At 56.7% G+C, this 113452-nt stretch carries 117 protein-coding genes, 4 tRNA genes and 1 riboswitch (1 of these 122 cut by a window edge); of the genes, 76 read left to right on the forward strand and 45 right to left on the reverse strand.

The features are described from left to right. From JI62_RS20895 to JI62_RS20925, 7 genes are all read left to right on the forward strand, one after another. Positions 1 to 1818: flagellar biosynthesis protein FlhF (locus tag JI62_RS20895; RefSeq protein WP_240513321.1), on the forward strand; the 1818-nt coding region annotated here is incomplete at its 5' end. Next, positions 1815 to 2387 carry a hypothetical protein gene (locus JI62_RS20900; RefSeq protein WP_088702025.1) on the forward strand — a complete coding sequence of 191 codons (573 nt, stop codon included), beginning with the start codon at positions 1815 to 1817 and terminating at the stop codon, positions 2385 to 2387. The genes JI62_RS20895 and JI62_RS20900, both read left to right, overlap by 4 nt. A gap of 25 nt (positions 2388 to 2412) precedes the next feature. Beyond that, positions 2413 to 2841 carry a flagellar protein FlhE gene (locus JI62_RS20905; RefSeq protein ID WP_088702026.1) on the forward strand — a complete coding sequence of 143 codons (429 nt, stop codon included), beginning with the start codon at positions 2413 to 2415 and terminating at the stop codon, positions 2839 to 2841. A gap of 26 nt (positions 2842 to 2867) precedes the next feature. Continuing rightward, entirely contained in the window at positions 2868 to 3569 is a 702-nt protein-coding gene (locus JI62_RS20910; RefSeq protein WP_088702027.1) for an RNA polymerase sigma factor FliA, read from the forward strand. Between the two features lie 44 nt (positions 3570 to 3613). Continuing rightward, a complete protein-coding gene (locus tag JI62_RS20915; RefSeq protein WP_088702028.1) occupies positions 3614 to 4435 on the forward strand; it encodes a motility protein A in 822 nt (273 codons plus the stop codon). 5 nt (positions 4436 to 4440) lie between these two features. Beyond that, positions 4441 to 5115: an OmpA/MotB family protein gene (locus JI62_RS20920; RefSeq protein WP_088702029.1), complete on the forward strand. Its 675-nt coding sequence runs from the start codon at positions 4441 to 4443 to the stop codon at positions 5113 to 5115. Positions 5116 to 5138: 23 nt separating this feature from the next. Next, positions 5139 to 7145: a sensor domain-containing diguanylate cyclase gene (locus JI62_RS20925; RefSeq protein ID WP_240513322.1), complete on the forward strand. Its 2007-nt coding sequence runs from the start codon at positions 5139 to 5141 to the stop codon at positions 7143 to 7145. 10 nt (positions 7146 to 7155) lie between these two features. Here the strand turns inward: JI62_RS20925 and JI62_RS20930 are convergent, their stop codons facing one another. Continuing rightward, positions 7156 to 7746 (reverse strand): hypothetical protein, encoded by a 591-nt coding sequence (locus tag JI62_RS20930; RefSeq protein WP_088702031.1) that lies wholly within the window; start codon positions 7744 to 7746, stop codon positions 7156 to 7158. 217 nt (positions 7747 to 7963) lie between these two features. Here JI62_RS20930 and JI62_RS20935 point away from each other — a divergent pair, with 217 nt between their 5' ends. Together JI62_RS20935 and JI62_RS20940 are read left to right on the forward strand one after the other, a co-directional pair. After that, positions 7964 to 10075, forward strand: a complete 2112-nt coding sequence (locus tag JI62_RS20935; protein ID WP_088702032.1) for an adenosylcobalamin-dependent ribonucleoside-diphosphate reductase — start codon at positions 7964 to 7966, stop codon at positions 10073 to 10075. A gap of 72 nt (positions 10076 to 10147) precedes the next feature. Then, a complete protein-coding gene (locus tag JI62_RS20940; RefSeq protein WP_088702033.1) occupies positions 10148 to 10936 on the forward strand; it encodes a ribonucleoside-diphosphate reductase in 789 nt (262 codons plus the stop codon). Positions 10937 to 10970: 34 nt separating this feature from the next. Here JI62_RS20940 and JI62_RS20945 read toward each other — a convergent pair whose 3' ends face one another. Together JI62_RS20945 and uvrA are read right to left on the reverse strand one after the other, a co-directional pair. Then, a complete protein-coding gene (locus JI62_RS20945; RefSeq protein WP_088702034.1) occupies positions 10971 to 11729 on the reverse strand; it encodes a Crp/Fnr family transcriptional regulator in 759 nt (252 codons plus the stop codon). A 109-nt stretch (positions 11730 to 11838) separates the two neighbouring features. Then, positions 11839 to 14709, reverse strand: coding sequence for an excinuclease ABC subunit UvrA (gene uvrA / locus JI62_RS20950; RefSeq protein WP_088702035.1), 2871 nt, complete (start codon positions 14707 to 14709; stop codon positions 11839 to 11841). Between the two features lie 193 nt (positions 14710 to 14902). Here uvrA and JI62_RS20955 point away from each other — a divergent pair, with 193 nt between their 5' ends. The 4 genes from JI62_RS20955 (at position 14903) to JI62_RS20970 (ending at position 18662) form a co-directional block, all read left to right on the forward strand. Continuing rightward, positions 14903 to 16282 (forward strand): MFS transporter, encoded by a 1380-nt coding sequence (locus tag JI62_RS20955; protein ID WP_088702036.1) that lies wholly within the window; start codon positions 14903 to 14905, stop codon positions 16280 to 16282. Between the two features lie 73 nt (positions 16283 to 16355). Next, entirely contained in the window at positions 16356 to 16988 is a 633-nt protein-coding gene (ssb, locus tag JI62_RS20960; RefSeq protein WP_088702037.1) for a single-stranded DNA-binding protein, read from the forward strand. A 52-nt stretch (positions 16989 to 17040) separates the two neighbouring features. After that, complete coding sequence (locus JI62_RS20965; RefSeq protein WP_088702038.1) at positions 17041 to 17931, forward strand: sugar nucleotide-binding protein; 891 nt, start codon at positions 17041 to 17043, stop codon at positions 17929 to 17931. Continuing rightward, positions 17928 to 18662, forward strand: a complete 735-nt coding sequence (locus JI62_RS20970; RefSeq protein WP_088702039.1) for a lysophospholipid acyltransferase family protein — start codon at positions 17928 to 17930, stop codon at positions 18660 to 18662. Before JI62_RS20965 ends, JI62_RS20970 begins: the two co-directional genes overlap by 4 nt. A 91-nt stretch (positions 18663 to 18753) precedes the next feature. On the opposite strand, the gene fabB is transcribed toward JI62_RS20970, so the two are convergent. Further along, positions 18754 to 19971, reverse strand: a complete 1218-nt coding sequence (gene fabB, locus JI62_RS20975; protein ID WP_088702040.1) for a beta-ketoacyl-ACP synthase I — start codon at positions 19969 to 19971, stop codon at positions 18754 to 18756. 13 nt (positions 19972 to 19984) lie between these two features. Beyond that, entirely contained in the window at positions 19985 to 20500 is a 516-nt protein-coding gene (gene fabA, locus JI62_RS20980; RefSeq protein ID WP_088702041.1) for a 3-hydroxyacyl-[acyl-carrier-protein] dehydratase FabA, read from the reverse strand. A 281-nt stretch (positions 20501 to 20781) separates the two neighbouring features. Here fabA and JI62_RS20985 point away from each other — a divergent pair, with 281 nt between their 5' ends. Continuing rightward, the gene (locus tag JI62_RS20985; protein WP_088702042.1) at positions 20782 to 22623 is read left to right on the forward strand and encodes a putative bifunctional diguanylate cyclase/phosphodiesterase; all 1842 of its coding nucleotides are present in this window, start codon (positions 20782 to 20784) and stop codon (positions 22621 to 22623) included. Between the two features lie 7 nt (positions 22624 to 22630). Here the strand turns inward: JI62_RS20985 and JI62_RS20990 are convergent, their stop codons facing one another. From JI62_RS20990 to JI62_RS21030, 9 genes are all read right to left on the reverse strand, one after another. Then, positions 22631 to 23125 carry a DUF2878 domain-containing protein gene (locus JI62_RS20990; RefSeq protein ID WP_088702043.1) on the reverse strand — a complete coding sequence of 165 codons (495 nt, stop codon included), beginning with the start codon at positions 23123 to 23125 and terminating at the stop codon, positions 22631 to 22633. Continuing rightward, positions 23126 to 24394 (reverse strand): SAM-dependent methyltransferase, encoded by a 1269-nt coding sequence (locus tag JI62_RS20995; RefSeq protein WP_088702044.1) that lies wholly within the window; start codon positions 24392 to 24394, stop codon positions 23126 to 23128. It abuts the gene before it with no gap. Continuing rightward, the gene (locus JI62_RS21000; protein ID WP_240513323.1) at positions 24391 to 25188 is read right to left on the reverse strand and encodes a DUF1365 domain-containing protein; all 798 of its coding nucleotides are present in this window, start codon (positions 25186 to 25188) and stop codon (positions 24391 to 24393) included. Before JI62_RS21000 ends, JI62_RS20995 begins: the two co-directional genes overlap by 4 nt. Then, on the reverse strand, positions 25188 to 26555 hold the full coding sequence (locus tag JI62_RS21005; protein ID WP_088702045.1) for an NAD(P)/FAD-dependent oxidoreductase: 1368 nt from the start codon (positions 26553 to 26555) through the stop codon (positions 25188 to 25190). The genes JI62_RS21000 and JI62_RS21005 overlap by 1 nt, the downstream gene beginning before the upstream one ends. Then, positions 26552 to 27337, reverse strand: a complete 786-nt coding sequence (locus tag JI62_RS21010; protein WP_088702046.1) for an SDR family NAD(P)-dependent oxidoreductase — start codon at positions 27335 to 27337, stop codon at positions 26552 to 26554. Before JI62_RS21010 ends, JI62_RS21005 begins: the two co-directional genes overlap by 4 nt. A 16-nt stretch (positions 27338 to 27353) precedes the next feature. After that, positions 27354 to 27785 (reverse strand): nuclear transport factor 2 family protein, encoded by a 432-nt coding sequence (locus JI62_RS21015; protein WP_088702047.1) that lies wholly within the window; start codon positions 27783 to 27785, stop codon positions 27354 to 27356. 33 nt (positions 27786 to 27818) lie between these two features. Beyond that, a complete protein-coding gene (gene phrB / locus JI62_RS21020) occupies positions 27819 to 29231 on the reverse strand; it encodes a deoxyribodipyrimidine photo-lyase (RefSeq protein ID WP_088702048.1) in 1413 nt (470 codons plus the stop codon). An 83-nt stretch (positions 29232 to 29314) separates the two neighbouring features. Then, entirely contained in the window at positions 29315 to 30235 is a 921-nt protein-coding gene (locus tag JI62_RS21025) for a MerR family transcriptional regulator (protein WP_170938614.1), read from the reverse strand. A 206-nt stretch (positions 30236 to 30441) separates the two neighbouring features. Further along, positions 30442 to 31500 carry an NAD(P)/FAD-dependent oxidoreductase gene (locus JI62_RS21030; protein ID WP_088702050.1) on the reverse strand — a complete coding sequence of 353 codons (1059 nt, stop codon included), beginning with the start codon at positions 31498 to 31500 and terminating at the stop codon, positions 30442 to 30444. Positions 31501 to 31750: 250 nt separating this feature from the next. Between JI62_RS21030 and JI62_RS21035 the strand changes: the two genes are divergently transcribed. Continuing rightward, positions 31751 to 32653 (forward strand): TIGR01777 family oxidoreductase, encoded by a 903-nt coding sequence (locus JI62_RS21035; protein ID WP_088702051.1) that lies wholly within the window; start codon positions 31751 to 31753, stop codon positions 32651 to 32653. An 11-nt stretch (positions 32654 to 32664) separates the two neighbouring features. Here JI62_RS21035 and rapA read toward each other — a convergent pair whose 3' ends face one another. Both rapA and JI62_RS21045 read right to left on the reverse strand, forming a co-directional pair. Continuing rightward, positions 32665 to 35610: an RNA polymerase-associated protein RapA gene (rapA, locus tag JI62_RS21040; protein ID WP_088702052.1), complete on the reverse strand. Its 2946-nt coding sequence runs from the start codon at positions 35608 to 35610 to the stop codon at positions 32665 to 32667. A gap of 113 nt (positions 35611 to 35723) precedes the next feature. Next, a complete protein-coding gene (locus JI62_RS21045; protein WP_088702053.1) occupies positions 35724 to 36527 on the reverse strand; it encodes a TlpA disulfide reductase family protein in 804 nt (267 codons plus the stop codon). A gap of 102 nt (positions 36528 to 36629) precedes the next feature. Here JI62_RS21045 and JI62_RS21050 point away from each other — a divergent pair, with 102 nt between their 5' ends. From JI62_RS21050 to JI62_RS21060, 3 genes are all read left to right on the forward strand, one after another. After that, a complete protein-coding gene (locus JI62_RS21050) occupies positions 36630 to 36860 on the forward strand; it encodes a hypothetical protein (RefSeq protein ID WP_088702054.1) in 231 nt (76 codons plus the stop codon). Further along, positions 36847 to 38394, forward strand: coding sequence for a phospholipase D family protein (locus JI62_RS21055; protein WP_240513324.1), 1548 nt, complete (start codon positions 36847 to 36849; stop codon positions 38392 to 38394). Before JI62_RS21050 ends, JI62_RS21055 begins: the two co-directional genes overlap by 14 nt. A gap of 142 nt (positions 38395 to 38536) precedes the next feature. After that, positions 38537 to 39745 carry an ABC transporter substrate-binding protein gene (locus tag JI62_RS21060; RefSeq protein WP_088702056.1) on the forward strand — a complete coding sequence of 403 codons (1209 nt, stop codon included), beginning with the start codon at positions 38537 to 38539 and terminating at the stop codon, positions 39743 to 39745. Positions 39746 to 39930: 185 nt separating this feature from the next. On the opposite strand, the gene JI62_RS21065 is transcribed toward JI62_RS21060, so the two are convergent. After that, positions 39931 to 40464, reverse strand: coding sequence for an Hsp20/alpha crystallin family protein (locus tag JI62_RS21065; protein ID WP_088702057.1), 534 nt, complete (start codon positions 40462 to 40464; stop codon positions 39931 to 39933). A gap of 194 nt (positions 40465 to 40658) precedes the next feature. Between JI62_RS21065 and JI62_RS21070 the strand changes: the two genes are divergently transcribed. Beyond that, a complete protein-coding gene (locus JI62_RS21070; protein WP_088702058.1) occupies positions 40659 to 42290 on the forward strand; it encodes a dihydroxyacetone kinase subunit DhaK in 1632 nt (543 codons plus the stop codon). A 112-nt stretch (positions 42291 to 42402) separates the two neighbouring features. On the opposite strand, the gene JI62_RS21075 is transcribed toward JI62_RS21070, so the two are convergent. From JI62_RS21075 to typA, 6 genes are all read right to left on the reverse strand, one after another. Further along, entirely contained in the window at positions 42403 to 43728 is a 1326-nt protein-coding gene (locus JI62_RS21075) for a branched-chain amino acid ABC transporter permease (protein WP_088702059.1), read from the reverse strand. Next, complete coding sequence (locus tag JI62_RS21080) at positions 43728 to 44732, reverse strand: branched-chain amino acid ABC transporter permease (protein ID WP_088702060.1); 1005 nt, start codon at positions 44730 to 44732, stop codon at positions 43728 to 43730. The genes JI62_RS21075 and JI62_RS21080 overlap by 1 nt, the downstream gene beginning before the upstream one ends. 16 nt (positions 44733 to 44748) lie before the next feature. After that, complete coding sequence (locus JI62_RS21085; protein ID WP_088702061.1) at positions 44749 to 45468, reverse strand: ABC transporter ATP-binding protein; 720 nt, start codon at positions 45466 to 45468, stop codon at positions 44749 to 44751. Between the two features lie 74 nt (positions 45469 to 45542). After that, entirely contained in the window at positions 45543 to 46313 is a 771-nt protein-coding gene (locus tag JI62_RS21090; protein WP_088702062.1) for an ABC transporter ATP-binding protein, read from the reverse strand. A gap of 49 nt (positions 46314 to 46362) precedes the next feature. Further along, positions 46363 to 47808: a sodium-dependent transporter gene (locus JI62_RS21095; protein WP_088702063.1), complete on the reverse strand. Its 1446-nt coding sequence runs from the start codon at positions 47806 to 47808 to the stop codon at positions 46363 to 46365. 259 nt (positions 47809 to 48067) lie between these two features. Further along, positions 48068 to 49918 carry a translational GTPase TypA gene (gene typA, locus JI62_RS21100; protein WP_088702064.1) on the reverse strand — a complete coding sequence of 617 codons (1851 nt, stop codon included), beginning with the start codon at positions 49916 to 49918 and terminating at the stop codon, positions 48068 to 48070. Between the two features lie 230 nt (positions 49919 to 50148). Between typA and JI62_RS21105 the strand changes: the two genes are divergently transcribed. The 49 genes from JI62_RS21105 to yegQ all read left to right on the forward strand — a co-directional run bounded on the left by JI62_RS21105 (position 50149) and on the right by yegQ (position 87855). Further along, a complete protein-coding gene (locus JI62_RS21105) occupies positions 50149 to 51144 on the forward strand; it encodes a biotin--[acetyl-CoA-carboxylase] ligase (protein WP_088702065.1) in 996 nt (331 codons plus the stop codon). Further along, on the forward strand, positions 51141 to 51980 hold the full coding sequence (locus JI62_RS21110; protein WP_088702066.1) for a type III pantothenate kinase: 840 nt from the start codon (positions 51141 to 51143) through the stop codon (positions 51978 to 51980). The genes JI62_RS21105 and JI62_RS21110 overlap by 4 nt, the downstream gene beginning before the upstream one ends. Positions 51981 to 52098: 118 nt before the next feature. Next, a tRNA-Tyr gene (locus JI62_RS21115) sits at positions 52099 to 52182 on the forward strand. A 106-nt stretch (positions 52183 to 52288) separates the two neighbouring features. Then, positions 52289 to 52362, forward strand: a tRNA-Gly gene (locus JI62_RS21120). A 13-nt stretch (positions 52363 to 52375) separates the two neighbouring features. Continuing rightward, a tRNA-Thr gene (locus JI62_RS21125) sits at positions 52376 to 52450 on the forward strand. A 196-nt stretch (positions 52451 to 52646) separates the two neighbouring features. Next, a tRNA-Trp gene (locus JI62_RS21130) sits at positions 52647 to 52722 on the forward strand. A gap of 73 nt (positions 52723 to 52795) precedes the next feature. Continuing rightward, positions 52796 to 53179 (forward strand): preprotein translocase subunit SecE, encoded by a 384-nt coding sequence (secE, locus tag JI62_RS21135; protein WP_022520874.1) that lies wholly within the window; start codon positions 52796 to 52798, stop codon positions 53177 to 53179. Between the two features lie 8 nt (positions 53180 to 53187). Beyond that, on the forward strand, positions 53188 to 53721 hold the full coding sequence (gene nusG / locus JI62_RS21140; RefSeq protein WP_088702067.1) for a transcription termination/antitermination protein NusG: 534 nt from the start codon (positions 53188 to 53190) through the stop codon (positions 53719 to 53721). Positions 53722 to 53853: 132 nt separating this feature from the next. Further along, the gene (gene rplK / locus JI62_RS21145; protein WP_007112017.1) at positions 53854 to 54285 is read left to right on the forward strand and encodes a 50S ribosomal protein L11; all 432 of its coding nucleotides are present in this window, start codon (positions 53854 to 53856) and stop codon (positions 54283 to 54285) included. Between the two features lie 2 nt (positions 54286 to 54287). Beyond that, complete coding sequence (rplA, locus tag JI62_RS21150) at positions 54288 to 54980, forward strand: 50S ribosomal protein L1 (RefSeq protein ID WP_088702068.1); 693 nt, start codon at positions 54288 to 54290, stop codon at positions 54978 to 54980. 323 nt (positions 54981 to 55303) lie between these two features. Further along, on the forward strand, positions 55304 to 55804 hold the full coding sequence (rplJ, locus tag JI62_RS21155; protein ID WP_088702069.1) for a 50S ribosomal protein L10: 501 nt from the start codon (positions 55304 to 55306) through the stop codon (positions 55802 to 55804). 112 nt (positions 55805 to 55916) lie between these two features. Further along, positions 55917 to 56285 (forward strand): 50S ribosomal protein L7/L12, encoded by a 369-nt coding sequence (gene rplL / locus JI62_RS21160; RefSeq protein ID WP_088702070.1) that lies wholly within the window; start codon positions 55917 to 55919, stop codon positions 56283 to 56285. A 347-nt stretch (positions 56286 to 56632) separates the two neighbouring features. Then, positions 56633 to 60709 (forward strand): DNA-directed RNA polymerase subunit beta, encoded by a 4077-nt coding sequence (rpoB, locus tag JI62_RS21165; protein ID WP_088702071.1) that lies wholly within the window; start codon positions 56633 to 56635, stop codon positions 60707 to 60709. A 10-nt stretch (positions 60710 to 60719) separates the two neighbouring features. Then, positions 60720 to 64934: a DNA-directed RNA polymerase subunit beta' gene (gene rpoC / locus JI62_RS21170; RefSeq protein WP_088702072.1), complete on the forward strand. Its 4215-nt coding sequence runs from the start codon at positions 60720 to 60722 to the stop codon at positions 64932 to 64934. Positions 64935 to 65148: 214 nt separating this feature from the next. Then, a complete protein-coding gene (gene rpsL / locus JI62_RS21175) occupies positions 65149 to 65523 on the forward strand; it encodes a 30S ribosomal protein S12 (protein WP_008959173.1) in 375 nt (124 codons plus the stop codon). 188 nt (positions 65524 to 65711) lie between these two features. Beyond that, on the forward strand, positions 65712 to 66182 hold the full coding sequence (gene rpsG / locus JI62_RS21180) for a 30S ribosomal protein S7 (RefSeq protein WP_009288145.1): 471 nt from the start codon (positions 65712 to 65714) through the stop codon (positions 66180 to 66182). Between the two features lie 228 nt (positions 66183 to 66410). Next, entirely contained in the window at positions 66411 to 68534 is a 2124-nt protein-coding gene (fusA, locus tag JI62_RS21185; RefSeq protein ID WP_088702073.1) for an elongation factor G, read from the forward strand. Between the two features lie 29 nt (positions 68535 to 68563). Next, entirely contained in the window at positions 68564 to 69757 is a 1194-nt protein-coding gene (gene tuf / locus JI62_RS21190; RefSeq protein ID WP_064235089.1) for an elongation factor Tu, read from the forward strand. 159 nt (positions 69758 to 69916) lie between these two features. Next, positions 69917 to 70228 (forward strand): 30S ribosomal protein S10, encoded by a 312-nt coding sequence (gene rpsJ, locus JI62_RS21195; protein ID WP_007112007.1) that lies wholly within the window; start codon positions 69917 to 69919, stop codon positions 70226 to 70228. A 161-nt stretch (positions 70229 to 70389) separates the two neighbouring features. Next, positions 70390 to 71028 (forward strand): 50S ribosomal protein L3, encoded by a 639-nt coding sequence (gene rplC / locus JI62_RS21200; RefSeq protein WP_035582685.1) that lies wholly within the window; start codon positions 70390 to 70392, stop codon positions 71026 to 71028. A gap of 15 nt (positions 71029 to 71043) precedes the next feature. After that, positions 71044 to 71649, forward strand: coding sequence for a 50S ribosomal protein L4 (gene rplD / locus JI62_RS21205; RefSeq protein WP_007112005.1), 606 nt, complete (start codon positions 71044 to 71046; stop codon positions 71647 to 71649). Then, entirely contained in the window at positions 71646 to 71942 is a 297-nt protein-coding gene (gene rplW, locus JI62_RS21210) for a 50S ribosomal protein L23 (protein WP_008959167.1), read from the forward strand. The genes rplD and rplW overlap by 4 nt, the downstream gene beginning before the upstream one ends. Positions 71943 to 71959: 17 nt before the next feature. Further along, complete coding sequence (gene rplB / locus JI62_RS21215) at positions 71960 to 72790, forward strand: 50S ribosomal protein L2 (RefSeq protein ID WP_008959166.1); 831 nt, start codon at positions 71960 to 71962, stop codon at positions 72788 to 72790. 33 nt (positions 72791 to 72823) lie between these two features. After that, positions 72824 to 73099 carry a 30S ribosomal protein S19 gene (gene rpsS / locus JI62_RS21220; protein WP_009098993.1) on the forward strand — a complete coding sequence of 92 codons (276 nt, stop codon included), beginning with the start codon at positions 72824 to 72826 and terminating at the stop codon, positions 73097 to 73099. 18 nt (positions 73100 to 73117) lie between these two features. Then, entirely contained in the window at positions 73118 to 73450 is a 333-nt protein-coding gene (gene rplV / locus JI62_RS21225; RefSeq protein WP_007112002.1) for a 50S ribosomal protein L22, read from the forward strand. Positions 73451 to 73460: 10 nt separating this feature from the next. Then, complete coding sequence (rpsC, locus tag JI62_RS21230; RefSeq protein WP_088702074.1) at positions 73461 to 74165, forward strand: 30S ribosomal protein S3; 705 nt, start codon at positions 73461 to 73463, stop codon at positions 74163 to 74165. 15 nt (positions 74166 to 74180) lie between these two features. Beyond that, positions 74181 to 74594: a 50S ribosomal protein L16 gene (gene rplP, locus JI62_RS21235; protein WP_007112000.1), complete on the forward strand. Its 414-nt coding sequence runs from the start codon at positions 74181 to 74183 to the stop codon at positions 74592 to 74594. Continuing rightward, a complete protein-coding gene (gene rpmC, locus JI62_RS21240; protein ID WP_007111999.1) occupies positions 74594 to 74785 on the forward strand; it encodes a 50S ribosomal protein L29 in 192 nt (63 codons plus the stop codon). The genes rplP and rpmC overlap by 1 nt, the downstream gene beginning before the upstream one ends. Position 74786: 1 nt before the next feature. After that, positions 74787 to 75047 carry a 30S ribosomal protein S17 gene (gene rpsQ / locus JI62_RS21245; protein ID WP_007111998.1) on the forward strand — a complete coding sequence of 87 codons (261 nt, stop codon included), beginning with the start codon at positions 74787 to 74789 and terminating at the stop codon, positions 75045 to 75047. Between the two features lie 49 nt (positions 75048 to 75096). Next, entirely contained in the window at positions 75097 to 75468 is a 372-nt protein-coding gene (gene rplN / locus JI62_RS21250) for a 50S ribosomal protein L14 (RefSeq protein WP_008959163.1), read from the forward strand. A 14-nt stretch (positions 75469 to 75482) separates the two neighbouring features. After that, positions 75483 to 75797 carry a 50S ribosomal protein L24 gene (gene rplX / locus JI62_RS21255; RefSeq protein ID WP_088702075.1) on the forward strand — a complete coding sequence of 105 codons (315 nt, stop codon included), beginning with the start codon at positions 75483 to 75485 and terminating at the stop codon, positions 75795 to 75797. A gap of 18 nt (positions 75798 to 75815) precedes the next feature. Beyond that, positions 75816 to 76355 carry a 50S ribosomal protein L5 gene (gene rplE / locus JI62_RS21260; RefSeq protein WP_035582688.1) on the forward strand — a complete coding sequence of 180 codons (540 nt, stop codon included), beginning with the start codon at positions 75816 to 75818 and terminating at the stop codon, positions 76353 to 76355. Between the two features lie 10 nt (positions 76356 to 76365). After that, on the forward strand, positions 76366 to 76671 hold the full coding sequence (gene rpsN, locus JI62_RS21265; protein WP_040479530.1) for a 30S ribosomal protein S14: 306 nt from the start codon (positions 76366 to 76368) through the stop codon (positions 76669 to 76671). Between the two features lie 32 nt (positions 76672 to 76703). After that, complete coding sequence (gene rpsH, locus JI62_RS21270; protein WP_088702076.1) at positions 76704 to 77096, forward strand: 30S ribosomal protein S8; 393 nt, start codon at positions 76704 to 76706, stop codon at positions 77094 to 77096. A 9-nt stretch (positions 77097 to 77105) separates the two neighbouring features. After that, positions 77106 to 77636, forward strand: coding sequence for a 50S ribosomal protein L6 (gene rplF, locus JI62_RS21275; protein ID WP_088702077.1), 531 nt, complete (start codon positions 77106 to 77108; stop codon positions 77634 to 77636). A 9-nt stretch (positions 77637 to 77645) separates the two neighbouring features. Continuing rightward, complete coding sequence (gene rplR / locus JI62_RS21280; protein WP_008959159.1) at positions 77646 to 77996, forward strand: 50S ribosomal protein L18; 351 nt, start codon at positions 77646 to 77648, stop codon at positions 77994 to 77996. Between the two features lie 11 nt (positions 77997 to 78007). Beyond that, a complete protein-coding gene (rpsE, locus tag JI62_RS21285; RefSeq protein WP_008959158.1) occupies positions 78008 to 78508 on the forward strand; it encodes a 30S ribosomal protein S5 in 501 nt (166 codons plus the stop codon). Between the two features lie 6 nt (positions 78509 to 78514). After that, on the forward strand, positions 78515 to 78697 hold the full coding sequence (gene rpmD / locus JI62_RS21290; RefSeq protein ID WP_008959157.1) for a 50S ribosomal protein L30: 183 nt from the start codon (positions 78515 to 78517) through the stop codon (positions 78695 to 78697). 3 nt (positions 78698 to 78700) lie between these two features. Beyond that, entirely contained in the window at positions 78701 to 79135 is a 435-nt protein-coding gene (gene rplO / locus JI62_RS21295; RefSeq protein WP_008959156.1) for a 50S ribosomal protein L15, read from the forward strand. Further along, positions 79136 to 80467: a preprotein translocase subunit SecY gene (gene secY / locus JI62_RS21300; RefSeq protein WP_088702078.1), complete on the forward strand. Its 1332-nt coding sequence runs from the start codon at positions 79136 to 79138 to the stop codon at positions 80465 to 80467. Positions 80468 to 80531: 64 nt separating this feature from the next. Next, positions 80532 to 80645 (forward strand): 50S ribosomal protein L36, encoded by a 114-nt coding sequence (gene rpmJ / locus JI62_RS21305; protein WP_008959154.1) that lies wholly within the window; start codon positions 80532 to 80534, stop codon positions 80643 to 80645. A gap of 123 nt (positions 80646 to 80768) precedes the next feature. Continuing rightward, complete coding sequence (gene rpsM, locus JI62_RS21310) at positions 80769 to 81125, forward strand: 30S ribosomal protein S13 (protein ID WP_022520863.1); 357 nt, start codon at positions 80769 to 80771, stop codon at positions 81123 to 81125. A gap of 39 nt (positions 81126 to 81164) precedes the next feature. After that, complete coding sequence (rpsK, locus tag JI62_RS21315; RefSeq protein WP_007111985.1) at positions 81165 to 81551, forward strand: 30S ribosomal protein S11; 387 nt, start codon at positions 81165 to 81167, stop codon at positions 81549 to 81551. A gap of 12 nt (positions 81552 to 81563) precedes the next feature. Then, a complete protein-coding gene (rpsD, locus tag JI62_RS21320) occupies positions 81564 to 82184 on the forward strand; it encodes a 30S ribosomal protein S4 (protein WP_008959152.1) in 621 nt (206 codons plus the stop codon). 99 nt (positions 82185 to 82283) lie between these two features. Then, complete coding sequence (locus JI62_RS21325) at positions 82284 to 83279, forward strand: DNA-directed RNA polymerase subunit alpha (RefSeq protein WP_064235085.1); 996 nt, start codon at positions 82284 to 82286, stop codon at positions 83277 to 83279. Positions 83280 to 83318: 39 nt separating this feature from the next. After that, the gene (gene rplQ, locus JI62_RS21330; protein WP_008959150.1) at positions 83319 to 83705 is read left to right on the forward strand and encodes a 50S ribosomal protein L17; all 387 of its coding nucleotides are present in this window, start codon (positions 83319 to 83321) and stop codon (positions 83703 to 83705) included. A 324-nt stretch (positions 83706 to 84029) separates the two neighbouring features. Further along, positions 84030 to 85364 carry a D-alanyl-D-alanine carboxypeptidase family protein gene (locus tag JI62_RS21335; protein ID WP_088702226.1) on the forward strand — a complete coding sequence of 445 codons (1335 nt, stop codon included), beginning with the start codon at positions 84030 to 84032 and terminating at the stop codon, positions 85362 to 85364. 93 nt (positions 85365 to 85457) lie between these two features. Continuing rightward, positions 85458 to 86333 (forward strand): DMT family transporter, encoded by an 876-nt coding sequence (locus tag JI62_RS21340; protein ID WP_240513325.1) that lies wholly within the window; start codon positions 85458 to 85460, stop codon positions 86331 to 86333. A 130-nt stretch (positions 86334 to 86463) separates the two neighbouring features. Beyond that, positions 86464 to 87855, forward strand: a complete 1392-nt coding sequence (yegQ, locus tag JI62_RS21345; RefSeq protein WP_088702080.1) for a tRNA 5-hydroxyuridine modification protein YegQ — start codon at positions 86464 to 86466, stop codon at positions 87853 to 87855. Here yegQ and JI62_RS21350 read toward each other — a convergent pair. The 6 genes from JI62_RS21350 to JI62_RS21375 form a co-directional block, all read right to left on the reverse strand. Next, on the reverse strand, positions 87848 to 88585 hold the full coding sequence (locus tag JI62_RS21350; protein ID WP_088702081.1) for a DODA-type extradiol aromatic ring-opening family dioxygenase: 738 nt from the start codon (positions 88583 to 88585) through the stop codon (positions 87848 to 87850). The two genes, yegQ and JI62_RS21350, sit on opposite strands and share 8 nt — an antisense overlap. Before the next feature lie 66 nt (positions 88586 to 88651). Further along, positions 88652 to 89077 carry a DoxX family protein gene (locus JI62_RS21355; RefSeq protein WP_240513326.1) on the reverse strand — a complete coding sequence of 142 codons (426 nt, stop codon included), beginning with the start codon at positions 89075 to 89077 and terminating at the stop codon, positions 88652 to 88654. 78 nt (positions 89078 to 89155) lie between these two features. After that, on the reverse strand, positions 89156 to 90076 hold the full coding sequence (locus tag JI62_RS21360; RefSeq protein ID WP_088702083.1) for a LysR family transcriptional regulator: 921 nt from the start codon (positions 90074 to 90076) through the stop codon (positions 89156 to 89158). Next, the gene (gene thiE / locus JI62_RS21365) at positions 90073 to 90705 is read right to left on the reverse strand and encodes a thiamine phosphate synthase (protein ID WP_088702084.1); all 633 of its coding nucleotides are present in this window, start codon (positions 90703 to 90705) and stop codon (positions 90073 to 90075) included. Before thiE ends, JI62_RS21360 begins: the two co-directional genes overlap by 4 nt. Next, a complete protein-coding gene (gene thiM, locus JI62_RS21370; protein WP_088702085.1) occupies positions 90695 to 91504 on the reverse strand; it encodes a hydroxyethylthiazole kinase in 810 nt (269 codons plus the stop codon). Before thiM ends, thiE begins: the two co-directional genes overlap by 11 nt. A 23-nt stretch (positions 91505 to 91527) precedes the next feature. Further along, positions 91528 to 91626, reverse strand: a riboswitch (TPP riboswitch). A 54-nt stretch (positions 91627 to 91680) separates the two neighbouring features. Then, positions 91681 to 92025: a hypothetical protein gene (locus tag JI62_RS21375; protein WP_088702086.1), complete on the reverse strand. Its 345-nt coding sequence runs from the start codon at positions 92023 to 92025 to the stop codon at positions 91681 to 91683. A gap of 244 nt (positions 92026 to 92269) precedes the next feature. On the opposite strand from JI62_RS21375, the gene gloA reads away from it, so the two are divergent. Further along, positions 92270 to 92806, forward strand: coding sequence for a lactoylglutathione lyase (gene gloA / locus JI62_RS21380; RefSeq protein ID WP_088702087.1), 537 nt, complete (start codon positions 92270 to 92272; stop codon positions 92804 to 92806). 9 nt (positions 92807 to 92815) lie between these two features. After that, positions 92816 to 93184: a DUF6164 family protein gene (locus JI62_RS21385; RefSeq protein ID WP_088702088.1), complete on the forward strand. Its 369-nt coding sequence runs from the start codon at positions 92816 to 92818 to the stop codon at positions 93182 to 93184. Positions 93185 to 93200: 16 nt separating this feature from the next. Here JI62_RS21385 and JI62_RS21390 read toward each other — a convergent pair whose 3' ends face one another. After that, a complete protein-coding gene (locus JI62_RS21390; protein WP_088702089.1) occupies positions 93201 to 93866 on the reverse strand; it encodes a cupin domain-containing protein in 666 nt (221 codons plus the stop codon). 153 nt (positions 93867 to 94019) lie between these two features. After that, complete coding sequence (gene ampC, locus JI62_RS21395; RefSeq protein WP_088702090.1) at positions 94020 to 95192, reverse strand: class C beta-lactamase; 1173 nt, start codon at positions 95190 to 95192, stop codon at positions 94020 to 94022. Positions 95193 to 95341: 149 nt separating this feature from the next. On the opposite strand from ampC, the gene JI62_RS21400 reads away from it, so the two are divergent. Further along, on the forward strand, positions 95342 to 96217 hold the full coding sequence (locus tag JI62_RS21400) for a LysR family transcriptional regulator (protein WP_088702091.1): 876 nt from the start codon (positions 95342 to 95344) through the stop codon (positions 96215 to 96217). Between the two features lie 11 nt (positions 96218 to 96228). On the opposite strand, the gene JI62_RS21405 is transcribed toward JI62_RS21400, so the two are convergent. The 7 genes from JI62_RS21405 to JI62_RS21440 all read right to left on the reverse strand — a co-directional run bounded on the left by JI62_RS21405 (position 96229) and on the right by JI62_RS21440 (position 101735). After that, a complete protein-coding gene (locus JI62_RS21405; protein ID WP_088702092.1) occupies positions 96229 to 97329 on the reverse strand; it encodes a metal ABC transporter solute-binding protein, Zn/Mn family in 1101 nt (366 codons plus the stop codon). A 50-nt stretch (positions 97330 to 97379) separates the two neighbouring features. Further along, the gene (locus JI62_RS21410; RefSeq protein WP_088702093.1) at positions 97380 to 98270 is read right to left on the reverse strand and encodes a metal ABC transporter permease; all 891 of its coding nucleotides are present in this window, start codon (positions 98268 to 98270) and stop codon (positions 97380 to 97382) included. Beyond that, positions 98254 to 98991, reverse strand: a complete 738-nt coding sequence (locus JI62_RS21415) for a metal ABC transporter ATP-binding protein (RefSeq protein WP_088702094.1) — start codon at positions 98989 to 98991, stop codon at positions 98254 to 98256. The genes JI62_RS21410 and JI62_RS21415 overlap by 17 nt, the downstream gene beginning before the upstream one ends. Beyond that, the gene (locus tag JI62_RS22705; protein WP_170938615.1) at positions 98988 to 99137 is read right to left on the reverse strand and encodes a hypothetical protein; all 150 of its coding nucleotides are present in this window, start codon (positions 99135 to 99137) and stop codon (positions 98988 to 98990) included. The genes JI62_RS21415 and JI62_RS22705 overlap by 4 nt, the downstream gene beginning before the upstream one ends. 155 nt (positions 99138 to 99292) lie before the next feature. Then, on the reverse strand, positions 99293 to 99970 hold the full coding sequence (locus JI62_RS21420; RefSeq protein WP_088702095.1) for a hypothetical protein: 678 nt from the start codon (positions 99968 to 99970) through the stop codon (positions 99293 to 99295). Between the two features lie 437 nt (positions 99971 to 100407). After that, a complete protein-coding gene (locus JI62_RS21435) occupies positions 100408 to 100710 on the reverse strand; it encodes a hypothetical protein (RefSeq protein ID WP_088702098.1) in 303 nt (100 codons plus the stop codon). Positions 100711 to 100769: 59 nt separating this feature from the next. Continuing rightward, a complete protein-coding gene (locus JI62_RS21440; RefSeq protein ID WP_088702099.1) occupies positions 100770 to 101735 on the reverse strand; it encodes an alpha/beta hydrolase in 966 nt (321 codons plus the stop codon). 158 nt (positions 101736 to 101893) lie between these two features. On the opposite strand from JI62_RS21440, the gene JI62_RS21450 reads away from it, so the two are divergent. Beyond that, positions 101894 to 102925, forward strand: coding sequence for an acyltransferase family protein (locus JI62_RS21450; RefSeq protein WP_088702101.1), 1032 nt, complete (start codon positions 101894 to 101896; stop codon positions 102923 to 102925). A 61-nt stretch (positions 102926 to 102986) separates the two neighbouring features. Here the strand turns inward: JI62_RS21450 and JI62_RS21455 are convergent, their stop codons facing one another. Then, positions 102987 to 103610, reverse strand: a complete 624-nt coding sequence (locus JI62_RS21455) for a glycosyltransferase family A protein (RefSeq protein WP_088702102.1) — start codon at positions 103608 to 103610, stop codon at positions 102987 to 102989. Between the two features lie 532 nt (positions 103611 to 104142). Here JI62_RS21455 and glnA point away from each other — a divergent pair. The 4 genes from glnA (at position 104143) to ntrC (ending at position 108996) form a co-directional block, all read left to right on the forward strand. Further along, entirely contained in the window at positions 104143 to 105549 is a 1407-nt protein-coding gene (gene glnA / locus JI62_RS21460) for a glutamate--ammonia ligase (RefSeq protein WP_088702103.1), read from the forward strand. Between the two features lie 135 nt (positions 105550 to 105684). Next, positions 105685 to 106239: a DUF4124 domain-containing protein gene (locus tag JI62_RS21465; RefSeq protein WP_088702104.1), complete on the forward strand. Its 555-nt coding sequence runs from the start codon at positions 105685 to 105687 to the stop codon at positions 106237 to 106239. Positions 106240 to 106513: 274 nt separating this feature from the next. Next, a complete protein-coding gene (gene glnL, locus JI62_RS21470) occupies positions 106514 to 107572 on the forward strand; it encodes a nitrogen regulation protein NR(II) (protein ID WP_088702227.1) in 1059 nt (352 codons plus the stop codon). Then, positions 107569 to 108996: a nitrogen regulation protein NR(I) gene (gene ntrC, locus JI62_RS21475; RefSeq protein WP_088702105.1), complete on the forward strand. Its 1428-nt coding sequence runs from the start codon at positions 107569 to 107571 to the stop codon at positions 108994 to 108996. The genes glnL and ntrC overlap by 4 nt, the downstream gene beginning before the upstream one ends. Positions 108997 to 109122: 126 nt before the next feature. Here the strand turns inward: ntrC and JI62_RS22530 are convergent, their stop codons facing one another. The 6 genes from JI62_RS22530 to JI62_RS21500 all read right to left on the reverse strand — a co-directional run. Then, the gene (locus tag JI62_RS22530) at positions 109123 to 109296 is read right to left on the reverse strand and encodes a DUF6435 family protein (RefSeq protein ID WP_141101346.1); all 174 of its coding nucleotides are present in this window, start codon (positions 109294 to 109296) and stop codon (positions 109123 to 109125) included. Between the two features lie 89 nt (positions 109297 to 109385). After that, positions 109386 to 109913 carry a YqiA/YcfP family alpha/beta fold hydrolase gene (locus tag JI62_RS21480; protein WP_088702106.1) on the reverse strand — a complete coding sequence of 176 codons (528 nt, stop codon included), beginning with the start codon at positions 109911 to 109913 and terminating at the stop codon, positions 109386 to 109388. Between the two features lie 5 nt (positions 109914 to 109918). Beyond that, positions 109919 to 110050 carry an entericidin A/B family lipoprotein gene (locus JI62_RS21485; RefSeq protein ID WP_088702107.1) on the reverse strand — a complete coding sequence of 44 codons (132 nt, stop codon included), beginning with the start codon at positions 110048 to 110050 and terminating at the stop codon, positions 109919 to 109921. Positions 110051 to 110968: 918 nt separating this feature from the next. Continuing rightward, positions 110969 to 112423: a sodium/glutamate symporter gene (locus JI62_RS21490; RefSeq protein ID WP_088702108.1), complete on the reverse strand. Its 1455-nt coding sequence runs from the start codon at positions 112421 to 112423 to the stop codon at positions 110969 to 110971. Positions 112424 to 112564: 141 nt separating this feature from the next. Beyond that, entirely contained in the window at positions 112565 to 113104 is a 540-nt protein-coding gene (locus tag JI62_RS21495; protein ID WP_088702109.1) for a phosphatase PAP2 family protein, read from the reverse strand. Further along, positions 113067 to 113452 carry the 3' portion of a glycosyltransferase family 4 protein gene (locus JI62_RS21500; RefSeq protein ID WP_088702110.1) on the reverse strand. Its footprint extends 778 nt past the window's final position, so only the last 386 of its 1164 coding nucleotides appear in the window; the start codon falls outside the window, past its right edge — the gene reads right to left on this strand; it ends in the stop codon at positions 113067 to 113069. The genes JI62_RS21495 and JI62_RS21500 overlap by 38 nt, the downstream gene beginning before the upstream one ends.

Consider the following 113452-nt stretch of genomic DNA (forward strand, 5'->3'; position numbering starts at 1 on the left):
AGCAGTGAGCTCGCCGATGAGCTGCTGGCGGGGATGCCCGAACCGCTCGCCAGATTAGACGGCAACAGTGAAGCGCCGCTGCAGTGGTTGCGCCAGCAATTAATGGATCGTCTCTGCGTGTTGAGCGATGAGCCAAGCTTTTTTGATCAAACCGGTATTGTCGCCCTGGTGGGGCCCACGGGGGTGGGCAAAACCACTACCACTGCCAAGCTTGCCGCCCGTTTTGTGATGCGTCACGGTACCCGCCCGGTGGCGCTGGTCACCACTGACAGCTTCCGGATTGGTGCCCACGAGCAGCTACGCATCTACGCGCGCCTGTTAGACACCCCGATGTACGCGCTGGATGCAGAGCAACCCATCGACGATTTGCTGGGCCGCCTGCAGGGTAAGCAGTGGGTAATTATCGATACCGTGGGTATGAGTCAGCGTGACCAGCGAGTGATCGAACAGATTGCCCACCTCCAGGGCGGACGTTCGCGGGTGCGTTTGGTGCTGCTGCTTAATGCCGCCAGCCAGCCGGAAACCCTTGAGGAAGTTGTGCTGCGCTATCGTCAAGCCGCGCGAGCGGCGGGCGCAGAGTTAGATGACTGCATTATTACCAAGCAGGACGAGGCGGGGCGTCTGGCACCAGTGTTAGACATTATTATGCGCCACGGGATGCGCGTGCTGTTTGGTTCCAATGGTCAGCAGGTGCCCGAAGATATGGCGGTTGCCGCCCCTGGCGCGCTAGTGGATCAAGCACTGAGTACGGCAACACCACAGCGTGAGGGGGCACAACGTGCGGATGCCCCAATGGGAATGCCGCGCTGGTCGCGGGATGTGCTGGGACAGGGGCGTCGTTTGTCATCGTTACTGGCGAGATTGCGCCAACGCGTCACAGGGTTTGCGGCATTAGAAGAGATCTGGGACTTAGCCTCGCTACCTAGCCGTGTGCAGGAAGCGCGCCTGGACGCGCTGCTCGCCGGTTACCCAGCGGCGGATACCACCTTAGGCATGGCATGGTCTCCGCGGCGTAATGAGCGCGGCTGCGATTGGGCAATGCCCGACATTGGGCTGGACACAAACGGTGCCTGGTTAGCGCTACCCTGGCTGCAGCATCGCCATCCTGCAGGGTGGCAGCCGCGCATGGCCGCGTTGTCTTCATCAAGCGGTGTAGCGGTGCACTTGCTACCGCGTTTTCCCGAATCGGATGCGCTAGCGTGGCTAGAAGCCGAGCATTTGACCTGGGTCAGCCAAGTACCCCCCAGTCATCGGGTACTCTTTCACCACGAGCGCCAGACGATCCGTCAGCTGTTTGATGACAGTGTGCTTACGCACCATGTGGGAGTACGTTTTCGCGGCCAATCGGTGCAACTATGGACCGCCTACGCCGAAGTCGAGGACGCCAGCGGCACTGCGCTGCTCGCCTGGTACGGGGAGGTACGCGATCCGGAAAGCGCCAAAGTGGTGGTGCGCCGCTACTGGCTTACCCCGGCTCGATTAGGGGCCGAGGTGCTTTCACTGCTGTTAACCCAGCTGCAAAGCGAAGGCTTGGCCGCCTTGACCCGGCGCGCGTGGCAGCAGCTAAAAGAGGCGGATAGCGGTGATCTAAATGCGGAAGTTCGCCTGTTAATGGCCAGCGGTGTGGCGTCAGTCGCCGGCCATCTCGATATTGCCGATGATGAGGAGGCGCAGACGCTGCGTGGCGATCTCCTCAATCTACTAGGGGCAAGTCGCCGTCGCCGCGATACCGGCATGCTCGATGCGCTGATCTATGCCTTTATGGCGCGGGATGCGATTCGTCAAATGGGCAGTGTGAGTCGAGAGGGTGTGGCGTGAGCGAACAGGATCAAGCCGCGGGACTGCGCAAGTGGGCAAACTTGCAGCGCCAACAGCAGCAGGCGGAGGGTGCTGTTGACGTGGCGGCAGCAGAGCCAGTCCCCGAGCCTGAGCAGGCCTCACCCTTCTTAACGCCGAAGACCACCGCGGTGGAAGCGCCAACAATGTTGGCGCCGCCCAAACCTAAAATCCCACTTGTGGTGGTTGGGCTGCCCGGTAGTGGTGCCGTGCACGTTAATAAGGTTAAAGCACGCCTCGGTCAGTGGTCAGCGCTAGGTCGCAACTGGGCCGGTAACCCTGATGATTGGGACATTCGAATCGTCATGGCGGAAACCTCCGACCTTGCTCAGCTTCGCGAGCAATACAGCCGTTGGGCGCTATGGATCAGTAGCGATGCCGATACCTTCGCTGTCATGTTCCGTACCTTGCGACAGCTCCATGAACGTGGCGGGCCGCGTCGTTTACTAGCGCTCCATGAGCCGCACTTGCCGCGCCAAGGACTGCTCAATAACTTGCGCGAAGCTGCTGATTACTACTTAAATATGGAGTTACTGGTACTTGCACGATGAGCATACTCTGCCGAGGAGACTAAGCATGCTAAGCTGGCTATTAAGAGTGAGGCTGCCACGGGTCTTAGTACTGATGGCAGGGTGTCTAATCGCAGGATTAACAGGGAGTGCCCAGGCGGCACCCGGTAGCTGGAGCAGCCAGGTACCGGGGCTGATGGTGGCAATGAGTGATCGGGCAAGCAGTAGTAAAACAGCTTCCCCGCCCGCTGTCGGAAGCCTTCAGTCAGGCCAGCTTGGGCGTATACAGTGGCAATTTCAGCATCCACCCGGTGCACTATTAAACGCTTGGCTCTGCCATCCTGAGCAGTGTGTTGCATTAACCGGTATGCGGGGTTCTACCACTGCGCTTGAGGGGCGGGCTGCCGATGCGCCACTGCATTTTCGCTTCGCCTTGCGCCCAGGCCAGCGGCCTGTACGTGTGCAGGGGTTGCAATTGATTGTGAACTATCAGTGAAGGCTGATTAGCCGCGAGGCGAGAATATGTACACAGCACAGGGCAGGATTAAACAGAATGAGCTGTTGACGCAATACATGCCACTGGTGCGACGTCAGGCCTTAACATTACAGGTTCGATTGCCGGCGAGTATTGAGCTCGATGACCTTATTCAGGCCGGGATGGTGGGGCTGCTCGAAGCGCTGGGCCGTTTCGATGCTACCCAGGGCGCGACGTTCGCGACCTTTGCCAGTCAGCGTATTCGCGGCGCCATGATGGATGAGTTACGTACCCGCGACTGGCTGCCCCGCAGCGTGCGCCGTTCAGCGCGCGCGGTGGACAGCGCCGTTCGCCAATTAGAGCAATTGTTAGGGCGCCCCCCGGAAGAGAACGAAATTGCTCAACACCTTGAGATGCCGCTGAGTGAGTATCAGCAGCTTCTCAATGACACTAACAGCGGACAACTGCTGCCGTTTGAAGAGCTAGTGGCCGATGGCGGAGAGCCTGTCAGTAATGAACAGGGCAATTCACCGTTCGAGCAGTTGCTTGACGGTCAGCAGCGGCAAACGCTGATTGACGCAATTGAAGCGCTTCCCGAGCGTGAAAAGCTGCTCATGGCGCTGTACTACCAAGAAGAACTCAACCTCAAGGAAGTAGGCGCTGTGCTGGGCGTGACGGAATCACGTGTTTCACAACTGCACAGCCAAGCCGTGAGTCGTTTACGCGCGCGTTTACACGACTCGGCATAACGCCAACGTTTTTTTACTCACTTGTGACCGGCAAGGAGCCGTGGATGAATCCTTCGACGTTGATAGGCATATTTGCCAGCATACTGCTGTTGGTGAGCGTGCTGTTTTTCACAGCAGAGTCCCCGGAAAGCTTTATCAATTTTCCGGGGCTTGCCATCGTGGTGACAGGAACCCTGGCGGCTACCTTTATTAGCTATCCGCTGAAAGAGGTGCTCCGGGTTGTACGCTTGGTAGGCTTGGTCTTCCGGCGTGAAAATACCTACATGCGTGATGATATCCGCGAATTGGTCGATATGTCCCGGCTGTGGTTTAAAGGCGATGTACGCGCGGTCGAGCGCGAGTTGGAACACACCCGCAATCCGTTTTTACGTACCGGGATCCAACTGGTCATTGCCAATACCAAAGAGGATGAAATTTTTGACATGCTGCGCTGGCGCATTGCCCGCCTTAAAGCCCGTGAGCATGCCGAGGCACAAATATTCCGTACCATGGCTACCTATGCGCCTGCCTTTGGCATGATCGGCACCCTGGTGGGGCTGGTCAACATGCTGGAGGTCATGGACGCTGGCGACTTGCAGGTCATTGGCCCGCGCATGGCGGTGGCGCTGCTTACGACCTTCTACGGCATTTTACTCGCCAACTTAGTGTTTAAGCCGATTGCGGTGAAGCTAGAGCGCCGCACTGAAGAGCGGCTGATTACCATGAACATGGTACTGGAGGGGATTTCGCTGATTACCAAGCGCCGCCTACCGTCGTTTATTGAAGAAACCCTCAACTCCTTTGTGGCTAATTACCACGATGAGATTCGTGATAACAGCGTCAAACCAAGGCCTGATTCGTCGGTTAGTGCAGCGGCGAAGGGGTAGGCCAGATGCTCGACCGTGATACGCGGCACGCGCTGGAAATGACCCCGTCGCCAGGCGATGGCGATGAAGGTTGGCTAACCAGCTATTTGGATGTGCTGACGCTGCTCATCACGCTTTTTGTGTTGCTGCTTTCCCTGACGCCGCCGGGCGGCGGTGAAGCGGCTGATACTGCTTTCATGCGTTCAGCCAGCGCTGTATCATCACTGCCTCTGGCATCTCTGGCTACCGGCATTCAGCCCCGCCATTCAGGGGTTCAACCTAAGTTTGACGGTCTCGATATCCCTGGTGTCAGCGTTTCCCAAGGGCGCGAAGGGGTCACGCTACGCATTGATACCAGTCTACTATTCCCCAGCGGCCAAGCGGTGTTAACCCCGCAGGGGCGTGGGGTGGTAGAAAGCCTTATCGGTGTTCTGAGCAGTTTTGACGGCCAAATATCGGTAGAGGGCCATACTGACAGCGTGCCTATTTCTACTGTCCGCTTTCCCTCTAATTGGGAGCTTTCATCGGCGCGGGCTATCGCTGTGGTAAGGCATTTAGAGCGCCAAGGGTTCAATATTTCTCGTATGCGGGCCGTCGGCTATGCCGACACCCAACCCATGGAACCGAACGCAACCGCGGCTGGGCGAGCTGCCAACCGTCGCGTAGAGCTGTTGCTAAGGGAGCAGGTCGAGGGTGAATAGATTTTGAGGCCACGTTTGTGTCCATGTACCACCCGCGATTGCAGTCGTTTGGAGCCCTGCTGGTAGTCGATGCCGATTGTCGCCGCATCCAAGCGACTAGCACTAACTTAACCCGCTTAATTGATTTTGAGCGCCCTGAAAATGGGCAGCTTATGCTTGCCTGCGTATTGGGAAAGCGGCTAAGTCAGCGGGTGCGTCGTGAATTGCAGGGGCAGCAACGGCTCCCTGGCCCTTTAGTGTTTATGCGTTCCAAGCACAGCCACGTATGTTTTCAAATCCACGCTTATCGAGCGGGTGAGCAGGTCATTGTCGAGATTGAGCCACTCAACCCCCGTAGTAAGCGTCGTCTGCTGGGTACGGTGAATGAGCGGCTGATGCATTTGGTTGAAGCGACGCATCAGCAAGAACTCCTCGACTGCCTGGTTAACGCTATTCAACAGCTCACCGGCCATGATCGTGTCACCGTGTGCCATTTCGATAGCGATTGGCATGGTTTGATGGTCGCAGAAGCGCTGGGAAAACGGCTACCCTCGCTGTTGGGTCAACGCTTTCCTGCCAGCGACTTCCCTGTTGCCTTACGCAAAAGTTATCAACATTACCCTGTACGGTTAATCGAAGACGTTAATGCTCCCCCTGAAACGCTGATCCCCGCCGTCCCAGGATCAAGCCTTAACGGTAGTTTTTTACGCGCACCTGCCCCAGAGCGGCAGCGCTATTTAAACCGTCTGGGCGTGCGGGGCTCATTCAGTTTAGCCATTCAGGGGGATACCGGCTTATGGGGGCTAGTGTTTTGTCACTCACCTGCGCCGCATTCGGTTGAGCCCCCCGTGCGTGATGCTGTTCGCACCCTCGTACAAATGGCCACCCAGCGCATGCTGCTGCTACGGGCGCGTCAAGAAGCCCGCTACCTGCAGCGGGTTCAGGATAGTCTGGTGCTTAGTGCACGAGCGCGCAGCGAGCCAAAAAGTCCTCAGCAGTTACTCCATGAGCAGGCGGCTATCTGGATGAAGCTGTTTCGCGCCCATGGCGTAGTGCTATGGGTGAATGGGGGCGCTTATCAAGCGGGTGTAACGCCGTCCCCAGAAGCGATGAGTCAGTTTGTACTGCGTTTGGAAAGAGCCCACGTGCATAGCGGCCCTTGGTGTACGCGCGAAATTGCCAAAGAGACGTTAACCGCTTCGCTGGCCATGCCCGAGCAGTGTGGGGCGCTAGCGGTGCCGCTTCCGTTGAGTTCAACCCAGCGTGCCTGGCTTATTTTTTTCCGCCCTGAGCAGGTGGAAACACTCTATTGGGCGATGCAGCCGACTATCAGCCCTAAACCAGACGTGATATTGGCTCCGTCGGTTGCTTGGTCGGAAGAGGTCGTCGGCAAAAGTGAAGCGTGGCTGCGGGTAGAGCGCTTAGCGGCGGTAGACTTGGGTGAAGACCTGACGCTGGCGATTTCGGCCTATGAAATTAGCTCACTGAATATGCACCTGGAACACGAGCGCAAAGCCCTTGCCGAGGCCAACCAGCGCCTTGAGCAATTAGCCCACTTTGATCCGCTCACCAAGGTGTGGAACCGTTACCGCATTGAAGAGGCGATCAATGCCGAGCTGGTAGCTGCCAAGCGTTACGCCGCCGCCTTTGCCCTGCTCTTGTTTGATGTGGATAACTTTAAGCAGATCAACGATGCTCACGGCCATAGCGTGGGGGACGATGTGCTGGTGGCTCTGGCGCGCTTAGTGGAAACCTCGCTGCGGGGTTGCGACCATCTGGGGCGCTGGGGAGGCGAAGAGTTTATTGTGCTGGCGACCCACTCCGAGGTTGACGCCGCCATTGGCCTGGCCGAGCGGCTGCGCTCGCTGGTAGCAGAGCTGCGTATAGAGGGGCTTGATCAAACGATTACGGTGAGTATCGGTGTCGCCGTTTGGCAGCCGGGTGACAGCTGTAAAACCCTTATTTCCCGGGCCGACAATGCCATGTATCGCGCTAAGCATGGTGGGCGCAATCGCGTTGAGGTGGCGCTAGAGCCTGCTACGGCGCTTTAAAACTCGCACCTTAGTGAGCCCCGCTACCTTCACACTGAGTGAGCATCCGGTTAATCGCCGCGTCGGCGCCCTGTAGACTAAACGTCATATACCAGGGGTCACGCTCTTCCTGGTCAAAGCCAAGAAACAGTTGCTCACCCTGGCGCATATCCGCTATCAGGGGCTGCATATCGCTGAGGTAAAAGTGGGCATAAAAGCCGTCATCCCCCCGCTCAGTAATAAACTCCGCCATGGTATCAATCACAGGTTGCTCATCAATGCGCAGCCTGGCGGGGACTAAGTTGACTGCGCGGCTTTCCCCCTGCTGCTGTTCAAGGGTGACGCGCATCTCCAGCCAAGGTAAATCGCAAACGCCCGAAGTGGCATTCAGGCTTAGCGTTGCATCCGAGTAGCTGTGGGTTTCCACGGCGCGGTAGTGGCGCTCATCCCCCAGTGAAAGCGTCATTGACTGCCAATGGTCGTGGTTGACCACGTCGTCGGTATTAAACGAGGCCGCGTTCGCCATGGATGCTGCGACCATCATGGGGACGGCGATGGCTATAGCGACTAACCAAGGCGAGTGGAAATGCAGAGCGCGAGTCGTCGTTATGATCTGAGCCATCTAACCAAAATCCTTGGGCGAATATTCGAAAAAAACAGTCTATAGCGAGTTACTCGATGACAAAAGTGTAAGGCGCTGATTTTTCTATATATGGTAGGAGATTTTGAAAAAAGTGCCGTATGTGGTTGGAAGTCGGGTCTATACTTCACTCCGATGCCACGTATAGTGGGTTTTATTTGAGCCCAATAGTCACCCCGCTGTGAAGGAGTTTCGCGATATGAGCACCGCTGCCAAGGCTATGAAGACCTCTAACGATGTTCCCATGCAGGCCCCCTCGCGGGAGATCTGGGACGCCAAATACCGTCTTAAGGATCGTCATAGCCAACCCGTCGACCAGGACGTCGGTGCTACGTTTGAACGGGTTGCGCGTGCCCTGGCAGCGGTTGAAGGCGATAAAGCGGAAGAGTGGTTGCCCAAATTTCGTTGGGCGCTGGAAAATGGTGCCATCCCTGCCGGTCGTATTCTTTCCAATGCGGGGGCTGAGTCCTATAAGCCTGCGGTGAGCCTGATTAACTGCACCGTCTCCCGCACCATTCGTGACTCCATGCGCGATATTCTCGACTCGGTGGTTGATGCGGGGATGACGCTGAAATCCGGCGCAGGCATCGGCTACGACTTCTCGACGCTGCGCCACAAAGGCGCGTTCGTCTTCGGCGCTGGCGCGGGCACTAACGGCCCACTGGCGTTTATGGATATCTACGACAAAATGTGTTTCACCGTCGCCTCTGCCGGTGGCCGCCGTGGCGCCCAGATGGGCACTTTTGATGTGGGCCACCCGGATGTGCGCGAGTTTATACAGGCTAAGCGCGAGGCGGGGCGCCTACGCCAGTTCAACCTTAGCCTGCTGATCACCGATGAGTTTATGGAAGCGGTCAAGAACAATACCGACTGGCCGCTGGCCTTTCCGCTGCACCCCGGTGAGAAAGAGGACGTTAAAGCGGAAGACCTGATCTACCGAGACTGGCCCGTGGTTGAAGAGGGCTACACGGTAGATGCCGAAGGCCGCGTCGCCTGTCGCATTGTCGAAGTGATCAAGGCGCGTGAGTTGTGGGACACCATTATGTCCTCCACATACGACTACGCCGAGCCCGGCTTTATCCTGATCGACCAGGTTAACCGCATGAACAACAACTGGTTCTGCGAAGATATCCGTGCCACTAATCCCTGCGGTGAACAACCCTTGCCGCCGGAAGGCGCCTGCCTGCTGGGCTCGGTCAATCTGACCAAGTTTGTGATCGATCCCTTTGGTGCCGAGCCGCGCTTCGACTGGGAGCGCTACTGCAAAGTGGTGGCGATCTTTACCCGTATGCTCGACAACGTGGTCGAGATTGCTGGCCTGCCGTTGCCCCAGCAGCAACGTGAAATCGAAGCCAAGCGCCGCCACGGTATGGGCTTTTTGGGCTTGGGTTCAACGCTCACCATGCTCAAAATCCCTTACGGTTCCAAGCAGTCGCTGGTATTCACCGATGAGGTGAGTCGTCATTTAGCCATAGAGGGCTGGAAGCAGGCGCTGGAACTGTCGTTAGAGAAAGGCATGGCGCCGGTGCTTGAGCAGGAGCACACGATTACTCCCAAAATGTTGCGCGAGCGACCTCAGCTGGCCAAAGATGGCTATGAAGTAGGCGATCAGGTGCCGGGACGTATCCTGCACGCCCGTTATAGTCAGTACATGGCTCAAGTGGCCGAGCTTGAGCCGGAGCTGGTGGCCCAGCTTGCCGAGCACGGTGCGCGGTTTACCCATCACAGCTCAATCGCGCCGACCGGTACGATCAGCCTTTCCATGGGTAACAACGCCTCCAACGGTATCGAGCCCTCGTTCTCACACCGCTATTTCCGCAATATTATTCAGTCGGGCAAGAAGACCAAGGAGCAGGTCGAAGTGGTCTCCTTTGAGCTGGCCGCTTACCGTCACTTTATCGCATCTGACGCGGTGGACAGCGACCTGCCGGACTACTTTGTCACCGCCGATGCCATCTCGCCCGAGCAGCACGTTGCCGTTCAGGCTGCCGCCCAGCACTGGGTCGATTCGGCGATCTCGAAAACGGTTAATGTGCCCACCGAGTTCCCCTTTGAACAGTTCCAGGATCTCTACTTGCAGGCCTATGAAAGCCGCTTGAAGGGCTGCACGACCTTCCGCTTTAACCCGGAAGCCTTCCAGGGCGTTCTGGTGCGCGAAGACGATCTTAAAAACACCACCTACGTATTTGAGCTAGAAAATGGTGAAACCCTGGAGCTGGCTGGGGATGAGAAGGTGGTTTACGACGGCGAAGAGCATAATGCGGCCAATCTGTTCGATGGTTTGAAAGAAGGCACCTACGGCAAATGGTGATGCCGCGCTTAGCGCCACCTATTCATTAACGCACACCTTTGCTAAACGGATGCGAAACGGAGAGATATCCCCATGGCTGTTGAAATTACCTCCAAAATTGTCGGTTACCGGATTAAGCAGCAGGAGCCCGCCGTACCGGTTCCTGAGCTTCAGGACGAAAACCCGCTGACGGTGCGGATTCCTTCCCGCCCAGAAGGTACTCTGGAAGCCGTATCAGAAAAAATCTCGTATGTAGGGGCGGAAGGGCGCAAGAAAGTTTATCTGCTGGTGTCCTTTATGCCGGTGGAGGGCGTGATTGGCGGTAAGCGCGTGGTGATCGAGCGTCCGGTGGAGTTTTTCTTCCCATCGGGCCAGCTCTCCAGTGAGCACCAGTGGATCACCGCCACCATGCGCAGTCTGTCACTGGCGGCCCGTGGTGGTTACGTCACCCAGGCGGTGGCAGATCTGCGCAAAGTAGCCTGGGACAAAGGTCTGGTGCGCTGCGGTATGAACCGTTGGAACAAGCCAATGTTCCACGACTCGGAAGTCGCGGCAATCGCCTGGTCGATTCAGCAGATTCTTTATCGCCGCGGTTTTCTGGATCGGGAGGGCAACCAGGTGCCGGTTGAACAGCTGGTTGAGCGCTATGCTCACCGTATGACCCATGGTCATGCTTGGCAACCAGAAGAGGAGGAGGCTACCGATGCTCCCGTTGAGAGGGGGGCGGCGGAGCCTATCGGCGAGAAGGCACAGACCGGAAAAAAGTCTGAAGGCAGTGGCCCAGCCACCGTGGGTAACTGCCCCGAGTGCCGCGGCGAACTCATCATGATGGACGGTTGCCCCACCTGCTACGCCGGCTGTGGCTGGTCTAAGTGTGGCTAGTCATCGTTTTATGCCAACTTCACCGCGTGCCTTGTCAGCACGCGGCTTTTTGTTCACTGTCGCCTAATAAGGGGCGAACGTTATCGGTGAGATAGCAGTCATCAAACTGTCCTTCGGCACATAGCGCTGATAAGTCAGGAATCGTTAAGTGGTGGCGATCACGAAACACCAACCCATCCTCGCTGAGCGCGGTAAAAGTGCGGCTAACGTGAACCGGGCTAAGCCCCAGTACATCGGCCAACTGCTCCTGAGAGAGCGGCAAGCGGAACTGGTTGCTAATATCCGGGTTGGTTTGGCGCAGCCTTAAATACATCTCATAAAGGAAATGCGCCATTTTTTGCCGGGCACTGCGCCTGGCCAAAGTGACCAGTCGTTCGGTCATTAACGCCTGTTGGCGGCTGCCAATAGCAAACATGACCGAGGTGAGCGGGAGCGATTGGCGGAATATTTCCAGCATACGTTTGTGCGGGAAGTGGCAAATCACGCCGTCATCAATCATGCGCACGTTCTCAAGCCGCTGCGAAAAGGCAAACTCGCGCAGGCCGATAATATCTCCCGGCAGGAACACCTCCAAAATCTGACGATCACCGTTTTCCAGATGACGGTAGGAGTAGGCCCAGCCACTTTTTAGCGTGCAGAATTCATTAGCTGGCGCACCCATTTCCCATAGGATGGTGCCCGACTTAATATCGGTTGGGCTCTCCTCTAGTGTTATGAGCAGTTTTTTCTCATCTTCGCTTAGCGAACAGTAGTGACTAAAGTGCTTAATAATGCAGCTGTTTTCCTGACCCACGACATATTCCTCCAGCAGAAGGTTGCATAATACTGCTAACGATTCTCTGCTCGCCACTATAAACAATGTGACCATCTACTGCGTTGCCCAGCGTTACTAAATAGCCATGCTAGTTAGTCTGAGGGTGGGCAGGTTCGCGCTTCGTCGAGCGATTGCCTCGCGCCAGCAGAGGCGCCAAGAAGCGGCCAGTATGCGAGACGTCCTGTTTGGCGATCTGCTCCGGCGTGCCCTCGGCGATGATCTGCCCACCACCTGACCCCCCTTCGGGGCCAAGATCGACAATCCAGTCGGCGGTTTTAATTACATCCAAATTGTGTTCAATGACCACAATGGTGTTGCCATGATCACGCAGGCGATGGAGTACCGTCAGCAGTTGGCGAATATCTTCAAAGTGTAACCCGGTGGTCGGCTCATCCAGGATATATAGCGTCTTACCGGTATCACGCTTGGCCAGTTCACGGGCGAGTTTAACCCGCTGCGCTTCGCCGCCGGAAAGGGTCGTTGCGCTCTGCCCCAGGCGGATATAGGAGAGGCCCACATCCAGCAGGGTTTGCAGGCGACGGGCAATGGCCGGTACCGGGCTGAAGAATTCCAGCGCGTCTTCCACCGTCATTGCCAACACTTCGTGGATGGTTTTACCTTTATAGTGGATATCCAGGGTTTCGCGGTTGTAGCGTTTGCCCTTACATACATCGCAGGGCACATAGATATCCGGCAGGAAGTGCATCTCTACCTTGATCATGCCTTCGCCCTGGCACGCCTCGCAGCGCCCACCCTTAACGTTAAAGCTAAAACGGCCAGGCTTATAGCCCCGGGAGCGCGCTTCCTGGGTGCCCGCAAACAGCTCGCGAATGGGGGTAAATATACCCGTGTAGGTGGCCGGGTTGGAGCGCGGCGTGCGGCCAATTGGACTCTGATCAATATCGATCACTTTATCGAGCTGGTCGAGCCCTTCGATCTTCTCATAGGGCGCGGCGGTCAATGTCGTCGCGCGATTTAATTCGCGCGCGGCAATGGGCATCAAGGTGCCGTTGATCAGCGTCGATTTACCCGAGCCGGACACCCCGGTAATGGCGATAAACAATCCCAGCGGCAGGCTAAGCGTGACGTTCTGAAGGTTGTTGCCGGTCGCGCCGCGCACAATTAGCTGCTTTTCCGGGTTGCCAGGGATGCGGTAGGGCGGCACGGCGATTTCCCGGGTACCCGATAAATACTGGCCGGTCAGCGAGTTGGGGTTGTCCATGACATCTTTAGGTGTGCCCTGGGCGACAATCTCACCGCCGTGCACACCCGCACCTGGGCCGATATCCAGCACGTGATCAGCGGCGCGAATGGCGTCCTCATCGTGCTCGACCACAATCACGGTATTGCCCAAATCGCGCAGCCGCTCAAGGGTTTTCAACAATCGGTCGTTATCCCTCTGGTGCAAGCCAATCGACGGCTCATCGAGAATATACATGACCCCGACCAGACCTGCGCCAATCTGACTGGCTAAACGAATACGCTGGGCTTCACCGCCGGAAAGGGTATCGGCACTGCGCTCAAGATTGAGATAATCGAGCCCCACATTGACCAGAAACTCCAGCCGGGCATGAATCTCGTGGACGATTTTATCGGCGATCTCACCTTTGCGGCCCGGCAAGCTTAGATCGGCAAAGTAGCGCCACGCTTCACCAATCGGGAAGCGCACTATTTCGGCGATATTGTGATCGTCCACGTAGACATGGCGCGACTCTTTACGCAGTCGCGAGCCGTTACAGGTCGCGCAGGGCTGCACGGCGATGTATTTGACCAGGTCATCGCGCACCATGTTGGATTCGGTTTCCCGATAGCGGCGCTGCATATTGGGCAAAACGCCTTCGAAAGCGTGCTCGCGAGTTACTTTACGGCCCCGGTCGCCCACATAGACAAACGGAATCTGCTCATTGCCGCTACCGTTGAGGATAACCTCCTGCTGGTGGTGGGCGAGCTCTTGCCAGGGCGTTTCCAGCTCAAAGTCGTAGTGCTTGGCCAGCGCCTGGAGCTGGGTAAAGTAATAAATATTGCGCCGATCCCAGCCTTTGATGACACCTTCCGCCAGCGATAGCTCCGGGTGGCTGATCAGCTTATCGGGGTCGAAGTACTGTTGTACGCCCAAGCCATCACAGGTGGGGCAAGCGCCCGCCGGGTTGTTGAACGAAAACATGCGCGGCTCGAGTTCAGCCAGCGAGTAGCCGCACACCGGGCAGGCAAAGCGTGACGAGAAAGCAATATCGTCGCGCTCACCGTCCATAAAGTGAATCATGGCGGTGCCGTCGGCGAGGTTCAGCGCGGTTTCAAAAGACTCCGCCAGGCGTTGGGCAAGGTCGTCGCGCACTTTAAAGCGGTCAACGACGACGCTGATGTCGTGCTTTTTGCGCTTATCCAGCGGGGCGATGTCGTCCAGTTCCAGCACCTGACCATCGACCAGGGCGCGCACGAAGCCCTGGGCACGCAGCTCGGCCAGTAACTGTAAATGTTCGCCTTTGCGGCCTTTGACTACCGGTGCCAGCAGCATCAGCTTGGTGCCTTCGGCAAGGTTCATGACCTGGTCGACCATCTGCGAGATGGTCTGCGCTTCCAAATCTTCGCCGTGTTCTGGGCAGCGGGGCGTACCAGCACGGGCAAACAGCAGGCGCAGGTAGTCGTAGATTTCGGTGATGGTGCCCACGGTTGAGCGTGGGTTGTGGGAGGTGGACTTCTGCTCAATGGAGATCGCAGGTGACAGCCCTTCGATGTGATCCACATCGGGCTTTTCCATCATCGACAGGAACTGGCGCGCATAGGTGGAGAGCGATTCCACATAGCGGCGTTGCCCCTCGGCATACAGGGTGTCGAACGCTAACGACGATTTGCCCGAGCCGGAGAGGCCGGTAATCACAATCAGCTTGTTACGGGGCAGTTCCACATCGATCTGCTTGAGGTTGTGGGTGCGGGCACCCCTGACCAGAATGCTGTCCATCAACACCTCGAATCGCGCGGCAAAAGCGTGATTATACGTTTGTCTGCACCCTCCCGGCAAAACAGCTTTCATAACCCAAGATAACCTCCGGCAACTTGCGACGTTTCCAGCGCCAGCCCAAACCGCTAGAATAGAGGATTGTCACCATCCACACTGACTCACCCCATGCTTAACCACCATATAAAAGGGCATTATGCGCAAGGTTTCCGCACTATTGCTGGTCTCTGAACGTCGTGCGATCAGTGGTCTGGCCGGACTTTATGCATCGCGCATGCTGGGCCTGTTTATGGTGCTGCCGGTGTTGGCGCTGTATGCCGACGCTCTTGAGGGTTCAACCCCGCTATTGGTGGGCGTGGCGCTGGGCATTTATGGTTTAACCCAGGCAACGCTGCAAATCCCGTTTGGGTTACTCTCTGACCGCATTGGTCGTAAGCGGGTAATTGCCATGGGGCTGGTGATATTTGCACTCGGTAGCGTGGTCGCCGCGTTATCCGATACCATTATTGGCGTTATTATGGGGCGAGCACTGCAGGGCGGGGGGGCCGTAGCCGCGGCGATTATGGCGCTGCTGGCAGATCAAACCCGCGAGGAGATTCGTACGGCCGCCATGGCCACGATAGGGCTCTCCATTGGCGTGTCGTTTGCCATTGCCATGGTGCTGGGCCCCTGGCTTGCCGCTTGGGCGGGGCTTGCGGGAGTCTTCTGGTTTACCGCGCTGCTGACCCTGGTGGGGCTGCTGGTGCTATGGCGTTGGGTGCCTGCTGCACCTCGGCGGCGGCGCCACCGCGATGTGGGCATGGATCGCCAGCAGTTTAAAAGCGTGATCACCCGCCCCGATTTATGGCGGCTGGATATGTCGATTTTTGCCTTGCACTTAGTGCTGATGGCGATATTTGTCGCGGTACCTTTTCGCCTGCTAAACGCCGGTGTGGCGATTGAGTATCATGGGTTGGCATATCTTGGCATTATGGCGCTATCGTTTGTGGCCATGGTGCCGCTGATCATTGTTGCCGAGAAGCGGCAGCGGATGCGCTTGATGTGCCTGATGGCGATCGGCGCTATTGTGATTAGCTTAGCCGGTTTAGGGCTGCCACTTTCGCCAAGCTACTGGCTGTTTGTATGGCTGTTTGTGTTCTTCACCGGCTTTAACCTGCTGGAAGCGACGCTACCTTCCATGCTCAGCAAGCTGGCCCCGGCAGGGGCCAAAGGTACCGCCATGGGGGTCTACTCCACCAGCCAGTTTTTAGGCGCTTTTTTAGGCGGTACGCTAGGTGGTTTACTGGCGCACTATGGCGGCCTCAACGCGGTCTTTATTGGCTGTGCCGGGCTTGCGCTATGCTGGTGGGGTGCCATGTGGCGGATGCCCTCTCCGCCGCCGCTCTCCAGCGAAGTGGTAGCACTGCACGAGACTCAGGCAGATGCGCTCGACCTGTTGATGGAACATTTAGCCGATGTGGTCGGCGTCGAAGACGTCATGGTGGTGCCAGAAGAGCGTCTGGTCTATTTAAAAGTGAACCGCCAGCAGCTCGATGAGGCGGCGTTGAACAAGCTTATGGCACCGCCTAAATCTTAATCCAGCCGTCCCGATGAATGTGCAACGGCGGCTGGCAATAAACGCTATATGACAGCTATTAAAGGAGCGCCTTATGGCTCGCGGCATTAACAAGGTCATTTTGATTGGTAACCTCGGGCAGGATCCAGAGGTGCGTTTTACCCCCAGCGGCACCGCCGTGGCCAACCTAAACCTGGCCACCACCGATACCTGGATGGATCGTCAGAGCGGTCAGCGCCAAGAGCGTACCGAGTGGCACCGGGTGGTGATGTTCAATAAAACTGCCGAAATCGCCCAGCAGTACCTGAAAAAAGGCTCCAAAGTCTATATTGAAGGGCGTCTGCAAACCCGTAAGTGGCAAGACCAGAACGGCCAGGATCGCTACTCGACGGAAATCGTCGCCAACGATATGCAGATGCTCGATGGTCGCAGCGGTGACTTCCAGGGCGGCGGCGCTCCGCAGAATAACTATTCTCAGAACGCCCCCCAGAATGCACCGGCTCAAAATAGTCCTGCCGCTCCTCACCAAGGCGGTTATCCCCCGCAGGGTGGCGCGCCCCAAGGCGGTAATCATTACCCCGGCGGGCAGAGTCCGCAACCGCCTCGCCCCGCTCAGCCAGCGCCGCAGCAGGGCAATCAACCGCCCCCGCCCAACCAGCAGAACAGCAGCTACGGCGCCCCGGATCCGGGCAATTTCGACGACTTCGACGATGAGATTCCGTTCTGAGCGTGCTAGCTGTCTCGCAGCGCGGAAGTGAGCGTGATAAGGGAGAGGGGTCTTGAAGCTGCTAATACTGGATGCCGGACACTGCTTAAGCTTGGCACTGGCCCGGGAAGCAAGCCGTCGCGCCGATACAGAGTTAGTCATAGAGCAAGGGACGACCATCACGGCGTCGCGCCTTGAGGCGATAGCCCCTGACGCCGTGATTATTCCACCGTTGGCCCACCCACTGAACATGGCGCCAGCGGATGTGACGGCACATGCCGATGCGGTAGATACCTGCTTGGGTGCCTGCCAATCACAAGACGTGGCGTTGATATGGTGTGTCTCTGACCAGCTTTACGAAGACGGTTTGGAGGTGCCCATTGATGAGCATGTGGTGCCTGCGCCGCGGGATGACAGCTTGCGCCGCCTGGTGCAGACCGGTGATCGCATCCGCGCGGAGTTTCAGCGTCATTTGATTGTGCGCTTGGGCCCACTGTTTGCGCTGGAAGGCAGTCATGCGTGGCTTAATGACATCATTGGCCACTTGGTGGCCGGTAAGGCGGTACGCGCCGCAGAGGATGTGATATTTTGCCCGACCTCTGCCGATGCCGTCGCCATGGCCCTAGTTGGCATGCTGCAGCAGCAGGTCAGTGGTGCCAATGCCTGGGGGGCTTATCATCTTGCTGGCACCGAACCGGTCAGTGCTTTTACCTTTACCTCCATGGTGCGCACCCAACTGTTAACACACCTGGAGGGGCGCGGCGAGCAGATTACTCTCGGCGAGGTTCAGCCGCTTAAACACCACCATGATGCTAAGCTGCGGCGCGTCTTAAACTGTCGCCGTGTGCTGGATGTGTTTGGCGTTCATCAGAAACCGTGGCGATTAGAGGCTGGACGTATGTTGGATGCATGGTGTTTAACCCGTGAGAGTAATCGTCTCAGCGATACAGGAGCGTCGGCTTGATAAATGTGGTTCGCAGCTTGATTTTTTATGCTGGCTACTTTTTGGCCATGCTAATGATCGGCGTTCTGTTTCTGCCCATAGCCCCGTTTCTGCCGCTGTCAGGCCGCTACCGATTACTCAATTTGTATAACTACTTTTTAATGGTGTGGTTTCGTATCGCCTGTGGGGTGCGTTACGACATTCAAGGGCGGGAAAATCTGCCCACTGGCCCCTGTGTAATTCAAGCTAACCACCAGTGTGAGTGGGAAACCGTATTTCTGCAGGTAATGAAGCCACCGGTGTGTACTGTCCTGAAGCGTGAATTGCTGCGCTTGCCGATCTTTGGCTGGGGGTTGCGCTTGCTACGCCCGATTAGTTTGGATCGCTCAAAACCTGCGCGGGCGATGAAGCAAGTGCTCACTCAAGGTGTCGAGCGTTTGGGTACAGGGCTATCGGTACTGATTTTTCCTGAAGGGACGCGGGTAGATCCAGGCATCCGCAAGCGCTATAACAAAAGTGGCAGCGTCGTGGCGTGTCGGGCAGGGGTGCCGGTCTTGCCGGTGGCACATAATGCTGGCGAACGCTGGCCAGGACGTCACTGGGTTAAGCAGCCAGGCGTACTGCGCGTGCGCATTGGTAAGCCGATTGAGACAGAGGGGCGTATGCCCGATGAAGTACTCGCAGACGTTGAGGCGTGGATTGAAGCCCAGCTACAAGAAATTTCAGACGTGCCGCGGCCTACCTCTCGCTAGTAGCGTTAAATTGACTTCTTACAATACGAAAATGGCGCCCAAGGGCGCCATTTTCATTCTGCTTTTTCATATGCTTGTCACTGCAACAGCGTTAATCGTTAAAGCGCTGGAACACGAGACACGCATTGGTACCGCCGAAGCCGAAGCTATTGGACAACGCGCGCTCTATCGTCACGTCATCGCGACGTTCGGTGACAATATCGAAGCCGTCGGCCTGCTCATCCAAATCGGTGATATTCGCCGAAGCGGCAACAAAGCCGTGTTGCATCATTAGCAGCGAGTAGATCGCTTCCTGCACACCGGTAGCCCCCAGGGAGTGGCCGGTGAGGGATTTGGTCGAGCTCATGGCGGGTGTTGTATTGCCAAACACTTCGCGTATTGCTTTAAGCTCGGCAACATCGCCTACGGGCGTCGAGGTGCCATGCGTATTGATATAGTCAATGGCGCCATCGACCGTTGCCATTGCTTGACGCATGCAGCGCATAGCCCCTTCGCCCGAAGGAGCGACCATGTCATGGCCGTCAGAAGTGGCGCCGTAACCCACCAGTTCGCCGTAGATCTTGGCGCCGCGGGCCTTGGCATGCTCCAGCTCTTCCAATACCAGCATGCCGCCACCGCCAGCGATAACAAAGCCGTCACGGGCTTGATCGTAAGGACGCGAGGCCTTTTCAGGGGTGTCGTTATAATGGGTAGAGAGCGCGCCCATGGCATCAAACAGGCAAGAGAGTGTCCAGTGCTCCTCTTCACCGCCACCGGCAAACACCACATCCTGCTTGTTAAGCTGAATTTGCTCCATCGCACTGCCAATACAGTGTGCAGAGGTCGCACAGGCAGAAGAGATAGAGTAGTTGATGCCTTTGATTTTAAACGGCGTTGCCAAGCACGCTGAAACGGTGCTGCCCATTGTCCGAGTAACGCGATACGGGCCAACGCGACGCAGGCCTTTTTCACGCAGTACGTCGGCGGCTTCAACCTGATTAGCGCTTGAAGCACCCCCTGAGCCGGCAATAAGGCCAGTTCGCTCGTTGGACACCTGTTCTTCGCTCAGCCCAGCATCTTCGATGGCCTGGGCCATAGAGACATAGGCGTAGGCGGCCGCATCGCCCATAAAGCGGCGCAGTTTGCGGTCGATGAGTGCGTCAAGATCAATGTCGACGCTGCCCGCGACATGGCTACGGAAGCCGCGCTCGGCATACTCTTCCTTAAAACGAATACCGCTACGCCCCGCTTTGAGCGCATCGAGAACCTGTCGTTGGTCGTTGCCGAGGCACGATACAATGCCAAGGCCGGTGACTACCACTCGTCGCATGGGAGCCTCCTGATTAGAAATTCGCAGTGGAGGTAAATAGGCCAACGCGCAGATCATTAGCCTGATAAATGTCGCGTCCGTCAACGGATACTGTGCCGTCGGCGATACCCAAGATAAGACGTCGGGTAATAATACGCTTAATATTAATGCTATAGGTCACTTTTTGTGCATCCGGCAGAATCTGTCCGCTGAATTTCACCTCGCCGCAGCCAAGCGCCCGTCCGCGGCCAGGGTGGCCTAACCAGCCTAAATAGAACCCGACGAGTTGCCACATAGCGTCTAACCCTAAACAGCCAGGCATGACCGGGTCGCCAGGAAAGTGGCAATCAAAGAACCACAAGTCAGGCGTGATATCCAGCTCGGCGATCAGTTCGCCCTTGCCATGATCACCACCTTCTTCGTGGATGTGCTTGATGCGATCAAGCATCAGCATGTTAGGCGCCGGGAGCTGTGCATTGCCGGGGCCGAATAGCTCGCCGCGGGAGCAGGCCAGCAGTTCTTCGCGATCAAAGGAGTGTTGCTTGGTCACTGAATCGTTCCGAATATCAAATTGGTTGTGAGGCTAGTCTACTTCCCGAAACCGCTGAATGCACGTAACTGGCTATTTATCGCCCATTACTGGAGATTTTAGCGGATTGGCCGATAGGACTATAGTGGGCAGCTTGGCTCTGTTCACCGCCGATTATGCACAATAAATTTTCCAGTGCCGTAATATAGAGTATCCAAGTGTCTTATTAGGCGGCATGATCAGCATGGCACCTAACGCTAATTTTTATCTAGGTCAATTTGTATAGGGTATAGCGAATCGCCATGTGGCTTCCTGTTTCTCTCAATCGTCCGTTAGTTTGGGTCGCACTGACGGCGCTTCCAGCCTGTGTCTGGATACCTGATGCGATGCTACGCCTGGTGGCTGCCACGCTAGTTGCGCTAGGGCTTTGGGACGCCTGGAAACAAATGCGTCAGCAGCGGCTCCGTTTGCGCCTGTCGCAAGATACGTTGAGGCTCGCCAGTGATGCCATGGTGATTACCGATGCGCAAAATCGCGTGATAGTGGTTAACCCAGCATTTACCGAAATTACCGGCTACACCAGCCACGAAGTTCAGGGGTTAAAGCTGGAGACGCTGGCAGCCCCGCGCCACGACAAAACCTTTTACCAATCGTTTTGGAACACGCTGAAAAGTACCGGCCGCTGGGAAGGCGAAATGTGGAGCCGCCGCAAACACGGCGATGAGTACCCCGAGTGGCTGAAAGTCCGTGCCGTGACTGATAAGCGCGGCAACATTACCCATTTTATTAATCTGTTTACCGACATTTCGGCACAAAAGGCCCGCGAGCGTGATCTTCGCCGTATCGGCTATGAAGACCCTCTCACTGGGTTGCCCAACCGCCGGCGCCTGCATGATCTGCTTGCCTCTCGGCTGCGCCATTTACGCGCCGGTGAGAGTCTGGATATGGCGCTGGTGGATATCGATGGGTTGAAGTCGGTGAACGATAGTCTGGGCGTAGAACAGGGCGACCGTCTGCTGGCCCGCTTTGCCCAGCGGTTAACCAGTTATGTGGCGGGGAGCGTGGTAGGGCGCCTGGGTGGCGATGAGTTTATGGTCATCCGCACCACCACCTTTGACGATCACGACCAGTGGGTGGCCACCCTGCGTGAGCATATGAGCCGGCCCTTTGAAATCAACGACCACTCGCTGCGCTTAGGGTTGACGATTGGCAGCTGTCGCGTGCCCGAAGATGGTAACGACTCCGGCGTGCTGTTCCAGCGTTTGGAGTCGGCGCTATACAGCGCCAAACGGCTGGGGCGTAACTTAAGCCAGCGTTTCCGCCCGGCGTTGGATAAGCAGGATAACCCTCAACTGGCGCTGGTCAGTGATCTACGCGCCGCGCTTATTTCCGGTGACCAGTTGGAGCTGCATTATCAAACTCAGCATGAGCCTGGCAGCGGCGAGCTGGTCGGTATGGAGGCGCTGCTGCGTTGGCGCCATCCCAAGGATGGGATGATTTCCCCAGGCGACTTTATTCCGCTAGCCGAGCGGCACGGGCTAATGAGCCAACTGGGGGCCTGGGTGATCGAAAAAGCGTGTGCCCAGCAGGCGCACTGGCGTAATAGCGCTATGCCCAAGCTGACGATTTGGGTCAATATTTCGGCGCTACAGCTGTTTCAAGGCGATCTGGAGAGCCAACTGACCACTTGCCTAAAGCGCTACCAGTTGAAGCCTTCGCAAATTGGTTTAGAGCTGACGGAGTCGGTGTTACTTGACGAGCGTGCGGGCGATATGGGGCCACGGCTGCAGGCGCTGCGTGACCAAGGCTTTGCGATTGCCATCGACGATTTCGGTACCGGCTATTCGTCCCTTGGCTATTTGAAGCGCTTACCGGTGGACAAAATAAAACTCGACCGGGCGTTCATTAAAGAGTTGCCACACGATCAGGCGGACGCCTCTATCGTTAAGGCGGTATTGGCGATGGCAGAAGGCATGGGGCTAGGGGTAATTGCTGAAGGTGTTGAAACCAAAGAGCAGTGTCAGTTCTTGGTCAAGGCCGGCTGCACGTCCGTCCAGGGGTTCTACTTTGCCCGGCCGCTTGCCGCTGCTGAGTTGGAAAAACGCCTGGTGCCCGCGCCAGCCATTGTTCCCTCTGCTTCTTAGCAGAAAATCAGGTGCGGTAAAAACGGCTAATGCCCACACAGAGCATTGCCCACACAAGCGCCTGGACGGGGAGTAACCAGGCAGCAAGGGTCACCTCTGCCAGGAGCGCACCACCGTAATAAGAGAGAGGGCCGCTAATGGCGCCGCACAGCGCGGCTAGCAGCGGGTAACGCCACAGCCAGGCAAGCGAGTGATAGACCAGGGTTGCAAACAGCGGCCAAAGCATCCACAGCCACAGTGGTAGCAGCCCCAACACCAGCGTTTGATCGTTAAAATTGAAGCCCCCCAGCAGCTGCAAACCACCGTCAATGGCCAGTCCCAGTAGCGCAAATCCAGCGATAAAACGCCACTCGCCGGGCCGTGCGCAGCGCCACAGGTGCCAAGCGAGCAGGCTGCTGCCAGCCACCGCAGCAACCCACGAACCGCCTAAGACGCACAATAACCATCCGGCTTCGAAACGTAGTGCATTCAACACCAGTGCCTGCCACTTGGGGGTTGCCATTTAGAGCGCGCCGGTAAGCGGAATGGGTTTTGCCGCGGGCTTGGCCAGCAGTAGGTGGCAGGTGCCAATGGAGCGCTCGATAAAGCCGCCCTCGCAGTAGCACAGGTAGTAACGCCACATGCGGATAAAGCGCTCGTCGTAGCCCAGTGCTCTCACCTGTTCCAGACTGGCTTCAAAGCGGTGGCGCCACTCGCGCAGGGTGCGTGCGTAATGCGGGCCAATTTCATCCAGCGCGACGATGTTTAGCGACGTTTTACGCATAACGCTGGTTAACATGGCGTGGTGCGAGGGCAGAAAGCCGCCTGGAAAAATGTAGCGCTTGATAAAATCCATATCGCGCTTAGCCTCTTCAAAGCGCTGATCACGAATGGTGATGGCTTGCAGCATGGCCTGCCCATCGTCGGTCAGCAGGCTATCCAGTTTGTTGAGGTAGGTATCGAGATACTGATGCCCCACCGCCTCAATCATCTCCACCGAAATAAGCCGGTCATAGTGGCCTGTCAATTGACGATAATCCTGCTTGAGCAGAGTGATTCTGTCCTCCAGCCCCTCTTCCTTGATGCGCTTAGCGGTATGTGCGTGCTGCTCATCAGAAATGGTCGTGGTAGTGACACGACAACCACGAGTTTTCGCCGCATGAATCGCCAGCCCACCCCAGCCGGTGCCAATCTCTAGCAGGTGATGTGCTGGCTGTACGTCGAGCTTTTCCAGCATCAAATCGAGCTTATAGGTAGAGGCCTCTTCCAGACTGGCTTCCGGGTAGGGAAACACGGCGCTTGAATACATCCAGTGGTGGCGATCTAAAAACGTCGAAAACAGGTCGTTGCCGATATCGTAGTGGGCGGCAATATTGCGTTTCGAGCCGCTTAGACTGTTGCGCTGAAAGCGGTAGGCGGCGCCCAGTAACCAGCGGGCAAAACGTGCACTGCCGTTCTCCATTTTCGTATTCACCTGCTCTAGGTTAGCGGCGAACAGGCGCACCAGGGCGACCAGATCGTCAGCGTCCCAATCGCCCTCCATGTACGATTCGGCAGCCCCCACGGTGCCGCCAAAGGCGAGGCGCTTCCAGGCGCGGGAGTGGCGGATCACCACGGTCACTTGCAGCGGGCCTTGTTGTCCTAAGTGATGGCACTGATTGCCCTCAATCAGGGTGATGCGACCACCCTGGAAGGCGTCCAACTGGGCCATCAGACGTGGTTTTAGCCACTTGGTTAAGCGGTCTTGGGCAACCGGTTGAAGGTTGGGGGGCTTGGAACGCAGGGTCGTCACTCTGAGGTCTCCTTGCGCTTGGGGTGGTTATAAACGGGGACGCGCTTAAGCCACAAACGAAGCGCCTCAAAATGAATGCCCGCAATGGTTTTCAGGCTCATCCATGGCTGGCGAACCAAGGCTTTCAGCATCGCACCGCGGGTAGCGGGAGAGGCGTCAAGGGTTAAGGTGGCATCAAAGTGGCACTGCTGATCCTGCCAGTTTTCCATATGCAGGAAGAGCTTTTCGCCGGGGGCGTTAAATTTCCAGCGGTAGCTCATCTCCATGGGGTTGAACGGCGAGACGTGGAGGTCTTTATCGAAATGCGCCTGGTGGCTATGGCGTGAGGGATCCACCGCGCTGGCGTAGCAGGTACGCTCACGCCAGGGCATGTTGGTGACCTCACTTAATACGGCTGTCAGTCGCCCCAGATGGTCGTAGGCGTAGTAGACGGAAATCGGGTTAAACATGCAGCCCAGCGTGCGCAGCTGGGTAAGCACGCAGATACGGCCATTAGGTGCACTGCCCAATTGCCGAATAAGCTCTTCGCGCACGGCGGTTTTTAGCGGGCGATCAACCGGGCCCAGATAGTCTTCGCGGCGAAAGCGCGCCAGCGCAGGGCGACGGGCACTAAAGCCGGGCACCTTATCAAACAGCTCTGGTAACTCATCCAGATCCAGCCACGCCATCCACAGCTGGTAACTAAAGGTGTGGGATTTGGGCGTAAAACGTCGGTGGCGCAGGGTGCCACGATAAATACGCGAGCGCGGCTGAGTTGTGATTCCAGCGGCTATCTCACTCATCATGCTCGTCATTACCCTAGCCCCTCAACGCCCTGGGGCGTTAGCAATTCATGGGCAGGCAACGCCGATGGCTGGCTGGGCGGTGAGGCCGCCTCATCACAGCCCAGTGCCTGCGCCACCCGCAGCGCGCTCCACACGCCATCTTCGTGGAAACCGTTACGCCAATAGGCGCCGCAAAAGTGGGTGCGATAAGCCGTTGAGGATATTTCTGCGTGTCGCCCCTGGGCCGCCTGACCTGCCAAAGTGAATTGGGGGTGCGCGTAGGTATAGCGACCAAGCACCTTGTTTGGATCAATGCTGGCGCTGTCGTTCAGGGTCACGCAAAACGTCGTGTCGCTCTCTATCCGCTGGAGAATGTTCATGTCGTAAGTGACCGAGACCCGTGCTTCACTATCGCGCTGATCCAGGCGGTAGTTCCAACTCGCCCAGGCGCGCTGGCGGCGCGGCAACAGGGCGGTATCGGTGTGTAGCACCACCTCGTTATCCTGGTACGGCATGGCGCCAAGAATCTCCTGCTCGGCGCTACTGGCGTCGCCCAGCATGGCGAGTGCCTGGTCGGCGTGGCAGGCGAGCACCACCTGGTCAAAGCGCTGGGTGCCGGAAGGTGTGGTGATAACAACGCCCGTGCTGTCGCGGGTAATCCGGGTGACCGGTGTATTGAGATGAATGCGCGACGCATAAGGCGCCGTTAGGCTAGGAATATAGCTTTTGGAGCCGCCCACCAGGGTGTACCACTGGGGCCTGTGGTTGACCGATAACAGGCCGTGATTGCGAAAAAAACGCACAAAAAACGCCAGCGGGAAGGCGCGTAAATCGCTAATGCTGGCCGACCAAATGGCAGCTCCCATAGGCAGTAAGTAGCGCTGCTGAAAATCGCGATTGTAGTGGTGGCGATCCAGGTACTCTCCCAGCGTCATATTGTCGGGCAGCTGTTGGCTTTCAAGGGCTTTGGTGGCCTGCTTGTTAAAGCGCAGAATGTCGCCCAGCAGGCTGTAAAAAGAGGGATTAAATAAATTGCGTCGCTGGGCAAACAGCGAGCCCAAGGTATGTCCGTTGTACTCAAAGTCCCGCGCTGTCTCGTGTACCGAGAAGCTCATTTCGGTGGCTTGTGAGGCGACGCCCAGAGTGGCCATCAAGCGCTGAAAGTGCGGATAGGTCCAGTCGTTAAAGACAATAAAGCCGGTATCGATAGCGTAGGAGTGCCCCGCAACGTTCACGTCCATGGTGGCAGTGTGTCCACCCAAGCGTGAAGCCGCCTCAAACAGGGTGACTTCATGCTGGGCGGAGAGGTACCAGCCGGCGGCCATGCCGCTGATGCCGCTACCGATAATGGCAATACGCTGTGATGGCCCAACGTTTGATGATACCGGAGCGCTCATGATGACTCCTGCTGGGTGCGGGTCATGCGCAGGCCAATCTGACGGCGCAGAGCGGGGGGTAAAATGCCCAACAATTTGACCAGATAGGTAAAACGGCGTGGGAAGTGGATATCCAGCCGACCCTTCACCAGCCCTGCGATAATGGCATTGGCTGCTTGCTCTGCCGTCACCTGCAATGGCATGGGAAAATCGTTGCGATCGGTGAGCGGCGTTTTCACAAAGCCGGGATGAATCAGGCTGACATCTATCCCTTCCTGATCAAGGTCTAAGCGCAGTGACTCCAAAAAGTAACTTACCGCAGCCTTGGATGCCCCGTAGGCTTCAGCGCGGGGGAGGGGCAAATAGGCCGAAGCACTGGAAGTGGCTGCTAGTCGGGCAGGCAGGCCCTCTTGGCGCGCCACGCGCAGCAGCGGCAGTGCGGCTTCGACACCGTACAAAGTGCCAAATAGATTGGGTCTAAACACCCGCTCAACTAAATCCATATCGAACTGCTGAGCGTTCAGGTACTCGCAGGTGCCGGCGTTAAAGAGGGCCAAATTTAACGCGCCGAGCTGCTCACGGATGTCGTTACCCGCTTTGAGCACTGCTTGACGATCGCTGATGTCCAGCGGTAGAGGATGAGCATTAGGGTGCCCCTGGCACAGCGCTTCGAGTGATTCAGCGCTGCGTGCGCTAAGCACCACCTGGTGGCCCTGGGCGATGAGCTTACGCGCCAGGGCCTCGCCAATCCCCGAGGTGGCACCGGTTAACCAGATACGTTGGGGCGTTTTCCAGGTGCTCATCAAACCTCTCCTCATCCTAAGCCAAGCGTTTTTTTAACCAGCGAATGGCGCTGCCCATCAGTGGTAACTGTTCGTAGAGCATGGCGCCCGCATCGAAGTAGTCGCGATGGCGCTGAACGCGTCCGTCTTCAGCAAACATCAGCGCACTACAGCCCTCAACCTCTACCGGTTTACCCCCTGCCAAACGCGGGTGGATAAACGTCATGGTCCAGGTAACGAACGCTTGCTGGCCCTGCAACTGCTTAGCGTGATAACGGAATTGGCACTGCTCAACATTTTCATACAGGGTTGAAAAGTAGCGCGCTAACGCTTCGCGGCCTGCGATCTTATGCAACGGGTCGCTAAAAACAATATCTTCAGTATATACCTCGTATAGCTTTTCTGTACAGGTATTGTCTAGTTTATTGAAAAAGGCGCAGAACGCCTCTAACGCCGCAGGCTCAGCCATCACGGTCTCCTTTAGCAGTGGCTAACAATAGATTTATTTAGACAGCGACTTAAACGCTTCTAAGGCGCGCTGGCGAGCCGCTTTATGATCCACAATCGGCGCTGGGTAAGCGACGTCGCTAAGCAGATCCTGGGGCGGTGCATGGCGTGCTTTTGCGGGCAGGTGGGCCAGTTCAGGCAGCCAGTGGGCAATAAACTCACCTTCAGCATCAAAGCGAGTGGATTGGGTGGTGGGATTAAAAATGCGGAAGTAAGGGGCGGCATCGGTGCCCGTTGAGGCTGCCCACTGCCAGCCGCCGTTGTTGGCGCAGAATTCACCGTCAACCAAGTGGTGCATAAAAAAGGCTTCGCCGCGCCGCCAGTCAATCAGCAGGTGCTTACTTAAAAACATTGCCGTGATCATACGCAGCCGGTTGTGCATCCAGCCGGTAGTGACTAACTGGCGCATGGCAGCATCCACGATAGGGTAGCCCGTTCGCCCCTCACACCAGGCTTGAAAGCCTTTATCATCGTCGCGCCAGGCTAACTGCTTGGTGTGTTCCTGGAAGGGTTGGTAGCGACACACCTGGGGAAAGCCTACCGCAACGTGCTGATAAAACTCCCGCCAGATCAGTTCGTTGACCCAGGTGGTAAGGCCGATATCGCCATCGGCCAGGTGACCGCCGTTTTCGCTCATCACCGCTTGTAGACATTGGCGATAGGAGATCATGCCTAACGCCAGATAGGGCGATAGTTCGCTGGTGCCACGTACCTTCGGCAGGTCGCGCTGGGCGTTATAGTGACGGCCACGAAAGCGTAAAAAGCGTGCCAGGTTATCTGCCGCGGCGTTCTCTCCGGCAGGCCATAGCCGCCCATCGACAGGGGCGCTTGCAAGTTCGGGCAGGGCAGGCAGCGGGTCGCTTTTAATATTCAGCGCTGCTTGTACCTGTGGCGTCGCGCGCAGCGCTAACTGGTCGGCGCTGACCTGCTTGTGCCACGCCTTGGCGAACGGCGTAAATACCCCGTAGTAGTCGCCTTTGCCGGTTAGCAGGCTGCCGGGGGCAAAAGCCACGCCATCATGGTAGCCGTGGGCGGCAATCCCGGCCTGCTTAAAGGCGGCCTGCACAGCCTGATCGCGGTGGCGCTCATTGAGCGCGTATTCATAATTGAAGTGCAACTGCTCAACGCTATATTCGCGAGCGACCTCAAGCAGTGTCTCTGGCGCCTGGTCATAGCGTTCAATATCGCGATGCAGCAGCGGGATATTCAAACCGCTGAGGGCTGTTTGGACGGCGGTAACACCCCGCGCCCAAAAATCCAGCTTATTGGCGCCATGCCCGTGATCCTGCCACTGGGGAATGCTGCGCAAAAATACCGCTATCACAGGCCCCTTTGCGGCGGCGGCAGCAAGGGCGCTGTTGTCGTCAATACGCAGATCGCTGCGCAACCAAACCAACTGACGTTTCATAGGCTTCCTCTCCTAGGGGCTCCTGCAGCACAAAAAAATGGCCGGTCGCCGGAGGGCGAACGGCCAGGATAAAAGCGCGCTGGTTAGAGTACGCCAGACTCACGCAGTAGAGGGCGCAAGCGGGCAATCGCCTGGGGCAGGTCATCACCCAGCATGTGAACCGGCCCATCGCGCAAATCGTTTTCACGCAGACGGGCCACTTCGCCGCATACACCGATAGGTACGTTAAGCGCTTCAGCCGCTTTAGGTAGCGCCTGATTTATGTAGCTATCGCTCTCCCGCTGGCCGCTAGAGAGCAGCACCATGGACGAATGCAACCGCGCCACTGCCTGTGGGAGATCCTCCAGCGGCAGTGAGTGGTCAAGCATCTGCACCCGGTAGCCCTGTTCGCTGGCCATTAGCGCCGACATTAGCACCCACAGCGGGCCGGGGTCGTCGGGCATGGCGTTGAGCAGAATTAGCGGGCCACGGGTGGCCTGATTGGCATAGTGCAAGCGGATGCCTACCTGGCTGCGCAGAAACGCTTCCAAGGTACGGCGTACTAACTGATCCGCTTGAACGGCCCACTTGGCCTCTAACGTTAAGATCACCGGTTGCCAGAGTTCATTAATGGCCACGCTTAACGGATAGAGTGCCAAACTCTGATGGTAAAACGCCTCCAGCTTGGCAAGATCCAATGCTTCGATGATCGCTTGCAACTGGAGGCGCTGGCTGGCCCAGTCACCGGCATCAGGTGTCGGCGTCTCAATTGTTTCTGGCTGGTCAAGCAAGTCGGCGACTTGACTGACCGGCACACCACGATTGAGCCACTGTAGAATGCGTTCGATGCGGGTGATGTCGTCCTGGGCGTAAAGGCGATGGCCTTTCGGCGTGCGCTGGGGTCGAATGAGTCCGTAGCGTCGCTCCCAGGCGCGTAGCGTGACCGAATTCACCCCTGTTAAGCGAGAAACCTCGCGTATTGGATAGAGTGGCGTATCGGGTGGGTGGGTCGCCTTGAGACTCATGGGCGCCAGTACCTCTTCGTTATCTGCAGCACGGCGCTGCAGGGGTATGTCATTGTTCGCCGCGGCGAAGGTGATTCATGTTCCATTTAAAGGTTGCCTGATTTAAAAACTAAACATTAGCACGATACTGTATGCCCATTTGTACAACTTGTCGCTACCCGGTACAACCTTTATAAGAATCCTTCTTAATCATTTAAGTTTCGTGCTTATCGAACCGACCGGCCTATTAGTGCTTCTCCCAAGCGATGGCCGGATAACCAGGCATCCTCGACACGGCCACCGCGAAAACTGTCGCCGCACAGGGCCAAACCATTCGCACTGTATAAGTAATCATACTTGCAAGGGGTCGCTGGCTGCGCATAGCGCCAACGATGCGCGCCCGTCTCTATTAGTTTGGGGAACGTGGCGGCAGTGGGGGAAGTACGCTTGAAAGCGGTGAGTAGTTGTTCTGCCACCCACTCGGCGGGCTGTTCTAATTGGGCTTCGCTCCAATCGAGTTGCGCTAGCAGGCTGACACTCTCCGGCTGTGTTTCTCGGCCCGGTTTCGTTTGATTGCGGGATACTATATTAAGCATTGGGTGGTCTAGCCGCGCCATCTGCCAGCTTGGCGTAACACCGGGTATGAGGGGGAGCGGCCCGTCAAATATCGCCCATCCCGCCCAACAGGTTCGCTGTTCTCGGGTGACACACACTGCTGCCAAAGCGTCGTCCCAGGGTTGGATCAGCGCATGGGCTTGGGGAGGCGGGGCGCTAATCACGATCTGGCCATAAGGCCCATAGTGAGCTCCGTCAGCATCTATCAGTCGCCACCCGGCGGGCGAGTGCTCAAGCGCTACGATGGGTGTGCCGGTATGCAGCGCGGCATTGGGCATGGCCGTTAGCGAATCAGCCATATGTCGCGTCAATGCGCTCATTCTGGGCGCCCCGGTGTAGCGCTTTTGGCCATCATCGTGCGCCTGCCAGCCCCGTGAGCTAGCCTGATAGGTACGGGTCGGCCAGGCGGCTATGCAGTCAGCCGCAAGCCACTCATCGACGGCGTGTTGAAAATCCGCGTCGCGCACGCTAAACGCCTGAGCGCCTAAATCAAGTGCCGCGCCAGGTCTGCGTTTACTCGACAAACGACCACCGGGGCCGCGGGCTTTATCAAAGAGCGTGACGCTGGCGCCACTACTGGCCAGTACCTGCCCGCAGGCAAGCCCCGCAATGCCCGCACCGATGATAGCAACCGAGTGGTGGGCAGCAAGCGGCGGTAGCAGTTTGGTCATGAGTACTCGTAACGTGTAAAAAAAGGTCGAATTAATCTTTATTGAGGTGCATTGTAGCAGTTGTGTATAAATATCGTAAAATTTAGTCACTGTTTTCTTATCTAATCTCCCTCTTTTTCAAGCATGCAACTATAAACCGTTATAAATAGAGCAGTTATAAGAGAGCAGTTATAAAGCGCAGTGATTAAAGCCGTTATCAACAGTGCCGCCATGAAGGCATGCCACGATGTCACCCAACAGGAGCAACCCCATGCGCGTATTAATCACCGGAGGCAGCGGCTTTGTCGGCCAGCGACTATTCCGACAGTTAGTCGAACAGGGCCATGAGGTGCAGGTGGTCTCCCGCTCGCCTCATCAGGTGCGGGATCGTTTGCCGAGCAATTGCGATATTCGCGATAGCGCCCAGGCGTTTATTGAATCGCCGCCGGACGTCTTGGTTAACCTGGCCGGTGAGCCGATTGCTGCCAAGCGCTGGAGCGATAAGCAGAAAGCCAAGCTGATTAACTCCCGGGTAGCGGCAACTGAACAGCTGGTGGCGCTTTGCGAGCAGTTGAAAGCTAACGGCCAACCGCTGCCGAATGTGATGGTGTCGGGTTCAGCGATGGGTTACTACGGGGCCCAAGGCAAGCGCGTGGTGACGGAGGAGACCATGCCCAACGATGAGTTTGCTCATCGGCTGTGCAAGCAGTGGGAGGCCGCTGCCAAACCTATTGAGGCCATGGGCGTGCGGCTGGCAATCGTGCGCATTGGGTTGGTGCTGGAAGCGGGTGGCGGCAGCCTGGAGAAGATGCTGCCGCCATTTAAGCTGGGGTTAGGTGGCCGTTTTGGTAGCGGTGAGCAGTTTATGCCGTGGATTCACCGCGATGATTTAGTCGCGGCGATCCTGTTTCTTATCGATCAAGAGGGGTTGAGCGGCGCTTTCAACGGCAGCGCTCCGCACCCGGTGACCAACGCCACCTTTACCAAAACCCTGGCCAGTCATCTCAACCGCCCGGCCATTTTCCCAGTGCCCGCCTTTGTACTGAAAGCGGGCTTTGGAGAAATGTCGCGGCTACTGCTGACCGGCGCCGATATGCGCCCCGCACGCCTTGAAGAGGCAGGGTTTACCTTTCAATACCCCACTCTCGACAAGGCGCTTGAGGCCATACTTTAAGCAACAATAGCTTAGCGGTCAGCATCAACGGTGATAATCACCCGTACTGAGTCAAGCCGCAGGCGGGTGTTCTCAATCGCTTCGCTAAGCGCCTGGCGTTCGCTTTTCAACGCGTCGATTTCGGCGCTGCGTACCGCTGGGTTGTGCTCGGCAAGTGCCGTTAAGCGGGCAATCTCGGCATCCAGTTGAGCGCGCATGCGCGCTTCGGCATTTTCGACAATGCTGGGCAATTGGCGCTCGGCTTCGCCTTCACCCTGGGTAAGCAGTTCACGCAACTGGTCGTGGCGGCTTTTGATTAAGTCCCTTGCCAGCGACTTGTTAACCTTCTGGAGGTTTTTGCCCAAGCCGGTGAAGGAGATCTTACTGGTCAGGTTAGCGCCCGATTCATCCAGCAGCAGTCGCACTGCGGTGGGCGGCAAAAAGCGGTTAAGGTGCAGCTTTTTGGGTGCCGGGCAGTGGGTGCGGAACACCAGCTCGGCCATCAATCGGCCGCTGGGAATGGCGTCGTGGCGCAGCAGGGCGAGCGCCGAATTACCCATGGTGCCATCCAGCACGCGGCCCATCATTTCCCGCAGCAGCGGGTGCTCCCAGGAGAGTCGCTGGACATCGTCACGGGCCAGCGCCTGGGCGCGGCTGTAGGTGGCGGTAAGGCCCTCTTCGCCTTTGACCAGCCCGGGCAGGCCGTCGAGCATATGTTGGCTGGGCTGCAGGTGCATTAAGCCCTTGCCGATCTCCTGGCTATCCACGCCGAAAATATCCAGCGCCCGCTCAAGGTAGCGCGGTAGGGCTGCGTCATCATCCAGCTCTTGCACCGCGTCGATCACAGTTTGTGCACGGGCGGGGCGGCAGGCGTTGAGCTCAAGCAGACGGTTACGGCCTGCATCGTGCTCCGCCAGCTTGGCGCTAAACATCGCACGGGTTTCGGCGATGATCTCGTCAAGCGCCTCATCATCCAGCAGGGCGTCAGCCAAGGCGTCACCAAAGGCATCAAATAGCTCGTTGCCGACCCCATGGGGGGCACTGAACGCATCCATCCCTTCGTGGTACCAGCGCAGTAGGCGCTCGCCGGGGCTGCCCTCAAAAGTCGGAATGTGCAGCTCAATGGCGTGGCGCTGACCGATGCGATCCAGGCGGCCGATGCGCTGTTCGAGCTGATCCGGATGCTGTGGCATATCGAACATCACCAGGTGACGGCAGAATTGGAAGTTGCGCCCCTCCGAGCCAATTTCTGAGCAGACCAATACCTGAACGCCTTCATCCTCATCGGCAAACGCCGCCGCTGCGCGGTCACGCTCTATCAGGGAGAGGTCTTCGTGGAACACCGGTGCGTGGTAGCCGCCCAGCACCCGTAGCCCTTCAGCAAGCCCTTCGGCGGTTTCCCGGTGGTGGGCAATGACCAGGACTTTCTCGTTGGCGAAGCCGTTCTCACTGTCGTCGCTAAGCTTTTCCAGTAGCCAGTTAACCCGCGGATCGATGTGCCACCAGTCTTCGCCGTTGAGCGGGTCATTGCTGAGTTCGCGGTAGGCCGCGTCAGGATAGATCAGCACGTCGGGGTGATCCATGCCGGTCTCGATCAGCAGTTCGTCGAGGTAATCATCATCGCGCTCTAAGCGGCGCACGACGCGACGGTAGGCCGAAGGCAGCGCTAAGGGCACTAGATTGAGGCGTCGCTCCGGGAAGCCCCCTACGTGACGGCGGCTGTTGCGGAACATTACCCGGCCTGTGCCGTGGCGATCCAGCAGCGCTTCGCTCAGTTGGGCGCGAGCGGCGTCCTGCTGTTCTTGGCTGGCCTCAGGGTTGCATAGGATGGCCAGCAGCGCCTGGCTGTCGCGGTCATCGGCTACTGCAGAGACGTCGGTACGGGCGCTAGGGTCGTCAGGCAGTGCCTCCAAGGCATCGATGGCGCGGGCCACTTCGGTGTAGTGGCTCTCTTCGGCTTTGAAGCGCTCAAGATCGTGGTAGCGCTCGCTGTCCAGCAACCGCAGGCGGGCAAAGTGGCTCTTGATGCCCATCTGCTCGGGGGTGGCGGTGAGCAGCAGCAGGCCGGGAATCACCGCCGAAAGCTGTTCAACGCACCGGTAGCCGGGGCCGCTACCCTCTTCACTCCAGTCAAGGTGATGCGCTTCGTCAACGATCAGCAGGTCGAACTGGCTGGCCAGCGCCTGCTCTTGACGCTGGGGGTTGGCAAATAGCCAGCCTTGGCTCGCTAGCACCAGCTGGGCGCTCTCAAAGGGGTTGGCGCTGCCGTGAGCCTGGCTCTGGGTTTCATCCAGTAGCGAGACGTTGAGCGAAAAGCGCCGCAGCAGCTCAACCAGCCACTGGTGGGTGAGGCTGTCGGGCACCAAAATCAGCGCCCGCTCAACGCGGCCATTGAGCAGCAGGCGGTGCAGAATCAGGCCAGCCTCAATGGTTTTACCCAGGCCCACTTCATCCGCCAGCAGAACCCGGGGCGCATGGCGGTTGGCGACTTCATTGGCAATGTAGAGCTGGTGAGGAATCAGGTCTATGCGCGGCCCGGAAAAGCCCAGCGCGCTGTGTTGCTCGATACGCTGATAGTGGTGCAGGGTGCGAAAACGTAAATCAAACCAGTCGTTGCGATCCACCTGGCCGGTCAGCAGGCGGTCGCGGGCCTGGTCGAACTGCATGGTATCGGCGAGTTTGGCCTCGGGCAGCTCGCGCAGATTGCCTTCTTTATCTTCACCGATATAGGTGATCAGGCCGTTGGACTCTTTGCTGTCATCGACAACGATCTGCCAGCCGTCAGCGGAGAGTACGCGGTCGCCGCTGCCGAACATAACGCGGGTGAGCGGGGCCTGGCGGGTGTTGTAGGTACGGGTTTCCTGACTGGCACTGAACAAAATGGTAACGCTACGGGCGTCGCAGTTAAGCACGGTGCCGAGCCCAAGCTCAGCTTCGCCGTCGCTAATCCAGCGTTGGCCGGGAGAAAAATCGCTCATGATGCCTCGGGGGAGTCTGCAAAACGGGTCGTATGCCGCCGGTCGTGAGCACCGGCGGCAACAGGGCGGGGGATTCTAACGCAAAGCAGCGGGGGGATTAAGGTGTATCGGCATCAATCTTTTAACCAGCGATCCAGCTGGGCGCGGGTAAGCTCGCCAACGTGGACATCCAGGGTATTCCCCTGGCCGTCGAACAGTACGGTGGTGGGCAATCCCGGTGCTTGAAAAAGCGCCATCAGCTGCTGGCTGGGGTCACGCAGAGCGTAGCGAAACTCAAGCTGCTGCTCATCCAGGTAGCGCACCATGGGTAGCAGGTCTTCTCCCTGGTTGGCGACCACCACGCTAACCCCTTCGCGCTGGGCGGCCTCCTCAAGCAGCGGCATTTCACGCAGGCAGGGGGGGCACCAGGTCGCCCACAGGTTGACGATAATCAGGTCAGCGTTGTCGGTCAGTGAGGGCAGATGCACCTCATTGCCTTCCACATCCTCAAGGGTGATCTCCGGTAGGGCGTCAACCGCAAAGTCATTGCCCAGGGGCGCCAGGGTGACCAGCACCAGCCATAGGCTGGAGGCGGCGATTAGCATGGCCATCGCACCGCCCATAGCCAGTAACCGCGCCCGTAGCGTCCAAGCCGTCCATACCAAGCCTGCCGCCATTCCCCATAGGCCCTGGTAGCCGGGTTGCCACACTTTGAGCGCTTCAAGTGGGTCGGCGCTATAGCTCTCCAGATTGAGCAGAATATGGCCGGCCCGCGCGCCGGCTAGCCAAACAATGATAAGTCCGGTAAACCAACGCTGTTGAGCCGGGCGGGGCAGACCTAATAAAAGCCGCGCGCAGAGCAGCAGTAGCAGCGCGCAGCCAACTGCGTACAGGCGTGGTAGCGAAATCAGTAGCGGGCCGAGGGCGATGGCATTCATGGATTTCCAGTTCAGTTTTTAATTCAAGTTTACACTTAAGCAAGCCGTGAAGCAGGTACACTGGGAGACCATATCACGCGAGCTGAAAATTACGGAGACGTTATGCCCCCACCCGCTTTCGATAAGCTGCGCGCACTAGCGATCGGCTCCCAAGCGATTGGCTTGATACTGATTATTACCCTGGAAACGGTCATGGGGGACAGTGCACGCCCCTGGCAGGGCGTGGTGCTTGCGGCGATGGTCGCGACTGCATTAACCATCGCCCTCGTGCGTCTTTATCGACGCAACTTAGCACGCAAGCGCTGGGCCGAACGTCTTGATGACAATGACTAAGGCGTGCCGTTGGACTCAATGGCTGAGCGTACTGGTACTGTGTAGCCTACTGGTGGGGTGTACTCATGCGGTGACGCGTGAACACCATACCACCCTTGCCTTGGAGGAGGGGCGCAATACTTGGCTGGGTGAACAGGCTTATCAGGCGTTAGCGGAACAGACAGAACCCGATGGTTTTGCGCTGCTGGCTAATGGGCAGGAAGCTTTTGCTGCTCGGGTGGGATTGATTCGCCAAGCCCAGCGAGAACTGAATATCCAAACCTACTTACTGGGTGAGGGACAAACGACGCGGCTCATCCTGTCTCAGCTGCTGAATGCCGCCGAGGAGGGCGTTCGGGTGCGCCTGCTGGTCGATGACTTCGGTGCTGTTGGCCAAGGTGATCGCTTGGCAGCACTGGCGAGCCACCCGAGTATCCATGTGCGGGTTTATAACCCGCTACCGGTGGGCCGTGGGCATATGTTCACACGCGTCTTGGCCTCGGTGGTCAACCCTGCTCAGCAGCACCGTCGTATGCATAACAAACTATGGATAGCCGATAACAGCGTCGCCATTATAGGCGGGCGCAATCTGGGCGATGAGTATTTTGATGCCAACGACTCGCGCAACTTTGCCGATTTGGACTTTATGACCATCGGCGAAGTAGTGCCGGAGCTTTCGCACAGTTTTGATCTGTATTGGAACCATGGCTTGGCGCAGCCCATTGAACGCTATCATCAAGTCGCCGATAACGCCTGGCAAACCCTTGCCACGGAGCTGGAAGAGTGGCTGGACGATAATGCCGACTCGGCATACTTTACCCAGTTGCGCAGCCAGCCACGCAGCGCGCCGCCATGGGAGACCCTGCATTGGGGGGAAGGGCTGGCGATGTGGGATGCCCCCGGCAAGCTGACGGCTGGAACGCCTGAGTGGCGGGATACCCTGCTAGGTGATTTAACCGATGCCACCGAGCTTAACCAGCGTCTGGTGATTATTTCTGCCTACTTTGTGCCCACCGAGCAAGGGGTGAAAAAACTAACGCAGCTTGCCGACCAGGGGGTCATGGTCGAGATCATTACCAATTCACTGGAGTCGACAGACGCGGCCGTGGTGCATGGCGCCTATGCTCCCTGGCGTGAAACGCTGCTCGCCCACGGTATCGCCCTTTATGAGCTGCGCCCCGAACAGGAAGCGGGCCCGGATGAAGACATGCGTGTGCCCGGCGCTTCGGCTTCCGCGCTCCATATCAAGGCATTGAGCTTTGACGATCAACTGTTCGTGGGCTCGTTTAACGCTGATCCCCGGTCGATCTACTGGAATACTGAAATTGGCGTGCTGGCCCGAAGTGACACCCTTATAAAGGCGTTTAACGACCTGGTGGCCGTTGGGCAGGAGCCTGCGCTGAGCTACCGTATCGAACTTACCCCAGAAGGTGAGCTTAATTGGCATCTGGAGCGCGATGGCGCAATGGACGTTTTAACCACTGAACCAGGGGGTTTTTGGCGCCATTTCAACGCCTGGTTAAGCCATACGCTTAAGCTTGAGCGCTGGCTATAGTGCATTGTGCAAACTAGCGTTAGAAACAGGTGCTTGTGTTTTTGCCATTCCAGTTCCAGATTAATAGCAGCCTTAACGATTGACCGCTGAGGCACACTAAAAAATTAAACAATCTCTTAAAATACTGGGAGCGACAAATAACATGATCAATAAGCGCGCATTAGTCACCGCTGTGGCGGCCTCGACCTTGGCAATGACCGGATTCGCTCAGGCGGAGGTCAAAGTTGGCTTCTTGGGCGGCTTTACTGGGGGAATTGAAAGTTTAACGCCCCCAATTTTTGAAGGTGCTCAGCTAGCCGTAGAGCAGATCAATGAGCAGGGCGGCATTCTAGATGGCCAAACGTTGGTGATGCCGTCTGGTGATACCACCTGTTCCGATGCATCGGCTGCTTCTAACGCCGCTGACCGCATGGTGAACTCGGAAAATGTCACCGCGATTGTCGGTGCGCTGTGTACTGGTGCGACCATTGCCGCAGCTAATAATGCTGCCATCCCCGGTGGTGTGCTGATGGTATCGCCTGCCTCTACTGCCCCTGCGGTATCCGAGCTGGACGATAATGATCTCGTCTTCCGTACCGTGCCGTCGGATGCTTTTCAGGGGGAGATCCTTGCCAAGCTGCTGCTTGAAAAAGGTATCGACGCTGTGGCGGTCACTTACGTCAACAACGATTATGGTCAGGGGCTTTCAGACGCCTTCAGCGCCGCTTTTGAAGCCGGCGGAGGTGAGATTACCGAAAACCTTGCCCACGAAGATAACCGCGCGGATTATCGCTCTGAGCTAGGCTCACTGTCAGTCAGTGGCGTGGATACGCTCGTTGTGCTGGCCTACGCCGACACCTCGGGTCAGACCGTGCTGCGCCAAGCCTATGAAAGCGGTATGTTTACCCAGTACGTAGGTGCTGACGGCATGGTCGGCGATAGCCTTATTGAAGCCATCGGTGCAGACGTGCTGGATGGCATGATCGCTACGCGCCCCGGCAGCCCTGATCTGCCCGGTACTGATATCTTTATCGAAGCTGCCGAAGCCGCTGATTTAGATCCAAGTGCGGTATTTGCTGCCCAAGCTTACGATGCCGCTTTCCTGATCGCGTTGGCGATTGAGCAGAACGGCAGCGCCGAGCGTGAAGGCCTTTCCGAAGCCCTGCGCAGCGTTTCCAGCGCCCCTGGCGAAGTGATTCTGCCTGGCGAGTGGGAACAAGCGGTTGAGTTGATTGCCGCAGGCACCGAGATTAACTACGAAGGCGCCTCTGGCTCTCATGAGTTTGATGAAAACGGTGACGTACCTGGTGTAGTGGTCGAGATGGCTGTAGAAGACGGCACCTTTACCAGCAAAGGTCAGGTTGATCTTTAATTCTCAGCATTAGTGTTAAAAATGCCCGACTTATTAAAGTTGGGCATTTTTCATTTGGCCAGGCCCACCTTGTGGTCGTTTATCGCTTAAATTGCCGACACTACAGGTAACCCAGCCAGCGCCATGCCTGGCGCAGCAAAAAAAAGCTCGCCAGTCGGCGAGCCCCATGACGTCAGCAACCACGTTTACTGAATGGGGATTTCACGGCGAGCCGCCTTAGCCTGCTCGCTGCGCGGCACCCGTATCGTCAGAATGCCATTTTTGAAAGAGGCTTTGATATCCTCGGCCTTGGCATCCCCAGGCAGATCCAGCACGCGCTGGAACCGACCATAGGAGCGCTCGGTACGATGGAGCTTATTATCTTTACTATGGCTCTCCTGACGCTTTTCACCTTCAATGACCAGGCGATGATCATCCAGGGAGATAGCGAGGTCTTTCTCCTCGACCCCCGGCACCTCGACGCTGATCACATACTCGCTGTCGTGTTCGGCAATATCGAGCCGCGGCTGCAGAAGGCCCGGCAGGTCGCCAACGCGACTTTCCAGTGAGGGCATGCCGAACTGCCGCATGACACTGTCCATCCAGCGATCCAACTCCTGATGCATACCCATGAAGGGGGAGAGCTCACTGCGGCGCGGCTCCACGCTGGACGGCGGAGTCGGTGTATCGGCATTTTCGCTCTTGAACCAGTTCCAGGGAGAGAGTTTTTGCAAATTCATACGTCACCTCCTATCTGATCTTGCTACCTATGACGTAAATCGAAATACTCAACGTCTCGGGTTGCCCCTTGACAAAAAAATAGCTGGTGGCAAACGACAAAATTTCAAGTCCCCAGAGCGCCAACCGTGCGGTATCCGATTATATTGGGTAGGGGCAGTGGGGAGGCTGTAGAACAAGGAGAGGTGGCGAGATCATGACGCACTTTATCAACAGCAAAGAAGACGCCGTCACCGACGCGATCGACGGACTTATCAGGACATCCGATGGCCAGTTGGCACGCCTGGATGGCTATCCTCATATTCGAGTGGTGGTGCGGGCCGACTGGGATAAGTCCCGAGTGGCGTTGGTTTCTGGCGGTGGCTCTGGTCACGAACCGGCCCATGCCGGCTTCGTCGGCAAGGGCATGCTAACCGCGGCTGTCTGCGGTGACGTCTTCGCCTCACCATCGGTCGATGCGGTTCTAGCCGCAATACTGGCGGTTACCGGATCGGCGGGCTGCTTGCTGATCGTCAAGAATTATACGGGCGACCGCCTGAATTTCGGGCTGGCAGCCGAGCGTGCCCGTGCCTTAGGACACAAGGTGGGCATGGTGGTGGTCGACGATGACATTGCCTTGCCCGACCTCCCGCAGGCACGAGGTGTGGCGGGCACACTCTTTGTTCATAAGATAGCCGGGGCATTGGCCGAACAGGATGCCGATCTTGAAACCCTGACCAAAGCCGCTGAGCGGGTGATCGCCAACACCCACAGCATCGGCATGTCATTGGATACCTGTCGCGTGCCCGGCTCGCCCAAAGAGCAACGCATTCCCCCTGGGATGGCGGAGCTCGGGCTTGGCATCCATGGCGAGGCAGGGGTTGAGCAGATTACTTGCGACGGCGCGAAAAACGCCATTGCCGCCGTAGCCGAAAAGCTGGCCACCGTCATGGATAAACAGCCCCATGCGGTTCTGCTTAACAACCTCGGCGGCGCGTCGGCACTGGAAATGTCGGTACTCGCCAACGAGCTTCTGACGTCTTCCATTGCCAGCCGCCTGAAACTCATCGTCGGGCCAGCGCCCATGATGACGTCACTGGCCATGCAGGGGTTTTCCGTATCGGTTTATCCGCTCGCCCAGGATGATGAAGCCTTACTCGCTGCGACCTGTGGCCCCAGCGCCTGGCCTGGCTGCAAGCGCATCAGGCCAATCATTCTACGAGAGCTTCCTGACGGCTTACTGCCTATTCAACCTACTCCTTCCTGGCATGATCAGACAGCCAACTTGCTGACGAGGTGGTGTCAGGTGCTGATCGACTCCGAAGCGGATCTGAATTCACTGGATGCCAAGTCCGGTGACGGTGATACCGGATCAACCCTCGCTGGAGCTGCAAGAGCCCTGTTAAACGCGCTGGATAGAATGCCCCTGGCCGATCATCCCCAGCTTTACCGCGCCATAGGGCAGGCGCTTAGCCAGACCATGGGCGGCTCCTCTGGTGTGCTGCTGGCTATCTTCTTCTCCGCGGCAGGAGATGCTGCGTCCAGCGGACTACCCAGGGTCGCTGCGCTGAAGGAGGGGCTCAATCGGATGCAGCAAATTGGGGGCGCGAAGTTAGGCGACAGAACCATGGTGGATGCTCTCAAACCCGCCCTGGATGCCCTCGACGATAGCACCGCCTCCGCCGCCAGAGCGGCGAGAAAAGGGGCAACTCATACCGCTACCATTATAAAAGCAAACGCGGGGCGTGCCGCCTATATCAACGCCGAACAGCTCCGGGGGCATATTGATCCCGGCGCTGAAGCAGTGGCGCGATTGTTCGAAGAGCTGGAAGCGCAATCAGCGGAGTAGCGTGATCGTTAGCACCAGTATCGCGCCAGAGTTGGGCGACCATCACTGCGTGCAGTGCCCCGCAAACGCTGCTACCTGGGGGCACTGCACGCCAGTCATACCAAGTGTCCCATCAACTGTGGCTTTTGATCTTCTCGGGTAGCAGGCCTTTGGGCGCAAAGCGCAGCACCATTGTGATCAACAGGCCAATCACCAGCACCCGTGCCTGTAGGGCGCGGCTATCCATATTGCCCGGTGCATCCCAACCGAACGCGCCTTCGCCAAAGGCCACCGCTAACTGCATTAAGAACAGCGCCAGGGGCTCAGACATAATCCAGATGATATACACCGCCACAGCGCCAAAAATGGTGCCCAGGTTATTGCCCGGCCCGCCAAGTATCACCATCACCAACACCAGGAAGGTATGGTTAAGCGGCAGGTAGCCTTGAGGGTCGAAGAGGCTGTTGAAGGTGCCCAGTATGCCGCCGCCTAAGCCCATCAGAATGCAGCCCAGCACGAAGATCTCCAGACGCCGTTTATTGATGTCTTTGCCCATCGCCGCAGCGGAGACTTCGTTATCGCGAATCGCTCGGATCATACGTCCCCAAGGTGCGTTATAGGCGCGATTGAGCAGAAAGAAGATCACCGCAATGATCACCGCGGTAAACGAAAGGTAGATCGCTCTGGAGAGCGTAAAGCCCAATTCAGCAGGCCCCGGGGTGGGCCAGGGTAGCGGGGAAACCGTGGCGGTGCCGCGGGTAAGCCAGTCAGAGTTTTTCAAAAATGCTTTGATGATTTCGGCTATGCCCAGGGTGGCAATGGCCAGATAGTCGCTGCGTAAACCCAGACAGATATGGCCAATAAAGTAGCCAACGCCACCCGCCAAGGCGCCACCAACAATCCAGCCGATCCAAGGCGGTAAGCCAAGCCCACCGACAAAGCCTGCCTGGTTTTCAATCGCATCAGTGACTTCGCGCAGCTGGCTAATCACCACAAGGTAAAGCACGACAGCCAACACCACCGCGATAAACGTACGCAGGGGCTTGGGTACGCCCAGTCGATCCAGCTTGCTGGCGCCAACGATCAGCAGGATGGCGGCAGCGCCATACAGCAATACGCGGCCAAATTCACCGGGTAGCGCCGTGCCCCAGAAGGCATCGTTGACCGGTACGCTGAAGAACATCGCACAGAAGCCGCCCAGGGCGACAAAGCCCATTACCCCGGCATTAAACTGCCCCGCGTAGCCCCACTGTATGGTTAAGCCCAGTGCAAGGATGGCGTAGCAGGCGGCCTCTACCAGCATGCGTGTGCTGTAGGCGGCGCCCATGATGGCGTACACCGCCAAAATCGCTACGAGCAGCACACCAAACAGGATCAGTTCACGCAGCGGGAAGCGACGGGCAGGCGTGGCGTCTTGGGGAGTGTAGGCAGGGTTGCGGGTTTTTTCTGAATTGCTCATTAGATCACCTTGCCCTTAAAGAGTCCGGTGGGACGCCACACCAAAATGGCTACCAGAATGAAAAACGGCACCACAATTTTGTACTCGGTTCCCACGAAGGCTAGGTTTGAAGGTAGTTCAAGCCAGGTGGGCAGGCTGTCGCGGAAGGGGCGCAATAGCACGTTCCAGTTGAATACCGCCAAGGTTTCGGCAAAACCGACCACAAAGCCACCGACAATGGCGCCGTAAGGGTGGCCAACGCCGCCCACAATGGCCGCAGCGAAGATAGGCAGTAGCAGGAAGAAGCTTAAGTCGGGTTTGAAAGTGACATCCAGGGAGAGCAGTGTTCCTGCAATGGCAGCCAGGCCACCCGCAATGATCCAGGTGACTGCCACAATGGTATTGGTATTGATCCCCGATGCCTGGGCAAGCTCAGGATTATCCGACATGGCGCGCATTGCCTTGCCTAATCGTGAACGGTTAAGGAAAAGGTGCAGCGCCACCACGGCGACGACGGTAATCACAAACAGATAAATTTGCGGTTCGGTCACCACGATAGGCGCCCGAGCGCCCTCAAAGGGCAGCGTCAGACGAAAGATCTCTTTGCGATCATCCACATAGAGGCTCTGCCCGCCGGTACCGGAAAACAGGCGAATCAAACCCTGCAAAATTAACGTGACCCCCAGTGATCCAATCACTAACACGATCGGCTTGACCCCATGGGCGCGTAGCGGCTTGTAAAAGGTTTTGTCGATCCCCACTGCCAAGGCGGCAGTCAGCAGCATCGCCAGCGGCAGCATTAGAACCGCGGTCGGCACACCAATGCTGGCGCCCGCTGCCGGGAAAAGTGTGGTGAGCAGCAGCACCATAAAGGCGCCGAAGGTCATCATGTCGGCGTGGGCGAAGTGGGCAAAGCGCATAATGCTGAAAATCAGCGTTACGCCAATGGCCCCGATGGCATAAATAGAGCCGCTTACGCTGCCCGAGATCACCACATTGTTAATAAAAAAAACCAATTCGTTCACGTCTATCTCCCTGGGGCTAGCCGCCCAAAAAGCTTTTGGCGACATCCGGGTCAGCAAGAAGTGCTGCCCCAGTGTCGGTAAAGCGGTTTTGGCCAGCGGCCAGCACAAAGCCTTTATCGGCGATCGCGAGGGCCTGTTTGGCGTTCTGTTCCACCATCAAAATACCCACGCCAGCGGCGTTGATCTGTTTGACGCGGTCGAAGATTTCATTCATGTAAAGCGGCGACAGCCCCGCGGTGGGCTCATCGAGCAATAGCAAGCTGGGCTCGGCCATCAAGGCGCGCCCCATGGCGACCATCTGGCGCTGCCCCCCGGAGAGCTCACCGGCGGGCTGGCGGCGCTTTTCATACAGCGGTGGGAAAAACTCATACACCTGAGCGAGCATACGCTTGACGTTTTGCGGCTTTAAAAAGGCGCCCATCTCGAGGTTTTCCTGCACCGAAAGGCTGGGGAAAACGTTCTTCTCCTGGGGCACAAACCCCATGCCGCGCTGCACTAGCTGGTTAGGCGGCAGGTTTTGGATTGGCTGGCCGTTAAGCAGTATCTCGCCCTGATTAACATGCAGCAGGCCAAAGACCGCTTTCAGCATGGTGGATTTACCTGCCCCGTTAGGGCCGACGATAACACCGACCTCATCGGCTTCCAGCGTCATGTTGACCCCATTAAGGATATTCATGCCGCCATAGCCGCCGTGCACATCCCGTGCGTCGATTAATGGCCTGGTCGTTGATGACATAAGCAAAGTATTCCAGCAAGGTCGCTTGGCAGCGACGTCATTGTATTAGTTGGGAAATAAAGAAAACGTCACACTCAAGCGGCATCGGTACCGAAGTAGGCCTCGATGACTTCAGGATTGTTCTGGATATCGTTGATATGCCCCTCCACCATCACGCTGCCCTGGGCCAGCACAATGACTGGATCGCAGAGGCGAGCAATCATCTCCATATCGTGTTCAATGACCAGAAAGGTGTAGCCCATCTCTCGGTTCAGGCGCTCAATATTGCTGATCAAATCACCTAACAGCGTACGGTTTACCCCGGCGGCGATCTCATCAAGAAGAACCACTTTGGCGTCGGTCATCATGGTGCGGCCAAGTTCGAGGAGTTTCTTCTGGCCGCCGGACAAGTTGCCCGCTAGCTCATTACGCACGTGGTACAGGCCGACGAAATCAATCACCTCCAGAGCGCGGCGGCGCACCTCGGCTTCTTCTTGGCGCACTATGCCCGGCTTTAACCAAGCGCTGAAAAGGCTTTCTCCCGATTGATGGGGTGGCACCATCATGAGGTTCTCCAGCGCGCTCATCTGACTGAACTCGTGGGCAATTTGGAAGGTACGCAGCAGGCCTTTGTGAAAACGCTGGTCGGCGCTAAGCGCGGTAATGTCTTCACCATTGAGAAGGACGCGGCCGCTATCCGGGGCTAAAGCGCCGGCAATTAGGTTAAACAGGGTGGATTTGCCCGCGCCATTAGGGCCGATCATACCGGTAATGGAGCCCGTCTCCACCTGAATGGAGCAGTCGTTAATTACCTGCAGGCCGCCGAACGCTTTGTTGACGCGCTGTACATCAATAAGAGGGGTCATGGTGTCTCCACGCGATGCAGGCGGCTAAAAAGCCGCCTGCGCACTGTTATTAAGTTGTTTGTCGTGGTTTTTTTAGCCACCGCTGGCTGGCTGCAAAGGCACCGATAATGAGCAGTGCGCCAAGAGTGGGAATAAGGTAGCCCTCCACTTGAGGAAGGGTGCGTAAAAACACAAAGGCTACGGCAGCAGGTGCCACAAAGCGCACTAGAAAACGCCATAGCTTAAACCAGGCAACACTGCTGCCCAACTCCTTCATCACTTCGCTCTGGGTTAGCGCCCAGCCTGCAAATAGCGCTATGAGCAGACCGCCTACCGGCATAAAGATATTGGTCAGTAGCTCGATAAAGTCGAAAGCCGTGCGCCCAAAGAGGGTGTGGAAGATCGTTCCTTCGGCCCAGAGGTTAAAGCTAACCACTGTCAGTAAGCCCATCGCCCAGGCGGCGATTACCATAATCGTGACCGCCTGCGGCCGGGTCATATCAAAGCGCTCCACCAGGAAAGCGGCAACCGGCTCGATCAGCGAAATAGAGGAACTGATAGCGGCGCCGAGCACCAGAATAAAGAACACACCGCCGACCAGCGCGCCAAACGGCATCTCGGCAAATGCCAGCGGCAGGGTAACAAACATCAGGCCAGGGCCTTGCCCGGTTTCCAGCCCGGCGCCAAACACCAGGGCAAAAATGGCCAGGCCTGCCACCATAGCGACGGCGGTATCGACGATGGCGACAGCAAAGGCGGTGCGGGTCAGTGAGACATTGCTGGGCATATAGGCGCCGTAAGCCATGATGGCCCCCATCCCCAAGCTAAGAGTGAAGAATGATTGGCCCATGGCCTGCAGCCAGCCCTCGAGGCTGAGGTCGGCGATATTAAAAGTGAACAGGAAGCTGGCGGCGGCGCCTATATCGCCATTGATCACGCCGTAGGCCAGCACCACCAACAGAATTACAAACAGCGCGGGCATCATAATGCGCAGGCCTGATTCGATACCTTTATGAATACCCATACCGACAATCAGCGCGGACGCGGCAATGAAAAGGGTGTGATAGAGCGTCATTAGGCCAGGAGCGGCCAGCAGAGCGTCAAAGCCAGTACTAATGGTCTGTGCGTCGGCGCCGACCAGTGAGCCGGTCAGCATTAGCCAAGTGTAGTGAATCGCCCAGCCGGCAATCACCGAATAGAAGCTTAAAATCAAAAACGCCGAGGCAGCGCCCAGCCAGCCGATGGTTTCCCAGGCCCGTGAGGTGCCATGGGTTTTGGTCAGATGCCGCATGCCCATAATCGGGCTCTGGCGGCTGGTGCGACCCAACATGATCTCGGCAATCAGAATCGGGATGCCGACGGCGAAGATCGTCAGCGCGTAGACCAGTATAAAGGCACCGCCACCGTTTTCACCGGTGAGGTAGGGGAAGCGCCAAAGATTACCCAAGCCGACGGCGGAGCCAACCGCGGCGAGAAGAAAAGTGCCTTTATGCGTCCAGACGTTATGACCGCTCATGGGTAAGAGTGTCCGTAGTTGGGCGTCAGAATGGGGTGGTATCCAAACGCCTGTATGAATATAGCGATGTCAGCGTGCCTTGGAAGCGCCGAATTTAGCGTTACTGTGCGATAGAACGCGCCGCCTTTCCAGCGTATTAGCGTTTAGGCTGCGTTTAGGGGAGTATCTTGGCAGCTGTGAAGTGGTCATGAAGCATGGCAATGAGACATAAAAAAAACCCGCTTTCGCGGGTTTTTGGTTACTCACTGCTGAGACCGGGTTACTTCTTGCTGTAACGCTTACGCTCTGTCTCTTTCAGCAGCTTTTTACGCAGGCGGATGTGTGCCGGCGTGACTTCGACGAGCTCGTCAGAGTCGAGGAACTCGATGGCCTGCTCCAGGGAGAACTTAACCGGCGGGGTCAATACGATGTTCTCATCGTTACCGGTGGAGCGCATGTTGTCGAGCTTCTTGCCTTTGGTGGGGTTAACCACCATGTCGTTAGCGCGGTTGTTGATACCGATCAGCATGCCTTCGTAGACTTCCGTGGCGTGATCGATAATCAGCTTGCCGCGCTCTTGCAGCGCATACAGCGCATAGGCAAGGGCTTTTCCGTCCACCATCGAAACCAGCACGCCGTTACGACGCTCGATAGAGGCTTCAGGCTTCAGCGGGCCGTAGTGATCAAAGCGGCTTGTCAGAATACCGGTGCCTGAGGTCAGGGTCAGGAACTGGCCGCGGAAACCGATCAAGCCACGAGCAGGAATGATGAAGTCCAGGCGTACCCGTCCTTTACCGTCCGGCAGCATGTTGGTCATCTCACCTTTACGGTAGCCCAGCTCTTCCATGATTGAGCCTTGGTGCTGCTCTTCACAGTCGATGATGACCTCTTCGTAGGGCTCCTGCTTCTCACCGTCGATCTCTTTGATGATGACTTCAGGACGGCCTACGGCCAGCTCAAAGCCTTCACGGCGCATGGTTTCGATCAGCACCGACAGGTGCAGTTCGCCACGCCCAGAAACCTTGAACTTCTCAGGGGTTTCGCCCTGCTCAACGCGCAGTGCCACGTTGTGAATCAGCTCTTGATCAAGGCGATCTTTGATATTGCGGCTGGTCACAAACTTGCCATCTTTACCGGCGAACGGTGAATCGTTGACCTGGAAGGTCATTGAAACGGTCGGTTCGTCGACGGATAGCGGCGGCAGCGCCTCGACCTTGGCCGGATCGCATAGCGTATCGGAAATAGACAGATCGTCGATGCCGGTAACACAGACGATGTCGCCGGCGGTGGCTTCGTTGGTCTGCACGCGCTCAAGGCCCATATGGGTCATGACCTGACCGATTTTGCCCTTACGCACATTGCCATCAACGCCGATTACCGACACCTGCTGGTTCGGTTTCACTGCGCCGCGCTTGATGCGGCCAAGACCGATAACGCCTACGTAGCTGTTGTAATCCAGTGCAGAGATCTGCATCTGGAAGGGGCCGTTGAGCTCAACCTGGGGCGGCTCAACGATATCGACGATGGCCTGGAACATGGGATCCATGTTGTCCGCCAGCTCTTCAGGATCCATACCGGCAATGCCGTTTAGGGCAGAGCAGTAGATGATCGGGAAATCGAGCTGTTCATCAGACGCGCCAAGATTGTCGAACAGATCGAAAATCTGGTCGATCACCCAGTCAGGACGTGCGCCGGGGCGGTCAATTTTGTTGACTACCACGATCGGCCGCAGGCCTTGGGCGAAGGCTTTCTGGGTCACAAAGCGGGTTTGCGGCATCGGGCCATCAACGGCGTCTACTAGCAGTAGCACCGAATCGACCATCGACATAACGCGCTCAACCTCGCCACCGAAATCGGCGTGCCCAGGTGTATCCACAATGTTGATGTGGTAACCGTTACCCTGGCTGTCTTGCCACTGAATGGCCGTGTTCTTGGCCAAAATGGTAATGCCACGCTCTTTTTCCTGATCGTTTGAGTCCATGATGCGCTCTTGACCTTCTGCTTTACGGTCAAGGGTGCCGGACTGGCTCAGGAGTTTGTCGACCAGTGTGGTTTTACCATGGTCAACGTGGGCTATGATCGCGACGTTGCGCAGGTTATTAACCGCGCTGGAGTTTTGCTGGTTTTGCATGCTGAGAGAGAACTCTTGTGAACACCCGTTTGTCCACGGGTCGGAAAATGCGGGTCGCAAGGGCTGGCAATTTGCCGACCATCTTGGCTCAGGGCTTGCGTCCAATAGCCATTCTACCATGCCAAAGGCTTCGCTGATATTACTGCCTCCCATATCAACCTTGGTCTAGGAATGTTTTCGCCATGATCCAGCATCCGCTAGACTAGCGCTTTTCCCACTGGGGCAGGAGCATGACCATCGGCAACCTGATGCGTTTGTTAAGCGATGGCGAGGTTCACTCTGGCGAGCAACTGGGTGAAACGCTGAGTATTTCTCGTGCGGCGGTGTGGAAACAGTTAAAAAAACTGGAAGCACTGGGGGTGGAGATAGTTGCGGTGAAAGGCCGTGGCTATCAGCTGGCGCAACGACTGGAGCCCTTGGAGGGCGCCAAAATCGTTGCACAGTTGCCCGCTCAGGCGCGCCACCACCTTGCGCGCCTGTTTGTTGAAGATCAGTTACCCTCCAGCAATGAGTATCTGCGCCAACGCTTTGAGCAGGGCGCAGGGCATGGCGAAGTGTGCTTGGTTGAGCTGCAGACAGCGGGGCGTGGACGCCGGGGGCGCGTTTGGTCGACGCCCTGGGGGCAGAGCCTCATGCTCTCGCTGGGCTGGCGCTTTGAGTCGGGTATTGCGGTGCTGGAGGGATTGAGCTTGGCGGTAGGCGTCGTCGTTGCCCAAGTGCTTGAGCGGCACGGAGTGGCGCCGAAGCTTAAGTGGCCTAACGATATTCTGCTCTCCGAACAGGGGGATGGCCCAGGCGACGAGTTAGGCAAACTGGCTGGTATTCTTATCGAAGTGACCGGGGATGCGGCAGGCCCCTGCGAGGTGGTTATCGGTATTGGTATGAATCTCTGGTTGCCCGAAGCGCAACGAGCCGCTATCGACCAGCCCGTGGCGGCGCTTTTCGAGCGACTGCCGGATATCTCGCGCAATCAGTTGGCTTCAGAGGAGGTGGCAGGTCTGTTGGCCATGCTGGCTACCTTTGAGCAGGATGGTTTTGGTGCCTGGCGTGATGCCTGGAATGAACGCCACGCCTATGCCGGGCTGCCGATTCGGGTGATTCAGGGAGAGCAGGTCAGCGATGCCGTCGCCGGAGAAGTGGATGAGAGTGGTAACCTCTGGGTTACCGAAAATGGTCACTCGCGACGCCTAGCCGGCGGTGAGATCAGCGTGCGCAGGCGTTTATGATTCTGGATCTTGATATCGGCAACACGCTGTCCAAGTGGCGGCTCAAGGATGCCGAGAGTAGCGAGATACGCTCCCGGGGGGCAGTGTGGACCCGGGAAGAGTGGCGTCCAGGGGCCGATATTCCCGATCTTGACGTGGTCGAGGCGGTGCGGATATCCAGCGTTGCCAGGGCGGCCGTACTGGAAGAAACGGTCGCTTTGCTGCGCCGCCGGGTGCGTCATGTCCATGTGGCCCACTCTACCCAAGAAGCGCTAGGCGTAGTTAACGGCTACGAAGAGCCGGGCCGTCTGGGTGTTGATCGCTGGATGGGGGCGCTGGCGGGGTATCAGTTAGCGGGCGGTTGCTGTGCGGTGGATTGCGGCAGCGCGATAACGATCGACTTTGTGCTGCCAGGTGGCCAGCACCTGGGTGGCTTTATTATCCCTGGTCTGCGGCTGATGAAAGAGAGTCTGAAGCTTGGCACCCGCAATGTGGCCATTGACCCTGAAAGCGAGGCCGATGAGTTGTTAGAGCCAGGTCGGCGAACCGTTGATGCGGTTAACCATGGTATTTATATGGCCGCCGTCAGTGCCATTAATCGCATTTATAGCGAAGTGTGTGATCAAGAGGGTGTGGCGCTGCCAATGCTGTTGACAGGGGGCGATGCGCGAGTTGTTTCGCGAGGCGTGCAGGTGCCCCATGCGGTGTGGCCGGATATGGTTTACGGCGGCTTGGAGGCGTGCTTTCCGATGACCTTCGCCGAGCGAGCGGGTAAAATGTCGGGCGCACCGCGGGTGCCTGAGCCCGTGGCGCTAGAAAAGATTCGCGCGGCACTTGCATTCTCCATGCTGCTTTGACAGAATGCAGCGCGTTCCAAGACAGGCAGAAGGTGCCCTGGCATCCAAGCTACGATAAATTAAGTAAATATCTAGCTTGACACTGTTTTGAAGGCTGGCATAATGTGCCGCCACAGTTGGAGAGGTTCCCGAGTGGCCAAAGGGAGCAGACTGTAAATCTGCCGCGAAAGCTTCGAAGGTTCGAATCCTTCCCTCTCCACCAGATTTATCAAGCGCTGAGCTTCTCGGTGTTTGGGAATGAAAAGCCGGTAAGCGGGCGTTAGCTACTGTTTCTCGTGCAGCGGATTGTCATTCTATAGGCAAGTTCTGCGGGCGTAGTTCAATGGTAGAACCTCAGCCTTCCAAGCTGATGGTGCGGGTTCGATTCCCGCCGCCCGCTCCAGTTGATGTGTTTGGCTCATGTAGCTCAGGGGTAGAGCACACCCTTGGTAAGGGTGAGGTCGACGGTTCAATTCCGTCCATGAGCTCCATATTGCAGATAAAGCGAGCGAAGCTCGCTTTTTTTGTCTCTGCGTTTAGGTGGTTTATACGACGCTTGAGCGTAAAGAAGGGGTTGTCAGGGGCGGGTTTCTCCGCTACCATGGCGCCCGCTGTTGTATAGGCGATTGGAAAGACGCTTGTCGGCAGAAGTTAAGAAGCAAATGTAGAAAGTCAGTACGACGATACAGGCCAGTAGCTCAATTGGCAGAGCAGCGGTCTCCAAAACCGCAGGTTGGGGGTTCGATTCCCTCCTGGCCTGCCAACCTTCCCCAGGTTGGTATGTCTTTTTCCAAAATTCTTTTATCGTTCGCCGTACCCTGAGGAGTCTCGTTTTTATGAAGCCTGGTTCTGTAAAACATGGCGCCGAGGTGCAACAGACGCGCCATGACGGGCTCAAGTGGGCGGCGGTCGTAGCGCTGCTTGTCGTTGCTGTTGTTGGTAATACCTATTTCGCCGATATTGGCCTGCTCTACCGCGTGCTTGGCGTAGTGGTGTTGTGTGTGATTGCGGGTTTGATTGCGCTAACCACTACCAAGGGTCGTGATTTAGTAGAGCTTGCCAGAAGCGCCAAGAAAGAGATTCAGCGCGTTGTATGGCCGACCCGTCCCGAAACCATTCAGACCACCGCCATTGTGTTGGTGGCCGTTCTGGTGGTCGGGCTAATGCTGTGGTTGATCGACACTCTTCTTGGCTGGGCGATGTCCGGCGTCATTGGTTAGGAGCTTTCATGTCCAAACGTTGGTACGTCGTTCACGCTTATTCTGGCTTTGAAAAGCATGTCATGCGCTCACTTATTGAGCGTGTGAAAATGTACGGTATGGAAGATCGCTTCGGCGAAATTCTGGTGCCGACAGAAGAAGTCGTCGAAATGCGTGACGGCAAGCGTCGCAAGAGTGAGCGTAAGTTCTATCCTGGCTATGTGCTGGTCGAGATGGAAATGGCCGATGAGACATGGCACCTCGTCAATGAAACGCCCCGCGTGATGGGCTTTATCGGCGGCACCAAAGAGAAGCCTGCGCCCATTACGGCGCGTGAAGCAGATGCGATTCTGATGCGCGTAAAAGACGGTACTGATAAGCCGCGGCCTAAAACGATGTTTGAGCCGGGTCAGTCAGTGCGTGTTGTTGATGGGCCGTTTGCCGATTTCAACGGTGTTGTCGAAGAAGTGAACTACGAAAAGAGCCGCCTGCATGTCAGCGTGCTGATCTTCGGGCGCTCTACACCTGTTGAGTTAGAGTTTTCTCAGGTTGAGAAAGAGTAACAGGTGAGTGGTAAATAGTTAGTAGCGAATAGTCAGTAAGCAGTAGGTTTTAATTCGTGTGGGATGGCTGGTCAGCCGTTTCACTGGTACCGGGGAGCCTTCGGGCGCTATTACCCAACTGGAGTATTAAAGATGGCCAAGAAAGTACAGGCTTATATCAAACTGCAGGTTGCTGCAGGTAAAGCCAACCCAAGTCCGCCGGTAGGCCCTGCACTGGGTCAGCACGGCGTGAACATCATGGAATTCTGTAAGGCGTTCAATGCCGCGACTCAAGAAATTGAGCCAGGCCTGCCAACGCCAGTCGTGATCACTGTTTACTCAGACCGTAGCTTCACGTTCGTCACCAAGACACCGCCTGCTGCCGTGCTGCTGAAAAAAGCCGCTGGTATCAAGTCGGGTTCTGGTGAGCCGAACAAGAAGAAGGTCGGCACCGTGACGCGTGAACAGCTTGAAGAGATCGCCAAGACCAAAGAGCCTGATTTGACGGCTGCGAATCTCGATGCCGCTGTACGCACCATTGCTGGCAGTGCTCGCAGCATGGGCCTAAACGTGGAGGGTCTCTGATCATGGCTAAACTGTCTAAGCGTGCGAAAATTATTCGCGAAAAAGTAGACACTACTAAAGCCTACTCTATTGAAGAGGCGGTAGCGCTGCTCGCCGAGCTGTCCACTGTTAAATTCAAAGAGTCCGTTGATGTCGCCATCAACCTGGGCGTTGACCCGCGTAAATCTGACCAGGTGGTGCGTGGCGCTACTGTCATGCCTAACGGTACCGGTAAAGATGTACGCGTTGCTGTCTTTACTCAAGGTGCTAATGCCGATGCCGCTAAAGAAGCTGGCGCCGACATCGTGGGTATGGACGACTTGGCTGAGCAAGTGAAAAAAGGCGTAATGGATTTTGACGTCGTTATCGCTTCGCCCGATGCTATGCGCGTTGTAGGTCAGCTAGGTCAAATTCTAGGTCCGCGTGGCCTAATGCCTAACCCGAAAGTTGGCACCGTAACGCCCGATGTGGCGACCGCGGTTAAAAATGCCAAAGCGGGTCAGGTGCGTTTCCGTACCGACAAGAACGGCATCATCCACACTACCCTGGGTAAAGTGGATTTTGACGCCTCAGCGATTAACGGCAACCTGGAAGCACTGGTTGCTGACCTGAAGCGCCTCAAGCCGAGCTCGTCTAAAGGCATTTACTTCAAAAAAATGACCCTGTCTACTACCATGGGCCCGGGTTTGACAATCGATCACTCTGCTTTCGCGTAAGCGAGTCATCGTTGATTTTTTTGTAGGAACCGAGCAAGAACTTTGCGGTCCCCCGTTTGGTGGCTATCACTGGACTGGGCATCGTCAAAGACCGCAGGTGCCGCGCTTGATCAGTACGTTTGTTCGTACTCAGCAGCGCGGCTTAATTGCCTCAGAAGCGCCTGCGCAGATGGTGTGGCCGCCAGTTGGTTAAGCTTTAAACGGCTTTCTGGTGAGCACCATCCCCAAGGCTTCCCGCTTTGCAGCGCATTTTGTAAAGCACGGCGGGGAGAGATGGTAACCACCGGAACCTTCTTGGGTTCCGGCACGAAGGAGTGATCACTGTGCCACTAGCACTTGAAGGCAAGAAAGCGATTGTTGCCGAGGTCAGTGAAGCGGCCAAGGGCGCACTCTCCGTCGTAGTTGCTGATTCTCGCGGCGTTACGGTTGGTAAAATGACCGATCTGCGCAAGCAGGCGCGCGAGAATGGTGTAGAGCTGCGTGTCGTACGTAACACGCTGGCTCGCCGCGCTCTCGAGGGCACTCAGTGGGAGTGCTTGAACGATAGCTTCGTTGGTCCTACGTTGTTGGCCTTCTCTACTGATCATCCGGGCGCTGCCGCTCGTCTGTTCAAAGAGTTTGCTAAAACGGACAAGAACTTCGAAGTAAAAGCGTTGGCCTACGAAGGTGAGCTGATTCCGGCTGCTGACATCGACCGTCTGGCAACCCTACCGACTCACGACGAAGCAATTGCCAAGTTGATGTCGGTAATGAAAGAAGCCTCCGCTGGCAAGCTGGTTCGTACTCTGGCCGCACTGCGCGACCAGAAGCAAGAAGCCGCCTAAGCAGGTTTTCTTGCAGGTGGCGGCAATGGTTTAACCAGTGCGCTGCCTGAACCGAGCAATGAATCCTGAGTCCTCGGCTGACCGAGACTCCCGCAAAGTTAGGAATGAAACAATGGCACTGTCTAAAGACGATATCATCAATGCTGTAGCCGACATGACCGTAATGGAAGTTGTCGAGCTGATCGAAGCAATGGAAGAGAAATTCGGCGTTTCTGCCGCTGCTGCTGTGATGGCTGGTCCGGCTGCTGCTGGCGAAGCTGCTGAAGAGCAGACTGAGTTTGACGTCGTTCTGACGTCTGCTGGCGACAAGAAAGTTAACGTGATCAAAGCGGTTCGTGAGATCACCGGCCTTGGCTTGAAAGAAGCTAAAGGCGCTGTTGACGGCGCTCCGGCGACCATCAAAGAAGGCATGTCTAAAGACGACGCTGAAGCAGCTAAAGCCAAGCTGGAAGAAGCGGGCGCAACCGTCGAGCTCAAGTAATTCTTGTGCGGACGGCTTTACGCGCTGCGTAAGCTTCCACGGCTGGCGGCGGGATATCCCGCTGCCGGCCTTTTTCTGTTGTAGCTGGTGTTGATCAGTCGGTGAGAATGAACGACAGCAGTACCGCTCATTGAGAGTGGCCACGACAGAAACGTAAAAGCGTTATTGAAGATGGCGTTATTGAAGATAGTGTTATCGACTACAGTGTTATCGACGACTGAGTTATCGAACTAGATTTTCGACGGCGAGCTACCGATTTAGGAGCTTGCTGTCTGTGTCTGACGAAGCCCGCCGGGCAGCGATGACCACGCATCGGTCACCCATGGTGAACAAGCTGGGGAATACAGATGGCTTACTCATATACTGAGAAAAAACGCATCCGCAAGGATTTCGGCAAACTGCCCCAAGTGATGGATGTGCCTTACTTGCTGGCGATCCAGCTTGATTCCTATTACGACTTCCTCCAGCAAGATCGTTCGCCCGACGAGCGTCACGAGGTCGGTCTGCACGCGGCATTCAAGTCCGTGTTTCCGATTGAGAGCTTCTCCGGCAATGCAGCGCTTGAGTATGTCAGCTACCGCTTTGGTACGCCGGCGTTCGATGTTAAGGAGTGCCAGCTGCGCGGCGTGACTTACTCAGCCCCGCTGCGCGTCAAGGTTCGTTTGATCATCTATGATCGCGACTCCTCGAACAAAGCAATCAAAGATATTAAAGAGCAAGAAGTCTACATGGGGGAAATCCCCCTGATGACTGAGAACGGTACCTTTGTGATCAACGGTACTGAGCGGGTAATCGTCTCCCAGCTCCACCGCTCGCCCGGTGTGTTCTTCGATCACGATAAAGGCAAGAGCCACTCTTCCGGCAAGCTGCTCTACTCAGCGCGCGTGATTCCTTACCGTGGCTCCTGGTTAGACTTCGAGTTTGATCCCAAAGACAACGTCTTCGTACGTATTGACCGTCGCCGCAAGCTGCCGGCCTCGGTACTGATGCGTGCCCTGGGGATGAACACCGAAGAGATCCTCGCCGAGTTCTTTGAAACCAGCGTCTTCCACATCGAGAAATCCGGTTTCTCTGTGGAGCTGGTGCCGTCGCGCCTGCGCGGTGAGACCGCGACGTTCGACATCAAGGATGGCGAAGGTAATGTGATCGTTGAAGAGGGGCGCCGGATTACCCAGAAGCACATTCGTCAGCTTGAAAAAGCCGGCCTTGAGCGTCTGGATGTGCCGATGGAGTATCTGTTCGGCAAAACCCTGGCCAAAGATCAGATTGATTCCAAGACCGGCGAGCTGATCTGCCCCTGCAATACCGAGATCACTCCTGAAGTGCTTGAGCGTATGGCTCAGGGTGGCATTACCCTGGTGGAAACGCTCTACACCAACGATCTTGACTGCGGTTCCTTCATTTCCGATACCTTGAAGCTGGACGCGACGAACTCCGCGCTTGAAGCCCTGGTGGAAATCTACCGCATGATGCGCCCCGGCGAGCCGCCCACCAAAGAGTCTGCCGAGACGCTGTTTAACAATCTGTTCTTCTCTGAGGACCGCTACGACCTCTCTGGCGTTGGCCGCATGAAGTTCAACCGTCGCCTGCGTCGTGATACCGACACGGGCTCCGGTGTGCTGGATCGCAAAGACATCCTTGATGTGCTGCGTGAGCTGATCAATATCCGTAACGGCTTCGGTGACGTTGACGATATCGATCACCTGGGTAACCGCCGTATTCGCTGCGTTGGCGAGATGGCAGAGAACCAGTTCCGCGTTGGTCTGGTACGCGTTGAGCGTGCCGTGAAAGAGCGCCTTTCCATGGCGGAAAGCGAAGGCCTGATGCCCCAAGACTTGATCAACGCCAAGCCCGTCGCGGCGGCGGTGAAGGAGTTCTTCGGTTCCAGTCAGCTTTCCCAGTTTATGGATCAGAACAACCCGCTCTCTGAGGTTACCCATAAGCGTCGTGTGTCGGCACTCGGCCCCGGTGGTTTGACCCGTGAGCGTGCTGGTTTCGAAGTACGTGACGTTCACGCCACGCACTACGGGCGTCTATGCCCCATCGAAACGCCAGAAGGCCCGAACATCGGTCTGATCAACTCGCTGGCCACTTACAGCCACACCAACAGCTACGGTTTCCTTGAAACACCGTACCGTAAAGTGGTTGATCGTCAGTTGACCGACGACATCGTTCACCTCTCGGCGATCGAAGAGGGCGACTTTGTTATCGCCCAGGCGTCAGCAGCGGTAGATGAGTCCAACAAGCTGAGTGATGACCTTGTTCAGGTTCGTCACCGCGGTGAAACGACCTTTATGCGTCCTGAACAAGTGACGCTAATGGACGTATCGCCACGTCAGGTGGTCTCCGTCGCAGCGGCATTGATTCCGTTCCTGGAGCATGATGACGCCAACCGCGCCTTGATGGGTTCTAACATGCAGCGTCAGGCGGTGCCGACCCTGCGTGCTGATAAGCCGTTGGTAGGTACCGGCATGGAGCGCTTTGTTGCCCGTGACTCCGGTGTCTGTGCGGTGGCCAATCGCGGCGGCGTGATTGATTCCGTTGATGCGCGTCGTGTGGTGGTGCGGGTCAATGAGGATGAAATCATCGGCGGTGAAGCCGGCGTTGATATCTACAACCTGACCAAGTACACCCGCTCGAACCAGAATACCTGTATGAACCAGCGCCCCATCGTACGGCCTGGCGACAGCGTGGCACGTGGCGACATTCTCGCCGACGGCCCGTCGGTGGATATGGGCGACTTGGCGCTAGGTCAGAATATGCGCATCGCGTTCATGCCCTGGAACGGCTACAACTTCGAGGACTCGATTCTGCTTTCAGAGCGGGTCGTTCAAGAAGACCGTTTCACCACGATTCACATTCAGGAACTGACCTGTGTGTCTCGCGACACCAAGTTGGGCTCAGAAGAGATTACTTCCGATATTCCCAATGTGGGTGAGTCTGCACTCTCCAAGTTGGACGAAGCGGGCGTCGTTTATATCGGTGCCGAAGTTGGCCCGGGCGATATCCTGGTCGGTAAGGTAACGCCGAAGGGTGAAACCCAGCTGACGCCCGAAGAGAAGCTGCTACGTGCCATCTTCGGCGAGAAAGCGTCTGACGTTAAAGACACCTCGCTGCGTGCCCCCACCGGCATGAAAGGTACGGTCATCGACGTTCAGGTGTTTACTCGCGACGGCGTGGAGAAAGACTCACGCGCCCTGTCAATCGAGCGCACTCAGTTGGACGAAGTTCGTAAGGATCTCCAAGAGACCTACCGTATTGCCGAAGACGCCACCTTTGAGCGTCTAAAGCGTACCCTTGAAGGTCAGGCCGTTAACGGCGGTCCGAACCTCAAGAAAGGTGATGTGCTCGACGAAGCGTACCTGGATGAGTTGCCGCGACAGCAGTGGTTCAAGCTGCGCTTGCAGGACGAGTCGTTTAACGAACTGCTGGCTCAGGCTGACGAACAGCTGGAAACCCGTCGCAAAGAGATGGACGAGCGCTTTGAAGACAAGAAGCGCAAGCTGACCCAGGGCGATGACCTCGCGCCGGGCGTGCTGAAGATCGTCAAGGTCTACATGGCCGTCAAGCGTCGCATCCAGCCGGGTGACAAGATGGCCGGTCGTCACGGTAACAAAGGTGTTATCTCGGCGATTATGCCCATCGAAGACATGCCGTTTGACGAGAAGGGCGAGCCGGTTGACGTGGTGCTTAACCCGCTGGGCGTACCGTCACGTATGAACGTCGGTCAGATCCTTGAGACGCACTTGGGTATGGCGGCACGTGGCTTGGGCGTCAAGATCGAAGCCATGCTGCGCGATGCACGCGGTCAGCAAGTAGCCGAGATTCGTGACTTCCTGGGGCAGATCTACAATACGCAAGGTACGCGTGTTGAAGACCTTGACTCCCTGACCGACGACGAAATCATCGCCCTGGCGAAGAACCTGAAAGGCGGTGTGCCGATGGCAACACCGGTGTTTGATGGTGCCAAAGAGCATGAAATCAAGCACCTGTTGAAGCTGGCGGACATTCCCGAGTCGGGTCAGATGGCCCTGTTCGATGGCCGTACCGGTGACGCTTTTGACCGTCCGGTCACCGTTGGCTACATGTACATGCTGAAGCTTAACCACTTGGTAGACGACAAGATGCATGCGCGTTCTACCGGTTCTTACTCGCTGGTTACCCAGCAGCCCTTGGGTGGTAAGGCGCAATTCGGTGGTCAGCGCTTCGGTGAGATGGAAGTGTGGGCGCTGGAAGCTTACGGCGCTGCATACACGCTACAAGAGATGCTCACCGTCAAGTCGGACGACGTCGAAGGCCGCACCAAGATGTATAAAAACATCGTGGATGGCGACCACACCATGCAGGCAGGCATGCCGGAATCCTTCAACGTACTCGTGAAGGAAATCCGCTCGCTGGGCATCGATATCGAGTTAGAGAGCTAGGAGCCGTCCCATGAAAGATTTGGTGAAAGTACTCAAATCGCAGTCTCAGTCCGAAGAGTTTGACGCGATCAAGATTACCCTGGCGTCGCCGGACATGATTCGCTCCTGGTCGTTTGGCGAGGTGAAGAAGCCTGAGACCATCAACTACCGTACCTTTAAACCGGAGCGGGATGGCCTGTTCTGCGCCAAGATCTTTGGTCCGGTAAAAGACTACGAGTGCCTATGCGGCAAGTACAAGCGCATGAAGCACCGCGGTATCATCTGCGAAAAGTGTGGCGTAGAAGTAACCAAAGCCGCCGTGCGCCGTGAGCGCATGGGGCACATTGAGCTCGCCTCTCCGGTGGCGCACATTTGGTTCTTGAAGTCACTGCCGTCGCGTATCGGCATGTTCCTCGATATGACCCTGCGTGATATCGAGCGCGTGCTCTATTTCGAAAGCTTTGTCGTTATCGATCCAGGCATGACCACGCTGGAGCGTGGTCAGCTGATGAACGACGAGCAGTACTTTGAAGCACTGGAAGAGTTCGGTGATGACTTCGACGCCCGCATGGGTGCCGAAGCCGTTCAAGAACTGCTTAAAGATATCGATCTGGAAGAAGAGATTAACCACCTGCGCGAAGAGATTCCGCAGACTAACTCCGAAACCAAGATCAAGAAGCTCTCCAAGCGCTTGAAGCTGCTTGAAGCCTTCTACCACTCCGGTAACGCGCCGGCGTGGATGGTCATGGAAGTCCTGCCCGTGCTACCGCCGGATCTGCGTCCGCTGGTACCGCTGGACGGTGGCCGCTTCGCGACCTCTGATCTTAACGACCTTTACCGTCGTGTGATCAACCGTAACAACCGCCTGAAGCGTCTGCTTGATCTTAATGCGCCGGATATTATCGTGCGCAACGAGAAGCGTATGCTCCAGGAAGCGGTCGATGCGCTACTCGACAACGGTCGTCGTGGCCGCGCGATCACGGGCTCCAACAAGCGCCCGCTGAAATCGCTCGCCGACATGATCAAAGGTAAGCAGGGTCGTTTCCGTCAGAACCTGCTGGGTAAGCGCGTCGACTACTCGGGCCGTTCGGTAATTACCGTAGGTCCGACCCTGCGTCTGCACCAGTGTGGTCTGCCCAAGAAAATGGCCCTTGAGCTGTTCAAGCCGTTTATCTACTCCAAGCTGCAGTCGCTGGGCTACGCCTCAACGATCAAAGCCGCCAAGAAGATGGTCGAGCGCGAGCTGCCGGAAGTGTGGGATATCCTCGCCGATGTTATCCGCGAGCACCCGGTACTGCTCAACCGCGCCCCCACGCTTCACCGTCTGGGTATCCAAGCGTTTGAGCCGCTGCTGATCGAAGGTAAAGCCATTCAGCTGCACCCGCTGGTATGTGCTGCTTATAACGCCGACTTTGACGGTGACCAGATGGCGGTACACGTACCGCTGACGCTGGAAGCGCAGCTTGAAGCCCGTGCGCTGATGATGGCCACCAACAACGTACTGTCGCCCGCTAACGGCGAACCGATCATCGTACCGTCGCAAGACGTTGTTCTGGGTCTTTACTACATGACCCGGGAAAAGATCAACGCCAAAGGCGAAGGCATGGTGTTCTCTGATCTCAATGAGGTCGAACGCGCCTTCGGTACGCAATCAGTATCGCTGCACGCCCGGGTCAAAGTGCGTCTGGACGAAATCGATATCGAAGAAGAGAGCGGCGAGCGTAGCTTCCACCGCCGTATTTACGATACGACGGTAGGCCGTGCACTGCTGTTCCGCATTCTGCCCGAAGGTGTGCCCTTCGAGCTGATCGACCAGCCGATGAAGAAGAAGGCGATTTCCAGCCTGATCAACGAAGTTTATCGTCGTGCTGGCCTCAAGCCGACCGTCATTTTCGCTGACCAGCTGATGTATACCGGTTTCCGTCTGGCGACCTGGTCCGGCGCCTCAATCGGTGTTAACGACTTCGTTATTCCTGAAGCAAAAACTGAAATCGTTGATGCAGCGGAAGCCGAAGTTAAAGAGATCGAAGACCAGTTCTCTTCTGGCCTGGTAACAGCGGGTGAGAAGTACAACAAGGTTATCGATATCTGGTCCAAGGCCAACGATAAAGTCGCCAAGGCGATGATGGTGGGTATCTCTAAAGAGACCGTCATCGATCGTGATGGTAACGAAGTTGAGCAGGACTCGTTCAACAGCGTCTTCATCATGGCCGACTCCGGTGCTCGTGGTAGTGCCGCCCAGATCCGTCAGTTGGCGGGTATGCGTGGCCTGATGGCCAAGCCGGACGGTTCGATCATCGAAACGCCGATCGTCGCCAACTTCCGTGAAGGTCTGAACGTACTGCAGTACTTCATCTCGACCCACGGTGCGCGTAAAGGTCTTGCGGATACGGCGTTGAAAACCGCCAACTCCGGTTACCTGACCCGTCGTCTGGTCGACGTGGCGCAAGATTTGGTCATCACTGAAGTCGACTGTGGCACTGAAAATGGTTTGACTCTGCATCCGATCATCGAAGGCGGCGACATCATTGTACCGCTTTCCCAGCGCGTGCTTGGTCGCGTCGTCGCTCAGGATGTAGTTCACCCTGGCAGCGGTGAAGTATTGATCGCTAAAGGCACTCTGCTCGACGAGAAGTGGTGTGCCGAGCTCGATACCATGGGGGTCGACGAAATTGTCGTGCGCTCCACGATCACCTGTGAGACCGCACACGGCGTGTGTGCCTCCTGTTACGGCCGTGACTTGGCCCGTGGTCATCAGGTCAACATCGGTGAAGCCGTTGGTGTTATCGCCGCACAGTCGATTGGTGAGCCGGGTACCCAGCTGACCATGCGTACCTTCCACATCGGTGGTGCAGCATCGCGCTCCTCTGCGACCGATAGCGTACAGGTTAAGCACGGCGGTAAAGTACGCCTGCACAACATCAAGCACGTTGAGCGTGCCGACGGCAAGCTGGTGGTGGTCTCGCGCTCTAGCGCCCTGGCCGTTGCCGACGACCACGGTCGTGAGCGTGAGTACTATAAGCTGCCCTATGGTGCAGAGCTCTCCGTGCGTGACGGCGACGTGGTCGACGCAGGTGCGACCGTTGCCAAATGGGATCCGCACACTCACCCGATCGTTGCTGAAGTAGAAGGTAAGGCACAGTTCATCGATCTCGACGAGGGTGTCACCATGCACCGCAGCGTCGATGAAATGACCGGCCTCTCCTCTATCGAGGTGATCGAGTCTGCAGCCCGCCCCATGGCGGGTCGCGACAAGCGCCCGATGGTGATGCTGCAGGATAGCGCGGGTGAGTACGTCTCTGTATCGGGCTCTAACACCCCGGTTCAGTACCTGCTGCCGGGTAACTCCATTATCTCCGTCGATGATGGCGTCACTATCGGTGTGGGTGAGGTGGTTGCGCGTATCCCGGTAGAAGCCTCGGCGAACAAAGACATCACGGGTGGTCTGCCGCGGGTAGCTGACTTGTTCGAAGCGCGTAAGCCGAAAGAGTCCTCGATCCTGGCCGAGATCAGCGGTGTGGTCAGCTTCGGTAAAGAGACCAAAGGCAAGCGTCGCCTGACCATTACGCCGGAGTCTGGCGATCCGTTTGAGGCGCTGATTCCGAAGTGGCGTCAAATCGCGGTCTTCGAAGGCGAAACCGTCGAGAAGGGCGAGGTAATTTCCGATGGCCCGAGCAACCCGCACGATATCCTGCGCTTGCTGGGTGTTGAGGAGCTCGCCAAGTACATCACTGCCGAAGTGCAGGACGTTTACCGTCTGCAGGGCGTAGGCATCAACGACAAGCACATCGAAGTGATTGTGCGTCAGATGCTGCGCAAAGTAGAGATCACCGATTCGGGTGACTCTGACTTCATTACGGGCGACCAGGCAGAACTGGTTCGCGTACTGGAGCAGAACGAGCGGCTTGAAAAAGAGAAGAAATTCCCGGCCAAGTATTCGCGTATGCTGCTGGGTATCACTAAGGCCAGCCTGGCCACCGAGTCGTTCATTTCCGCGGCCTCCTTCCAGGAGACAACCCGCGTATTGACCGAAGCAGCGGTGACAGGCAAGCGCGATTACCTGCGCGGCCTGAAAGAAAACGTGGTGGTTGGTCGCCTGATACCCGCGGGTACGGGCTTGACTCACCACGCAGAGCGTCGTCGCAAGCGCGAAGACGTAGAGCAACTGTTCAATCCTTCGGCTACCGAAGTCGAACAGGAGCTGGGTGCTCAGTTGACCGCTCTCGACTCTGACGATGAGCTGTAGGTCTGGCGCCTAAAGCAGTAGGTAATATGAGTAAGTAAAACGAGTAGCTGACCTGAAAAAGCGACACCTTGCCGGTAAAACCGCCGGCAAGGCTTGACGCGACCTAGGGTCAGCCTTTAGAATGCGCAGCCTTTAACAGTGGGGTGGGTGCGCCCGCATCCGCTGCATGTATTTGTTAAAAGGCTAAGGCAACCATTGGAGTCAGCTAAACACCATGGCAACGATTAATCAGCTAGTGCGCAAGCCGCGCAAGCGCCCCGTCACCAAAAGTGACGTGCCAGCGCTGCAGGCCTGTCCGCAAAAACGTGGCGTTTGTACGCGCGTTTACACCACCACCCCGAAGAAGCCTAACTCAGCTCTGCGTAAGGTTTGCCGTGTGCGCCTTACCAACGGCTTTGAAGTCTCTTCCTATATCGGTGGTGAAGGTCACAACCTTCAAGAACACTCTGTCGTTTTGATTCGCGGCGGTCGTGTAAAGGATTTGCCGGGTGTGCGTTATCACACCGTCCGTGGCGCCCTTGACACCTCTGGCGTTCAAAATCGTCGTCAGGGTCGTTCTAAATACGGTACTAAGCGTCCTAAGTCCTAAGTTTTAAATCCTAGGGCTAGGTCGGCTGTACAGCGTCGCCCCGTCAATAGGGCATGCTGAGTAACGATTTTCACGAATTTGACGGTCTGATAAGAGTAAGGTCGGGCGGCGTCTGGCGTATTTGAATAGCGTACACAGGCTGCAGGAGTTCCGGGTTTACCTGAAAGATCCTTAATTGAGGGCTTATCATGCCTAGAAGAAGAGTAGTAGCTAAACGCGAGATTCTGCCGGATCCTAAGTTCGGAAGTGAGCGTCTGGCGAAGTTCATGAACCACCTGATGGTCAGCGGCAAGAAGTCCATAGCTGAGCGTATCGTCTACGGTGCGTTGGACAAGGTTGCCGAGCGTAGTAAAGAAGACCCGCTGGAGATCTTCGACAAGGCGCTGGAAGCCATCCAGCCGATGGTCGAAGTGAAGTCGCGCCGCGTGGGTGGTGCGACCTATCAGGTGCCGGTTGAAGTACGTCCGTCTCGCCGTCAAGCGCTAGCAATGCGCTGGCTGGTAGACGCGGCCCGTCGCCGCGGTGAGAAAACCATGGTGCAGCGTCTGGCAGGTGAAATGCTGGATGCCGCTGAAGGTAAAGGTTCTGCCGTTAAGAAGCGCGAAGACGTGCATCGTATGGCAGAAGCCAACAAGGCCTTCTCGCACTACCGTTTCTAATTCGGCGTTTCTAGAACCTGCGTTTCTAGGCACGGCGTTTTTAAGTACGGCTTTATGGTTTATATATGCGCGTTGTTCAGCATGGTGAAGTGTTTGCTGAGTCGCGTTGTTGCAATTCAATAATTGCAACACTCAGCCGCTACCATGCACCGGTGGCGGCGGTCGCATAAACCTCGCTTGCATACGCCGCTAAATTAACGAGCATCGCCAACAAACGGGAGTTTCACCGTGGCACGCAAGACTCCACTAAATCGCTACCGTAATATCGGTATCGTCGCTCACGTTGACGCGGGTAAAACCACGACGACTGAGCGTGTACTGTTCTACACCGGCCTCTCCCACAAAGTGGGCGAAGTTCACGACGGTGCTGCGACCATGGACTGGATGGAGCAGGAGCAGGAGCGTGGTATTACTATCACCTCAGCTGCGACTACCTGTTTCTGGCAGGGCATGAGCAAGCAGTTCCCTGAGCACCGTATCAACATTATCGACACCCCAGGGCACGTTGACTTCACTATCGAAGTTGAGCGTTCGCTGCGTGTACTCGATGGTGCGGTCGTTGTGCTGTGTGGCTCTTCCGGCGTACAGCCGCAGACTGAAACAGTATGGCGCCAGGCCAACAAGTACGAAGTTCCGCGCATGGTTTTCGTCAATAAGATGGACCGTACCGGCGCTGACTTCTTTATGGTTGTCAACCAGTTGAAAGAGCGTTTGGGTGCCAACGCTGTGCCGATCCAGATTAACTGGGGCACGGAAGAGGACTTCAAGGGCGTTATCGACCTGATTCAGATGAAGGCTATCCTGTGGGATGAGGAAAGCCTGGGTATGAATTATGAACTCGTGGATATTCCTGCTGAGCTGCAAGATACGGCTGAGAAGTATCGCGAAGAGATGGTCGAAGCCGCTGCCGAAGGCTCTGACGAGCTGATGGAGAAGTACCTCGAAGGCGGTGAGCTCTCGATTGAAGAGATCAAAGCTGGCTTGCGCGCGCGCACCCTGGCTAACGATATCGTTCTGGTGACCTGTGGTTCTGCCTTTAAAAACAAAGGCGTTCAGGCAGTGCTGGATGGCGTTATCGAATACATGCCTTCGCCGACGGAAGTTAAAGCGATTGAAGGTGAGCTCGACGATAAAGACGGTACCGTTGATACTCGTGAAGCTGACGACAGCGCACCCTTTGCGGCATTGGCGTTTAAAATCGCCACTGACCCCTTCGTTGGTACGTTGACCTTTATTCGCGTCTACTCGGGCGTTCTGAAATCTGGTGACGGCGTTTATAACTCCGTTAAACAGAAGAAAGAGCGTGTTGGTCGTATCGTTCAGATGCACGCCAACTCCCGTGAAGAGATCAAGGAAGTGCTGGCGGGCGACATCGCCGCTTGTATCGGTCTGAAAGACGTGACTACCGGTGATACCCTGTGCGACATCGATAACAAGATTGTTCTCGAGCGTATGGAGTTCCCGGATCCGGTTATCTCGGTTGCCGTAGAGCCTAAATCTAAGGCTGACCAAGAGAAAATGGGTGTTGCCCTGGGCAAGCTTGCTCAAGAAGACCCCTCTTTCCAGGTCAAAACCGACGAAGAAACCGGCCAGACGATTATTTCTGGTATGGGTGAGCTTCACCTGGATATCCTCGTTGACCGTATGCGTCGCGAGTTCAAGGTTGAAGCCAATATCGGTAAGCCGCAGGTTGCCTACCGCGAAACGATCCGCGGCAGCATTGAGCAAGAAGGCAAGTTCGTACGTCAGTCCGGTGGTCGTGGTCAGTATGGTCACGTTTGGCTGCGTATCGAGCCGCTGACAGCAGAAGAGAAGGGTGAAGGCGAAGACGAACTGTTCTTCAAGTTCAACTCTGAAATCGTGGGTGGCACGGTTCCCAAGGAATACGTACCTGCGGTTGAGAAGGGTGCTTTTGAGCAGCTCAAAAACGGCGTCATCGCGGGTTACCCGATGATCGACGTTAAAGTAACGCTGTTTGATGGCTCCTTCCACGACGTGGACTCTAACGAGACTGCGTTTAAGATTGCTTCTTCTATGGCAGTAAAAGAAGGTGCCAGGAAGGCCAAGGCCGTGCTGCTGGAGCCGGTGATGAAGGTCGAAATCGTGACCCCCGAAGAATTTATGGGTGACGTCATGGGTGACCTGAGCCGTCGTCGCGGCCTGGTGCAGGGTATGGATGACTCCTCTTCTGGTAAAGTCATCCGTGCGACGGTGCCATTGGGTGAGATGTTCGGTTATGCAACCGATCTGCGCTCACAAACCCAGGGCCGTGCGAGCTACTCTATGGAGTTCTCGAAGTACGACGAGGCGCCCTCCAGCGTCGTTGAAGCCGTCATCAATCAAAACGGTTAACCGTTAGCTAACGTAAAGAGGTTATAGCAGTGGCTAAGGAAAAATTTGAACGTTCCAAACCGCACGTCAACGTCGGCACCATTGGTCACGTCGACCACGGTAAAACGACTCTGACGGCGGCCCTGACCCGCGTGTCTGCTGAGGTTTTCGGCGGCGACTGGCGTGAGTTTGATACCATCGATAACGCTCCTGAAGAGCGCGAGCGCGGTATCACGATCGCCACTTCTCACGTGGAATATCAGTCTGAAGAGCGTCACTACGCTCACGTTGACTGCCCAGGACACGCTGACTACGTCAAGAACATGATCACCGGTGCTGCGCAGATGGACGGCGCGATCCTGGTATGTTCTGCCGCAGATGGCCCGATGCCGCAAACCCGCGAGCACATCCTGCTGTCTCGTCAGGTTGGCGTACCGTTCATCGTTGTGTTCCTGAACAAAGCGGACATGGTCGATGACGAAGAGCTGCTCGAGCTGGTAGAAATGGAAGTTCGCGAACTTCTAGACCAGTACGACTTCCCGGGCGACGACACGCCGATCATCACTGGTTCTGCGCTGATGGCGCTGAACGGTGAAGATGACAAGGGCATGGGTACCACTGCCGTTGCTAATCTGATCAAGGCGCTGGATGAGTACATCCCTGAGCCGGAGCGTGCTATCGACCAGCCGTTCCTGATGCCGATCGAAGACGTGTTCTCTATCTCTGGCCGCGGTACTGTTGTTACCGGTCGTGTAGAGCGCGGCATCGTGAAAGCGGGCGAAGAAGTGGAAATCGTGGGTATCCGCGACACCACCAAAACGATCGTTACCGGTGTTGAAATGTTCCGCAAACTGCTCGACGAAGGTCGTGCTGGTGAGAACGTTGGCGCCCTGCTGCGTGGTACTAAGCGTGATGACGTCGAGCGTGGCCAGGTACTGGCCAAGCCGGGCACCATCAACCCGCACACTACCTTCGAAGCAGAAGTTTACGTACTGTCCAAGGAAGAGGGTGGTCGTCACACGCCTTTCTTCAAGGGCTATCGTCCGCAGTTCTACTTCCGTACCACCGACGTAACCGGTACTTGTGAACTGCCGGAAGGCGTTGAAATGGTCATGCCGGGTGACAACGTTCAGATGGTTGTTACCTTGATCGCTCCGATCGCAATGGACGAAGGCTTGCGCTTCGCTATTCGTGAAGGCGGCCGTACTGTCGGTGCTGGCGTTGTGGCCAAGATCGTCAAGTAAGCAGCATGCTTGAATGATGAAGGGGGCTCTGATGAGCCCCCTTTTCTGCGCACCAACAGCAAATGTTTGACATGGGCTTTTGGCGTGCCTATAATGCGCATCCTTTGAATGCGTGGGTAGACGGCTCGCGCCGTCGACATCCATTGGAGTTTAGGGCAAATGCAGAACCAAAAGATTCGCATTCGGTTGAAAGCTTTCGACCATCGCCTGATCGACCAGTCTACAGCGGAGATTGTTGAAACCGCTAAACGTACTGGTGCTCAGGTTCGTGGTCCGATTCCGCTGCCGACCAACCGCGAGCGTTACACCATTCTGATCTCACCGCACGTCAACAAAGATGCGCGTGACCAGTATGAGATTCGTACGCACAAGCGTGTGCTCGACATTGTTGAGCCGACCGAAAAAACTGTTGATGCTTTGATGAAACTCGATCTCGCCGCAGGCGTTGACGTGCAAATCAAACTCAACTAATTACACTAGTCACTTTGCGGCCCAGCGCTCATCGCTTGTGCTAACAAGCTAGCATGAGCAGCAGCCGCCGCGCCGTGAGGCGCCATACAATGTGCTAGTGGAATGCTCTGGAAAGGGCAGCCATAGCGGGTGATAGCCCCGTACACTATAGGAGACTGAGTATGACTATCGGTTTAGTCGGTAAAAAGGCCGGGATGACCCGTGTCTTTACCGAAGACGGCGCGTCTGTGCCCGTAACCGTTATTGAAGTTGATCCTAATCGTGTTACACGCGTTAAATCTGTCGAGTCTGACGGTTACGCAGCGATTCAGGTCACATCTGGCTCTCGTAAAGCTAAGCACCTCACCAAAGCGCAGGCTGGTCAGTTTGCCAAGGCGGGTGTTGAAGCTGGTCGTGCACTGATGGAGTTTCGTCTTGCAGAAGGCGAAGAGATTCCTGAAGTGGGCGGCGAAATCACCGTATCCCTCTTCGAAGCTGGTCAAATGGTTGACGTGACTGGCACCTCTAAGGGTAAAGGCTTCCAGGGTGCTGTTAAGCGCTGGAACTTCCGTACCCAAGATATGACTCACGGTAACTCTCTGTCGCATCGCGCGCCGGGTTCTATCGGCATGTGTCAAACACCGGGTCGCGTTTTCAAAGGCAAAAAGATGGCCGGTCAAATGGGTAACGCCCGTTGCACCGTGCAGAGCCTTGAGATCGTCCGTGTCGACGCCGAGCGTAACCTGCTGCTGATTAAAGGCGCCGTACCGGGTGCTCCCGGTAGTGACGTTATCGTTCGCAGCGCCGTGAAAGCAGGCTGAAGGGGATAATTACCAATGAATCTGAATCTTGCTGCAGGCGCGGGTACCGTTGAAGTAGCCGACGCCACTTTTGGCAAAGAATTCAACGAAGCGCTCGTTCACCAGGTTGTCACTGCCTATTTGGCGGCTGGTCGTCAGGGAACCCGCGCACAAAAGAGTCGTTCCGACGTTCGTGGCGGTGGTAAAAAGCCGTGGCGTCAGAAAGGCACCGGTCGTGCACGTGCCGGTACCATCCGCTCTCCGCTATGGCGTAGCGGCGGCGTAACCTTCGCGGCGCGTCCGCAAGACTACACCCAGAAGGTTAACCGCAAGATGTACCGTGCAGCGATGCGCTCCATCTTGTCAGAGCTGGTACGTCAAGAGCGTTTAGTCGCGATTGAAGAGTTCGTCGTCGATGCGCCTAAGACCAAGCAGGTAGCTGCCAAGCTGAAAGAGCTCAACCTTGAAAAAGTGTTGATCGTCACTGAAGAAGTCGACGAAAAGCTCTATTTGGCCGCACGCAACCTTCCCCACGTTGACGTGGTGGATGTCGCGGCAGCTGACCCGGTAAGTCTGGTCGCCTTTGATAAGGTGCTGATTACCGTCTCCGCCCTGCGTAAATTCGAGGAGAAGCTGGCATGAACCAGGAACGCGTATTTAAGGTTCTGCTTGGGCCACACGTGACCGAAAAGGCCGCAATGGCAGCCGAGCGCAACCAGTACGTTTTCAAGGTGGCATCTGATGCTACCAAGCCCGAGATCAAGAAAGCCGTTGAAGCACTTTTCGGCAAGAAGGTCGGCAGTGTTCAGGTACTGAACATGAAGGGTAAAACAAAACGTACTGCGAACGGCGTTGGCCTGCGTAAGGGTTACCGCAAAGCGTATGTGACCCTGGCTGCGGGTGAAACGCTCGAAGACTTCTCTGGCGCCGAATAAGGGCAGGAGTACGGATAATGGCAATCGTCAAGACCAAACCCACTTCCGCCGGTCGTCGCCACGTCGTCAAGATCGTTGGCGAGGAACTGTTTAAAGGCCGTGCCTATGCACCGCTGTTAGAAAAACAGTCCAAGTCCGGCGGCCGTAACAACTACGGTCGTATCACCACCCGCCACGTGGGCGGTGGTCATCGTCACCACTATCGGTTGATCGATTTCAAACGCACCAAGGATGGCATTCCTGCCACCGTTGAGCGTCTTGAGCACGATCCCAACCGCAGTGCGCACATTGCGCTGCTGAAGTATGCCGATGGTGAACGTCGTTACATCATTGCACCGAAAGGTGTCAGCGCGGGTGACGTGCTGGAATCGGGTGTTAACGCGTCAATCAAGAAAGGCAATGCCTTGCCGCTGCGTAACGTCCCGTTGGGTTCTACGGTGCACTGCATCGAACTCAAGCCGGGTAAAGGTGCGCAGATTGCTCGCAGTGCCGGTACAAGCGCCCAGTTGGTTGCTCGTGAAGGTAACTATGCCACCCTGCGTCTTCGCTCTGGCGAAATGCGTAAAGTGTTGGCCGAGTGCCGCGCGACCTTGGGTGAAGTGAGCAACTCTGAGCACAGCCTGCGTCAACTTGGCAAGGCCGGTGCGAAGCGCTGGAGAGGCGTGCGTCCGACTGTTCGCGGTGTCGCGATGAACCCAGTCGATCACCCGCACGGTGGTGGCGAAGGCCGCACCAGTGGTGGTCGTCACCCGGTATCCCCATGGGGTGTGCCGACTAAGGGTCATAAGACGCGTAAGAACAAGCGCACCGACAAGCTGATCATTCGTCGTCGTAATAAGACGCGTTGATCTAAATTGCCAAGACATTAAGAGGTAACGGCTGTGCCACGTTCACTAAAGAAAGGTCCCTTCATTGACCTTCATCTTTTGAAGAAGGTAGAGGCTGCAGTGGAGAAGAACGATCGCAAACCGATCAAGACTTGGTCGCGTCGTTCTATGATCCTGCCCAATATGGTAGGCCTCACTATCGCGGTCCATAACGGTCGCCAACACGTCCCGGTGCACGTATCCGAGGAAATGGTTGGCCACAAATTGGGCGAATTCGCTGCTACTCGCACTTATCGCGGGCATGCGGCGGATAAGAAAGCCAAACGGTAAGCCAGAGAGGATTGAGAGATGGAAGTCACAGCAAAGCTGCTTGGCGCTCGTTTATCCGCCCAGAAGGCCCGTTTGGTGGCTGACCAGGTGCGCGGTAAACCTGTCGCCGAGGCACTCGACCTGCTGACCTTCTCACCGAAGAAGGCTGCCAAGCTGGTTAAGAAGGTGCTGCAATCCGCGATTGCGAATGCGGAAGAAAATAACGGCATGGATATTGACGAGCTGCGTGTCTCGACCATCTGCGTCGATGAGGGCATGACGCTCAAGCGTATCAAGCCGCGTGCCAAGGGGCGTGCGGATCGTATCTTGAAGCGCACGTGCCACATCACCGTCAAGGTAGCCGAGAAGTAGGAGTCGACCGATGGGTCAGAAAGTCAATCCAACAGGCATTCGACTGGGCATCGTCAAAGACCATGCTTCTGTCTGGTATGCTGAGCGCGGCGCTTACGCCGATAAGCTCAATAACGATCTCGAAGTGCGTAGCTTCCTGGAAGAGCGTCTTAAAAGCGCCTCTGTTAGCCGCATCCACATCGAGCGTCCGGCGAACAATGCCCGCATCACCATTCACACTGCCCGTCCGGGTATCGTGATTGGTAAGAAAGGTGAAGATGTCGACCGTCTGCGTCGCGATCTCACCCAGATGATGGGCGTTCCCGTGCATGTGAACATCGAAGAAGTTCGCAAGCCGGAGCTGGATGCCAAGCTAGTCGCTGCTAACGTAGCGGGTCAGCTTGAGCGTCGCGTCATGTTCCGCCGTGCTATGAAGCGCGCGGTACAGAACGCAATGCGTCTTGGCGCTGGTGGCATCAAGATTCAGCTGTCAGGTCGTCTTGGTGGCGCTGAAATCGCACGTACCGAATGGTACCGCGAAGGTCGCGTTCCGCTGCACACGTTGCGTGCGGATATCGACTACGCCACTTACGAAGCTCACACCACCTATGGCGTTATCGGCGTCAAAGTGTGGATCTTCAAGGGTGAAATCCTCGGCGGTATCGAGGAAGTACGTGCCAAGGCTAAGCAACAGCAGCCTGCCGGCAACGCGCCCAAGAAGAAAGGTTCCAGGTAAGGGGAGAGCGAGTCGATGTTACAGCCCAAGCGTATGAAATTCCGCAAGATGATGAAAGGCCGCAACCGTGGCCTGGCGCATCGCGGAAGCAAGATCAGCTTCGGGGAATACGGCCTTAAAGCTACCGGTCGCGGCCGCATCACTGCGCGTCAGATCGAAGCAGGCCGTCGTGCGATCACACGTCACGTAAAGCGTGGCGGTAAAATCTGGATCCGCGTCTTCCCTGATAAGCCGATCTCCAAGAAGCCGCTCGAAGTTCGTATGGGTAAAGGTAAAGGTTCTGTTGAGTACTGGGTTGCCCAGATCCAACCGGGTCGGGTCCTGTATGAAATTGAAGGCGTGTCGGAAGAGCTCGCACGTGAAGCGTTTGAGCTTGCCGCACAGAAAATGCCCTTATCCACCACCTTTGCGAAACGGACGGTGATGTGATGAAAGCCCAGGAAATTCGTGAAAAGTCCGCAGGAGAGCTCCAGGAGCAACTCCTCGAACTCCTCCGCGAGCAGTTTAACCTGCGCATGCAGAAGGCCACTGGCCAACTGAGCCAGACTCATCTGCTCAAGCAGGTCCGCCGGGATATCGCCCGCGTTAAGACTTTGCTCAACGAGAAGGCAGGTGATTGAGATGGCCGAAGAAAACACAAAGCGTACGCTCACCGGTAAAGTGGTGAGCGATAAGATGGACAAGTCCATCGTCGTCATGATCGAGCGGCGCGAGCGTCACCCGATCTACGGAAAATACGTTAAGCGCTCCACCAAGCTGCACGCCCATGATGAGGCGAACCAGGCTAAGGCAGGCGATACGGTCTCTATTCAAGAGTGCCGTCCGCTTTCCAAGAAAAAAGCTTGGACGCTGGTCGAGGTGGTTGAACACGCCAAGGGTTAACCCCCTGGCTTGTCAATCAGTGCAGTCAGATTAGGTTTGGAGAAAACCGATGATTCAGACTCAGACAATGCTGGATGTCGCCGACAACAGCGGAGCGCGCCGGGTGCAGTGCATCAAGGTGTTAGGCGGTTCACATCGTCGTTACGCTCGCGTTGGTGATATCATCAAGGTCACGGTTAAGGAAGCGATTCCGCGTGGCAAGGTCAAAAAAGGCCAGGTGCTAAAAGCGGTCGTGGTCCGGACCCGTAGTGGCGTCCGTCGTCCCGACGGTTCGCTCATCCGTTTCGATGGAAATGCGGCAGTTTTGTTGAATAACACCAACGAACAGCCCATCGGTACCCGTATTTTTGGGCCGGTGACTCGTGAACTTCGTAATGAAAAGTTCATGAAGATCATTTCCTTAGCGCCTGAAGTGCTGTAAGGAGCGAGGCGGATATGCAAAAGATCAAACGTGACGATGAAGTCATCGTCATCGCCGGGAAGGATAAAGGCAAGCGTGGCACCGTTAAGCGGGTATTAGATAACCGCTTTTTGGTGTCCGGTGTGAACATGATTAAACGTCACACCAAGCCAAATCCCATGGCGGGTAATCAGGGCGGTATCGTCGAGCGTGAGGCTCCGATTCACGCGTCCAACGTAGCCATCTTCAATTCGGAGACCGGTAAGGCGGATCGCGTCGGCTTCCAAGTGAAGGAAGACGGTACCAAGGTACGTATCTACAAGTCGACGCAGACGCAGATCGACGCCTAACGCGAGTCGGGTAGCAAAATGGCGAACTTGAAAGAACGTTATCAAAACGAGGTAGCAGCTCAACTCAAAGAAGAGTTCAGCTATGCCAACGTTATGCAGGTACCCCGGATCACGAAAGTGACTCTGAACATGGGTATCGGCGAAGCAGTCAACGATAAAAAGTTGATTGACAATGCCATCGGTGACCTAGAGAAACTCTCTGGTCAAAAACCGTTGGTGACCAAAGCACGTAAGTCCATCGCGGGCTTCAAGGTGCGCGAAGGTTGGCCCATCGGCATCAAGGTAACACTGCGCGCTGAGCGTATGTGGGACTTCTTGGACCGTTTGGTTTACATCGCTATTCCCCGCGTGCGTGACTTTCGTGGTCTCAACCCGAAGTCTTTCGACGGTCGTGGCAATTACTCCATGGGTGTGCGTGAGCAGATCATCTTCCCGGAGATCGAGTATGATAAAATCGATCGCATCCGGGGGTTGGACGTCACTATCACTACGACCGCCAACACCGACGAGGAAGGTCGTGCGCTGCTAACCGCGCTGAACTTCCCGTTTAAGAAATAGGGGCGAGATCATGGCTAAGAAAAGTATGGTAGAGCGTGAGCTTAAGCGTACTCAGCTGGTTGCGAAGTACGCGACCAAGCGCGCTGAACTCAAGAAGATCATCTCAGACGTGAACACGACTGAGGAAGACCGCTTCGAGGCGACGCTGAAGCTGCAGCAACTGCCGCGCGACTCAAGCCCGGTGCGTCAGCGTAACCGCTGCCGTATTACCGGTCGTCCGCACGGTTTTTACAACAAGTTCGGCCTTGGCCGTAACAAGCTGCGTGAAGCCGCCATGCGTGGCGACGTTCCAGGACTGAAAAAGTCCAGTTGGTAACGCCACGTAGAATTATCAGGAGCGCACATTAAATGAGCATGCAAGACACTCTGGCGGATATGTTTACCCGTATCCGCAATGCGCAGATGGCCACCAAGGAGACGGCAACCATGCCGTCCTCCAAGTTGAAAGTGCAAGTGGCCCGAGTGCTAAAGGAAGAAGGCTACATTGCCGACTTTGCGGTAGCGGAGGGCACTAAGCCCGAGCTAACCGTAACTCTCAAGTACTTTGAGGGTAAGCCGGTCATTGAGCACATTCAGCGGGTTTCCAAGCCGTCCCTGCGCCGCTACATGGGCAAGGATAACTTGCCTAAGGTTGCCGATGGCCTGGGTATCGCGATTGTCACCACATCCAATGGTGTCATGACCGATCGTGCCGCGCGCCAAGCGGGTGTCGGTGGCGAAGTCATCTGCACCGTATTCTAGGAGGCTGGAATGTCCCGCATAGCGAAATATCCGGTTAAAGTGCCTGCCGGCGTTGATATTAAAATCAATGCTGACCAGCTGACCGCCAAAGGCGGCCAGGGCACGCTATCTATGACCATCCACTCTGATGTAGTGGTCGGTCAAGAAGATGGCCAGCTGACCTTCGCCCCGAGTGAGTCTGCCAAGAGCTGGGCCATGGCCGGTACTACCCGCGCCTTAGTTCAGAACCTGGTAACGGGCGTATCCGAGGGTTTCACAAGAACTCTCGAAATTGTTGGCGTCGGTTATCGTGCCCAAGCTAAGGGCCAGACGCTCAATCTTTCACTGGGCTTCTCGCACCCGGTCGACTACGAACTGCCTAAAGGTGTTACAGCGGAAACGCCGAAGAACACCGTTATCGTGCTGAAAAGCGCTGATAAGCAGCAGCTCGGCCAGTGCGCCGCGGAAATCCGCGCCTTCCGTCCCCCTGAGCCGTATAAAGGCAAGGGTGTTCGGTACGCCGACGAGCAGGTGCGTCGCAAAGAAGCCAAGAAGAAGTAAGGCAGGGTTATGAACGCGAAGAAAGAATCTCGTCTCCGTCGTGCCCGCCGCGCTCGCGCAAAGATCCGCGAGCTGGGCGTGTATCGCCTGTGCGTCAACCGTACCCCGCGTCACATCTATGCGCAGATTATCTCGCCGGATGGTGGCAAAGTGCTAGCCAGTGCTTCTACGCTGGACAAAGCACTGCGCGAGGGTGCGACCGGCAACTCAGATGCGGCCTCTAAAGTAGGTGCTCTGATTGCTGAACGCGCTAAAGAAGCAGGCATCACCCAGGTGGCCTTCGACCGTGCTGGCTTTAAGTATCACGGCCGCGTCAAGGCGCTTGCCGACGCCGCACGTGAAGGCGGCCTGGAATTCTAAAGGGTTTTACGATGGCGAAGAACGAACAGCAAAGCGGTGATCTGCAAGAGAAGTTAGTGCAGGTCAACCGCGTCGCCAAGGTGGTCAAGGGTGGTCGTATTTTCGGCTTCACCGCACTGACCGTCGTTGGTGATGGTAAAGGTCGTGTCGGTTTCGGTCGTGGCAAGGCGCGTGAAGTGCCTGTCGCAATCCAGAAAGCGATGGATCAAGCTCGTCGCAACATGGTCAAGGTGAACCTCGCTGGCCAAACGCTGCAGTACCCGGTAAAAGCCCGTCACGGTGCTTCCAAGGTGTACATGCAGCCGGCTTCCGAAGGTACCGGCATCATCGCCGGTGGCGCCATGCGCTCTGTACTAGAGCTTGCCGGTGTCCACGACGTACTGGCCAAGTGCTACGGTTCCACCAACCCGGTTAACGTGGTTCGAGCGACTGTTAAAGGTCTCTCTTCCATGCAAGCACCGGAAGACATTGCCGCTAAGCGCGGTCTGTCTGTCGAAGCGATCACGGGGTAAGGCACCATGGCAGCAACGATCAAGGTTACCCAGATCCGCAGCACCATCGGCATTATGCCCAAGCACAAGGCTACTATGAAGGGCTTGGGCCTGCGTCGCATCGGTCATACGGTTGAACTGGAAGACACCCCTGCCGTACGCGGCATGATCCACAAGGTAACTTACCTTGTGCGCGTTGAGGGAGAGTAATCCATGAAACTCAATAACCTAAGCCCGGCTCCGGGCTCCAAACACGCTGCAAAGCGTGTGGGTCGTGGTATCGGTTCCGGTCTTGGTAAGACCGGTGGCCGTGGCCACAAAGGTCAGAAATCACGTAGTGGCGGCAGTGTTAAGCCCGGTTTCGAAGGCGGTCAGATGCCTTTGCAGCGTCGTTTGCCGAAATTCGGCTTTACGTCTGCAAAATCTCTGGTCTCTGAAGAAGTGCGCCTGGCTGAGCTTGCTAAAGTTGCCGGTGGCGAAGTCACCATGGCATCTTTGAAAGAAGCCAACGTGCTGAAGGATTCTACGCTACACGCGAAGATCATCCTTTCTGGCGAACTGAAAACAGCGGTTACCGTTCGCGGAATCAAGGTCACCAAAGGTGCCCGTGAAGCGATCGAAGCCGCTGGCGGCAAGGTAGAGGACTAAATGGCCAAGTCAGGAAACATGCCGGCGATGGGCAGCGGTCTGAGTGAACTGTGGGCGCGTTTGCGCTTCGTGCTCCTCGCCATCGTGGTGTACCGTATTGGTGCCCACATTCCCGTTCCCGGTATCAATCCTGACCAGCTTGCTGCCTTGTTTAGGGAGCAACAGGGCACCATCCTGGGCATGTTTAACATGTTCTCGGGTGGCGCCCTGGAGCGCATGAGTGTTCTCGCCCTGGGCATAATGCCCTATATATCGGCGTCGATTATCATGCAGCTCATGACTGCGGTCTCCCCTCATCTTGAACAGCTCAAGAAAGAGGGTGAGGCTGGCCGCCGCAAGATTAGCCAGTACACCCGCTACGGCACGGTGATACTGGCGCTTGTCCAGGCTACCGGCATGTCTGTCGGTCTGGCTAGCCAAGGCATCGCGTACACTGCTGACTTCAGCTTCTATTTCACCGCCGTGATTACCTTTGTATCGGGCGCGGTGTTTATGATGTGGCTGGGTGAACAGATTACCGAGAAGGGCATCGGCAACGGTATTTCGCTGCTGATCTTCGCCGGTATTGTCGCGGGACTGCCCAGTGCCGTGGGCCAAGCTTTCGAGCTTGCCCGTAATGAAGGGGCCTGGAATGTTCTGCCGCTGTTAGCGCTGTCAGTGTTAGGTATTGCGACAGTCGCCTTCGTGGTTTTCATTGAGCGTGGCCAACGCCGCCTCAAAGTCAACTATCCCCGGCGACAAGTGGGCAATAAGATGTATGCAGGGCAAAGTAGCTACCTGCCTTTGAAGGTCAACATGGCCGGTGTTATCCCGGCGATTTTTGCCTCCAGTATCCTGCTCTTCCCGGCCTCTATTGGTCAGTGGGTAGGTGCCGGTGAAGGTATGGAGTGGTTGCAGCGTGCATCCCAGGCATTAGGCCCAGGTCAACCGCTTTACATCTTGCTTTTCGCGGCGGCAGTGGTATTCTTCTGCTTCTTTTACACAGCGCTGGTCTTCAACCCCAAGGATGTGGCTGACAATCTTAAAAAGTCAGGCGCTTTCCTGCCGGGCATTCGCCCCGGCGAGCAGACCGCTCGCTATATCGACAAGGTCATGACACGTTTGACCCTGTTCGGTGCCTTGTATATCACTGCGGTTTCCTTGATGCCCCAGTTCTTGATTGTGGCGTGGAACGTGCCGTTTTTCTTCGGCGGTACCTCGTTGTTAATCGTAGTCGTGGTCATCATGGACTTCATGGCCCAGGTGCAGTCGCATCTCATGTCGCATCAGTATGACTCAGTGATGAAGAAGTCCAACCTGAAAGGCTACGGTAGCGGCGGTATCATGCGCTGAGGCGCCGTCCAACCCTATTAAGTTAGAAAGGGCGCGCCGCGAGCCGGTTTTTGGAGAAAGATCGATGAAAGTTCGAGCTTCCGTAAAGAAAATGTGCCGTAACTGCAAGATCATTCGTCGCAATGGCGCTGTCCGCGTCATCTGCAGCGAACCACGGCACAAACAGCGCCAGGGTTAATAGCCTGGGTTGTATTAAGCGGGTGCCAGCATACCCCTTGCCTTAGGGCAATTGATGGGGTATGCTGTTGCGCCTTTTGTAGATGAATAAACGAGCAAGCCGCTCAAATTTCGGAGTAAGCTGATGGCCCGTATTGCAGGCGTCAATATCCCGGACAACAAGCATGCGGCGATCTCGCTGACCTATATCTTCGGGATTGGCCGTACCCGTGCTGAGCACATCTGTGCAGCAGCCGGTATCGCGCCTACTGCCAAGATCCAGGATCTGTCTTCTGAAGAAGTCGACACCCTGCGTTCTGAAGTTGGCAAGTACACCGTAGAAGGTGACCTTCGTCGTGATGTTACGCTTAACATTAAGCGTCTCATGGACTTAGGTTGCTACCGTGGTCTGCGTCATCGTCGTAGTCTTCCGCTGCGTGGTCAGCGGACTAAGACTAACGCGCGCACCCGTAAGGGCCCGCGTAAGCCGATCCGCAAATAACACGCACGTTCTGGCGTAAAGACAGGAATAGACATCAACATGGCTAACCCGCGTAGTAACCGTAAAAAGGTTAAAAAGCAGGTAGTGGATGCGATTGCGCATATCCATGCCTCTTTTAACAACACGATCGTGACGATCACAGACCGCCAGGGCAACGCTCTTTCTTGGGCGACTGCCGGTGGTTCGGGTTTTCGTGGTTCTCGCAAGAGCACCCCGTTCGCTGCTCAAGTGGCAAGCGAACGTGCAGCAACTGCTGCAGCCGAGTATGGTGTGAAAAACGTAGATGTACTGGTTAAAGGCCCAGGTCCCGGTCGTGAATCCGCCGTGCGCGCACTGAATGCCGCCGGCTTCCGCGTGCAAAGCATCGTAGACGCGACGCCCATTCCCCATAATGGCTGCCGTCCGCCTAAGAAACGCCGCGTTTAAGGAGACAGATTCATGGCTCGTTATATTGGACCGAAGTGCAAACTGTCTCGTCGTGAAGGCACCGACCTCTTTTTAAAGAGTGGTGTGACTCCCTTCGAGAAAAAGTGTAAATCCGAGCAGATTCCGGGTGTACACGGCCAGCGTCGTCAGCGTCTTTCAGACTACGGCTTGCAGCTTCGCGAGAAGCAAAAAGTACGTCGCATGTATGGCGTACTCGAAAAACAGTTCCGTAACTACTACAAAGAAGCCGCTCGCCTGAAAGGCGCGACCGGTGAAGTATTGTTGCAGTTGCTCGAATCCCGACTGGATAACGTCGTCTACCGCATGGGCTTCGGCTCGACTCGCTCTGAAGCGCGTCAGCTGGTCAGCCACAAGGCGATTTCCGTGAACGGCCGCACCGTTAACGTAGCTTCCTATCAAGTGAAGCCGGGTGACGTTGTTTCCATTCGCGAAAAGGCGAAAAACCAAGCTCGTATTCAAAGCGCGTTGTCCATTGCGGCCAACCGTGGCGATATCGCTTGGATCGAAATCGACGCCAAGAAGATGGAAGGCACTTTCAAGGCTCTGCCTGAACGCGGTGACCTGTCTGCCGACATCAACGAAAACCTGATCGTCGAGCTGTACTCCAAGTAAGCAGCATTTCTGTTTCTTGTCGATCTGGTGGCGGCTTAACCCCCGCGCCAGATCGTACCGAGTACCAAGTATCCGTTTGGCAGCCTGAAAGGTGTTCATATGCAGCGTTCAGTGACAGAGTTTCTCCGTCCTCGCGACATCAAGGTCGAAGAAATCAGCGCACATCACGCCAAAATCGTGCTCGAACCGTTCGAGCGTGGCTTTGGTCACACCCTGGGGAATGCACTACGTCGCATTCTGCTTTCTTCTATGCCCGGCTGTGCCGTGGTAGAGGCTGAAATCGCCGGCGTCGAGCATGAATACAGTGCGCTCGAAGGGGTGCAGGAAGATGTCATTGAGATCCTCCTGAACTTGAAAGATGTTGCGATCAAGATGCACAGCCGCGATGAGGCGGTGCTCACGCTGAACAAGCAGGGCCCAGCCGTCGTCACTGCTGGCGACATTGCGCTTGATCATAGCGTCGAAATCGTCAACCCGGACCACGTCATTGCTCATGTCAATGAAGGTGCCGAGCTGAAAATTCAGCTTAAGGTAGCGCTGGGTCGTGGCTACGAGCCGGCTGACGCGCGCGGCTCTGATGAAGAGACACGTGCTATTGGCCGCCTGCAGCTGGATGCCACCTTCAGCCCTGTCCGCCGTGTTTCCTACTCGGTTGAGGCCGCTCGTGTAGAGCAGCGCACCGATCTCGATAAGTTGATTATCGATCTGGAAACCGACGGTACCCTGGATCCGGAAGAGGCTATCCGTCGCAGTGCGACCATCCTGCAAGAGCAGCTGGCCGCCTTCGTCGACCTGGAAGCTGATAAAGAGCAGGAAGTCGAAGAGGAAGAGGATCATGTCGATCCAATTCTATTGCGCCCCGTAGACGATCTTGAGTTGACCGTTCGCAGCGCGAACTGCCTAAAAGCCGAGAATATTTACTATATCGGTGATCTCATTCAGCGCACAGAAGTGGAGCTGTTGAAGACACCGAACCTCGGTAAAAAGTCTTTGAATGAAATCAAAGACGTATTGGCGGCGCGTGGCTTGTCCCTCGGTATGCGGCTGGAAAATTGGCCACCCGCTAGCCTGAAGGACGACAAGGCCTCCGCGTGAGCGTCGACTTGAGTCCCAGTTTGGTAAGGAATTACAACCATGCGTCATCGTAAGAGTGGTCGTCATCTGAATCGCACCAGCTCGCATCGTCAGGCCATGTTCAAGAACATGTCTGTCTCGCTGGTCGAACATGAAGTCATTAAGACAACCCTGCCGAAAGCCAAGGAGCTGCGTCGCGTTATCGAGCCGCTGATCACCTTGTCTAAGCAGGATAGCGTTGCAAACCGTCGTTTGGCGTTTGCCCGCACGCGCTCTAAAGAAGCCGTCGGCAAACTGTTCAACGAACTAGGTCCGCGTTATGCCGAGCGTCCGGGCGGTTACGTCCGTATTCTCAAGTGCGGTTTCCGCACCGGCGACAACGCGCCTATGGCGTTCGTTGAGCTAGTTGACCGTCCGGTTGTTGAAGAAGCCGCTGCAGAAGAGTAATCCTCCTGCGCCAGAGCCTCTTTGGTAGCGAATGAAAACCGACCCCTAGAGGGTCGGTTTTTTTATGGACGCATTAATCTTCTCTTTTTCTACGCTTAACTGCCTGTTAATCACCTATACTCGGCATATTATTAAACGTAGTGAGCGGTGCCATTCCGCCTGCCCAAGCCTTGCGTTGTCCCAAAAGTGTGGCATGGTAGTGAAGCTGTGGCAGGGTGTTCAAACAGTAGTTAGAACTAGCGCATTGATAACAAGCAAGGGGCAGGTATGTATGCGAGGATAAAAAGCGCTGTCGGGGGAGCGTCGGCGATTGGGTTTTTGAGTATGCTAATGCTGCTCATACTCGCGATGGTCACCACTGCGCATGCCGACAACCCGCGTTACGCGGGTATCGTCGTGGATCTGGACAATGGCGAAGTGCTTTACGCCGAAAATATTGACGATCAGCGTTACCCTGCGTCGCTCACCAAAATGATGACGCTCTATCTCACTTTTGAAGCGTTAGAAGAGGGTACGCTGCGCCTGGATCAACCCTTGCCTGTCTCCGCTTATGCGGCCGCCAAGCCCGCTGTGAAACTGTGGCTGTCTGCCGGCAGCTCGATTCCTGTGGACACCGCCATTCGTGCACTCGCAGTTCGCTCAGCGAATGACGTTGCCGCCGTGGTCGCCGAAGCCCTGGGCGGCAGCGAAGCGAATTTTGCACAAATGATGACCACTAAGGCGCGTGAGCTAGGCATGCACGCTACCACCTTTCGCAATGCTTCCGGCTTGCCGGATGATGGCCAAATCACCACGGCCCGTGACATGCTAACGCTCTCGGTACGCGTGATGCAGGATTTTCCCCAGTACTACCATTACTTCGGCTTGCAAGAGTTCACCTACCGCGGCACCCGGCATACCAGTCACAATCGCTTGGTACGTGACTACCCGGGCGCCGATGGCCTAAAGACCGGTTTTATTCGTGCCTCCGGCTTTAACGTGGCGACCACCGCAATGCGCGGTAACCGGCGATTGGTGGGTGTTGTGATGGGCGGTTTTTCATCCCAGTCCCGGGATACCCACATGGCCAACCTACTCGACCGCAGCTTTCTGCGTGCATCGCTGCGTGACCAGCAAAGCTGGATGGGCGACACCAGCTTCTCGCGGGAATTTATGGCCTTTGCGCCTCCAGCCCAGCCGGTTGCCCCCCCTCAGCCTGCACCCCAGCAACCCCTTCTGGCAGTGGTCGAAACCACTACCTTGTCGCCATCGGCCAACACCACCCCCTCGACGCCAGTGGTTGACCTTGAAGAGCAGCTAGCCGATATAGTCACCATTCAGCGCCCCCCAGCCGCCAGCGAAGAGCCGCAGCCCGACCCTCTACAAGCGTTTATTGAGCGGGAGCGTCAGATGGCCGCCGCCAATAATGAAGTGGGCGGGGGCTGGGGGGTGCAAGTTGGCGCTTTTAGTCGCGAAGCCCAAGCGCGGCAATTGGCGCAGCAGGCGGCTCAACGCATCGCCCAGAGTTTAGGCGGGCGCGTTGCTGTGGACACGGTAGAGGGCCAAAACCCGGTTTATCGCGCCCGGCTAATGGCGTTGGACGAGCAGCGCGCTCGCCAAGCCTGCCGCGAGCTGCACTCCCAGGGAATGGACTGCATGGTAGTCAACGCCAGCTTATAAGGGGTGAGCTGTTATCGCCCCGCCGATGGCTAATTGGCGGGGTTTTTTGCTTTTTGGGCCACGCTATCGTGCCCAGCTAACAGGGAGATCGCGGTGACAACCTCGCTGAAAGGCATACTCTGCATGTGTTTGGGCGTTCTTTTTCTCGCCCTAGGCGACGCCGTTTCCAAGTGGTTAGGCGAAGTGCACTCACCACTGCAGATTATTTTCTTCCGTGCCTTGGTATCGCTACCGCTGATTGCGCTGCTGGCGAATTTTGCCGGTGGCTTACGCAAGCTGCGCACAAAACGGCCGGGCGTCCATTTGCTACGCGGGTTGATCTATACCGCCACCATGGTTTGTTTCGTATGGGGGTTGACGCTGCTACCCCTGGCAGAAGCCACGGCGATTGCCTTTGTGGCACCGCTGTTTGTGACCCTGCTTTCGGTGCCATTGTTGGGTGAACGGATTGACCCACCGGTGCTGATCGCATCCTTGGTGGGGTTTGCGGGGGTACTGATCGTGGTGCGGCCCAACGGCGAGGCGTTTCAGGTGGGCGCGCTGGTATTGGTAGGCGCGGCGCTATTTTATGCCTTAATGATGATTACCGCCCGACGCTACGGCGCCCGGGAACACCTTTGGGCCATGCTGTTTTACATGACCGGTGTGCCGCTGGTGGTAACCGCGTTAACACTCCCCTGGGTGTGGCAAACACCTCAGCCGTGGCACTGGGTAGGCTTTTTCGCCTCCGGCATCTTGGGCGTTGCGGCCACCGCTTTTATCACTTTGGCCTTTCGCTTTGCCCCTGCGGCTATCGCCGCGCCGTTTGATTACACCGCCATGCTCTGGGCGGTACTGTTGGGCTGGTGGTTCTGGGGCGAAATGCCGGATCTATGGGTCTGGGTTGGCAGCGCCTTGATAATGGGCAGCGGGTTAGCGGTGGCGTATCACGACCGGCGCACGACCCTGAAACGTCGTCCAACGGCGTAAACACAGGTTACTTTTTGATCCAGGTCACGGAAGCCGTGAGCTTGCCAAAACGGCAGGTTTGGGCTGGTTATAATCCAGCCCTTTCGGCGCAGCCCGCTGCGTGCCATCGTCCTGATCACGGTGACCCTCTATGCAAGCCCCCGAACGACTGAAGCAAGCTCCAGAACTCCTTTCCCCCGCCGGTACCTTCAAGAACATGCGTTACGCCTTTGCCTATGGGGCCGATGCGGTTTACGCGGGGCAGCCGCGCTACTCTCTGCGGGTGCGCAACAACGATTTTAAAATTGATAACTTACATCGTGGTATCGAGTACGCCCATGCCCGAGGCAAGCAGTTTTACGTGGCATCCAACATTGCCCCCCATAACAGCAAGCTGAAAACCTACCTCCAGGATATGGCGCCGGTGATTGAGGCAAGGCCCGATGCGCTGATTATGTCGGATCCCGGCCTGATTATGATGGTTCGTGATCGCTGGCCGGAACAAGCTATCCACCTCTCGGTGCAATCGAATGTCGTCAACTGGGCTGCCGCCCAATTCTGGCAACGGCAAGGTATCAGCCGCATCATTTTGTCCCGGGAGCTGTCTCTGGAAGAGATCGGTGAAATACGTGAGCAGTGCCCAGGTTTAGAGATCGAAACCTTTGTCCATGGTGCACTGTGTATCGCCTATTCAGGGCGTTGCCTGCTGTCGGGTTACTTTAATCATCGTGACCCTAACCAAGGCACCTGCACTAACGCGTGTCGTTGGAAATACAACACTATTGCGGCAACCCACGATGACACGGGCGACTTAATCGCCGCCCAAGGCAGCGGTGGCGCGGCGGCCGGCAGCCAAGACGAGCTCTCGGCGCTGATTGAGGACGTTTCCCGCCCCGGCAAGCTGATGCCTGTGTACGAAGATGAACACGGCACCTACATCATGAACTCCAAGGATCTGCGCGCGGTGCAGCATGTTGCTCGGCTGACGCAAATGGGCGTGGCATCGCTAAAAATCGAGGGGCGCACCAAGTCCCATTATTACGTCGCGCGTACCGCACAAGTCTATCGGCAAGCCATTGATGACGCTGTCGCTGGGCGTCCCTTTAATAAACGGCTAATGGATGAACTTGAGAACCTGGCGAATAGAGGCTACACCGAGGGCTTCTATCAACGCCATGTGCACGGCGAGTTCCAAAGCTATGAGCAGGGTAATTCCATCGGCGTTCACCAGCAGTTCGTCGGTGAAGTGCTGGGTTTTGATCCGGCTCGGGGCAGTTTGGAGGTCGAGGTTAAAAATCGCTTTGAAGTGGGGGATGGTATGGAGCTTATGCTGCCAGGAGGCAATCACCGCTTCGTGCTCGACCATATCGAGAACTTAAGAGGCGAAGCGCAGCGTGCAGCCCTTGGCTCGGGGCATCGCGTGCGAATCCCCCTCCCCAAGGTCAGCATCACCCCTGAACAGCTTGAGTTTGCGCTGTTAATGCGGGATCTCGCGCCTTCCAACGCAGCACAGCCTGAATCGTTAGGGGTAGCGATCAGCTAAAGGCATAAACGTCCATGGCAAGCACCCCGTGCTCCACGCTATGGTGCAGCTGGGTCGCCTCGCCTCCGGCTCCCATGGCCAACAGCAACGGTTGAAAATGCTCAGGGGTTGGATGGTTCTTCTTGGCGTTGGGTGCGCGCTCCCAGCTAAGCAGAGCGTCGCGATCATTGGCGATCAGGCGCTCGCTCACCCAGGAGGCGAACTCATCGACCCAGGCAGGCATGGGGCTCTCCAGAGGCATGATTTCATAAAGATTATGGGTCAGGCTGCCCGAACCGATAACCAAAACTCCTTCTTCCCGCAGTACCGACAGGCGCTCGCCCAGTGCCACCAACTCCACATTGCTCCAGCGCACTGGAAGCGATAGCGAAACAACCGGCACATGGGCGTCAGGAAACATCAATGAAAGGGGCACCCAGGCGCCGTGATCAAGGCCACGCTCTACCCGCTCGGCGCCCAGTAACAGGGCCAGCCGTTCAGCCAGTTCAGGTTCGCCAGGGGCGGGATACTGGCACTCGAAAAGCGCCCGTGGGAAGCCACCAAAGTCGTGGATGGTCTCCGGATTGGCGCTGGTACTCACCTTGAGCGCCAGGCTCTCCCAGTGTGCCGACACCACGACCACCGCCTTGGGTGACAGCTGTGTGCCCAGTTCGCGGAGGAAATCGTGAGCCGGGGTTTTAGTAAGCGCCAGCATGGGTGAACCATGGGAGATAAATAGGCTAGGTAACATGAGTGAGTCTCCACAGAAGCATTGCCAGCGCTGGCGGTAAACAAGCGCTGACAATAGGGTTAGGTGTTAGGCGAAGCGGGGGCTTAACACCCAGCGGCCGCTGCCCAGGCCCGCTTGCACGATTAACGCCAGCGTCCAGAACACCGGAAATTCCCAACCGCCGCCGGCATTTGAGAACATCCAGCCGTTGCCAAGGTGCACCCAGGCAGCGCCAAGCAGTACCGGCACCAGGGCCAGGCTTACCCAGCGCGTGTACACACCCAGAATCAGGGCGGCTCCACCGCCGATTTCGGCTGCAATGGTCAAGTAGGCCAGAAATCCGGGTAGACCCAGTGATTCAAAATAGCCGACGGTGCCGGGCAGGGTAAACACAAACACCTTGAGCAAACCGTGGGCCAGCGCCATCACACCCAGCGCAACACGCAGTAGCGAGATGGCATGGGGCTGTAGAAAGGGCTGTAAAGCGGGAGTGGAGTGAGTATGCGTTGTCATAGGAGTAGCTTCCATCGAGTGGTTGATGACGCTACTTTACAGTCGGATAAGATCGAGATAATCAGCTTATTTTGCACATCACTGTTGCGAAATTGGCGACAATCCAATGTTTTGCTCCCAAACCGGCGGATCGCCCCATGCTTCGGTAAGCAGGTCGATAAAGCGCTCCACCTTGGCGGGCAGGTAGCGCCGGGCCGGGTAGAGCGCGTGCACATCAAGCCGCACCGGTGGCTCATTGGTCAAAATGGGCACTAAACGCCCGCTGGCGATACTCTCTGTAACCAGAAAGCTGGGCTGCTGAGCGATGCCCAGGCCCGCTTCCGCGACGTGGGTGATAACATCGCCGTTATTGCTTTCCAGCGGGCCATTGACCGTCAACGACTGTGTGGCAATCTGCCAGTCCGCGCTCTGCTGGCCGCTGCGATAGCGCAGGCAGCGGTGCTCGGCTAGGTCTTGAACGCGGCGGGGTTCACCGTGGGTGGAAAGGTACTCCGGCGAGGCACAAAACAGCAGTCGGCAGCGGGTCAGACGACGTGCCACCAGGCTGGAATCAGGCAGGCTGCCGATACGAATGGCCAAGTCATACCCCTCTTCCAGCAGGTCGACGCGGCGGTCGTTCAGATCCAGACGCACTTCAAGCGCTGGATGGGCCTGCATAAATTGAGCGACGAGTGGCGCCAGATAGCGGGTGCCAAAGCTCATCGGCCCATTCACCCGCAGCCGCCCGCGCACATCGCTGGTACCTTGGCCCACCTCGGCGGCGGCTTCATTGAGCGCTTGCAGCACGCCTTGGGCGCGAACCAGATAGCGCTCTCCGGCCTCGGTGAGGTGAAGCCGCCGCGTGGTGCGCTGTATCAGGCGCGCCCCCAGCGTCTCTTCCAGTGCCATGACCTGACGGGATACCCGCGTGCGGGAAAGATCCAGCGCTTCGGCGGCTCGGGTGTAGCTACCCAGTTCAGCTACCCGCACAAAAGCGACGATATGCTCCAACTGATTCATGACGCCGAAGCGGCCTGGAAAACCTGAAAAGCGCGCGCTGCCTGGTAGGGGTCGGGCTGGCCACAAATGGCCGAGATCACTGCTAAACCGTTCGCCCCTGCCCGCTGAACGCTAATGGCGTGTTCAGCCTTTAGCCCACCAATGGCCACGCTGGGCAGCGGGCAAGCCTTGGCCAACGACGCCAGGCCGCCAAAGCCGATCGGCTGGGCGTGATCCTGTTTGCTCACGGTGGCGAACACGGGGCCAATCCCCACATAATCGAGTAGCTCAACCGGTGCGGCTTGCAGCTGGGCGAGGGTGTTGATCGACAGGCCAATGATCGCTTGTTCACCTAACACTCGGCGGGCTTCCTGAACGGCGGCATCGCTCTGGCCGACGTGCAGGCCATCGGCCTGACTCTCTAGCGCTACCTGTAAGCGGTCGTTAATGATCAGCGGCACACCGCTACCCGCCAGCACCGCTTTGAGTCGCTTGGCTTGGGCCAACATCTGTTCGTCGCTGGCGTGCTTGTCACGCAACTGCACGATGGTGGCACCGCCTTGTACCGCTGCCTCAACCGTCTGCTCCAAGCCTGCCTCTCTGCACAACCCCGCGTCAGTCACTAAATAGAGCGATAGATTAAGCGCCATGGATGGCCTCCAGTTGAGAAAAGGTGGTGAGGTCGTCGGGGGTGAGTTGGTACAGTGCATCCAGCAGCGCCACTTGAAAGCTACCAGGCCCCTGGGCGTTGCTGCCCGCGCGCTCACCGGCGACCGCAAAGCAGGCCAGGGTGGCGGCTGTTGCGCCCAGCGGCGCTTCACGGTTGGCGGCCACAAAGCCTGCCACCAGGGCGCTTAGCCCGCAGCCTAGCGTTGTCACCCGGGGCATTAAGGGGTGGCCACCGTTAATACGGTAGTGCTGTGTGCCGTCTGTCACCCAGTCGCTTTCCCCTGTCATTGCGACGATACAGCCATTTTTTTTCGCCAGGGCGATGGCTGCATCCACGGCTTGCTCTGTAGCGGCCGTCGAGTCTACCCCGCGACCCCGGCTGGCTAAGCCGTTAAGGGCAAGAATCTCCGACGCATTGCCACGAATCACGCTGGGTTTAGCGGCCAGCAGTTTAGCGCACAGCGCTTGGCGGTAGCGGGTGGCGCCCACGGCGACGGGGTCTAACACCCAGGGCACGCCATGTTCATGGGCGGTCGCAGTGGCGGTCAACATGGCGTCAGCCCAGTGGGCAGAGATGGTACCGATATTAATCGAAAGCCCCGCGGAAATAGCCGTGAACTCCGCGACTTCTTCCGGCGCATGCAGCATAGCGGGCGACGCACCAGTGGCCAACAGCAGGTTGGCCGTGCTGTTCATGGCCACATAGTTGGTCATGCAGTGAACCAGCGGTGTGGCTGCGCGCAGCGTCGCAAGGTAATCCCCAAGCGGGCGTAGAGTCATAACATCCTCCCGGCAGGGAGGTGGTAAGCGTTACCACGACTCCCTACGCCGGTGTTATCCGGTTCAGGTTCAAAGGGTGCTTCTCAGCCCAACCGTAACGAAGGGCGCCCCTGTCGAGGGATTACTATCCTTGCCTGAAGTCACCCTGTAAAGCCCCGGAGATGGAGGCTGGCCATCTAACGAAACGAAATGCGTGTCCCGTAGGTAAGCATTTCATCAGGTGTCATCGCTTTACCCTCTATCCCAATCATCTCGTCACCGCACTGGTCGGCGAAAGTCAGCACGCCGTGGGTCAGGCCCAGTTGGCCCAGGGTGTCGCGGATTTCACCGGTGCCCAGAAAAGTACTGACGTGGCCCTTGTTGTCACTCAGGTCAGACACGCCGTTGGCGTGATGAAAACGTACCTTGTAAATGCCATCCATGGATTCAACTTCCACAATGGGCGAAAAACCGTTTTGGAGCGCATTGGAGAGCTGTTTCAGCGTCAGGTGGTCACCCAGCGTCATATCGATCGCACTCATGGAAAACTCCTGTGGACGCCTCAAAGGTAGGGCATCGCTCATGTTGCGGGAACTGCTTTTTGTAAAGCTTATGAATAATAAGTGTAGGGTTTTTGTTTAGTATTGCCAGTGCGCTTAATGTGACACTGCGTTGGCGAATCCTACATGCTTGTAAGGGCTGGTATTATGGCCTTAAAGCCCCCATGGTAAGCGGTAAGTGAGGCTCAATGGATTCAATGATCAGCATCAGCGACAGGAGAGCAAAATGAGTTTTCAAGGCGAGCAGCACCCCGGCGTCGTGGCCACACCACCCCAAACCCAAGGGTTTCGCTTAAACCACACCATGCTGCGGGTGAAAGACCCTGAGCAGGCACTGGCGTTCTACTCAAAAGTGTTTGGTATGCAGGTAATGCGGCGGCTGGATTTCGAAGAGATGCAGTTCTCGCTCTACTTCCTGGCCAACCTGGAGGCCAACGACAACGTGCCGGAAGAGGCCCAAGCGCGTACCGCCTGGACGTTTAGCCAGAAAGGGCTGCTGGAGCTGACCCATAACTGGGGGACTGAAGTCCAGGCAGATTTCGCCTATCACGATGGCAACGCCGAACCCCAGGGCTTTGGGCATATCTGCTTCAACGTACCGGACTTGGCAGCGGCCCAGGCGTGGTTCGACGAGCACGATGTCACCTTCGTCAAACGCGCGGATCAGGGCAAGATGAAAGATGTGATCTTCGTTAAAGACCCGGACGGTTACTGGATCGAAGTGATTCAGGCAGACCTGATGGTGGGGAAGAGCGACTCTTGAGGCACGCCAATGGCTGAACTACTGTTCCGGCTGCGCCATGTGACCGACGAAGAAGCCATGGAGGTGCGTGACCTGCTGGCCGCCCATGGCTTTGATACCTACGAAACCCAGGCGGGCTTTTTCCGCCTGGGGGTCGATGCTATCTGGCTGCGCAACCCGCATCAACACGACGCTGCCATCGCGGCGTTAGAGGCCTATCAGGCGGAGCGTCTTGAGCGTGCCCAGCGCGAGCACCAGGCGGCGGTTGAGCGGGGTGACGCCGAGACGCTGTGGCGTCGCTTGGCCGCTCATCCGTTGCAGGTCGTGCTAGTGCTACTGGCCGTGGGGCTTATTGCCGCCCTGACGCTACTGCCGTTTTTAGGCTTGTCCCGCACCTGACTGGGAGCCGATCAGCCTAAGCGGGTGGCAGGTGCCCCCGTTTAAGGTACATCATGACCCCATCTTCACCGGCCGTTAGCGCTGGCGCTGCGCCACTCGGGTAGCGGCACCAGGTGCCCGCCGTGTAGCTCTGCTCGCTATCGCTTAGCGTGCCTTCCAGAATCAAAAACTCGAGACCGCCCAGCAGCGTGGGGTAGGTAATGGAAGTGCCCGCCGACCAGCATTCCAGGCTGGTGCGCTCCTGTTTGTAGGTATGCAGCATCTTGTAGGCGATGCGCGGCCGCCGGTCTGGCTGCCAGGGCAGCCGGTGGGCGGGCACCGCCAGCTGGAGCGTGTCGTTGGGATCGAACTGATGCAGTTTGACAAAAATCAGCGCGCCCTCTTCGCCAATCTGCGGGGTATGGCCGGTGCCGATGGGGTTGCGCAAGTAGCTGCCGGCGGCGTAGCGCCCATGTTCATCGGCGAACACACCTTCCAGCACCAGAATTTCTTCGCCGCCACCATGGGTATGCCGCTCAAACTGGGTGTTAGGGGCGTAGCGAACGAGGCTGGTCGCGCGGGCAACTTCGTCACCAATTCGGTCAAACATCATGCGCTCTACCCCCGCGCTGGGGGAGTCGACCCACTGGTACTCTTCCGGGGTAACACAGGCAAAGTGGCTAAAATCGGCGTTTAGACGCATGGGAATGGCTCTTCGCAGTGAAGGTAAGTGACGGGGAGGAGGGGGACTAGTCTCCTTATTGATAGCAAAAAATGCAACTTTCGGTTGTTTGATCTTCGCCATATGACCATAAAAAGCCGCCCGCAGGCGGCGTCGGGTGGTCGGGTGGCTTACTTAGGGCGCTTCAGTCAGCTCGGAAAGAATGTGGTGGGCCGCCTCGATACGCGCCTGATTGGGGTAGTTACGGTTGGCCAGCATGACAATACCGACCTGCTCGCTGGGCACAAATGCCACATAGCCGCCAAAACCGTTGGTCGAGCCGGTCTTGTTGTAGAGTGCCTGCTGCCTGGGGGCGAGCGGCGGGGTTAAGCGGCTGGCGGCATTGGGCTCTAAAATCATCTCAAGGGAGTTGCCCTCCAGCAGTTGCTCAAGCGTCACCGGGTAGGCGTAACTTTCCCAGCCCAGGCCCTGCGTCATATTGCCAACCTCAAAGTAGCCTGTGCGCGTGGTCGCCAAGGCTTGGCTTAATGGCTCATCAAGCGCCGTTGCACCTATATTGGCTTCCACAAACGTCAGCACATCGGCGGCGGTGGATTTCAGGCCGTAGGCTTGGGCATCCAGCACGCCTGGATTGACTCGAATGGGCTCGTCCTCTTTCGAGTAGCCGTAGGCGTAGTTCGCCTGTTGTGCGTCAGGCACCTGGAAAAAACTATGCTCAAGCCCCAACGGCGCGAACAGCGCTTCTTCCATCAAGGTGTCGTAGGGCTGGCCAAGGCGTTGGGCGGTTAAATAGCCCATCAGCCCGATGCTCGGGTTGGAGTAGAGCCGGTGGCTGCCAGGGGGGGACTCAGGCTGCCACTGGCGATAGTAGTCGATCATCTGCTCTTCGTTTTGTACCGCCTCTGGGAACTGCAGTGGAAGCTCACCCGCCGTGTAGGTGCCCAGCTCCAACAGGCTAATCTCATCGAAGGCGCTGCCAGCCAGTTCCGGCAGGTACTGGCTGGCCGGGTCGGAAAGCGAGAGCGCACCGCTGGACTGGGCATAGCCTGTTAGCGCTGCCGTGAATATCTTACTGATCGAGCCGAGTTCGAACAGCGTCTCCCCCGTGACTGGAGTACCCGCTTCCTGATCGGCTTCCCCATAATTAAAATAGTGCTGCTGGCCGTTGATGCTCAGCGCAATCGCCATCCCTGGAATACGGTGCTCGGCCATCAGCGGCGCGATAGTATCGTTCACCAGCGCCTCAAGGTCGGCGCTTTCAGGCGTGTCGGATGCCCAGGCAGAACCATTGAATAGAAGCGAACCTGTCATGATAAGGCCGCAGTTTGCTGCTAACATCTTACGCATACCAAAATCCTGTTGTGATGATTGCTGGGAAAAAGCTGGGCGTTACGTCCAGCCGCAAAGAGCATGACAGTGGTTAACTTACGGGGCGCTGCGGCAATCCACAAACAGTGAAATTTTGCATAAGCCATTAGAAAAATTTGGGGGTCAAGGTGGTGCGTCCCTACCTGCCGTTGAAGGCGCTGCGCGCCTTTGAAGCGTCGGCCAGGCATTTAAGCTTTACCCGCGCGGCAGAAGAGTTGCACGTTACCCAGGCGGCGGTTAGCCACCAGGTCAAACTGCTCGAATCACAGTTGAAGGTGCCGCTTTTCAAACGTTTGCCCAGGGGGCTAATGCTTACCCAGGAGGGCGAGCTGCTGCTGCCGGTGCTGAAGAGCTCATTCGACCAGATCTCCCACACACTGGATCGGGTGGGCGAGAGCAGCTATCGGGAAGTATTGCACGTCGGGGTGGTGGGCACCTTTGCCGTGGGTTGGCTGCTGCCAAGGCTGGCGGATTTTCAGGCCAAATACCCTTATGTCGATTTGCGCCTCTCCACCCATAACAACCGGGCAGACCTGGCTGGCGAGGGCCTCGATTTTGCGATCCGCTTTGGTACCGGTGCCTGGCACGCTACCGCGGCACAGCCGCTGCTACCGGCATCGCTCTCGGTAATGTGCACCCCTGAGATCGCCACCCGGCTTAACACCCCCGCGGATGTACTAGGCGAGACCTGGCTGCGCTCATATCGCGCCGACGAATGGACAGAGTGGCTATTGGCGGCGGGGTTGCCAGGCAGCTTTCCGATGACCAATAGCATTGTGTTTGACTCTTCCATCGCCATGGTGGAAGCCGCGTTACAAGGGGCAGGCTTGGCGCTGGCACCCCCGCTAATGTTCCCCCGCCAACTGAACAGCGGCGCGCTGGTACAGCCTTTCGACACCGCGGTCAGTCTAGGCGGTTACTGGCTGACGCGCCTGCAGACACGCCCGGAAACCCGCGCCATGGCCTCTTTCCGGGAGTGGCTGCTCACGGCGATCAACAATTAAGTACCAACGGCTTAGTGGCTATGCTCACTGTGGTCATGGTCATGGTCATGGTCATCGTGACTGTGCTCATGATCGTCATGTCCGGACTCGTTATGACCAGGCTGGGCCAGAGCATCGTGCAGCACCTGAGCATTGTGGCGCATCATGCCAAGGTAAGTGCTCGCTTCGCCCTCTGACGCCAGCGCATCGGCGTAGAGGGTGCCAGCAATCGGCAGGCCAGTCTCTTCGGCGAGCTGGGTGATGATCGATTGATTGGTCATGTTCTCATGGAACAGCGCCTTCACGTTCTCCTGCTCAATCACATCCACTAATGCCGCCATGCTGGCGCCGCTGGGATCCGCTTCCGTGGAAAGCCCAACTGGGGAGAGGAAGGTCACCCCATAGGCGTTCGAGAAGTAGCCAAAGGAGTCGTGGCCGGTAATCACGCTGGTGGAGGCCGGAATTTCGTCAATCAGCGCACGAATCTCGGCGTCTACCTGGGCCATTTCCTGTAAGTACTGCTCCGCATTGGCGCGGTAGGTGTCGGCATTATCGGCATCGGCGGCGATCAAACCATCGCGAATATTGGCCACATACACCTTGGCTTGCTGCATATCCTGCCAGGCGTGTGGATCCTCATCACCATGCTCATGCCCCGCGTGCTCATCCGCATGCGCTGCGTGATCGTGCTCTTCATGATCGTGGTCGTCGTGGCCATGCTCCTCATGTCCATGCTCGTCATGCCCGTGGCCCTCATGGTCGTCGTGTTCAGCAAAAGAGAGCGGCTGAATACCATCGGTGGCGGTAACCACCGCCCCGGAATAGTCGCTGGCGCTAATCAAGCGCTCCATCCAGCCCTCAAACAGCAGGCCGTTGAAGACCACTAAATCAGCATTGGCCAGGGAGCGCGCATCGCCGGGGCTGGGGGAGTAAACGTGGGCGTCGCCATCGGCAGCCACCAGGGAGGTTACGTCGACATGCTCGCCGCCTACGTTTTCCACCATATCCGCCAGGATAGAGAAACTGGTCACCACCTGAACGCGCTCATTAGCCATGGCAGCAGGCAGCGCCAGCAGAGCGGAAACGCCCATCAACCAACGCGACGACCGGGATGATAAATAGCCAAGCGACATACAACACTCCTTACAGTTAAGCCTCGCGTGGGAACATGCAGGCTAAAAAATTAGGTTCCGTGCTCAACAGTTAGCGGCGTGGTTTTTCGCCGCAGTTTGGCTGCCAAGCTGTGGTAGCGGCCAAACAGGGCCGAAAACAGATAACCAATCCCCGCCAACAGAATAATGCTCGGCCCCGAGGGAATATCCAGATGAAATGAGAGCAGCAGACCGCCGGTACTCGCCACCATGGCCAGCACAATCGCAATGCCGATCAAGCCCTCTAAGCGTTTGCTCCAAAAGCGTGCTGAGGTGGCGGGCAGCATCATTAAGCCCACCGCCATCAGCGTACCCAGGGTTTGAAAGCCAGCGGTTAAGTTCAGCACCAGCAGCCCCAAAAACACACTGTGCACCCAGCCGCTGCGGCGGCTCTGACCGCGCAAAAACAGCGGATCCAAACACTCCACCACCAAGGCGCGGAACACCACCGCCAGGGTCAATACAATTAGCGTACTGATGCCCGCGATCAACAGCAGCGCGGTGGAGTTGATCGCCAGAATCGAGCCAAACAGCACGTGGGTAAGATCAACGCTACTGCCACCCAGTGAAATCAGCATCACACCGGCGGCTAGCGAAATAATAAAAAAGCTCGCCATAGCGGCATCTTCCCGCTGGCCGCCCATTTTTGAGACCGCCCCTGCCAGCAGCGCCACCATTAACCCAAACAACACCCCGCCAATACTCATAATCGGCAGCGAAAACCCCGCCAGCAAAAAGCCCAGCGCAACGCCAGGCAGAATCGCATGGGCCATGGCGTCGCCAATGAGGCTCATGCCGCGCAGCACCAAAAACACCCCCAGCGGTGGGGCCGCCAATGAAAGCGCTAAACCACCCACCACCGCGCGGCGCATAAAACCGTAATCGAACGGGCTAATAAACCAAGCATTAAGCAGATCCAGCATGGCGCCCTCCCAGCAGGGTAAGCGGCACGACTTGGGCAGGCGCCTGCTGATGATTAAGCGCACTGGGCGCCACCCAGCGGCCGTGGCCACCGTTGAGCATCAGCACTTCGTCGGCCAAGCGGCGCAGGTGATCCATATCGTGGAGCACGACAATGATCGTCGCGCCGTCATCGGCCATCTGGCGCAGAATGCGGATCAAAATATCCACGGTTTCGCTATCCACGTTGGCAAACGGCTCATCCAGCAGCAGCAGCTCGGCTTCCTGCATCAGCGTGCGGCCAATCAGCGCGCGCTGGCGCTGGCCACCGGAAAGCTCACCCAGCGGGCGGTGGGCCAGGTGGGAAATACCCAGCCGCGCCATGATCTCGCGCCCCTTGCGGTAGTGCGCCGCGCAGTAGCCGGTTAACGCGCCGTGGCTGGGCCAACTGCCGGTCATCACCAGCTCTTCCACGCTCATGGGGAAGGTCAGGTCTAACGCCAACTGTTGGGGCAACCACGCCCGGCGCTCTTTCGCGACGGTGCAGACCACTTCACCGCTAATCGGCCGAAGCTCACCCATAATGGCCTGAATCAGTGTGCTTTTACCGGCGCCGTTAGCGCCGATCAGCGCGGTAATGGCGCCCGGTTTAAAGTCGCCCTCGATATGTTCAAGAACCGTGCGGCGCGCTTGGGCCAAGTGCAGGTTGTGCAGCTGTAAACGTGATAAAGAGCGCTGACTCATCCCAGCCACCCACCAGCCCACACCACTAGAACCCAAAGCGCCAACAGCGGCACGGCAACAAACAGCAGCCGTTTAACAGCCGATAGCGACATTAAGGAGAAGTGGCAGGGGCCCTCCTTGTTGTGGCGGTGCGTATGCTCACTCATCAAGCGGCCTCGTATAATATCAAATAGGTTATAACATAACGTTTAGCAAGGCTAAAAAATTGCTGATTATTTTACGCGTTCACGCCGCGCTGGCAACGGTAAAGCGCTGGCGGTATACCGTTGCCAGCGCTTTATAGGCGTAACAGCAGGGGAGATCAGTAGCGCCAGGTAGCGCCTAGCTGCTGTGGCCCTACGTTTAGTGCATATTCACCAGGGATGGTAATCGGCCCCAGCGATAGATTGGCGGGCTGGAAGCGGTTAATCGCCGAAGACGCCTGATTTGGCTGCGACCAAATTTGTAGCTCGTTAACCAGCATGCCGGTGGCAAAGTTAATAGCGCCGTCGCTTTCCCGGCCATCGGCGGCAATCACCGCGCCCGCCACGCCATTGACCACCAACGAGCTCACCCGGGCACCCCAGCCGCGCCGTTCGCGTTCGGCTTGGGCGAGCTGCAAGCCCAGCGCCTGCACGCCGCTTAAATCGCCGCTGGCTTTTAAGCGCTCATACTCCGCCAATGCCGCTGGGTGCGGCTGGCGGTCGGTCAGCATACCGGCCACGGCCAGGGCGGATTTCACCACGCCCACCCGGGCATCAAAGCGGTCATCCGGGTCGCTCGCTTCGCTGGATTGGTAAGCGTTCACCGCCAAGCTGGTGCCGTAAATGCCCGTCCAGCCCCACTGCCAAACAGTGGCGTGGCTGGCGCCGTTCTCAAATACCTCATCGTACTCACTCCACTGCCCATCGGTTGGTGCCTGGGCTTGTGCCTGTAGAGAGGCAGGCAGAACGACCACCAGGGTGGTGACCAGCGCAGCAAAAAGACGAAAAGCATGCATGAAGAAGTGCCTATATCGGGGAGCGGTAGCGCTAAGCGTAGCACGCAAATCAAATGAGACTAGGGGGCAGGGTGACGAAGTGTGCGCTGCCGCCCAGGAAGTTGTGGTTAGATTTAAGATATGTGCCCTTGGCACCGCCGCGCGGTGCTTTCGCGGGTGCGCTGACGCTTACGCCGCGCTACTCGGAATGTGCATGATGTTTAACAAGTGGGAAGTGTGTGTTATCGCCCAGGTAGCTTAGGAAAGGTGTGGGAGTGCGAGTCTTCCCATCCGCAGTGCGTTTCAGCCGAGGCCGTTTTAAATAAAGCTGGCTTTAAGGTGTGTGTCCGTGGCACCGCTGCGCTGACGCTACTTGATGTGTTGCTTGGTTGTTTAACTTTGCGCGAAAAAGCCACCGTGTTGGTGGCTTGTCCGGTGAGTTTAAAAAACGCGAAGCTTTAATCTTCTTTCGGCGCTGTTTCCATGGCGCGTTTGTCGTCAGGTACACGGACGATGTGGCCGACTTCCAGCTTGTGGTGGCTTTGGTGGCGGCCGCCTTTGGTGTCGATGATGGCGGCGACTTCGCCGATGCTGACGGCGTCCTCTTCTCGGTAGGCTTCAACTTTGACGCGCACCATGGCGCCTTGGTAACGGGCGGAAATAATGTCGCCTGGATCGGGAGCGTGGTGATCCGGGTCGTTTTTAAAGTACTCCGCTACGCTGGCGCTGCCGGGTTCGTCCCATTCAATATGCTGATGCATCGCTTTCTTCCTTGTTTAGATAAGAGTGCTTTGTAGGGTGTTGCTTTAGTGTAGTGCGCTCAACCGCTTACTTCCTCCGAGTCTTCTTCAGTTTGTGCTTCAACTACCGGCTGCCCCACGTACTGAAACAGGAAGTTGAGCGCTGCCGGTAGGCTAGCCCGCCATACCTGCCATGTGTGGCCGCCGGGGTAGAGGTCGAGGCGCACGTTATTGGGCTGAATGCGCTCCATGGCTTGGCGCAGGATGCGGGCGTGGAATTCCGCGTCGTAAACGTCGCTACGCCCGGCGCTGATATACAGCGGTACGGGGGAGAGGTCGCCCTCTTCTTCAGTGCCGCGGGGGGTTACGCGCAGGCGATACTCTTCCAAATAGGCGGTGTAGTTAAGGTTTTGCCATAGCTCGCGGTCAAACTGGCCCTGCTCATTGCGAAAGGCCGGGTGGCGCCAAGCGGAGGAGTTGCTTGGTGGCAGGGGGGCGTAGCTGGCGGGGCTTAACGCGGCCACCGCGGCAAACAGTTCAGGCCGCTCCAGGGCAAAATTGAGCGCGCCGTAACCACCGGCGGAGAGGCCTGCTATGCCACGCAGATGGCGCTCTTGGCCCACTCGGTAGGTCGTTTCCACATGGGGCATTAGGTCGTTAAAAAACGCGCTACGGGCGGGTTCGTTGTGGCCATCCACCCACCAACTGCGGCTGCCGGGCATAATGAACACGGCCGGAGGAATATGCCCGGCGGCGATTAACCTATCCGCCACCTGCTGTAAATTGCCGCGAGAAACCCAGTCGCGGTCAGTGCCAAAAGAGCCGTGCAACATATAAACGACCGGATAAACGTCTGTCGCTTGGTCGTCATAATGATCGGGTAAATAGACACTGTAGGGGTAGTCGTAACCTAGCGTGGGCGAGTAAAACTGATGGTGCTCGACCTCGCTGGCGAATGAATGTCCACTGAACGTCAGCCAGCCAATAAACGCGGTGAGTAGGGCGTGAAATCGGTACGAGAATACTGGTGGCTTGGGGATGAACACGTTTCCTCCGGGAATTAAAGCTGTTCAATGGGGTCGGACAGCGCGAAGGCTTTTATTGTTCATCATAGGTATAGACGAATACGACAGGCAGTTAGCAACGTCACTCATTATCGCCATACAAAATGCCAAGGTAGGGGAAGGTAGCGGCGGGAGGCCCAATGCGGAAAATTGAAGAGATCTATTGGTTGCGTGCTTACGGCTGTATAGCCGTTTTTTTGTTTCACTTACTAGATCACGTCAATCAACGCCTCGATAACGTCGCTACCGATTTGATGCGCATACCGCTGGTGTTGGGTACGCCGATTTTCCTGTTTATTGCCGTTTTTGTGTTCGCCGTTCGCTACGATAAATCTGTGCCGGAAGGATTTCTTGCCCAGCGCGTGAAGTATGTGATGGTGCCGTATTTTGTGTATGGCTTTATTTATTCGACGGCTGAATGGGTAAGGTTAGAGGCCTCCGATGAGCCGGTGGGATTGGTGGCCAATGCCATTGAGTATTATGTGTACGCGGGCTGGCATGGCTATTTTTTGATTATCGCGATGCAGTTTTATGTGGCCTACTGGTTATTTACCCGCTGGCAGCTGTGGCGCTTGAACCCAGTGCCGTGGCTGTGGGGCGCTTGTATCATCAGCATGGGGTATTGGGGATTGGCCGACTGGTTTGACGTTGACCTGCCCGGCTACCTGCTGTGGATCGCGCCGCTGGGGTGGATCTATGTGTTTTTCCTGGCGCTGGTTCTGGTGCGCTACTACCCGCTAACCTCTGAGAGCGTGCTGCTGGCACACCCCGCCTGGATGCAGCAGATGGCTCGCCCACTGTGGTTGGGGCTGCTGGTGGCGCTGATTATTGCGGCGACCTTCGCTGGTTGGCTGGCATTCTCTTCCAAAGAGGTGTGGGTCATTCCGTTCTTCGTCCTGTTTACGCTCTGCGCCATGCGCTACTTGGCGGGGCGTCCTGCGCCTTTGTGGGTGCGCCACGTCAATGCATATTCGTTCGGCATTTACTTGGCTCACCCCATGTTCTTTGTGCTCACCGATCTGGCTGTCGAGCCGTTATCGTTGCCCATTGGCCTCTACGCGCTGTTGCTTATGGTGGTTGGGGTGGTGGGGTCAGTGGGGCTTAATAAACTGGCGAATACTACTACAGCAGGCGCGATGCTATTCGGCAAGCAGTTGAAGGTAAGCCATTAAAGGTAAGTAAATTGACGACAGCAATAAGGCAAGCGCTAGTAGGAACCGGCGTAAAGGGTAATCAGGGACGTGGCGTGACCGCCGCTTCGGGATTAGGCAGCATAGGGTCGTCGTCTGGTTCATCCACTTGGCTAAGCAAGTGTCCGCTGTAGGTTTTCAAGCGGGTGGGGCAGGCGTGTAAACGCTGCAGAAAATCGTCTATCGCGCTGTTATCGTCAAGCTCTGGGTCAAACCCACCCAAGCGCTCTAGCCAGGCGCGTCTAACGGCAATATAGGGCGGAAAGATCAAAGCACTTGCTAATAAGCGCCGTAGGATGCGTTCCGACAGCGTTGGCCGGGTGAAGCCGATGATTAAGGCATCAAGGGTATACGTGTTGAGCTGTGGGTAGAGTGCGCCCCAGAGGTCGGCAGATAGCGGCTTTTTCTGCAGCGCAATGATGAGCCACTCCGCTTGACTGGCAGACGCAGCTTTATTGAGGCGGGCGCCCAGGGGCCGCGCTGGCGTAATCAGCGAGTGCGCGTGGTAGCGCTTTTCAATAGCACTGAGGCGCTCCTGTGCTTTAGTGGCCGTTACCAAAATAGGCAGTAAGTGATCGGCCACACCAGACTCACGTATGGATTTTAAGTGGCGTGGCAACATCTCACCCGTCACCATGGCATCAACGATAAAGCAGACCGATCCCATTTGCCGACTCCGTTTGTGAGCAAATCTATCAATTTGTAATTTATTGTAGTAGCGGGTTTATTTGAGTAGCAAGTAAAAAAACTTGCGGGCCAAAAAAGAGTGCTCAGCACATTGAATGCACTATAAAAGAGCATTAGTCGTTATTTTTGTTCTATTTTGGTGCGTTATAAGGGTTTTAGGTGACCTTTAAGGCCGTGTTTAGCCGTTATGCGTCATCAAGAGGCATTGAAATCCATTTTTTATTATTTATAAAACAAGCAGTTGTTGTTTTTTGATGCCATATTGGTGCAGTGTTGGCATGCTCTCTGCATTGTATTTGGTAGCGGCTAGCGGGTCGTAGGCATAAGCCTTGCGGCGTGCTAAAACGATAGCCGGTCTGAAATGCTCGCTGAGCGATTTGTTAAAAAAGTCAGGCAAACGTTGAGCGAACAAGAATGACAAACGTGCGGTTTAGCACGTATTTTGTCGAACAACACTTTTATCGGTAGCTTACTGTCGTTAGCTTTAAGCCACGCTCATACCGGAGGACACTATGTCAGCCAAGACTCTCGCGCTAATTGAAGAACACGATGTTAAATGGGTAGATCTGCGTTTTACCGATACTCGCGGTAAAGAGCAGCACGTGACCGTGCCTGCCCGCGATGTTGACGAAGAATTCTTCGAGAATGGCCAAATGTTCGATGGCTCTTCGATTGAAGGCTGGAAGGGCATTAACGAATCCGACATGATTCTGCGCCCGGAAGACGGTACGGGTTACCTCGACCCCTTCACCGAAGATGCGACACTGGTGCTGCGCTGCGACATCATCGAGCCGGCCACTATGCAGGGCTACGATCGTGACCCGCGCTCTATTGCTAAGCGTGCAGAGGCTTACCTGCAGTCAACCGGTCTGGGCGACACCGCGTTCTTCGGCCCCGAGCCTGAATTCTTTATCTTTGACGAAGTGCATTGGAAGTCTGATATCCAGGGCTCCATGTACAAAATCACTTCCGACGAAGGCGCTTGGGCAACCGACAGTGTCGTTGAAGGCGGCAACCTGGGCCACCGCCCGCGCGTTAAAGGCGGCTATTTCCCGGTTCCTCCGGTCGATAGCTTCCACGATATTCGTGGCGCAATGTGTAATACCCTGGAAGCGATTGGTCAGACCGTCGAGGTTCATCACCACGAGGTTTCCAACGCAGGTCAGAACGAAATCGGCGTTAAATTCAACACGCTGGTGAAGAAAGCTGACGAAGTGCAAGAAATGAAATACGTGATCCACAACGTGGCCCACGCGTATGGCAAAACGGCCACCTTTATGCCGAAGCCGCTGGTCGGTGATAACGGTTCGGGTATGCACGTGCACCAGTCGTTCTGGAAAGATGGTAACAACCAGTTCGCCGGTGATGAGTATGCTGGCCTGTCTGAAATGGCGCTTTTCTACATTGGCGGCATCATCAAGCACGCCCGTGCCCTAAACGCCTTTACTAACGCTTCTACCAACTCGTACAAGCGTCTGGTGCCTGGCTTTGAAGCGCCGGTTATGCTGGCTTACAGCGCCCGCAACCGCTCGGCTTCGATCCGTATTCCTTACACCGCTAGCCCGAAAGGCAAGCGTGTTGAAGCGCGCTTCCCTGATCCGACTGCCAACCCCTACCTGGCGTTCTCGGCCATGTTGATGGCGGGTATCGACGGTATCAAGAACAAGATCCATCCTGGCGATGCCATGGACAAAAACCTGTACGACCTGCCGCCAGAAGAAGGCAAGTCAGTACCGACCGTGGCGCACAGCCTGGATCAAGCCCTGGAAGCCCTCGACGCTGACCGTGCGTTCCTGACCGAAGGCGGTGTGTTCACCGACGAAATGATCGATGCCTACATCGAACTCAAGATGGAAGAAGTAGAGCGTATTCGTATGACCACTCACCCCATCGAGTTTGATATGTACTACAGTTGTTAAGTACAGCTGTTAAGTACAGCTGCTAATCAGCGCTACGCGCCCCTGGCTGTTACTATCAGCCAGGCGGTGGTAACAATGATTGCTAAGAGAACCCCGCTACGGCGGGGTTTTTTGTTGGGGCTGAGGAGCGTGGCGATGAGCAAGGTTAATACAGTGGCCATGAGTAGCGTACTGGTTGCTGCCCTAGGTTTGGGGGGAGCCGCTGGCCTAGCATGGGGGCAGACGGTTTACCGGGTAACCGATCAGCACGGCAACGTTACCTTTACCGATAACCCAGGCAGCGGTGGTGAGGCGTTGGAATTGGCGCCGTTGCCCAGCCTGCCGCCTGCGTTAAGCGCTGCTCTTACTAGCCCCCATTCAAGTGCAGCCTCGCCCGCCGCTGTACGGCCACGCGGTAAACCGGGGCAGCCCTTTATGCCCTACGACCATTTTTCGATCGCTCTGCCCCAGCAAGGCGCACAGGTGGAAGAGGGAATGACCGCGGTGGAGGTGGCTATTGCGCCACCGTTGCGCGACGACCATCAGGTGCGGCTGTTGGTGAATGGCGAGATTAGCCAGACAGCGCTGCACAGTGATGTCTTCTGGTTAACGGGCCTACCCACGGGGCGATACGAGCTCCAGGCAGAGCTGCTGGATAGCAGTCAGCGTTTGCAGCACCGCACTGCAACAGTGACGATTACGGTTCCTTGAAAGCACTTTCATAGACACGATGAGCAAAGCGCTACCAGAAAAAACAGCTCGATATACTCCCTTCCAAAACCTGAATGCACTAAAGTGGTGCATTGGTAGGGGCGTTTGGCACGACTAGTGCGCTAAAACGATCCACCCGCTGCCGTTGCGATGCCCGCAAGCCGTGCAAATGGGCATCAATGCATAGTTGGCGCGCTTTTTGCAGCTTCCTCATTGATCATCCACCTGTAGGTCTGTATCGGCGATGGAAGACGCGATTTTTCAGGACACCACCATGCATCAGCGTTTGCTTGAACATCTCACCACGGCGGTACTGCTGCTAGACGGCGAACTGCGAGTGCGCTGGATGAACCCTGCCGCTGAAGCGTTGCTAGCGGTCAGCCTTAGCCGTGTTCACGGCATCAGCCTGGATACGCTACTCGGCGGGGATGAGAGCATTGACGATGTGTTAGCCAAGGCGCGAGATGCGTTTCACCCCTATACCCAGCGCGAAGCGCGCATTACCCCGCTGAACAGCGAACCGTTGACGGTTGACTACACGGTGACGCCGTTATCTGACGATGAGCTGCTGCTGGAAGTAGAGCCGCGGGATCGGTTGATGCAGATCTCCCGGGAAGAGGCGCTCACCACCCGCCAGGAGACCATCAAGGTGCTCGCCCGGGGGCTCGCCCACGAAGTCAAAAACCCCCTGGGTGGCATCCGCGGGGCGGCACAGCTATTGGAGCGGGATCTAGTCGACCCGGCGCTGCGCGAATATACCCATATCATTGTGGAGGAGGTAGATCGGCTGCGCGACCTGGTCGACTCCATGCTCGGCCCTAACCGCATTCTTAAGCATGAGCCGGTCAATATTCACAAAGTGCTCGAGCGAGTGCGGGCGCTGCTGATTGCCGAGCACCCGTGCGTGACGATTAGTCGTGATTACGATCCCAGCTTGCCCGACCTTTCCGGCGATGAGTCGCAAATGATTCAGGCGGTGCTCAACGTGGCCCGTAATGCGGTGCAGGCCATGAGCGACGCGCAAACACCGGAACCTTCTTTAATACTGCGTACCCGCGCTCGCCGCCAATTCACCCTGGGGGCTGAACGCCACCGGCTGGTCAGCGAAGTCGCCGTGGTCGATAACGGCCCAGGTATTCCTCCTGCGCTGCAGGAAACGCTGTTTTACCCCATGGTGTCGGGGCGCGCGGAGGGCAGTGGTCTAGGGCTCTCTATCGCCCAGTCGATTTTGCACCAGCATCAAGGGTTGATCGAGTGCGACTCACGCCCTGGACACACCGAATTTCGTTTACTGATTCCCATGGTTGTTAATTTCACCGGAGAAGCGTCATGACTGAGGCTGCACGTAATGATGTTGCGCGGGTGGTCATTGTCGATGATGACCGCGCTATCCGCTGGGTACTGGAGCGCGCCTTAGCGCAACCCGATCTGGACGTTGAGTGTATCGAGCGCGCCGACGTTGCCCTGCCCCGTTTGTTGGAAAACCCACCCGACGTGCTGGTCACCGATATTCGTATGCCGGGTATCGATGGGTTGGATCTTATGTCCCGGGTACGTGAGGCGCATCCCGACCTGCCGGTGATTGTGATGACTGCGCACTCTGACCTGGACAGCGCAGTGGCCTCTTATCAGGGCGGGGCGTTTGAGTACCTGCCCAAGCCGTTTGACGTTGATGAGGCCCTGGCGCTGGTGCGTCGCGCCGTGGCCCACGCCCGTGAACGCCAGCGTCCGGTCACCGTGCCGGAAGGGTTGAATGCCGAGATCATTGGTGAAGCGCCCGCCATGCAGGAGGTGTTCCGCGCCATTGGCCGCCTTTCCCACTCCCATATCACAGTGCTGATTAACGGTGAATCGGGTACCGGTAAAGAGCGTGTTGCCCAGGCGCTTCATCAGCATAGCCCGCGGGCGGGCAAGCCATTTATTGCCCTCAATATGGCGGCGATCCCCCGTGATTTGATTGAGTCAGAGCTGTTTGGCCATGAGAAGGGCGCTTTTACCGGGGCGGCCCAGCAGCGCCAGGGGCGTTTTGAGCAAGCTAATGGCGGTACGCTGTTTTTAGATGAAATAGGCGATATGCCCGCTGAAACGCAAACACGGCTACTGCGTGTGCTGGCGGATGGCGAGTTTTATCGCGTTGGCGGCCATACGCCAGTCAAAGTGGATGTGCGTATCATCGCTGCCACCCACCAAAATCTGGAAGTGTTGGTGGATGATGGCCGCTTCCGGGAGGATCTGTTCCACCGTTTGAACGTGATCCGTATCCACCTGCCCAAGCTTGCCGAGCGGCGTGAAGACATCCCGCGCTTAACTCGGCACTTTTTAGCCGAAGCGGCGAAAGAGCTGACCACCGATATCAAAGTATTGACCAGCGAAGCCGAGGCTCACCTAACGCGTTTGCCGTGGCCCGGCAACGTGCGCCAGTTAGAGAATATCTGCCGCTGGCTCACCGTAATGGCGTCGGGGCGAGAAATTCTGGTGGAAGATCTGCCGCCGGAGTTGCGTTCACCCAGCGCTTCGGAAAGCAGCGCCCTCGGCGATTGGCGCACGGCGTTTCGCGATTGGGCGGATCATGCCCTAGCCGAAGGCCATACCCACTTGTTGGAAGAAGCGGTGCCCGATTTTGAGCGGATTCTGATCGAGACAGCGCTAAAACATACCGGCGGGCGCAAAGGGGAAGCCGCCGAGCTGCTGGGCTGGGGGCGCAATACGCTCACGCGTAAATTGAAAACATTGCTACCGGCACTTGCTGACGAGTAATCGCTACTCGCCAGCGAGTATATATACCGTATCGGCGAGGGCAGGGTACGCCAGCTCCTTGGCCAGTGCAGCAGGTTAAAAGCGCTAAAGCCACTAGTGAGCCATGTGTGCCTATTGGCGAAAAGGCTATTCTGCCGCCTCAATGCGTCTGATCTCGGCAAGCAATGCTTCCGCTTCTTCAGTAAGCGTGGCATTGGCGCGCATATCGCCATTACGTGAAGCCTCCATGGCGGCTTGAAGTTTGCGCTCATACTCTTGCTGCAGCTTCTTTTTGGGGTCGCGCTTAAACATGCCTAACATGAGTAATCTCCTCGCTATCTACGCTATGGTGTACACCATTTGTATAGATTTTGAGGGCGCGTGTCGAATGTTTGTTTTAGCTAGGCTTGCTAATGGTTCTGTGCGGGCGCGCTGCATTGGCGTAAAAAGCGCTCAAAATCCCACAAAATAGTCTCCAGGCTGGCGTGCAGCCGGTGGTCGTCATCCACCATGCGTAGCGATAAGCGCTGCAGACGGGCTCGTTCGATCACTGGCTCAGGGGCAACGACGTCATCCCGCCAGCCATGAATGATATGGGTGTGCTGCGCCTGAATAATCGGTGACGTTTCCGGGTAGTCGGCTAGTCCCAGTGCGGGAGCCAGCAGAAAGCAGCCCAACACCGGCTGTCGAGCGCTAACCGCCGCACTTAGCCAGCCTCCTAAGCTCGAGCCTGCCAGCACACACTGGGCAGGGTCGTCTCCGCGCTTGGCTAATACCCCCAGCAGATGCTCCAGGCGCAGCTTAGGCTCAGCTATGTCTCGATAGTCCATAACTACCGGTTCACAGTCATCCAGCTTTTCCGCAACGCCTTTAAGCGCCTGGGTTTTTAGCGCTCCCGGCCCGCTCTCAAGGCCATGGGATAGATACACAGTCATCATGATGTTTAGCTCGCTGCGCGCTGGATAGCTTCGCCACCCTGCTGAAGGTCTTCACCCGCACCACGAATGGTATTACAGCCACTGACCAGCAGCAGTGTCACCATTATTACGATGCCAAGAGCGATAGTGCGATTCATAGTGGTCTCCTTGAAGGCAAGTGAGTAGATAGAAGCAAAATACCCCCAACGGTGACGATTCGCTACGCTTTTCAATGTGTTTCGTTTCAAGGAGCGTTGCAGTGTGTCTCAGACGGGGATGCTTATGTCGCATGTGCCAGTTCGATACATGGAAATGAGCGCCGTGGAGGGAATTTTGGCATCCTGGTAATTTTTTAAGCCATTGTTATTAAACAAAATTATTTTGTTTTGGCATGGTTTGGCTCAGAGCCTGCAGGTACTAAGTAGAAACATAGATATTTATTCATTATTCAGTAGTTTAAAGTTTCAGTTGATTAAAGGTAAACGACAGGTTGGGGGTCAGCAAAACTAAGTGAGTGGGCTGACGGGCAGAAGGAAGGCAGGGAGCCAATAAGTAAGTTAACAGGACGTGAAAGGACAATCAGCCCACTCACTGGTTGCAGCGCAAGGAGGCGTTGTTCATCAAACTAGGGAGTGGAGCGATGCGAAACAGCCATCTCATGAAAATGAGGTGGTTTTTTTGCGTGCTAAATTTTTGTTAAATAATTGATTTTAATAATATTTTTATTCTTATCTGATTGTGCGGCACTTGCATACACCGTTACCGCACAGATTAATGCATTGTTTTGGTCTATCCTTCGATGAAATCAAAATGTAGCGGTTAGAAAACGCAAACGTAACAACCGCGTACTATCAGGGACAAGATTATGGCGATGGCATTGATGTTATGCATGTTTGTTTTGTTCTTAGGATTTTCAGGCGTGGGAGTCTATATGATGTTTAAGACATCATTTATGGCTAGAATAGATGAGCGTGATGATACGCCGCCTGACGCTTAACTTTCTGCTTTTAAAGAAAAAAACCGCTACGCCCGCTGATGCGGGCGTAGCGGTTTTTGGGTAGAGCAACTGGGTTGCGTTAGCTCTTCTTCCAGCGGCCTTTACCGCGTTCTGGCACCATGCGCCCGAAGTAGAGCAAGCCAAACGCTAGCCATCCTACGGTTAGTAGAGCGGCAAAAATCAGTACGGCCAAGGCGCCAAATTCGGCAATCAGTGGTAAGGCGGCGGCGGTAAACAGTCCGCCCCCCACAATCGGTTCAAACATCAACTGTTTATAACCAAAGCTCTCTAGTGCGCCAGACTCATTTTTGGGGTCTGCCATGCGCATCAGCAGCAGGCCGGTCACAGTGACCCCCATGGATTGGCCGAAATCGCCCACCCCGCGTTCAAACCAGTTTTCCGGTATCACTCGGGGCGCGATAACGATCAGCACAAACAGCCCCCAGGCAATCCCCACCACAGCGAGCAGCAAGAAGGGCAGGAAGTGCTCGCCTAAGGTGGTCAGCGAAAGGGTGGCGAGCGCAGCCACGATAGTAAAATCCAGCGCGGTGCCGGCAATACGTGACATGGTGCGGCTGGATACGTGACGCTCTAACCCAAATCGCATCACAATCAGCTGCACAATTACCCCACCAATCATGGCGATTGGGAAAAGCGGTACATGGGCGAGGATTTCCAGGCCGCCGTCGCGTGCCCAGGTGACTTGCTCTATCCATTGCAAGCCTGACAGGATTAACCAGCCGATCACAATGGCGATACCGACTAAACCGATATGCAGGCTTAGCGGATCGGTGGTGCCTGCCTCTTGCTCCAGATCTTTTTTAAATTCGCTGAATTCTGCGGTAGAAGGGCGCTCGTCTTCACGCATCAATTCATCGGGACCCTCTGGTTGGTTGTCCCCATCCTGGAGTTTAATAATCCCACGACGCGCAGCAATATTGATCAGTACCGTACCTATCAGCACCCCTGCTACGATGCCTACTGTCGCCAGCCCTAAAGCCAGGTCGGCGCCTTCTTCGAAACCTAGCTCTTCAAAGGTGTCGGCCATGCCGGCGGCGGTGCCATGGCCGCCTTCAAAGCCGATTTCGATTAATGCCCCTACCATGGGGTTCATATTAAACACCGGCACTAACACCAGCAGGGCCAGGCTCAACCCAACCACATATTGGCCCCATGCCATGGTTTGCCCGACGACAACTTGCGGCCCTGCACGCAGCCAAATAGTGCGCAGCCCGGGGATCGCTTTACCAATAAATAACGCCGCGAAGACAACATTAATCAACAGCCCCGGTAGTGCTGCCCAACTCTCCTGAACATAAGCAGGAAACAGGCCGGGGCTTTCTTCAAAAAAGGTAGGCAGGGCTTTACCTAATACATCAGGGCCCATCAGTAAGAGTAACAAACCACCGATGACCGAGCTGGGTAGGAAGAGGCGTCTTAACCAGGGAAGCCATAGACGTAGGGCATTGCTGGCTAACAGAACTAACCCAATGAGAACTAGCGCTATAAATAATTCACCAACCGTCATGGTCATCACATCACTCCTTGATGCTGACGCACCGCTACTGCCGCTAAGCAGGTGCGTTCAAAAAAGACAAGGTTAGATTAACCATAGCGCTTAGTCATCGATTACGCGAAACCTGTTATGGGAAATCAGTTACAGAAAAACAGGGGGTTATCCCATCCAATAGAGGCTGGCCAAGGCAAACGCATAGCCCATCGCTGCCCCGGCGAGTACATCGCTTACATAGTGGAGCCCTAAGCCCACCCGTGAGATCGCTATCAGCAGCGTTAATGGCAATACCACCGGCAGTAGCCAGGGTGTGTGGGCGGCGACTAACACGCTAAACATTACCGCATGCATGGTGTGGCCGCTGGGGAAGCTATAACGGTCGCGGGCCGGCTCACAGCACTCGATGCCTCCCCCGTAAGTAATAAACGGCCGCTCGCGGCACAAGCGGGTCTTCACCAACCGATAAATGGCCACGGCAAACAGCGCTATCACGCTGTACTGCAAGACACGCCAGGCGCCGTTTGGCTGCAGCCAGGGCTGGGCGAGAATGAGTAACACCCAGACAGGCCAGTCGCCTAAGCGGCTGGCAGCCTGAAGCGTGACGCGCCAGGGGCGGTAGATCGATAGCCGAGAGATACGCTGGCAGAATTGCCACTCCAGCAGGTCAAGACGATCGAATACGACAAGCGGACGCGGGCGCATGATGGGCCTCCTGGGCTTGGTGTAAGTAATTCAAAAACTGCTCTGCGATGCTCGTCCAACTTTGCTCAAGTGCGCGTAAGCGCGCTACGCGACCTAAACGAGCGTAGTCAGCGGGGTGTTGGCACAGCTCCACCGCGGCCTGTTGAAAAGCGGCGCTGTTGCCAGCGGGTACGGTGACGCCGTTGTGGCCGCTGCTAATCAGTTCGGCGCTGGCTGCGTGCTCGTAGGCCACTACGGCCAAGCCGCTGGCCATGGCTTCCGCCACCACATTCCCCCAGGTTTCTGAAAGCGAGGGAAAGATGAACAGGTCGGCACTGGCGTAGTGGCGAGCGAGCGATTCCTGCCCCA

Origin of the sequence: Halomonas campaniensis, from assembly GCF_002211105.1 — a bacterium.
GTDB classification, from domain to species: domain Bacteria; phylum Pseudomonadota; class Gammaproteobacteria; order Pseudomonadales; family Halomonadaceae; genus Vreelandella; species Vreelandella campaniensis_A.

Bases quoted from the DNA above. Each gene is read 5' to 3' on its own strand.
- JI62_RS20905 (WP_088702026.1), top strand. From the start codon at position 2,413: ATGCTAAGCTGGCTATTAAGAGTGAGGCTGCCACGGGTCTTAGTACTG.
- JI62_RS20910 (WP_088702027.1), top strand. From the start codon at position 2,868: ATGTACACAGCACAGGGCAGGATTAAACAGAATGAGCTGTTGACGCAA.
- JI62_RS20915 (WP_088702028.1), top strand. From the start codon at position 3,614: ATGAATCCTTCGACGTTGATAGGCATATTTGCCAGCATACTGCTGTTG.
- JI62_RS20920 (WP_088702029.1), top strand. From the start codon at position 4,441: ATGCTCGACCGTGATACGCGGCACGCGCTGGAAATGACCCCGTCGCCA.
- JI62_RS20925 (WP_240513322.1), top strand. From the start codon at position 5,139: ATGTACCACCCGCGATTGCAGTCGTTTGGAGCCCTGCTGGTAGTCGAT.
- JI62_RS20930 (WP_088702031.1), bottom strand. From the start codon at position 7,746: ATGGCTCAGATCATAACGACGACTCGCGCTCTGCATTTCCACTCGCCT.
- JI62_RS20935 (WP_088702032.1), top strand. From the start codon at position 7,964: ATGAGCACCGCTGCCAAGGCTATGAAGACCTCTAACGATGTTCCCATG.
- JI62_RS20940 (WP_088702033.1), top strand. From the start codon at position 10,148: ATGGCTGTTGAAATTACCTCCAAAATTGTCGGTTACCGGATTAAGCAG.
- uvrA (WP_088702035.1), bottom strand. From the start codon at position 14,709: ATGGACAGCATTCTGGTCAGGGGTGCCCGCACCCACAACCTCAAGCAG.
- JI62_RS20955 (WP_088702036.1), top strand. From the start codon at position 14,903: ATGCGCAAGGTTTCCGCACTATTGCTGGTCTCTGAACGTCGTGCGATC.
- ssb (WP_088702037.1), top strand. From the start codon at position 16,356: ATGGCTCGCGGCATTAACAAGGTCATTTTGATTGGTAACCTCGGGCAG.
- fabB (WP_088702040.1), bottom strand. From the start codon at position 19,971: ATGCGACGAGTGGTAGTCACCGGCCTTGGCATTGTATCGTGCCTCGGC.
- JI62_RS20985 (WP_088702042.1), top strand. From the start codon at position 20,782: ATGTGGCTTCCTGTTTCTCTCAATCGTCCGTTAGTTTGGGTCGCACTG.
- JI62_RS20990 (WP_088702043.1), bottom strand. From the start codon at position 23,125: ATGGCAACCCCCAAGTGGCAGGCACTGGTGTTGAATGCACTACGTTTC.
- JI62_RS21000 (WP_240513323.1), bottom strand. From the start codon at position 25,188: ATGACGAGCATGATGAGTGAGATAGCCGCTGGAATCACAACTCAGCCG.
- JI62_RS21005 (WP_088702045.1), bottom strand. From the start codon at position 26,555: ATGAGCGCTCCGGTATCATCAAACGTTGGGCCATCACAGCGTATTGCC.
- JI62_RS21010 (WP_088702046.1), bottom strand. From the start codon at position 27,337: ATGAGCACCTGGAAAACGCCCCAACGTATCTGGTTAACCGGTGCCACC.
- JI62_RS21015 (WP_088702047.1), bottom strand. From the start codon at position 27,785: ATGGCTGAGCCTGCGGCGTTAGAGGCGTTCTGCGCCTTTTTCAATAAA.
- phrB (WP_088702048.1), bottom strand. From the start codon at position 29,231: ATGAAACGTCAGTTGGTTTGGTTGCGCAGCGATCTGCGTATTGACGAC.
- JI62_RS21025 (WP_170938614.1), bottom strand. From the start codon at position 30,235: ATGAGTCTCAAGGCGACCCACCCACCCGATACGCCACTCTATCCAATA.
- JI62_RS21030 (WP_088702050.1), bottom strand. From the start codon at position 31,500: ATGACCAAACTGCTACCGCCGCTTGCTGCCCACCACTCGGTTGCTATC.
- JI62_RS21035 (WP_088702051.1), top strand. From the start codon at position 31,751: ATGCGCGTATTAATCACCGGAGGCAGCGGCTTTGTCGGCCAGCGACTA.
- rapA (WP_088702052.1), bottom strand. From the start codon at position 35,610: ATGAGCGATTTTTCTCCCGGCCAACGCTGGATTAGCGACGGCGAAGCT.
- JI62_RS21045 (WP_088702053.1), bottom strand. From the start codon at position 36,527: ATGAATGCCATCGCCCTCGGCCCGCTACTGATTTCGCTACCACGCCTG.
- JI62_RS21050 (WP_088702054.1), top strand. From the start codon at position 36,630: ATGCCCCCACCCGCTTTCGATAAGCTGCGCGCACTAGCGATCGGCTCC.
- JI62_RS21055 (WP_240513324.1), top strand. From the start codon at position 36,847: ATGACAATGACTAAGGCGTGCCGTTGGACTCAATGGCTGAGCGTACTG.
- JI62_RS21060 (WP_088702056.1), top strand. From the start codon at position 38,537: ATGATCAATAAGCGCGCATTAGTCACCGCTGTGGCGGCCTCGACCTTG.
- JI62_RS21065 (WP_088702057.1), bottom strand. From the start codon at position 40,464: ATGAATTTGCAAAAACTCTCTCCCTGGAACTGGTTCAAGAGCGAAAAT.
- JI62_RS21070 (WP_088702058.1), top strand. From the start codon at position 40,659: ATGACGCACTTTATCAACAGCAAAGAAGACGCCGTCACCGACGCGATC.
- JI62_RS21075 (WP_088702059.1), bottom strand. From the start codon at position 43,728: ATGAGCAATTCAGAAAAAACCCGCAACCCTGCCTACACTCCCCAAGAC.
- JI62_RS21085 (WP_088702061.1), bottom strand. From the start codon at position 45,468: ATGTCATCAACGACCAGGCCATTAATCGACGCACGGGATGTGCACGGC.
- JI62_RS21090 (WP_088702062.1), bottom strand. From the start codon at position 46,313: ATGACCCCTCTTATTGATGTACAGCGCGTCAACAAAGCGTTCGGCGGC.
- JI62_RS21095 (WP_088702063.1), bottom strand. From the start codon at position 47,808: ATGAGCGGTCATAACGTCTGGACGCATAAAGGCACTTTTCTTCTCGCC.
- typA (WP_088702064.1), bottom strand. From the start codon at position 49,918: ATGCAAAACCAGCAAAACTCCAGCGCGGTTAATAACCTGCGCAACGTC.
- JI62_RS21105 (WP_088702065.1), top strand. From the start codon at position 50,149: ATGACCATCGGCAACCTGATGCGTTTGTTAAGCGATGGCGAGGTTCAC.
- JI62_RS21110 (WP_088702066.1), top strand. From the start codon at position 51,141: ATGATTCTGGATCTTGATATCGGCAACACGCTGTCCAAGTGGCGGCTC.
- secE (WP_022520874.1), top strand. From the start codon at position 52,796: ATGAAGCCTGGTTCTGTAAAACATGGCGCCGAGGTGCAACAGACGCGC.
- nusG (WP_088702067.1), top strand. From the start codon at position 53,188: ATGTCCAAACGTTGGTACGTCGTTCACGCTTATTCTGGCTTTGAAAAG.
- rplK (WP_007112017.1), top strand. From the start codon at position 53,854: ATGGCCAAGAAAGTACAGGCTTATATCAAACTGCAGGTTGCTGCAGGT.
- rplA (WP_088702068.1), top strand. From the start codon at position 54,288: ATGGCTAAACTGTCTAAGCGTGCGAAAATTATTCGCGAAAAAGTAGAC.
- rplL (WP_088702070.1), top strand. From the start codon at position 55,917: ATGGCACTGTCTAAAGACGATATCATCAATGCTGTAGCCGACATGACC.
- rpoB (WP_088702071.1), top strand. From the start codon at position 56,633: ATGGCTTACTCATATACTGAGAAAAAACGCATCCGCAAGGATTTCGGC.
- rpoC (WP_088702072.1), top strand. From the start codon at position 60,720: ATGAAAGATTTGGTGAAAGTACTCAAATCGCAGTCTCAGTCCGAAGAG.
- rpsL (WP_008959173.1), top strand. From the start codon at position 65,149: ATGGCAACGATTAATCAGCTAGTGCGCAAGCCGCGCAAGCGCCCCGTC.
- rpsG (WP_009288145.1), top strand. From the start codon at position 65,712: ATGCCTAGAAGAAGAGTAGTAGCTAAACGCGAGATTCTGCCGGATCCT.
- rpsJ (WP_007112007.1), top strand. From the start codon at position 69,917: ATGCAGAACCAAAAGATTCGCATTCGGTTGAAAGCTTTCGACCATCGC.
- rplC (WP_035582685.1), top strand. From the start codon at position 70,390: ATGACTATCGGTTTAGTCGGTAAAAAGGCCGGGATGACCCGTGTCTTT.
- rplD (WP_007112005.1), top strand. From the start codon at position 71,044: ATGAATCTGAATCTTGCTGCAGGCGCGGGTACCGTTGAAGTAGCCGAC.
- rplW (WP_008959167.1), top strand. From the start codon at position 71,646: ATGAACCAGGAACGCGTATTTAAGGTTCTGCTTGGGCCACACGTGACC.
- rplB (WP_008959166.1), top strand. From the start codon at position 71,960: ATGGCAATCGTCAAGACCAAACCCACTTCCGCCGGTCGTCGCCACGTC.
- rplV (WP_007112002.1), top strand. From the start codon at position 73,118: ATGGAAGTCACAGCAAAGCTGCTTGGCGCTCGTTTATCCGCCCAGAAG.
- rpsC (WP_088702074.1), top strand. From the start codon at position 73,461: ATGGGTCAGAAAGTCAATCCAACAGGCATTCGACTGGGCATCGTCAAA.
- rplP (WP_007112000.1), top strand. From the start codon at position 74,181: ATGTTACAGCCCAAGCGTATGAAATTCCGCAAGATGATGAAAGGCCGC.
- rpmC (WP_007111999.1), top strand. From the start codon at position 74,594: ATGAAAGCCCAGGAAATTCGTGAAAAGTCCGCAGGAGAGCTCCAGGAG.
- rpsQ (WP_007111998.1), top strand. From the start codon at position 74,787: ATGGCCGAAGAAAACACAAAGCGTACGCTCACCGGTAAAGTGGTGAGC.
- rplN (WP_008959163.1), top strand. From the start codon at position 75,097: ATGATTCAGACTCAGACAATGCTGGATGTCGCCGACAACAGCGGAGCG.
- rplX (WP_088702075.1), top strand. From the start codon at position 75,483: ATGCAAAAGATCAAACGTGACGATGAAGTCATCGTCATCGCCGGGAAG.
- rplE (WP_035582688.1), top strand. From the start codon at position 75,816: ATGGCGAACTTGAAAGAACGTTATCAAAACGAGGTAGCAGCTCAACTC.
- rpsN (WP_040479530.1), top strand. From the start codon at position 76,366: ATGGCTAAGAAAAGTATGGTAGAGCGTGAGCTTAAGCGTACTCAGCTG.
- rpsH (WP_088702076.1), top strand. From the start codon at position 76,704: ATGAGCATGCAAGACACTCTGGCGGATATGTTTACCCGTATCCGCAAT.
- rplF (WP_088702077.1), top strand. From the start codon at position 77,106: ATGTCCCGCATAGCGAAATATCCGGTTAAAGTGCCTGCCGGCGTTGAT.
- rplR (WP_008959159.1), top strand. From the start codon at position 77,646: ATGAACGCGAAGAAAGAATCTCGTCTCCGTCGTGCCCGCCGCGCTCGC.
- rpsE (WP_008959158.1), top strand. From the start codon at position 78,008: ATGGCGAAGAACGAACAGCAAAGCGGTGATCTGCAAGAGAAGTTAGTG.
- rpmD (WP_008959157.1), top strand. From the start codon at position 78,515: ATGGCAGCAACGATCAAGGTTACCCAGATCCGCAGCACCATCGGCATT.
- rplO (WP_008959156.1), top strand. From the start codon at position 78,701: ATGAAACTCAATAACCTAAGCCCGGCTCCGGGCTCCAAACACGCTGCA.
- secY (WP_088702078.1), top strand. From the start codon at position 79,136: ATGGCCAAGTCAGGAAACATGCCGGCGATGGGCAGCGGTCTGAGTGAA.
- rpmJ (WP_008959154.1), top strand. From the start codon at position 80,532: ATGAAAGTTCGAGCTTCCGTAAAGAAAATGTGCCGTAACTGCAAGATC.
- rpsM (WP_022520863.1), top strand. From the start codon at position 80,769: ATGGCCCGTATTGCAGGCGTCAATATCCCGGACAACAAGCATGCGGCG.
- rpsK (WP_007111985.1), top strand. From the start codon at position 81,165: ATGGCTAACCCGCGTAGTAACCGTAAAAAGGTTAAAAAGCAGGTAGTG.
- rpsD (WP_008959152.1), top strand. From the start codon at position 81,564: ATGGCTCGTTATATTGGACCGAAGTGCAAACTGTCTCGTCGTGAAGGC.
- JI62_RS21325 (WP_064235085.1), top strand. From the start codon at position 82,284: ATGCAGCGTTCAGTGACAGAGTTTCTCCGTCCTCGCGACATCAAGGTC.
- rplQ (WP_008959150.1), top strand. From the start codon at position 83,319: ATGCGTCATCGTAAGAGTGGTCGTCATCTGAATCGCACCAGCTCGCAT.
- JI62_RS21335 (WP_088702226.1), top strand. From the start codon at position 84,030: ATGCTAATGCTGCTCATACTCGCGATGGTCACCACTGCGCATGCCGAC.
- yegQ (WP_088702080.1), top strand. From the start codon at position 86,464: ATGCAAGCCCCCGAACGACTGAAGCAAGCTCCAGAACTCCTTTCCCCC.
- JI62_RS21350 (WP_088702081.1), bottom strand. From the start codon at position 88,585: ATGTTACCTAGCCTATTTATCTCCCATGGTTCACCCATGCTGGCGCTT.
- JI62_RS21355 (WP_240513326.1), bottom strand. From the start codon at position 89,077: ATGACAACGCATACTCACTCCACTCCCGCTTTACAGCCCTTTCTACAG.
- JI62_RS21360 (WP_088702083.1), bottom strand. From the start codon at position 90,076: ATGAATCAGTTGGAGCATATCGTCGCTTTTGTGCGGGTAGCTGAACTG.
- thiE (WP_088702084.1), bottom strand. From the start codon at position 90,705: ATGGCGCTTAATCTATCGCTCTATTTAGTGACTGACGCGGGGTTGTGC.
- thiM (WP_088702085.1), bottom strand. From the start codon at position 91,504: ATGACTCTACGCCCGCTTGGGGATTACCTTGCGACGCTGCGCGCAGCC.
- JI62_RS21375 (WP_088702086.1), bottom strand. From the start codon at position 92,025: ATGAGTGCGATCGATATGACGCTGGGTGACCACCTGACGCTGAAACAG.
- gloA (WP_088702087.1), top strand. From the start codon at position 92,270: ATGAGTTTTCAAGGCGAGCAGCACCCCGGCGTCGTGGCCACACCACCC.
- JI62_RS21385 (WP_088702088.1), top strand. From the start codon at position 92,816: ATGGCTGAACTACTGTTCCGGCTGCGCCATGTGACCGACGAAGAAGCC.
- JI62_RS21390 (WP_088702089.1), bottom strand. From the start codon at position 93,866: ATGCGTCTAAACGCCGATTTTAGCCACTTTGCCTGTGTTACCCCGGAA.
- ampC (WP_088702090.1), bottom strand. From the start codon at position 95,192: ATGCGTAAGATGTTAGCAGCAAACTGCGGCCTTATCATGACAGGTTCG.
- JI62_RS21405 (WP_088702092.1), bottom strand. From the start codon at position 97,329: ATGTCGCTTGGCTATTTATCATCCCGGTCGTCGCGTTGGTTGATGGGC.
- JI62_RS21410 (WP_088702093.1), bottom strand. From the start codon at position 98,270: ATGCTGGATCTGCTTAATGCTTGGTTTATTAGCCCGTTCGATTACGGT.
- JI62_RS21415 (WP_088702094.1), bottom strand. From the start codon at position 98,991: ATGAGTCAGCGCTCTTTATCACGTTTACAGCTGCACAACCTGCACTTG.
- JI62_RS22705 (WP_170938615.1), bottom strand. From the start codon at position 99,137: ATGAGTGAGCATACGCACCGCCACAACAAGGAGGGCCCCTGCCACTTC.
- JI62_RS21420 (WP_088702095.1), bottom strand. From the start codon at position 99,970: ATGCATGCTTTTCGTCTTTTTGCTGCGCTGGTCACCACCCTGGTGGTC.
- JI62_RS21435 (WP_088702098.1), bottom strand. From the start codon at position 100,710: ATGCATCAGCATATTGAATGGGACGAACCCGGCAGCGCCAGCGTAGCG.
- JI62_RS21450 (WP_088702101.1), top strand. From the start codon at position 101,894: ATGCGGAAAATTGAAGAGATCTATTGGTTGCGTGCTTACGGCTGTATA.
- JI62_RS21455 (WP_088702102.1), bottom strand. From the start codon at position 103,610: ATGGGATCGGTCTGCTTTATCGTTGATGCCATGGTGACGGGTGAGATG.
- glnA (WP_088702103.1), top strand. From the start codon at position 104,143: ATGTCAGCCAAGACTCTCGCGCTAATTGAAGAACACGATGTTAAATGG.
- JI62_RS21465 (WP_088702104.1), top strand. From the start codon at position 105,685: ATGAGCAAGGTTAATACAGTGGCCATGAGTAGCGTACTGGTTGCTGCC.
- glnL (WP_088702227.1), top strand. From the start codon at position 106,514: ATGCATCAGCGTTTGCTTGAACATCTCACCACGGCGGTACTGCTGCTA.
- ntrC (WP_088702105.1), top strand. From the start codon at position 107,569: ATGACTGAGGCTGCACGTAATGATGTTGCGCGGGTGGTCATTGTCGAT.
- JI62_RS22530 (WP_141101346.1), bottom strand. From the start codon at position 109,296: ATGTTAGGCATGTTTAAGCGCGACCCCAAAAAGAAGCTGCAGCAAGAG.
- JI62_RS21480 (WP_088702106.1), bottom strand. From the start codon at position 109,913: ATGATGACTGTGTATCTATCCCATGGCCTTGAGAGCGGGCCGGGAGCG.
- JI62_RS21485 (WP_088702107.1), bottom strand. From the start codon at position 110,050: ATGAATCGCACTATCGCTCTTGGCATCGTAATAATGGTGACACTGCTG.
- JI62_RS21490 (WP_088702108.1), bottom strand. From the start codon at position 112,423: ATGACCATGACGGTTGGTGAATTATTTATAGCGCTAGTTCTCATTGGG.
- JI62_RS21495 (WP_088702109.1), bottom strand. From the start codon at position 113,104: ATGCGCCCGCGTCCGCTTGTCGTATTCGATCGTCTTGACCTGCTGGAG.